The 114296-nt window shown below is 77.8% G+C and carries 88 protein-coding genes and 2 pseudogenes; 31 read left to right on the top strand and 59 right to left on the bottom strand.

From position 1 onward, the window contains the following. Nucleotides 1-357: 357 nt before the first annotated feature. The 7 genes from EDC03_RS16290 to EDC03_RS16260 form a co-directional block, all read right to left on the bottom strand. Complete coding sequence (locus EDC03_RS16290) at nt 358-864, bottom strand: pilus assembly protein TadG-related protein (protein ID WP_148058126.1); 507 nt, start codon at nt 862-864, stop codon at nt 358-360. Continuing rightward, on the bottom strand, nt 861-1277 hold the full coding sequence (locus EDC03_RS16285) for a pilus assembly protein (RefSeq protein WP_241967231.1): 417 nt from the start codon (nt 1275-1277) through the stop codon (nt 861-863). Before EDC03_RS16285 ends, EDC03_RS16290 begins: the two co-directional genes overlap by 4 nt. Before the next feature lie 65 nt (nt 1278-1342). Next, on the bottom strand, nt 1343-1738 hold the full coding sequence (locus tag EDC03_RS16280) for a TadE family protein (RefSeq protein ID WP_123381328.1): 396 nt from the start codon (nt 1736-1738) through the stop codon (nt 1343-1345). Then, on the bottom strand, nt 1735-1992 hold the full coding sequence (locus tag EDC03_RS16275; protein ID WP_199720349.1) for a hypothetical protein: 258 nt from the start codon (nt 1990-1992) through the stop codon (nt 1735-1737). Before EDC03_RS16275 ends, EDC03_RS16280 begins: the two co-directional genes overlap by 4 nt. A 93-nt stretch (nt 1993-2085) precedes the next feature. After that, the gene (locus EDC03_RS16270) at nt 2086-3036 is read right to left on the bottom strand and encodes a type II secretion system F family protein (RefSeq protein ID WP_123381307.1); all 951 of its coding nucleotides are present in this window, start codon (nt 3034-3036) and stop codon (nt 2086-2088) included. Further along, nucleotides 3033-3896: a type II secretion system F family protein gene (locus EDC03_RS16265; RefSeq protein ID WP_123381306.1), complete on the bottom strand. Its 864-nt coding sequence runs from the start codon at nt 3894-3896 to the stop codon at nt 3033-3035. Before EDC03_RS16265 ends, EDC03_RS16270 begins: the two co-directional genes overlap by 4 nt. Before the next feature lies 1 nt (nt 3897). Further along, nucleotides 3898-5118: a TadA family conjugal transfer-associated ATPase gene (locus tag EDC03_RS16260; RefSeq protein WP_123381305.1), complete on the bottom strand. Its 1221-nt coding sequence runs from the start codon at nt 5116-5118 to the stop codon at nt 3898-3900. 238 nt (nt 5119-5356) lie between these two features. On the opposite strand from EDC03_RS16260, the gene EDC03_RS16255 reads away from it, so the two are divergent. The 3 genes from EDC03_RS16255 to EDC03_RS18300 all read left to right on the top strand — a co-directional run bounded on the left by EDC03_RS16255 (nt 5357) and on the right by EDC03_RS18300 (nt 11611). After that, entirely contained in the window at nt 5357-9850 is a 4494-nt protein-coding gene (locus EDC03_RS16255; RefSeq protein WP_123381304.1) for an FtsK/SpoIIIE domain-containing protein, read from the top strand. 238 nt (nt 9851-10088) lie between these two features. After that, nucleotides 10089-10610 (top strand): ATP-binding protein, encoded by a 522-nt coding sequence (locus EDC03_RS18305; protein ID WP_158674342.1) that lies wholly within the window; start codon nt 10089-10091, stop codon nt 10608-10610. Then, nucleotides 10607-11611: a SigB/SigF/SigG family RNA polymerase sigma factor gene (locus tag EDC03_RS18300; RefSeq protein WP_241967230.1), complete on the top strand. Its 1005-nt coding sequence runs from the start codon at nt 10607-10609 to the stop codon at nt 11609-11611. The genes EDC03_RS18305 and EDC03_RS18300 overlap by 4 nt, the downstream gene beginning before the upstream one ends. Before the next feature lie 39 nt (nt 11612-11650). On the opposite strand, the gene EDC03_RS16240 is transcribed toward EDC03_RS18300, so the two are convergent. After that, complete coding sequence (locus tag EDC03_RS16240; protein ID WP_148058125.1) at nt 11651-12118, bottom strand: hypothetical protein; 468 nt, start codon at nt 12116-12118, stop codon at nt 11651-11653. A gap of 443 nt (nt 12119-12561) precedes the next feature. Between EDC03_RS16240 and EDC03_RS16235 the strand changes: the two genes are divergently transcribed. Next, nucleotides 12562-12810: a WhiB family transcriptional regulator gene (locus EDC03_RS16235; RefSeq protein ID WP_123381302.1), complete on the top strand. Its 249-nt coding sequence runs from the start codon at nt 12562-12564 to the stop codon at nt 12808-12810. 129 nt (nt 12811-12939) lie between these two features. Here the strand turns inward: EDC03_RS16235 and EDC03_RS16230 are convergent, their stop codons facing one another. Together EDC03_RS16230 and EDC03_RS16225 are read right to left on the bottom strand one after the other, a co-directional pair. Continuing rightward, nucleotides 12940-14421: a sensor histidine kinase gene (locus EDC03_RS16230; RefSeq protein WP_123381325.1), complete on the bottom strand. Its 1482-nt coding sequence runs from the start codon at nt 14419-14421 to the stop codon at nt 12940-12942. Between the two features lie 107 nt (nt 14422-14528). Next, nucleotides 14529-19553 carry an NAD-glutamate dehydrogenase gene (locus EDC03_RS16225; RefSeq protein ID WP_199720341.1) on the bottom strand — a complete coding sequence of 1675 codons (5025 nt, stop codon included), beginning with the start codon at nt 19551-19553 and terminating at the stop codon, nt 14529-14531. A 147-nt stretch (nt 19554-19700) separates the two neighbouring features. Here EDC03_RS16225 and EDC03_RS16220 point away from each other — a divergent pair, with 147 nt between their 5' ends. Beyond that, nucleotides 19701-20201 carry a DUF2505 domain-containing protein gene (locus EDC03_RS16220; protein WP_123381300.1) on the top strand — a complete coding sequence of 167 codons (501 nt, stop codon included), beginning with the start codon at nt 19701-19703 and terminating at the stop codon, nt 20199-20201. A gap of 36 nt (nt 20202-20237) precedes the next feature. Here EDC03_RS16220 and EDC03_RS16215 read toward each other — a convergent pair whose 3' ends face one another. The 4 genes from EDC03_RS16215 to EDC03_RS16200 all read right to left on the bottom strand — a co-directional run bounded on the left by EDC03_RS16215 (nt 20238) and on the right by EDC03_RS16200 (nt 24545). Continuing rightward, nucleotides 20238-20747 (bottom strand): DUF6912 family protein, encoded by a 510-nt coding sequence (locus EDC03_RS16215; protein ID WP_123381299.1) that lies wholly within the window; start codon nt 20745-20747, stop codon nt 20238-20240. 141 nt (nt 20748-20888) lie between these two features. Next, nucleotides 20889-22319 carry a wax ester/triacylglycerol synthase family O-acyltransferase gene (locus EDC03_RS16210; RefSeq protein WP_123381324.1) on the bottom strand — a complete coding sequence of 477 codons (1431 nt, stop codon included), beginning with the start codon at nt 22317-22319 and terminating at the stop codon, nt 20889-20891. A gap of 71 nt (nt 22320-22390) precedes the next feature. After that, nucleotides 22391-23854, bottom strand: coding sequence for a CpaE/TadZ family protein (locus EDC03_RS16205; RefSeq protein WP_199720340.1), 1464 nt, complete (start codon nt 23852-23854; stop codon nt 22391-22393). Beyond that, a complete protein-coding gene (locus tag EDC03_RS16200; protein WP_199720339.1) occupies nt 23847-24545 on the bottom strand; it encodes a hypothetical protein in 699 nt (232 codons plus the stop codon). The genes EDC03_RS16205 and EDC03_RS16200 overlap by 8 nt, the downstream gene beginning before the upstream one ends. 199 nt (nt 24546-24744) lie before the next feature. On the opposite strand from EDC03_RS16200, the gene EDC03_RS18295 reads away from it, so the two are divergent. Continuing rightward, the gene (locus EDC03_RS18295) at nt 24745-24987 is read left to right on the top strand and encodes a helix-turn-helix domain-containing protein (RefSeq protein WP_123381298.1); all 243 of its coding nucleotides are present in this window, start codon (nt 24745-24747) and stop codon (nt 24985-24987) included. Between the two features lie 55 nt (nt 24988-25042). Here EDC03_RS18295 and EDC03_RS16190 read toward each other — a convergent pair whose 3' ends face one another. Further along, nucleotides 25043-25597 carry a hypothetical protein gene (locus EDC03_RS16190; RefSeq protein WP_123381297.1) on the bottom strand — a complete coding sequence of 185 codons (555 nt, stop codon included), beginning with the start codon at nt 25595-25597 and terminating at the stop codon, nt 25043-25045. A 226-nt stretch (nt 25598-25823) separates the two neighbouring features. On the opposite strand from EDC03_RS16190, the gene EDC03_RS16185 reads away from it, so the two are divergent. Together EDC03_RS16185 and EDC03_RS16180 are read left to right on the top strand one after the other, a co-directional pair. After that, nucleotides 25824-26705, top strand: a complete 882-nt coding sequence (locus tag EDC03_RS16185) for a LysM peptidoglycan-binding domain-containing protein (protein WP_199720337.1) — start codon at nt 25824-25826, stop codon at nt 26703-26705. After that, entirely contained in the window at nt 26702-27352 is a 651-nt protein-coding gene (locus EDC03_RS16180; RefSeq protein ID WP_123381296.1) for an Rv3235 family protein, read from the top strand. Before EDC03_RS16185 ends, EDC03_RS16180 begins: the two co-directional genes overlap by 4 nt. A gap of 82 nt (nt 27353-27434) precedes the next feature. Here the strand turns inward: EDC03_RS16180 and secA are convergent, their stop codons facing one another. Together secA and EDC03_RS17410 are read right to left on the bottom strand one after the other, a co-directional pair. Further along, on the bottom strand, nt 27435-30167 hold the full coding sequence (gene secA / locus EDC03_RS16175; RefSeq protein ID WP_123381295.1) for a preprotein translocase subunit SecA: 2733 nt from the start codon (nt 30165-30167) through the stop codon (nt 27435-27437). 154 nt (nt 30168-30321) lie between these two features. Further along, the gene (locus tag EDC03_RS17410; RefSeq protein ID WP_148058124.1) at nt 30322-30636 is read right to left on the bottom strand and encodes a GNAT family N-acetyltransferase; all 315 of its coding nucleotides are present in this window, start codon (nt 30634-30636) and stop codon (nt 30322-30324) included. Between the two features lie 111 nt (nt 30637-30747). On the opposite strand from EDC03_RS17410, the gene EDC03_RS16170 reads away from it, so the two are divergent. Next, nucleotides 30748-31917: a GNAT family N-acetyltransferase gene (locus EDC03_RS16170; protein ID WP_158674341.1), complete on the top strand. Its 1170-nt coding sequence runs from the start codon at nt 30748-30750 to the stop codon at nt 31915-31917. 150 nt (nt 31918-32067) lie between these two features. Here EDC03_RS16170 and EDC03_RS16165 read toward each other — a convergent pair whose 3' ends face one another. The 7 genes and pseudogenes from EDC03_RS16165 to mtrA all read right to left on the bottom strand — a co-directional run. Continuing rightward, nucleotides 32068-33276 (bottom strand): winged helix-turn-helix domain-containing protein, encoded by a 1209-nt coding sequence (locus tag EDC03_RS16165; protein WP_123381321.1) that lies wholly within the window; start codon nt 33274-33276, stop codon nt 32068-32070. A 98-nt stretch (nt 33277-33374) separates the two neighbouring features. Continuing rightward, the gene (locus tag EDC03_RS16160; RefSeq protein ID WP_241967228.1) at nt 33375-34091 is read right to left on the bottom strand and encodes a response regulator; all 717 of its coding nucleotides are present in this window, start codon (nt 34089-34091) and stop codon (nt 33375-33377) included. Between the two features lie 217 nt (nt 34092-34308). Further along, complete coding sequence (hpf, locus tag EDC03_RS16155) at nt 34309-35055, bottom strand: ribosome hibernation-promoting factor, HPF/YfiA family (RefSeq protein WP_123381292.1); 747 nt, start codon at nt 35053-35055, stop codon at nt 34309-34311. Nucleotides 35056-35307: 252 nt separating this feature from the next. After that, nucleotides 35308-36084, bottom strand: a complete 777-nt coding sequence (locus EDC03_RS16150) for a phosphoribosyltransferase family protein (RefSeq protein WP_123381291.1) — start codon at nt 36082-36084, stop codon at nt 35308-35310. 99 nt (nt 36085-36183) lie between these two features. After that, nucleotides 36184-38016 carry an LpqB family beta-propeller domain-containing protein gene (locus EDC03_RS16145; protein ID WP_123381290.1) on the bottom strand — a complete coding sequence of 611 codons (1833 nt, stop codon included), beginning with the start codon at nt 38014-38016 and terminating at the stop codon, nt 36184-36186. Next, a complete protein-coding gene (gene mtrB / locus EDC03_RS16140; RefSeq protein WP_148058122.1) occupies nt 38009-39775 on the bottom strand; it encodes an MtrAB system histidine kinase MtrB in 1767 nt (588 codons plus the stop codon). Before mtrB ends, EDC03_RS16145 begins: the two co-directional genes overlap by 8 nt. 76 nt (nt 39776-39851) lie before the next feature. Continuing rightward, nucleotides 39852-40520 (bottom strand): annotated as a pseudogene (gene mtrA / locus EDC03_RS16135) (MtrAB system response regulator MtrA); the annotation flags it as partial. A 148-nt stretch (nt 40521-40668) separates the two neighbouring features. On the opposite strand from mtrA, the gene EDC03_RS16130 reads away from it, so the two are divergent. From EDC03_RS16130 to EDC03_RS16120, 3 genes are all read left to right on the top strand, one after another. Next, nucleotides 40669-42036, top strand: coding sequence for a UDP-glucose dehydrogenase family protein (locus EDC03_RS16130; RefSeq protein WP_123381287.1), 1368 nt, complete (start codon nt 40669-40671; stop codon nt 42034-42036). A 255-nt stretch (nt 42037-42291) separates the two neighbouring features. Next, nucleotides 42292-43680 (top strand): lipopolysaccharide biosynthesis protein, encoded by a 1389-nt coding sequence (locus EDC03_RS16125; RefSeq protein ID WP_158674340.1) that lies wholly within the window; start codon nt 42292-42294, stop codon nt 43678-43680. 82 nt (nt 43681-43762) lie between these two features. Then, a complete protein-coding gene (locus EDC03_RS16120; protein WP_148058120.1) occupies nt 43763-44584 on the top strand; it encodes a glycosyltransferase family protein in 822 nt (273 codons plus the stop codon). A 21-nt stretch (nt 44585-44605) separates the two neighbouring features. Here EDC03_RS16120 and EDC03_RS16115 read toward each other — a convergent pair whose 3' ends face one another. Continuing rightward, nucleotides 44606-45583 (bottom strand): hypothetical protein, encoded by a 978-nt coding sequence (locus EDC03_RS16115; RefSeq protein ID WP_123381284.1) that lies wholly within the window; start codon nt 45581-45583, stop codon nt 44606-44608. Nucleotides 45584-45642: 59 nt separating this feature from the next. Further along, nucleotides 45643-46557, bottom strand: a complete 915-nt coding sequence (locus EDC03_RS16110; RefSeq protein WP_199720336.1) for a WecB/TagA/CpsF family glycosyltransferase — start codon at nt 46555-46557, stop codon at nt 45643-45645. A gap of 173 nt (nt 46558-46730) precedes the next feature. On the opposite strand from EDC03_RS16110, the gene EDC03_RS16105 reads away from it, so the two are divergent. Then, nucleotides 46731-47648 carry a glycosyltransferase family 2 protein gene (locus EDC03_RS16105; RefSeq protein WP_158674339.1) on the top strand — a complete coding sequence of 306 codons (918 nt, stop codon included), beginning with the start codon at nt 46731-46733 and terminating at the stop codon, nt 47646-47648. Here EDC03_RS16105 and EDC03_RS16100 read toward each other — a convergent pair. The 3 genes from EDC03_RS16100 to EDC03_RS16090 all read right to left on the bottom strand — a co-directional run bounded on the left by EDC03_RS16100 (nt 47603) and on the right by EDC03_RS16090 (nt 51005). Next, nucleotides 47603-48973, bottom strand: a complete 1371-nt coding sequence (locus EDC03_RS16100) for an O-antigen ligase family protein (protein WP_123381282.1) — start codon at nt 48971-48973, stop codon at nt 47603-47605. The genes EDC03_RS16105 and EDC03_RS16100 overlap by 46 nt on opposite strands. Before the next feature lie 8 nt (nt 48974-48981). Continuing rightward, nucleotides 48982-49824 carry a hypothetical protein gene (locus tag EDC03_RS16095; protein WP_148058119.1) on the bottom strand — a complete coding sequence of 281 codons (843 nt, stop codon included), beginning with the start codon at nt 49822-49824 and terminating at the stop codon, nt 48982-48984. 119 nt (nt 49825-49943) lie between these two features. Continuing rightward, nucleotides 49944-51005 (bottom strand): heparin lyase I family protein, encoded by a 1062-nt coding sequence (locus EDC03_RS16090; RefSeq protein ID WP_123381280.1) that lies wholly within the window; start codon nt 51003-51005, stop codon nt 49944-49946. Nucleotides 51006-51132: 127 nt separating this feature from the next. On the opposite strand from EDC03_RS16090, the gene EDC03_RS16085 reads away from it, so the two are divergent. Together EDC03_RS16085 and EDC03_RS16080 are read left to right on the top strand one after the other, a co-directional pair. Beyond that, entirely contained in the window at nt 51133-52074 is a 942-nt protein-coding gene (locus EDC03_RS16085) for a glycosyltransferase family 2 protein (RefSeq protein WP_123381279.1), read from the top strand. After that, complete coding sequence (locus EDC03_RS16080) at nt 52074-53381, top strand: glycosyltransferase family 4 protein (protein WP_123381278.1); 1308 nt, start codon at nt 52074-52076, stop codon at nt 53379-53381. The genes EDC03_RS16085 and EDC03_RS16080 overlap by 1 nt, the downstream gene beginning before the upstream one ends. Nucleotides 53382-53399: 18 nt before the next feature. On the opposite strand, the gene EDC03_RS16075 is transcribed toward EDC03_RS16080, so the two are convergent. The 3 genes from EDC03_RS16075 to EDC03_RS16065 form a co-directional block, all read right to left on the bottom strand. Next, entirely contained in the window at nt 53400-53771 is a 372-nt protein-coding gene (locus tag EDC03_RS16075; protein ID WP_199720335.1) for an LbetaH domain-containing protein, read from the bottom strand. Between the two features lie 140 nt (nt 53772-53911). Further along, a complete protein-coding gene (locus EDC03_RS17965; protein ID WP_241967227.1) occupies nt 53912-54292 on the bottom strand; it encodes an acyltransferase in 381 nt (126 codons plus the stop codon). Between the two features lie 245 nt (nt 54293-54537). Beyond that, entirely contained in the window at nt 54538-56049 is a 1512-nt protein-coding gene (locus tag EDC03_RS16065) for a sugar transferase (RefSeq protein ID WP_199720334.1), read from the bottom strand. A gap of 329 nt (nt 56050-56378) precedes the next feature. On the opposite strand from EDC03_RS16065, the gene EDC03_RS16060 reads away from it, so the two are divergent. From EDC03_RS16060 to EDC03_RS16040, 5 genes are all read left to right on the top strand, one after another. Next, complete coding sequence (locus EDC03_RS16060; protein WP_123381275.1) at nt 56379-57518, top strand: DUF7847 domain-containing protein; 1140 nt, start codon at nt 56379-56381, stop codon at nt 57516-57518. A 29-nt stretch (nt 57519-57547) separates the two neighbouring features. Next, nucleotides 57548-58186, top strand: a complete 639-nt coding sequence (locus EDC03_RS16055) for a DUF4129 domain-containing protein (RefSeq protein WP_123381274.1) — start codon at nt 57548-57550, stop codon at nt 58184-58186. Continuing rightward, the gene (locus tag EDC03_RS16050) at nt 58183-59433 is read left to right on the top strand and encodes a DUF4350 domain-containing protein (RefSeq protein WP_123381273.1); all 1251 of its coding nucleotides are present in this window, start codon (nt 58183-58185) and stop codon (nt 59431-59433) included. The genes EDC03_RS16055 and EDC03_RS16050 overlap by 4 nt, the downstream gene beginning before the upstream one ends. Nucleotides 59434-59528: 95 nt before the next feature. After that, a complete protein-coding gene (locus tag EDC03_RS16045; RefSeq protein ID WP_123381318.1) occupies nt 59529-60551 on the top strand; it encodes an AAA family ATPase in 1023 nt (340 codons plus the stop codon). Between the two features lie 32 nt (nt 60552-60583). Next, nucleotides 60584-61897, top strand: coding sequence for a DUF58 domain-containing protein (locus EDC03_RS16040; RefSeq protein WP_123381272.1), 1314 nt, complete (start codon nt 60584-60586; stop codon nt 61895-61897). Nucleotides 61898-61979: 82 nt separating this feature from the next. On the opposite strand, the gene EDC03_RS16035 is transcribed toward EDC03_RS16040, so the two are convergent. From EDC03_RS16035 to EDC03_RS16025, 3 genes are all read right to left on the bottom strand, one after another. After that, on the bottom strand, nt 61980-63326 hold the full coding sequence (locus EDC03_RS16035; protein WP_123381271.1) for a uracil-xanthine permease family protein: 1347 nt from the start codon (nt 63324-63326) through the stop codon (nt 61980-61982). 71 nt (nt 63327-63397) lie between these two features. Beyond that, nucleotides 63398-64444, bottom strand: a complete 1047-nt coding sequence (locus tag EDC03_RS16030; RefSeq protein WP_241967225.1) for a stage II sporulation protein M — start codon at nt 64442-64444, stop codon at nt 63398-63400. Nucleotides 64445-64452: 8 nt separating this feature from the next. Next, entirely contained in the window at nt 64453-65739 is a 1287-nt protein-coding gene (locus EDC03_RS16025; RefSeq protein ID WP_199720333.1) for an acyltransferase family protein, read from the bottom strand. 223 nt (nt 65740-65962) lie between these two features. On the opposite strand from EDC03_RS16025, the gene EDC03_RS16020 reads away from it, so the two are divergent. Continuing rightward, the gene (locus EDC03_RS16020; protein ID WP_199720332.1) at nt 65963-66823 is read left to right on the top strand and encodes an RDD family protein; all 861 of its coding nucleotides are present in this window, start codon (nt 65963-65965) and stop codon (nt 66821-66823) included. A gap of 136 nt (nt 66824-66959) precedes the next feature. On the opposite strand, the gene ahcY is transcribed toward EDC03_RS16020, so the two are convergent. The 7 genes from ahcY to EDC03_RS17955 form a co-directional block, all read right to left on the bottom strand. Continuing rightward, nucleotides 66960-68513 carry an adenosylhomocysteinase gene (gene ahcY / locus EDC03_RS16015; RefSeq protein WP_123381268.1) on the bottom strand — a complete coding sequence of 518 codons (1554 nt, stop codon included), beginning with the start codon at nt 68511-68513 and terminating at the stop codon, nt 66960-66962. Between the two features lie 158 nt (nt 68514-68671). Further along, nucleotides 68672-69040 (bottom strand): hypothetical protein, encoded by a 369-nt coding sequence (locus tag EDC03_RS16010; RefSeq protein WP_123381267.1) that lies wholly within the window; start codon nt 69038-69040, stop codon nt 68672-68674. A 232-nt stretch (nt 69041-69272) separates the two neighbouring features. Further along, nucleotides 69273-70433: an SIS domain-containing protein gene (locus EDC03_RS16005; RefSeq protein ID WP_123381316.1), complete on the bottom strand. Its 1161-nt coding sequence runs from the start codon at nt 70431-70433 to the stop codon at nt 69273-69275. Then, nucleotides 70426-70707, bottom strand: coding sequence for a Trm112 family protein (locus EDC03_RS18290; protein ID WP_123381266.1), 282 nt, complete (start codon nt 70705-70707; stop codon nt 70426-70428). The genes EDC03_RS16005 and EDC03_RS18290 overlap by 8 nt, the downstream gene beginning before the upstream one ends. Then, entirely contained in the window at nt 70704-72233 is a 1530-nt protein-coding gene (locus tag EDC03_RS15995; protein WP_123381265.1) for a phosphomannomutase/phosphoglucomutase, read from the bottom strand. The genes EDC03_RS18290 and EDC03_RS15995 overlap by 4 nt, the downstream gene beginning before the upstream one ends. 124 nt (nt 72234-72357) lie before the next feature. Continuing rightward, complete coding sequence (locus tag EDC03_RS15990; RefSeq protein ID WP_123381264.1) at nt 72358-72642, bottom strand: hypothetical protein; 285 nt, start codon at nt 72640-72642, stop codon at nt 72358-72360. Nucleotides 72643-72915: 273 nt separating this feature from the next. After that, a complete protein-coding gene (locus tag EDC03_RS17955) occupies nt 72916-73332 on the bottom strand; it encodes a DUF3499 domain-containing protein (protein ID WP_199720331.1) in 417 nt (138 codons plus the stop codon). Between the two features lie 109 nt (nt 73333-73441). Between EDC03_RS17955 and EDC03_RS15980 the strand changes: the two genes are divergently transcribed. Next, nucleotides 73442-73879 (top strand): metallopeptidase family protein, encoded by a 438-nt coding sequence (locus EDC03_RS15980; RefSeq protein ID WP_199720330.1) that lies wholly within the window; start codon nt 73442-73444, stop codon nt 73877-73879. A gap of 58 nt (nt 73880-73937) precedes the next feature. Here EDC03_RS15980 and EDC03_RS15975 read toward each other — a convergent pair whose 3' ends face one another. From EDC03_RS15975 to EDC03_RS15965, 3 genes and pseudogenes are all read right to left on the bottom strand, one after another. Then, complete coding sequence (locus EDC03_RS15975; RefSeq protein WP_123381262.1) at nt 73938-75692, bottom strand: DUF5719 family protein; 1755 nt, start codon at nt 75690-75692, stop codon at nt 73938-73940. After that, nucleotides 75689-79147: a glycosyltransferase gene (locus tag EDC03_RS15970; protein WP_158674337.1), complete on the bottom strand. Its 3459-nt coding sequence runs from the start codon at nt 79145-79147 to the stop codon at nt 75689-75691. The genes EDC03_RS15975 and EDC03_RS15970 overlap by 4 nt, the downstream gene beginning before the upstream one ends. Nucleotides 79148-79214: 67 nt before the next feature. After that, nucleotides 79215-79424, bottom strand: a pseudogene (locus tag EDC03_RS15965) (WhiB family transcriptional regulator); the annotation flags it as partial. 573 nt (nt 79425-79997) lie between these two features. Here EDC03_RS15965 and cofD point away from each other — a divergent pair. After that, nucleotides 79998-81122 (top strand): 2-phospho-L-lactate transferase, encoded by a 1125-nt coding sequence (gene cofD / locus EDC03_RS15960; protein WP_123381260.1) that lies wholly within the window; start codon nt 79998-80000, stop codon nt 81120-81122. Next, complete coding sequence (gene cofE / locus EDC03_RS17950; protein ID WP_199720329.1) at nt 81119-82345, top strand: coenzyme F420-0:L-glutamate ligase; 1227 nt, start codon at nt 81119-81121, stop codon at nt 82343-82345. The genes cofD and cofE overlap by 4 nt, the downstream gene beginning before the upstream one ends. Here the strand turns inward: cofE and EDC03_RS15950 are convergent. Beyond that, entirely contained in the window at nt 82315-82725 is a 411-nt protein-coding gene (locus EDC03_RS15950; RefSeq protein ID WP_123381259.1) for a VOC family protein, read from the bottom strand. The genes cofE and EDC03_RS15950 overlap by 31 nt on opposite strands. Before the next feature lie 63 nt (nt 82726-82788). Beyond that, nucleotides 82789-83841: a DNA-3-methyladenine glycosylase family protein gene (locus EDC03_RS15945; protein ID WP_199720328.1), complete on the bottom strand. Its 1053-nt coding sequence runs from the start codon at nt 83839-83841 to the stop codon at nt 82789-82791. A 162-nt stretch (nt 83842-84003) separates the two neighbouring features. On the opposite strand from EDC03_RS15945, the gene EDC03_RS15940 reads away from it, so the two are divergent. Next, a complete protein-coding gene (locus tag EDC03_RS15940) occupies nt 84004-84798 on the top strand; it encodes a TIGR03089 family protein (RefSeq protein WP_123381258.1) in 795 nt (264 codons plus the stop codon). Between the two features lie 146 nt (nt 84799-84944). On the opposite strand, the gene manA is transcribed toward EDC03_RS15940, so the two are convergent. From manA to EDC03_RS15900, 8 genes are all read right to left on the bottom strand, one after another. Then, nucleotides 84945-86123 (bottom strand): mannose-6-phosphate isomerase, class I, encoded by a 1179-nt coding sequence (gene manA, locus EDC03_RS15935; protein ID WP_123381257.1) that lies wholly within the window; start codon nt 86121-86123, stop codon nt 84945-84947. An 83-nt stretch (nt 86124-86206) separates the two neighbouring features. Then, nucleotides 86207-87595, bottom strand: a complete 1389-nt coding sequence (locus EDC03_RS15930) for a DUF1501 domain-containing protein (protein WP_241967224.1) — start codon at nt 87593-87595, stop codon at nt 86207-86209. 8 nt (nt 87596-87603) lie between these two features. After that, nucleotides 87604-89247 carry a DUF1800 domain-containing protein gene (locus EDC03_RS15925; RefSeq protein WP_123381256.1) on the bottom strand — a complete coding sequence of 548 codons (1644 nt, stop codon included), beginning with the start codon at nt 89245-89247 and terminating at the stop codon, nt 87604-87606. Nucleotides 89248-89322: 75 nt separating this feature from the next. Beyond that, nucleotides 89323-90336 (bottom strand): dTDP-glucose 4,6-dehydratase, encoded by a 1014-nt coding sequence (rfbB, locus tag EDC03_RS15920; protein WP_123381255.1) that lies wholly within the window; start codon nt 90334-90336, stop codon nt 89323-89325. 144 nt (nt 90337-90480) lie between these two features. Continuing rightward, nucleotides 90481-91188 carry a hypothetical protein gene (locus EDC03_RS15915; protein ID WP_123381254.1) on the bottom strand — a complete coding sequence of 236 codons (708 nt, stop codon included), beginning with the start codon at nt 91186-91188 and terminating at the stop codon, nt 90481-90483. Between the two features lie 208 nt (nt 91189-91396). Next, nucleotides 91397-92455, bottom strand: coding sequence for a right-handed parallel beta-helix repeat-containing protein (locus EDC03_RS15910; protein ID WP_123381253.1), 1059 nt, complete (start codon nt 92453-92455; stop codon nt 91397-91399). Nucleotides 92456-92521: 66 nt separating this feature from the next. Then, on the bottom strand, nt 92522-95659 hold the full coding sequence (locus tag EDC03_RS15905) for a glycosyltransferase (protein ID WP_123381252.1): 3138 nt from the start codon (nt 95657-95659) through the stop codon (nt 92522-92524). 29 nt (nt 95660-95688) lie between these two features. Beyond that, on the bottom strand, nt 95689-97071 hold the full coding sequence (locus tag EDC03_RS15900; RefSeq protein WP_148058118.1) for a rhamnosyltransferase WsaF family glycosyltransferase: 1383 nt from the start codon (nt 97069-97071) through the stop codon (nt 95689-95691). 173 nt (nt 97072-97244) lie between these two features. Between EDC03_RS15900 and EDC03_RS15895 the strand changes: the two genes are divergently transcribed. Then, nucleotides 97245-99386 (top strand): acyltransferase family protein, encoded by a 2142-nt coding sequence (locus EDC03_RS15895; RefSeq protein ID WP_123381250.1) that lies wholly within the window; start codon nt 97245-97247, stop codon nt 99384-99386. A 364-nt stretch (nt 99387-99750) separates the two neighbouring features. On the opposite strand, the gene EDC03_RS15890 is transcribed toward EDC03_RS15895, so the two are convergent. From EDC03_RS15890 to EDC03_RS15880, 3 genes are all read right to left on the bottom strand, one after another. After that, nucleotides 99751-101301: a VldE C-terminal domain-containing protein gene (locus EDC03_RS15890; RefSeq protein ID WP_123381249.1), complete on the bottom strand. Its 1551-nt coding sequence runs from the start codon at nt 101299-101301 to the stop codon at nt 99751-99753. Continuing rightward, a complete protein-coding gene (locus tag EDC03_RS15885; protein ID WP_123381248.1) occupies nt 101298-103322 on the bottom strand; it encodes a peptidoglycan recognition protein family protein in 2025 nt (674 codons plus the stop codon). The genes EDC03_RS15890 and EDC03_RS15885 overlap by 4 nt, the downstream gene beginning before the upstream one ends. A gap of 92 nt (nt 103323-103414) precedes the next feature. Next, nucleotides 103415-105541: a SpoIID/LytB domain-containing protein gene (locus EDC03_RS15880; protein WP_158674336.1), complete on the bottom strand. Its 2127-nt coding sequence runs from the start codon at nt 105539-105541 to the stop codon at nt 103415-103417. 145 nt (nt 105542-105686) lie between these two features. Between EDC03_RS15880 and EDC03_RS15875 the strand changes: the two genes are divergently transcribed. Beyond that, nucleotides 105687-106754 carry a class I SAM-dependent methyltransferase gene (locus EDC03_RS15875; RefSeq protein ID WP_158674335.1) on the top strand — a complete coding sequence of 356 codons (1068 nt, stop codon included), beginning with the start codon at nt 105687-105689 and terminating at the stop codon, nt 106752-106754. Between the two features lie 18 nt (nt 106755-106772). Here EDC03_RS15875 and EDC03_RS15870 read toward each other — a convergent pair whose 3' ends face one another. Further along, nucleotides 106773-109943, bottom strand: coding sequence for a glycosyltransferase (locus tag EDC03_RS15870; RefSeq protein ID WP_123381245.1), 3171 nt, complete (start codon nt 109941-109943; stop codon nt 106773-106775). A gap of 256 nt (nt 109944-110199) precedes the next feature. Here EDC03_RS15870 and EDC03_RS15865 point away from each other — a divergent pair, with 256 nt between their 5' ends. Genes EDC03_RS15865 through EDC03_RS15850 form a run of 4 tightly spaced genes read left to right on the top strand, consistent with a single transcriptional unit; the run spans nt 110200 to nt 114200 of the window. Further along, nucleotides 110200-111462, top strand: a complete 1263-nt coding sequence (locus EDC03_RS15865) for a nucleotide sugar dehydrogenase (RefSeq protein ID WP_123381244.1) — start codon at nt 110200-110202, stop codon at nt 111460-111462. Next, a complete protein-coding gene (locus tag EDC03_RS15860; protein ID WP_199720327.1) occupies nt 111459-112328 on the top strand; it encodes an ABC transporter permease in 870 nt (289 codons plus the stop codon). The genes EDC03_RS15865 and EDC03_RS15860 overlap by 4 nt, the downstream gene beginning before the upstream one ends. Continuing rightward, entirely contained in the window at nt 112321-113085 is a 765-nt protein-coding gene (locus tag EDC03_RS15855) for an ABC transporter ATP-binding protein (protein WP_123381243.1), read from the top strand. Before EDC03_RS15860 ends, EDC03_RS15855 begins: the two co-directional genes overlap by 8 nt. Continuing rightward, entirely contained in the window at nt 113082-114200 is a 1119-nt protein-coding gene (locus EDC03_RS15850) for a glycosyltransferase (protein ID WP_199720326.1), read from the top strand. Before EDC03_RS15855 ends, EDC03_RS15850 begins: the two co-directional genes overlap by 4 nt. Nucleotides 114201-114296: the final 96 nt, after the last annotated feature.

Genomic DNA, 114296 nt, shown 5'->3' with positions numbered 1-114296 from the left:
CCCACTGGCGAGACGAGCACCCGAGATACTGCAAAAAAGCCGACCACGACCACCCAGCCACCCCGGACGGGACAACCAGACAACCCGCAGCCGACCAAATGGCATTCGACTTCGGTACGCTGTTGAGTTCTCAAGGAACGAGCCTGCCAGGTGTCCGAGCCGCAGCCCGACCTCCCTGGAGGCAACTTGTCAAACCTAGACCCTGGGGTCCGAGGTCGTCAACCGCCCTGGGGCGGCCGATCCGGCCCTCTCGGCCCGGCGACAGGAAGAACATTACCCCGCTCCCGGGGGTGCTCCTGACCACCCCCGGGTGGCCGTCGGGTGACGCAGGTCCACCGGTGCCCCCCGGGCCGGGGCTCACCCCGCCGGTGCCAGCGCCACCCGTGCCCGTGACGTCACGACGATGTCCACCGCCGCCCGGAGCCGCAGGCCGGGCAGCGCGGACAGGACCGGCAGCGGGACGCGGGTGGCGAGCTCGACCTCCGCCGTCCGGCCGTCCGGCGTCCCCGTGGACGCCCCCACCACGACGTCGTCCCCGGCCGGCAGGCGGCCGAGATGGTCGACCACCGCGGCCCGTACCCCGGCGTCCGTGAGCGGTGGTCCCTGCTCCAGGCCGGTCCCGCCCCGGTAGTAGCCCTCGAGGTCGACGGCGTCGGCGGCGTCCGACGCCGCCGCGTCCGCCAGGGCGAGGAGCCGCTTGCGCTCGAGGTGCACCCCCGAGGCCGTCGCCACGACCAGCAGCAGGACCACGGCGAGGACGACGTAGCCGAGGACGAGGAGGGTGACCTGACCGTCGTCCCCTGCGGGTCGGCGACCGACGGGCACCGTCGTCCCGGACACCCCCGGCTGCCGACGCCCGGTCACGGGCCCACCGCGGCGGCGAAGCGGTCGGCGACCGCGCTCCCCCGCGCCTCCACCTCCACCGACGTCGGCACCGCTCCGGCCAGCACCCGCGGGACCCCCGGCAGCACGACGTCGAGCCGCACCGTCGTCCGGACGAGCGCGTCCGGCGTCGCGCACGGCGAGGCCTCGCAGGCGACCTCGAGGTGCGCGTCACCGGCCGCGAAGCCCTGGTCCTCCGCCGCGAGCGCGACGACGGCCCGCGCGTCGCGGGCGGCTCCCGCGGCGTCCCCGTCGACGGGCTGCGCGAGGACGCGGGCGGCCTCGCGGGCGCCGCCCTCCGCGGCGAAGGCGGCCGCCTGGACCCGCCCCACGACGACGACGAGGTAGACGAGGGGGACGAGCAGCAGCACCCCGAGGACGAGCACCTCCACCACGGCGCTGCCCTCGTCCCCGCGGCCCCCGCACCGTGGGCGGCCGGACGGCCGACGCGGCGCCCCGGTCACCCGGCGCCGCCGACCGGTGCCAGTCCCCGCCCCCGGGCCTCCACCGCGCCGCCGACGCCGAGAAGGCCGGCCACCGGCAGCGGCGCCCGCACGACCACCTCGACGACGTCGCGCCCTCCCACCCGGACGACGTCCGCGGTGACGTCACGGGCGTACGCCGGCGACAGGGCGGCCGTGACGAGCTCGCGCGTGCGGGCGGCGCCGTCGGCGGGCGAGCGGTCGGCCAGCGCCCCGAGCCGCGCGCCCTCCGAGGCGCAGTCGACGAGCGTCGCCCGGACGTGGAGCACCACCGCCAGCTGGAGCACCCCGGTCGCCAGCAGGGTGAGCAGGCCGGCCACGACGGCGAACTCGACGACGGCGCTGCCGCCGTCCGCCGACGGGCGGACGCTCAGCCGCCGGCGAGGACCCGGTCCATCGCCGCGTTGAACACCTGGGCCAGGCGGGGCCCCGCCACCGCCCACAGCGCGACGACGAGCCCCGCCGTCATGAGGGTCACCATCACCCAGCCCGGCACGTCCCCGCGGTCGCCCCGGAGGACGGCCCGGCACCGTCCCACCGCCCGGCCCGGCAGCGCGGCGGCCGCCGCGGCGCCCCTCCTCCCCCGTCGCGCGGCTCGTGCGGTCCCTCGCGTGGTCGTCGTGCTCATGGCGGTCCCCTCGTCGTGTCGGACGTCCGGTGCAGGTCGGGCGGCGCCGGCGGGCCCGGAGGCGCACGTGCCGGGGCCGGGTCGGTCGGCGGGTCACAGGCCGAGCCTCAGGACGGCGAGCCCGGGGTAGACGGCGAAGACGACGGTGACCGGCAGCACGAGGAAGACGACGGGCACCATCATCGCCACCTCCTGCTTGCCGCCCCGTTCCATGAGCGCCCGGCGGCCCTCGTCACGGGCGTCCTGCGCCTGCGCGCGGAGCACCTCGGCGAGCGGCGTGCCGCGCTCGACGGCCACGGCGACCCCGTCGACGAAGCGCGCCAGGCCGGGCAGGCTCGTGCGGTCGGCCATGCCCTGCAGCGCCTGGACGAGCGACGCCCCCGCCCGGGCCTCGGCGAGCGTGCGCCGCAGCTCGCCGCTCAGCTCGCCCGCGCAGGTCCGCGCGACCCGCTCCAGCGCCCCGACCGCGCCCTCGCCCGCGCTCACCGACAGGGCGAGCAGCTCGGCCACCGTGGGGAACTCGGCGGTCATCCGCTCCTCCCGGCGACGCACGGCGCGGGTGAGCCACCAGTCGCACAGGAGGACGCCTCCCGCGCCGCCCAGCAGCACGAGGAGGACCAGCGGCACGACGGCGGCCCCGCGCGACGCCGCGAGGAGCGCGGCCGCGGCGCCGCCCGCGGCGAGCCCGCCGATGCCCCAGACCACCTGCTGCGCGCGGAACTCCTCCACGCTCGTGCGGCGGCCGAGCTGGTCGAGCCGCCGTCGCACGCCCGCCCGGCCCCCGAGGACCCGCTCGACGGCGCGGACCGCGTCGGCCATCACCGGGGCGAGCAGCCGCTCGACGACGACGAGCGGTCCGCGCGAGGGGTCCTCCCGCAGCAGGCGTGACGGCGGCACCGCGTCGCGGACGTACGGGGCGACGCGGTCCTCGACCGACGTCCGGCGCAGGAACGGCAGGCGCACCAGCGCGAGCCACAGCCCCAGGCCACCGACGAGCCCCAGCCCCGCGCCGCCCCAGGACCAGACCTCCGCGCCCGCGCTCACCGCAGCACCCGCTGCTCGTCGGGCAGCCGGCCGATCCGCACCATCAGCCGGTAGGCGACGACGCTGGCCGCCAGGCCGGCGAGCAGGACGCCGGCGCCGGTGGCCGAGTCGTAGGCGGCGACCGCCTCGGGCCGCGACGCCAGCAGCGCCAGGACCAGCCACGGCGCGGCGACGGCGAGCCGGGCCCCGTTGACGGTCCAGCTCTGCCGGGCCTCGAGCTCGGAGCGGGTCCGCGCGTCCTCGCGCAGGAAGGCCGACAGGGTCCGCAGCAGACGCCCGAGGTCGCTCCCGCCGACCTCCCGGGTGAGGCGGAGGGCCTCGACGATCCGGTCGGCCACCGGGTCGGCGAGCGCCTCCTTCAGCCGGTCGAGGCAGTCGCCGAGGCGGCCGCTCGCGCGGTAGTCCTCGGCGAAGGCCGCGAAGGCCGGGCGCAGCTCCGCCGGCCCGCGGACCGCGAGCTGGCCGAGGGCCTCCGGCAGCGACAGGCCGGCGCGAATGCCGGACGTCAGGTGGTCGACGGCCTCGGGCCACTGCTCGCGCGTGCTCGTGCGCCGGCGCCGGGCCCGCGAGCGGACGAGCGTGGTCGGGCCCGCGGCGGCGAGCAGCCCGAAGGCCGCGCCCACGACGCCCGAGCCCGACGCCACGCCCACACCGAGCGCGACGAGGAGCGCGGCGACGACGGACGCCCCCGCGAGCGACGCCGGGCCGACGCCCGGCATCCCGGCCTGGACGAGGTCGTCGCGCAGGAGCTGCAGCCGGCGCGAGGGCGGCCGTGGTGCACGGTCGGGGTCGGGGACCCAGCAGGCCCACCACAGGCAGAACAGGCCCGCGCCCCCGACGAGCCCGACCGCGGCGCCCACCTCAGCCGTCCCCGAGGAGGGCGGCCAGGTCGTGCCCCGCGCGCTCGAAGCGGTCGGCGTGCGGCGGGAAGCCGTCCGCCCGCACGAGGACGCCGCCCGCCGTCGTGAAGACGTCGGCGACCTCGACGACGCCCTCCTCGACCCGCCCCGGTACCGCGACGACCTCGCGGACGGCGCGGCGCCCGTCCCGGTCGAGGGCCACGTGGACGACGAGGTCGACGCTCGCGGCCACGGTGGGGACGACGAAGCGGCTGCTGACGTTCTCGCCCGCGAGCAGCGGCAGCGTGCACATCTTCGCCACGGCCTCGCGGGCGCTGTTGGCGTGCAGCGTCGCCATGCCCGGCAGTCCGCTGTTGAGGGCGATGAGCAGGTCGAGGCTCTCCTCCTGCCGCACCTCGCCGACCACGAGGCGGTCGGGGCGCATGCGCAGGGCCTCCTTGACGAGGCGGCGCAGCGGGATCTCGCCCGTGCCCTCGAGGCTCGGCTGGCGGCACTGGAGCCCGACGACGTCCCGCAGCGGCACCTTGAGCTCGAACACCTCCTCGCACGTCACGACGCGCGAGCGCGGCGGGACGGCCGCGGCCAGGCAGTTGAGCAGGGTGGTCTTGCCCGCCTGCGTGCCGCCGCTGACGAGCACGTTGAGGCCCGCGTGCACCGCGGCCTCGAGGAAGGCCGCGGCGCGCGCCGTCAACGTCCCGAGCGCGACGAGGTCCTCGAGCCGGTCCGCCCGGACGACGAACTTGCGGATGTTGACCGCCCAGTGCCGCCGCGTGACGTCAGGGATGACGACGTGGAGCCGGCTCCCGTCGGGGAGGCTGGCGTCGACGAAGGGCGAGCTGAGGTCCACCCGTCGCCCCGAGGGCTTGAGCATCCGCTCGACGAGGTCGGCCACCCGCTCGGCGGTGAGGATCGTCGTCGTCAGCTCGGGCCGCCCGTGCCGGGCGACGAAGACCTTGCCCGGCTCGTTGATCCAGATCTCCTCGACCTCCGGGTCGTCGAGGTGCTCCTGCAGCGGGCCCAGGCCCCCGACGGCGTCGAGGACCGCTTTGACCACGCCCGCGCCGGGGAGCGGCGGCAGCGTCCCCAGCAGGGAGCGCTCGTCGTAGTCCGCCACGACGTCCTCGACGAGGCTGCGCAGGCGCGACGGCTCGCGGTCCGGGTCGAGCCCGCGACGGCGCACGAGCTCGCGGACCTCGTCCTCGACGATGGCGACCGCGTCCACCCCGTCCCCCGTCCTCCGCCCCCGCGGGTCGTCGCGCGGCCGGCCGGCGGACCGGCGGCACCGGCGGGACGACGTCGTCCCGGGCGCGCTCCGCCACGCTAGGCAGGACGCCGCACCACGGACGGGGGCTTTCCCCGCCCGGACGGATGATGCGCACGTCCCCGCCGTCCGCAGGACCGCCGTCCACAGCTGTGGACGGCGTCCCCGCGGCGGCCCGACGGCGGCCAGGGTCGGCACCGTGCGGGACGACGACGGGCAGGGCCACGGGCAGGCGGCGGACGGGGACGGCGCCGTCCTCCTCACGGTGCGCGACGACGCCCGCCCCGGCGCCGCGGGCCCCGCGGTGGACGTCCTGCTGCGGGCCCCCGGCGACGGGGACGTCCCCCGTCGGCTGCGGGAGGTCGTCGACGACCTCGCCGCGCTCCTCGACGCGCGCGGCCCGGGCACGGGAGCGGCCGGTGCCGTCCGGTGGTGGTGCGGGGGCGAGGCCCTCCACGGCGACGAGGTGGTGGGCCTGCCGCCCCTCGTCCGCGGTGCCGTGCTGGTCCGGCGGGCGGCGGCCGCGTCCGCGCGACCGCCGGCGCCGCCGCGCACGGCGGCGCTCGTGCTGCACGTCGTCGCCGGTCCGGACGCGGGCGCCGTCGTCCCCCTCGGCGCGGGCCGCCACGTCGTGGGCCGGTCCCCCGCGGCCGACGTCGTCCTCGACGACCCGCTCGTGTCGCGGCGGCACCTGGCCGTCGACGTCCGGCGCGACGGCACGACGGCGACCGACCTCGGGTCCGCGAACGGCACCGCGACGCCCGCCCCGGCGGCCGGCGGGGGGCGGGCGGAGCCGGGCGCCGTCGCCGTGGGCCCCGGGGCGCGCCTGCGGCTGGGCGGCTCGACCGTCGAGCTGCGCCTCGGGGGGACGCCCTCACGACCCCTGCGGTGGGACGGCCGCGGCGGCCGGCCCGTCACCCCCGGCCCGCCGCCGCCCGCCGCTCCCCCGGTGCGACGTCGGACCCGGCCCGCCCGGCCGACGCCGCCGGAGCCGCCCCGCACCGCCTGGCTGCCCGCCCTCCTCCCGCTCGTGCTCGCCGTGCCCATGGCGCTGCTGTGGAGCCCGTGGGCCCTGCTCGTGGGGCTGGCCTCGCCGCTCGTCGCCCTCGGGACCACCTCGGTCGAGCGCCGCGCGGGGCGGCGACGGCACGCGGCGGCCGTGGCCCGGTCCGGCCGCCTGCGGGCGGCCGCGGACGCGGACGTCCGGGAGGCCGTCACGGCCGAGGCCGAGGCCCTGCGCCGCGCGGTGCCCGGGGCGACCGACGTGCTCGCCGCCCTCGTCGGCGACGGCCCCGACCTCTGGGTGCGGCCGCGCGGGGCGCCGGTCGTCGTCGCCCCGGGCACGGGGACGGCGCCGTCGTCCACGGCCGTGGACGAGGACGACGAGGACGGGCGGACGACGACCTCGCGACCGGTGCTGATCGACGTCCCTCTCGTCGTCGACCTCGACGCCGTCGGGGGCCTCGCCGTCGTGGGCCCCGCCACCGCCGCGGCCGGCACCGTGCGGTGGGTGCTGCTGCAGGTGGCGGCGCTGCACCGTCCCGATGACGTCCGCGTCGTCGTCCTCGTCGACGACCCCGCCCGGTGGGCGTGGGCGCGGTGGCTGCCGTGCGCCGGGCCCGACGCCGTCCCGGCCGACGGCCCCCGGGCGCGCGCCGCGGTGGCCGGGCTGCTCGCCGCCGCCGCCGACCGGCTCGCCGCCCCGACGCCGTCCGCGCCGGCCGACGACCGGGTGCTCCTCGTGCTCGACGCACCCGTCCTCCTGCGGACCGTCCCGGGCCTGGCCGACCTCGTCCGCCGCGGACCGGCGGCCGGGGTCCGCACCCTGGCCGTCGTGGCGGACGAGGGCGCCGTCCCCGCCGGCTGCGGCGCGGTGGCGCTCCTGCGGCCCGGCGACGACGAGGACCTCCACCTGCGCGCCGACGGCCACGACCCGCGCACCGGGTCGGCGACCGCGGTCGGCACGGACCGGGCGGCCCGCGCGGCGCGGGCCGCCGCACCGCTGCACCTCGTGGCCGCCGACGCCCGGCGCGGCGGCGTCCCCCGGCACGTCGGGCTGGCGTCCCTGCTGGGGCGCCCGGGCGCCGGGCCGGACGACGTGGCCCGGGCCTGGAGGTCCACCGCGGAGCGCGGCGGCGCCGTCCCTGTCCCCGTCGGGGCCGGCGTCGACGGCCCGCGCCTGCTCGACCTCGCCGTCGACGGCCCGCACGCGCTCGTCGCCGGGACGACGGGCGCGGGCAAGAGCGAGCTCCTGCGCACCCTCGTGGCGTCGCTCGCCTGGCACCACGCGCCCGAGGACCTGTCCTTCGTGCTCGTCGACTACAAGGGCGGGGCGGCCTTCTCGGCCGTGGCGTCGCTGCCCCACGTCCTCGGGCTCGTCACCGACCTCGACCACCGGCTCACCGCGCGCGCCCTGCGCTCGCTGGGCGCCGAGGTCGCGCGGCGCGAGGCCCTCCTGCAGCGGGTCGGCGCGGCCGACCTCGCCGGGTACCGCCGGGCCCGCAGGCCGGGCGACCCCGCGCTGGGACGCCTCGTCCTCGTGGTCGACGAGTTCCGCGTCCTGGCCGAGGAGCTCCCCGACTTCGTCGACGGGCTCGTGCGCCTCGCCGCCGTCGGGCGCTCCCTCGGCCTCCACCTCGTGCTGGCCACGCAGCGGCCCGCCGGCGTCGTCGGCCCCGACATGGCCGCCAACGTCAACCTCCGCGTGGCGCTGCGCGTCCGCGACGAGCTCGACTCCCGGGACGTCGTCGAGGCGAGGGACGCGGCGCACCTCCCGGCGTCCGTGCCCGGTCGCTCGCTCTGGCGCACCGGCGGCGGGCCGCTCGAGGAGGTCCAGGTCGCCTCCGGGTCGGCACGGGCGACCGCCGGGCCGCTCGTGGAAGTCCTCGGCGCCCCCGTCGCCGCCCGCGCCGGCGGCGCGGCACCACCCGCGGACGACGCCGGCGACCTGCCCGCCGTCGTCGCCGCCGTCGTCGGGGCGGCCCGGCGGACGGGCGCGCCGGTGCCGCCGAGCCCGTGGCCCGACCCCCTGCCCCCGCACGTGCCGCTGCCACCGCACGACCCGTCGGCCCCGCGGGTCCTGCGCTGGGGGCTCGTCGACGAGCCGGCCCGCCAGCGCCGGCGTCCTCTCGGGTGGGACCTCGCGGCCCGCGGCCACCTCCTCGTCGTCGGCGGCCCCCGCTCGGGGCGGACCGGGGCGGCCCGGGCGGTGCTGGCGGCCGCCGCGTCGGCGGGACCCGACGTCGTCGTCGCCCACGTCGTCGACCCCGGCGGCGAGCTGGGGTCCGCGGCCGCGCTGCCCGGCGTCGCCTCCGTCGTGGCGGGGGACGACGTCGAGCACGCCGGCCGCGTCCTCGGCGTGCTCCTCGACGAGGTCGTGCGGCGCCGTGCCGACGCCCCCGGGCCGCCGGGTGCACCGGCTCGTCCGACCTTGCTGCTCGTCGTCGACGGGTACGACGCGGTGCAGTCCCGGTGGGAGGAGGAGGACGGCGGGACGTGCGCCGCCGCCCTCGAGCGGCTGCTGCGCGAGGGCCCGGGGGCGGACGTCCTCGTCCTCCTGACGGCAGGCCCCCGGGTCGTCGGCGGCCGCGTCAGCGCGGCGGTCGGCGAGCGCGTCGTCCTCGCGGTGGCCGACCCGGTCGACGCCGTCCTCGCGGGCCTCCCGCCGCGGCGTGCCACCGACGGGCCCCCGGGCCGGGGCGTCCACCTCCCCGCGGCCGGGGCGGGCGGGGACGACGGACCGGACCGGGAGCCCCTCGAGGTGCAGGTCGCGGACGTCCGGGCCCTCGACGGCGCGCGCCCGGCCGGGGGCCGGGACCTGCCCCGCCCCCGCCGGGGCGGCCCCGCCGTCGTCCGCGTGCCGGCGCTCCCCCGTCGCGTCGAGGACGGGAGCCTCCTCGACCTCGGCCTCGACCTCGGACCGGGCGACGGGTCGCTGCTCCTCGGGGCCGGGGGCACCGCAGCGGGGCCGCTGCGCCTCGACCCGGCGGAGGAGGCGCCGGTCCTGCCCGTGCTCGGGCCGGCCGGGTCGGGGCGGACGACGGCGCTGGCCGTCCTCGGGCGCTCGGCGCTGCGGGGCGGCGCGGCGGTCGTCGTGCTCGGGCGGCCGCTGCCCGGCCTTCCCGCCGTGCCGCCCGGGACGACCGAGGGGCCTGCGTGCGGCGAGGAGGAGGGGCGCGCGTCGCGGGTGGTGCCGGTGCAGGGCGAGCCCACGGCCCTGCGGCGCGCCGTCGCCGCGCGGCCGCCCGGCGTGCCGCTCGTCGTCCTCGTCGACGACGCCGACCTCCTGGCGGGCACGCCCGAGGCAGAGGTGCTGGGCGGGTGGGCGACCTCGCTCCTCGGCGTCGGCGTCGACGCCGGCACGGGACCGGACGGGCTGCTGCCGGGCGACCTGCTCGTCGTCGCGGGGACGCCCGCCGCCGCCGCCACCCGCGGCGGGCTGCTGGCCGTCGGGCGGCGGACCCGGACCGGCGTCCTGCTCGGCGCCGTGGGTCCGCTCGACGGCGAGCTCCTCGGCCTGCCCCCCGGTCCGAGGCGAGGGCCCGTGCCGCCCGGCCGGGGCGTGCTCGTCCGTCGGGGTGCCGTCGTCACGGTCCAGGTCGCGGTCCCCGGACCTCCCGGCACCCCGCCGGGCCGCCCGTCCGGCGTGCCGCCGGGCCAGTCGGGGGCGGGCCGTGGTCTGCTGCCGCCGTGAGCCGCGCGAGGACGCCGGGGACGGGGCGGGCCGCCGTCTGCGGGCACCGTCCCCCCCGGACGCCCGCCGGCCGGCGGGCGTCGGTCGCCCCCGACCGGTTGCGGCGCACGCCCTCCCGCACGGGCGCCCGCCCGGCGTGCGCGGAGCCCGCCCGAAGCCTGGTCGGGGGCGCCCCGGGCGTGGATGATGGGCGTCGCGGTACGCCCGGTGCCGCCCTCGTGGACGAGCAGGAGCACGCATGGCCAGGGCGGAGCAGGGGACGGGTGCGCTCGAGCGCCGCCTCGTGCCGACCGTGGACCTCTCCCCCGCCCCGGGCACCCCGGCCGACGGCGACGTCGGCCCCTCCGCCGGCGTCGCGCCGTCGGGGCAGGACGCCGTGCTGACCCCCGGCGCCCGCGTGGAGCTGCGGCTCCCCGCCGACCCGGCCTTCCTCTCGGTCCTGCGGACGACGACCGCGGCGCTCGCCGTCCGGCTCGACGTCACCGTCGACGCCGTCGAGGACGTGCGGATGGCCGTCGACGAGGCCGCCTCGCTCGTCCTCGGCGCCGCCGCGACGCCCGGCGGTTTCCTCGACGCCTCCTTCGCCATCGGCGGCCACGAGCTCGTCGTCGAGGTCCGCGGCCCCGCGCCCTTCCTGCCCGACCGCGGCAGCGTCGCCTGGGCGCTGCTCGACGCGCTCGTCGAGGGCCTCGAGGTGCTCGACGTGCCGCAGGGCTCCGCCCTCCGGCTCGTGCACGAGACCACGGGCGGCGCGCCGTGACCCCGGTGGACCGGCCGGTGGAGCCGACGGCCGCCGTCCCCCCGAGCCCGCGCAGCGGCCCCGACGTCCGGCGTCGCCGTCCCGCCGGGGCCCGCACCGCGACGGTGCCGCCGCCCGCCGCCGCGCCGGCGCCGGCCCCGACCGTCCCCGCGCCCGCGGGCCCGCCGCGGATCGAGGCCGGCCCCGCCCCCGTGGACGTGCCGCTGGTCGTCCAGCTGGTCCGCCCGACGACGACGGCGCCGGCCCCCCGCACGCCCCTGCCGCCCCCGGTGGACGCCGCGGCCGCCGCGGTCGCCGTGCTCGTGGCCCTGCCGGCCGGGCACCCCGGCCGGCCGCAGGCGCGCGAGGCCGTCGTCGCCGCGCACCTGCCGCTCGTCGAGGGCCTGGCCCGCCGCTACACCGGCCGGGGCGAGCCGTACGACGACCTCGTCCAGGTCGGCACCATCGGCCTCATCACCGCCGTCGACCGCTACGACGCGGACCGTGGCGTCCCGCTCGGCGCCTACGCCGTCCCCTTCGTCCTCGGCGAGATCCGCCGGCACTTCCGCGACCGCGGGTGGGCCGTCCGCGTCCCGCGGCGCCTGCAGGAGCACGGCCGCGCCGTCGCCGACGCCCGGGCGCTCCTCACGCAGCGGCTGGGCCGCTCGCCCACCGTCGCCGAGCTCGGGCGCGAGTGCCGCCTCGACCCCGAGCTCGTGCTCGCGACGCTCGAGTCGGCCGGCGCGTACGCGACGGTGCCCCTCGACGACGACCCCGACCGGGCCCCGGCCGCCGCGGCGGCGCCGGACGCCGCCCTCGAGCACGTCGAGGACCGGCTCGTCCTGCGCCCCCTGCTCGACGCCCTGCCGGCCCGGGAGCGGCGCATCCTCGCGCTCCGCTTCGTCCGCGGTCTCTCGCAGTCTCAGATCGCCGCCGAGGTGGGGATCTCGCAGATGCACGTCTCCCGGCTGCTGAGCCGCACGCTGGCGCAGCTGCGCGAGCGCCTCGCCGACGACCGCTGAGACCCCGGCCCCGGGACTGCGCCCGGCCGGCCGACCAGGTCAGAGCAGCGTCTCGCCCTCCCGGCCGTGCGGGAGCGCCGCCCCGGCCGCCCGGGTGAGCAGGGCGACCCCCACGGCGCCCCCGAGGGCGGCGACGCCGAGGGCCGCCCACCAGGTGCCGCTCCCCGTGCTCTCCTCGAGGAGGACCTGCAGCGCCACGAGCGTCTGCAGCACCTGCCACACGAGCGCCGGCACCCGACCCCGCTGACGACCGCGCGCGAGCTGCAGCGCGCACCACCCGAGCAGCGCGGCGAGCCCGAGCGCGAGGAGGGCCGAGCCCAGGGCCAGCGGCACCGAGCCGGCGTCGCCCTCGGCCGTGCCGACGGCGTAGAGCACGGTCACGACGACGAGCGCCACCACCTCGACGACGAGCCCGGCGACCACCCCCGCCACCAGCGGCAGCGCCGCGCCGACCGGCCCGCCCCCCGCCGTGCCGTCGCCGTCGTCGTCACGCACCCGGGGGTCCACGCCGCCACGGTAACGAGGCACCCGGCCGCCCCGGAGGGCCGTCGCGGGCTCGTCCTCCCCGCCCGGTGCGCAGGGGCGGGCCGGGTGCGCCTAGCACGGTCCGCGTCGGGAACATCATCCGGGTGGCAGACGCTGTGCCGAGCGGTCACCATCGGGTGAGACCCCGTCCGCCCCCGGGCGTGCTCCGGCCCCACCCCCGCCGGTTGCTCCGTCCGGCGACACGCAGGAAGTTCTCAGCGTGTGAACCCTTGATGAAGACCCCGCGTCCTGCGATGCTCCTCGCAGGACAGGGGGCACCGCCTTCGGGTGGGGCCCCTTTTCGTGGGACCGCCTCGTGAACGCCTTCACAAGCGAAGGACGCACGACCGGCCGGGTCCCCCGCAGGACACCAGGTACGGCACCCCGTACCGCAGACGGCACCACCGACCCGCTGGAGGACCACCATGGACTGGCGCGACCGCTCCGCCTGCCTCGACGAGGACCCCGAGCTCTTCTTCCCCATCGGCAACACCGGCCCTGCCCTCCTCCAGATCGAGGAGGCGAAGGCCATCTGCAAGCGCTGCCCCGTCATGGACACCTGCCTGCAGTGGGCCATCGAGAACGGCCAGGACGCCGGCGTCTGGGGCGGCATGTCCGAGGACGAGCGCCGCGCGCTCAAGCGCCGCGCCGCCCGCGCCCGCCGCGCCGGCTGACACGCCCGCACCCCGGCACGGCCCGCACCCCGGGCCGGTGCCGTCCGAGAGGCCCCGACCGCACCGGTCGGGGCCTCTCGGCGTCCCGGGACATCCGCCGGCCCGGCGGACCGGGACGGCGGCGCCGCGTCAGCGCAGCGGCACCTCTCCGAGGCGGCAGCGGACGTGCACCGCGGTGCCGGGCGCCGGCTCGCGGCGCTCCCAGCGGATGTCGCCGCGCAGCTCGCCGAGCACGAGGGTCTGCACGATCTGGCTGCCGAGGCCCCCGCCGTCCGGGCCCCGCGCCCCGACGCGGAAGCCCTCCGGCATCCCGACGCCGTCGTCGGCCACGACGAGGTGGAGCAGCCGGCCGTCTCGCTCGGCCCGGACCTCCACCGTCCCGTCGCGGTCCCCCAGCCCGTGCTCGACGGCGTTGGTGACGAGCTCGGTGATGACGAGGGCCAGCGGCGTCGCGTCGTGCGGCGCGACCAGCCCGAAGGACCCGACCCGGCGGGCGCGCGCCCGGGTCGACGACGTCGCCACCTCGGCGGCGAGCAGCAGCCCCGTGTCGACGAGGGCGTCGAAGTCGACGGAGGCGTCGTAGGTCTGCGACAGCGTGTCGTGGACGAGGGCGATGGTCGACACCCGCCGCATCGCCTCCGCGAGAGCTGCCTTGGCGTCCGGCGACCCGATCCGGCGCTGCTGGAGGCGCAGCAGCGCGGAGACGGTCTGGAGGTTGTTCTTCACCCGGTGGTGGATCTCCCGGATGGTCGCGTCCTTGCTCATCAGCTCGAGCTCGCGCCCGCGCAGCTCGGTGACGTCGCGGCACAGCAGGAGGGCGCCGACGCGGACGCCGTGCTCGACGAGCGGCACCGCCCGCAGCGAGAGCGCGGCGCCGCGGGTCTCGATGTCGGCGCGCCACGGCGCCTTGCCGAGGAGGACGACGGGCAGCGACTCGTCGACGGGACCGCTCGTGTCGATGAGCTCGCTCGTCACCTCGGGCAGCACCCGCCCGGCGAGCGCGCCGATGAGGCCGAGCCGGTGCCAGACGGCCTGCGCGTTGGGGCTGGCGTAGAGGACGACGCCGTCGGCGTCCATGCGCACGAGCCCGTCCCCCACACGGGGCGAGCCGCGGCGGTGCGTGCTCGGCTGGTCGGTCGAGGGGAAGCGGCCGGACTCGACCATCGCGAGCAGCGCGTCCGCGCAGCCCATGTACGTCAGCTCGAGCCGGCTCGGCATGCGGACGGCGACGGCCGAGGTGTGCCGCGACAGGACGGCGACGGGCCGGCCGGCGCGCAGCACGGGCACCGTCGTCGTGCGGACCGCGGAGTCCTCGTCGTGCTCGGGGTCGCCCTCGGTGACGGTGCGCCGGGTCGCCCACGCCTCGTCGACGAGGGGGCGCCGCCCCCGCGGCACCCGGCGGCCGACCTGGTCCTCCGGGTAGGCCGTCGGGCCCGTCGACGGGCGGCAGTGCGCCACGGCGACCCAGTCCTCGCCGCCCGACGCGGGCACCCAGAGGACGAGGTCGGCGAAGGCGAGGTCGGAGACCATCTGCCAGTCGCCGACGAGCAGCCGGAGCCACTCGGCGTCCGCTCCCACGAGGTCCGTCGCGTCGCGGACGATGTCGCTCATCGTGGGCACGGGGCGACCCTACGGCGGTCCGGCCCCGGGGCCGCCGGGGGTGCGCGGCGCGTCCCGTCGGCCGCCCGGCGCGACGGGCACCGGCGGCGCCGGGGGCGTCACCCCACGAGGCCGCTGCGGCCTGCGCCGCGGAGCAGCCGCAGCGCCACCGACAGCGGCGCCAGCCCGCTGCCCTCCAGCCGCCGGACCTCGTCGAGGGTGCGGCGGGCCTGGGCGAGCGTCTCCTCGTGCGCGGACTCCCACGCGAGGACGGCCCGGTCGGCCCGCTCGGCCACGACACCCGGTCCGCCCCAGGCGTCCTGGCCCTCCTGCGTGCGGGCGTGGGCGAGGACGCCGCGCACGAGGACGTCGAGCGCGGCGTAGAGGTCGTCGCGCAGCGCCCCGCGGGCCAGCGTCTGCCAGCGGTCGCCGCGGGGCAGGGCCGCGATGAGGCCGAGCAGGTCGTCGACGCCGTACCGCTCGGACAGGGCGAAGTGGAGCTCGGCGACGTCCGCCACGGGCACGCCCGTGTCGGCCGCCGTGCGGGCCACGTCGAGCAGGTCGAACTCGTCGAGGAGGCCGGCGACGTGCAGCGCGAGGGCGGGCGGGAAGCCCTCCGCCTCGAGCGCCCCCGCCTCGCGGTCGAGCCGGGCCCGCTCGCGGCCGCGCAGCAGCTCGCCGACGCGGCCGCGGAAGGCGGCGACGACGGGCTCGAGCGACGCGGTGAGGCCGGCCACGTCGAGGCCTCCGCCGTGCGTCGTCAGCAGCCAGCGGACGGCGCGGTCGAGCAGGCGGCGGAGCTCCTGCGTGGCGTGCGACTGCGGCGCCGTCGGCACCTGCCCGTCGAGCGCCCGCACGGCCGCGTGGACGCCCGGGACGTCGAACAGCCTCTGCGCCACCGCGTACGCGCGGACGACGGCGGCCGACGACGCGCCCGTCTCCTCCGTGCAGCGGAACGCGAAGGTGATGCCGCCGCGGTTGACGAGGCCGTTGACGAGGCACGTGGCGACGACCTGGCGTCGCAGCGGGTGCTCGGCCAGCCGGTCGCCGAAGCGCTCGACGAGGGCGGGCGGGAAGTAGTCGCGGAGCACCTCCTGCGCCCACGGCTCGTCGGGCACGCCGGAGGCGAGGAGGTCGGCCGTCAGCGTCGTCTTGGCCAGCGCGAGCAGGACGCTCGCCTCCGGCGTCGTGAGGCCGCGGCCGTCCTTGGCGCGCGCGGCGAAGCCGGCGTCGTCGGGCAGCGCCTCGAGCTCGCGGTCCACGTGCCCGTCGCGCTCGAGGGCGCGGAGGAACCGGTGGTGGACGGGCAGGAGCGACGTGGCCAGCGACCGGACGTCGCCCAGCAGGTCGTTCTGCTCGTCGTTGTCCGTCAGCACGAGCCGGCCGACGTCCTGCGTCATGGCGAGCAGGAGGTCGTCGCGCTCGGCGACGGACAGGTCGCCCGTCGCGACGACCTGGTCCAGCAGGACCTTGATGTTGACCTCGTGGTCGGAGCAGTCGACGCCCGCGCTGTTGTCGATCGCGTCGGTGTTGAGCGCGACGCCGTGCAGCGCCGCCTCGACGCGCCCGCGCTGGGTGAGGCCCAGGTTGCCGCCCTCGCCGACGACGAGGCACCGCAGGTCGGCGCCGTTGACGCGCACCGCGTCGTTGGCCTTGTCGCCCGCCTCCGCGTCGGTCTCCGTGGACGCCTTGACGTAGGTGCCGATCCCGCCGTTCCACAGGAGGTCGACAGGTGCGCAGAGCACGGCCCGGACGAGCTCGGGCGGGGTGAGCGTCGTCGTCCCCGGCGGCAGGCCCAGCGCCTCGCAGACCTGCGGCGAGACGGGGACCGACTTGGCCGTCCGCGGCACGACGGCGCCGCCCTCGGACAGCAGCGAGCGGTCGTAGTCGGCCCACGACGACCGCGGCAGGGCGAAGAGGCGGGCGCGCTCGGCCCACGAGACGTCGGGGTCCGGGTCAGGGTCGAGGAAGACGTGCCGGTGGTCGAAGGCCGCCACGAGCCGCGTCCGCGTCGACAGGAGCATCCCGTTGCCGAAGACGTCGCCGCTCATGTCGCCGACGCCGACGCACGTGAAGGGGTCGGCCTGCACGTCGCGGCCCAGCTCGCGGAAGTGGCGCCGCACGCTGACCCAGGCGCCGCGGGCGGTGATGCCCATGGCCTTGTGGTCGTAGCCCACCGAGCCGCCCGAGGCGAAGGCGTCGCCGAGCCAGAACCCGTGGTCGCCCGCGACGGCGTTGGCGAGGTCGGAGAACGTCGCCGTCCCCTTGTCGGCGGCGACGACGAGGTAGGTGTCGTCGGCGTCGTGCCGGACGACCCGCGACGGCGGCACGACGGCGCGCCGGCCGTCCCGCGCCGGGGCGAGGTCGTCGGTGACGTCGAGCAGGGCCGAGACGAAGGCCGCGTAGCAGGCGCGGCCCTCGGCGGCCCGCTCCTCGCGGCCGACCTCCGGTGCGGCGGCGCCGGTCCCGCTCGTCGACGGCGTCTTCGTGACGAAGCCGCCCTTGGCGCCGGTGGGCACGATGACGGCGTTCTTGACGACCTGGGCGCGGACGAGGCCGAGGACCTCGGTGCGGAAGTCCTCGCGCCGGTCGCTCCACCGCAGGCCGCCGCGGGCCACGTCGCCGAAGCGCAGGTGCACGCCCTCGACACGGGGCGAGCAGACCCAGACCTCGTGCAGCGGACGGGGTGCCGGCAGCTCGGCGACGAGCCGGGGGTCGAGCTTGAGGGCCAGCGCCGCGCCGCGGGCGGCCGCGACGACGGGGTCGCGGCCCTGCGCCTGCGCCTCCTCGGCGGACGCCGCGGCGTCGGGGCCGGGGCGGTAGGCGTTGGTCCGCGTCGTCGCGAGGACGAGGGACAGCAGGGCGCGCAGCGTGCGGTCGGCGTCGAGGCCCTCCACCGCGCCGAGGTGGGCGCGCACGTCGCGCTCGGCCCGCGCCGCCCGCGCCGCCCGGGCCGGGGAGACGTCCGCCGGCAGCGCCGCGAGGTCGAGGCCCAGGCCCTCGACCTCCCCCGGGGAGGGCGACGGCGTGTCCGGCAGGTCCGGGTCGAAGCGCTCGGCGAACAGGCGCAGCAGGTCGCGGACGAGCGGGGTGTGCGCGAGGAGCGTGCGCTCGACGTAGGACTGGCTGAAGGGCAGGCCGGCCTGGCGGAGGTACTTGACGTAGGCCCGCAGGACGCCGACCTGGCGCCACGTGAGGCCGGCGGCGAGGACCAGGCGGTCGAGGCCGTCGGACTCGGTGCGCCCGCGCCAGGCCTGCCAGAACGCGTCCGCGAGGAGCCGGGCCGGCTCCTCGGGGTCGGCGCCCTCGGCCCACGGCCCGACGGCCCAGCGGACGCCGAAGTCGAGGACGTAGGCCTCGTCGAGCCGGACGGCGACGTCGTCGTCGGACGCGGCGGCCGACGGCTCGAGGCGGTACGGGCGCTCGTCGAGCACCTCGACGCCGAGGGCCGCGAGGACGGGCAGCACGCTCGTCAGCGGCAGCGGCGAGCGGCGGACGAGCGCCAGGCGGTGCTCGTCGGGCGCCGCGTCCGGGCCGCCCGGGGTCCGCAGGTGGAGGACGGTGTCGACCTCGCCGCGCTCGAGCTCGGCCACCCGCGCGAGGTCGCCGACGGCGGCGGCGGGCCCGAAGTCCTCCTTGTAGGCCTCGGGGAAGGCGCTGCCCCAGCGGCGCAGCCGGCGCGAGGCGGCGTCCTGCCCGACCTCCGACGCGAGCGCGACGGCGAGGTCGTCCTCCCACGTGCGCACGAGGCGGGTGAGGTCGCGCGCGAGCGCGACCTCGTCGACGTCGGCGAGCCCCTGCCCCTCGGCGGCGCGGACGACGAGGTGGATGCGGGACAGCGGCGAGCCCGCCACCCACACGCTGTAGTCGACGGACGAGGCGCCGAAGCGCTCGGCGAGCAGCGCGGAGATGCGCAGGCGGACCGCCGTGGTGTACCGGTCGCGGGGCAGGTGGACGAGCACGGAGACGTAGCGGCCCCACGGGTCCGACCGGAGGAAGACGCTGGCGCGGCGCCGGTCCTGCGAGCCGAGCACCGCCGTCGCCGTGCGGGCGAGGTGCTCGGCCCCGGCCAGCCGGAGCTCGTCGCGGGGGTAGGTCTCCAGCAGCGCCAGGAGGTCCCGGCCCGTGTGGCTGTCGGCGTCGACGCCGGCCAGGCGCAGCACCTCGGCGACGGTGCGGTCCAGGCGCGGGACCGCCAGGACCGACTGGAGCGCCGAGCCGGCGGTGTAGAGGCCGACGACCCGCAGCTCCCCGACGCGGGCGCCGGCGTCGTCGTGCAGCGCGGCGACGACGAGGTCGACGTGGTCGTGCCGGACGACGGGCGAGCGGGCGTCGCCGACGGCGAGGCGCAGCAGCTGGCCCTCGCCGAGCGGCGCGGTGACCTCCGCGGGCGCCGCGTCGAGGCGGCTGCGGGCGTGGCCCACCGCGGGGGCGCCGTCGGCGAGCAGGCCCAGCGCCTGCTCGTCGGGGGCGCCGGCGCCGGGCAGCGGCACCACCCGCGCCCCGAGCATCACGAGGTTGCCGTCGGCCAGCCAGCGCAGGTACCGGGCCGCCTCCGCGCCGTCCTCGGTGGCGGGCTCGGCGTCGGCCGCGCGGCGGAGCAGGGCGGCGGTGGCGGGGCCGTCGGCCGCGGCGGCGCGGGCGGCGGCGACGACGTCGCGCACGCCCCGCTCCAGCGCGGCGGACGCCGCCTCCTCGAGCCGGTCGACCTCGACGTGCATCCACGAGACCGGCGCGGCGTCGGGGCCCTGGCGCAGCACCGGGTGCACGACGGCGTGGACCCCGAGCCCCCGACGGCCGACCTCGGCGAGGACCGAGTCGACGAGGTGCGGGACGTCGTCGGTGACGACCTCGACGACGGCGTGGAGGCCGCGCCACCCCTCCCCCGCCGCGAGGACGCGGACGGCCGTCGTCCCGGGCTCGCGGGCGGCGGCCAGGGCGGCGTGGCTGCGGGCCGCGCCGACGAGCTGGGCGGGCGTGCGCTCGGCGAGCTCCTCGGGCGACAGACGCCCCCAGTAGTCCAGGAGCAGCCGGTGCAGGCCCTCGGGCGGGTCCGCGGCCGCCGCGGCGTCGTCGCCGGGCGCCTCCCGCGCGACCTCCTCGAGGAGCTCCGCCACCCGTCCGTCGACCCCGCCGCGCAGCATGCTCGGACCCTACTCACGGGGACCGCGGCGGGCGCCCGAGCGCGCGGGGCCGGGCGTGCCTGTGGCGCAGGCCACTCGGCGCCCCTGCCGCGCCCCGGGCGGGCGGGCGACGGGTGCCGCGGCGCCGCCGCCGCTACCGTCGAGGCCATGCGCATCGAGGCCGCCGCCACGTACCCCGCGACCGCCGACGAGGTGGCCCGCATGCTCGCGGACCCCGAGTTCGTCCGCCGCCGTGACGCCGCCGCGGGGGCGCTGTCCTCCACGGCCGAGACCGAGGGCGACCCGGCCGGGGCCTTCGTCGTCCGCTCGACGCGGTCCCTGCCGACCGACGACGTCCCGCAGGTGGCCCGGCGCTTCGTCGGGGACACCCTCGAGCTGCGCCAGGTGGACACGTGGGAGGCGCCCGGCCCCGACGGCGCCCGCGCGGGCTCCATGACGCTCGAGGTCTCCGGCGCCCCGGTCCGGCTCTCGGCGCGGCTCTCGCTCACCCCTGCGGGCGAGGGTCAGGCCACCGAGGCCGTGCAGGGCGACCTCGTGGCGTCCGTGCCGCTCGTCGGCGGCAAGCTCGAGAAGGCCGCGGAGCCCGCCGTCCAGGCCGCCATCCGCAGCGAGGAGCGCGTCGGCCGGGAGTGGCTCGCCGGTCGCTGAGCCCGTCGGCGCCGGCCCGCCCCCCGCGGGCCGGCGTCAGCCGCGCAGGCGTGCGACGAGGTCGGGCAGCTCCTGCGCGTCGAACCACAGCAGGTCGCCGTCCTCGGCCTCGCCGACGGCCATGAGCGCGTCCTCGTCGCCCGCCGCGGCGGCGTCGAGCACCTGCGCGGCGGCGGCGACCGCCGCCTCGGCGTCCTCCTCGTCGCAGTGGACGCTGACGACGGCGGACAGCGGGACCGGCCCGGCCGGTCGCACGCGCGAGGGCGCCTCGTCGCCGGTCGGGCCCGCGCCCGGCTCGGGCGTGGCGCCGTCCACGTCGGCCGCCAGCACGACGCGGCGCCGGGCCGCGGCCGGGTCCGCCGCGAGCAGGACCAGGGCGTCGGTCGCGGCGTCGAGGAGCGCCGAGAACTCGAGCTCCTCCTCGTCCCCCTCGACGTACCACTCGCGCAGCGCCGGGGTGACGGCGCGCGCGGTCGGCGCCGTCACGACCCCCGCCTCGAGCCAGGCGGCGAGCAGGGGGACGGTCGCGGGGACGTAGACGCGCACGGGGCCATCCTGCCCGTCCGCGCGTGCGTCGCCGGTCCCGCCGTCAGGCGGCTGGTCGATCGCGGCCCGACGAGGTCGTCCGTCGGGTGCACCGGCCGTCCCGCGCCGCGACGCGGTCGCACGCCGGCGTCGACGGGCGGGTCAGCGGCGGCCGTCGGCCGCGTCGAGGAGCGCGGCGAGGGCCTCGGGGACGCACTCGGCCAGGACGGCGAGGTCCGGGAGGGCGTCGCGGTCGGCGTTGAGGCCGAAGGTCACCGCGCCGTCGTAGCTGTTGACGCCCACGGCCAGCGCGTGGCCCGCGAGCAGCGGGATGACCGGGTAGGAGCCCGTCATGCGCACCGGCCCCACGTAGAGGGGGTGCTGCGGGCCCGGCACGTCCGTGACGACGAGGGTGAAGAGCCGGTGGGCCACCTGCCCGGCGACCCGGACGCCCAGCGAGTGGAGCGTCGGCGGCGCGAAGCCCGCGATCCCGGCGAGCTCGCGGGCGCCGACACGACGGCGCTGCTCGCCGCGACGGGCCGAGAAGACGACCTGCTGGAGCCGGACGACGGGGTCCGGCTCGCCGACGGGCAGGTCGACGAGGTGGCCCTCCACCTGCGGCGGGACGGCGCCGGCCGGGCGCGGGGCGTCGTCCTCCCCCTCGGCGGCCACGCTGAGCGGCACGAGCGCGCGGACCGCGGAGGCCGGGCCGAGCGGCAGGCCGCGCGAGAGCATCCACGACCGCAGCGCCCCGGCCAGGACGGCGAGGACGACGTCGTGGAGCTCGGCGCCGGGCACGGCCCCCTCGCGGACGGCGCGGCGCACGCGCCGGTAGTCCTCCAGCGCGGTGTCGACGACGGCGTAGCGCCGCTGCTCCCCCACCTCGACCTCCAGCGGCCCGCCCGAGCCCGCCGGGGCGGTCGACGCCGCCCGGGCCAGCCCCGAGGCCGCCCCGGCGGCTCGACGGAGCCCCGCTCGGGCGTCCCCGAGCCCGGTGCGCAGCGTCTCGAGGACCTGCGGGGGGCGGCGGACGGCGTCCACGACGGCGCCCGTGACGAGCTCCACGAGGGTCGGCTCGGGCGCCGGCCGGAAGGTGGGCGCCGGCGTCGCGGCGCTGCCCGGGGCGTCGTCCCACAGCACCTGGCCGAGGTCGACGGCGGAACGGCCGTCGACCATCGCCTGGTGCGTCTTCGTGATGATCGCGAGGCCGCCGTCCTCGAGGCCCTCGACGAGGTAGACCTCCCACAGCGGCCGCGAGCGGTCGAGGCGCCGCGGCTGCACCCGGGCCACGAGCTCGGTGAGCTGGTCCCGTGTGCCGGGCCGCGGCAGGGCGGTGCGCCGCACGTGGAGGTCGAGGTCGAAGCGCTCGTCGTCCACCCAGACCGGGTTGCCGAGGTGGCCGGGGACGGTGCGCACCCGCTGCCGGTACCGCGGGATGTAGGCCACCCGCGCGCCGATGAGGCGGGCCAGGTCGCCCGCGTCGACGTCGTCCGGGGGCCGCTCGAGGACCATGACGGAGCCGATGTGCATGACGACCGACCGCTCCTCGAGGTAGAGGAACGACGCGTCCAGCGCGCTCAGCCGCTCGGGCACCGCCCACCTCCGCCCCGCCGGGACCGGCCCCGGCGACCGGGCCAGCCTGCCCGACGGGCGCGGCGGGCGCGTCAGCCGGCGCGGCGCCGGCCCCGCCCGGTGCCGGCGCGCCACCGGCGGCGGCCGCGGGGCGTCGGGCCGGGAGGCGCCCCGCCCTCCGCGCGCAGCGAGGCCGCGAGGCCGACCAGGGCGGTCCGCGCCGGGGAGCGCGGCGCCGTCTCAACGAGGGTGCGCCCCGCGAGCAGGGCCGCGTCGAGCGCCGGCCGGTCGTCGGGCACGAGGACGGGGTCTGCCACGCCCGCGAAGCGCCGGACCGCCTCGCGCACGCGGGTCTCCGGGCCCGCGCCGACCGAGGAGGCACGGACCCGCGTGATGACCACCCGCGGGGCGGCCGCGCCGGGCACGGCCTCGGCGAGGTCGGCGAGCCCGCGCACGAGCCGCTGCAGCCCGACGGCGTCGGCGGTGCCGACGACGAGGACGACGTCCGCGGCGGCCAGCGTGCCGAGCGTCGCGCCGTTCCGGCGCGGGGCCGCCGTGTCGAAGACGAGCTCCTCGTCGGCCTCGAGGGGCGCGGCGAGGTCGACGACGACCCAGCGGGCCCGCTCGCGCGCCACCTCCCACACCCGCTCGAGCGACGACGTCGACAGCTCGGGCCACCGGGCGCTGCGGGTGATGCCGGACAGCAGCCGGAGCCGCGGCACCACCTCGACCGAGAGCCGCTGCAGCACGGCGCCGTCGAGGGCGCCGGTGCCCGCCGCACGGCAGGCCGCCGCGAGCCCGGGCGACTCGTCGAGGACGCCGAGCACCTGCGCGACGCAGGCGGCGTGCGTGTCGGCGTCCGCCAGCAGCACGTCGTCGCCCGCGGCCGCGAGCTCGGCGGCCGTCTCGACCGCGACGGTCGTGCGCCCGGGCGAGCCGGCCGGTCCCCAGACCGCGACGAGCCGTCCCCGGGGCCGGGCGCCCGTCGGGTCCTCCTCGAGGAGCGCGGCGAAGGGGTCGGCACCGCCCGCCGCCGGCTCGGGCGCCAGGGCGTCGGCGGGGTCGGCGAGGTCCGCACGGCGGCCCGGGCCGGCGGTCGCCCCCTCCGCCGCCCGGAGGGGGCGCCCACCGCCCGCGGCCCCGTGGTCGGCGGGCGCGCCGACGACCGCGTGCACGGCCGCGGCCACCTCGGCGGCGGGGGCGTCGGCGGCGAACACCGCGTCGACGCCGAGGGCCCGCAGGCGCGGCTCCTGCTCGGCGAGCGCCGCGGGGGCCGTCAGCGCGACGACGGCGACCCCGGAGGCCCGCACCCGGGCGACGACGGCGCGGTCGAGGCGGTGGAGGTCCGCCGAGACGAGGAGCGCGCGGGCCCGGCCCGTGCCGACGGCCGCGAGGAGCTCGGCGACGTCGGCGCAGCGGCGCAGGACGAGCAGCTCGCGGGACCGGTCGAGGTCGGCGACGAGGGGCGCCTCCCAGGCGCCCGTCACGGCGACGACGACGCCGAGACCGGGCCCGGACGGCACGGCCGCGGCCGGCCCGCCGGGCCGGTCAGCCACCGGAGCCGACCTCGCCGCCGGGCGAGAGCAGCAGCGCCACACCGGAGCCGGCGGCCAGGGCGCCGAGGACGTCGGGGAGGTCGTCGGTGCCGACGAGGACCTGCACCGTCGTGGGGGCGACGCCGCCGAGCGAGCCCTCGACCGCGTCGACCTCCGCGACGGCCGCCGCGGCGACGACCCGCTCCGGCTCGAGCACGGCGCCGGGCTCGTCCGGGTCCGCCGCCGTCACCCAGACGTCGACGAGGGCACCGGGCTCGAGGCCCTCGGGCAGGGAGCCCGTGACGGGGACGCCGACCGGTCGGACGTCGACGGCGGAGGCGGGTCCGAGCGCCGCCGCGGGGACCAGCTCGCCCGGGCCGACGCCGCGCAGCACCACGAGGCCGTCCGACGGCGGGCGGTCGGCCGCGACGTACGCCGACGCCCCGGCACCGCCCTCGAGACGGACCCGGACGACGTCGAGGTCGTCGGCCGTCACGGGGTCGCCGGCGGTGAGCGCCCGGGAGGCGGCGTAGACCGGCACGGTCCGGTCCGCGGCGGCGACGGCCCGCGCCCCGCCCACGACGGCGAGGAGGACGAGCAGCAGCCCGACCGCCAGCCGCGGGTCGCGCCAGGACGGGACCCGCACGCGCCGGGCGGCGCCCTCGGTCCCGGCGCCGCGCACCGCGGTCGTGCCCCTCGCCCCGACGTCCACCGCGGCCCCTCCCCCGTGCGCCCCGTCGGCCCGCCGCGCGTCGTCGCGCGGGGGGCCCGGGTCGATGCTGCCAGCGGCCGGCCGGACCGCCGAGCGGTCGTCCACAGCCTCACCCGGACGTGCCGCGACGTCCTCCGTCCGCGTGCCAGACTCCCGGCGCGGCCCGGCTCCCCGGTCGCGCACCGACCGAGGAGGACCCGTGCCCGCTCGCTTCCTGCCGCTGGCGGAGGTCGCCGAGATCCTCTCCGTCTCCTCGGCCCAGGCCTACGCGCTCGTGCGCTCGGGCGACCTCCCGGCCATCCAGGTGGGCGGCCGCGGTCAGTGGCGGGTCGAGACGAGCGAGCTCGAGGAGTACATCCAGCGGATGTACGCGCAGACGCGGGCCCGCGTGGAGCGCGGGGCGCTCGACGACGCCCCGTCCGAGGGTCCCGCCGCACGCTGACGCGCTGACGCCCCCGGGTCCCGTCGGGGGGACCCGCGGCACCGGCCGGCGGCGCTCAGGCGCTGCGCACGGCGAGCAGCGCCGCCAGCGGGACGGTCCGCACCTCCCGGACGGCCCCCGGCCGCCGCGCCTCGCCCAGGGCGTGCAGCGCCACGTCGACGTGGTCCGCGCCCACCCGGTCGAGCGTGCCCACGAGCTCGGCCCCCGGCAGCAGCACCCGCACGGGCGCCCGGTCGCGGGCGAGGGCCCGCAGCGCCGCGCCGACGGTGGTGCGGCGCAGCACCTCTCCCGCCGGCGCCGCCGCACGCCGTGACAGCCCGCCCACGCCGACGAGCGCGGCGAGCGGCACGAGCGCCGACCGGGACGACGCCCCCTCCTCGGCGAGCACGCACCAGTCGGCACCGACGTCGGCGAGCACGCCGGCGAGCGGTGCCGCACCACCGGCGAGGTGGAGGACGACGGCGGCACCCACGTGCGCCCGCAGCCGGTCGACGAGCGGCACCTGCGCCAGCTCCGCCCGGACCCGGTCCGCCACCTCCGCGCGCAGGTCGGCGTCGACCTCCGCCGCCAGCTGGGCCTCGAGGTCCGCGAAGAGCCGCTCCCACCGCACGGCCGGACGCTAGCCGCGTCGCCGTCCGCGGGGCGCGGCGGCGCACCGAGCACCACCGAGAGCCAGCGAAGACCACGCTGGGCTGCTCAGCGAGCCTCGTTAACACCAAACGGCGTCAAAGGCTGGTCAACGACGGCCTCCGTGAGGTAGGACTGCCCGGGCGCGGCCGCCGACCGCCGCGACCGTCCGTCCGACCCGCCCGCCGGGTCCCGCCCGAGGAGGCGCCGTGCCCCACGCCGTCCACCGCCCCGCTCACCCGACGACGGACGCGGCGGCCCGCCGCCCGGGACGCCCCGGTCCCCGACGCCGCCGCCGTGCCCTCGCGGTCCTCGTCGCCTCCCTGGCCGCCGCCGCGGCGGCCTGCGTCGGCGCCCTCGCCGCGCTCCCGCTCGTGCTCGGCGCGGGCGCCCCGACGGCCCGCCCCGAGGACCTGCTCGCCGGCGCCGCCGGCGTGGGCGCCGCCCTGCTCGGGGGCGCGTGGTCGCTCGCCGGCGCCCTCGCCGCGCTGGCCGCCCTCGCCCCGCACGGCAGCGCCCCGGGCCGCGCCCTGGCGCACGCCTCCCGGGCGCTGGCGCCCACGCTCGTGCGGGTCGCGCTCGTCGCCGCGCTGGGGGCCGGACCGGTCGCCGGCGCCGCAGCCGCCACCGCGGCGCCCGTCGCCGCCGGCGCGGCCCTCGCCCCGGCCGCGGCACCGGCTCCGCCGACGGCCGCGGAGACCGACGCCCTCCCGCCCACGTCGCCGGCGGATGTCTCGCCCCCCGCCGCCCCGCCGACCGGCGCCCCGCCGACGGCCCTCGCCGTCCCCGACGTCGCCTGGCGCCCGGCGGCCCCCGTCCGACCGCGCCCCCCGGCGGACGAGGCGGCGACCGCCCTCGTCCTCCCCGCACCGCGCGAGGGTGCCGAGGAGGCCCGCGAGGTCGTCGTGGTCCGCGGCGACACGCTGTGGGACATCGCCCGTCGCGCCCTGCCCGCCGGTGCGGACGACGGGGAGGTGGCCGACGCCTGGCCCGCCTGGTACGCCGCCAACCGGCACGTCGTCGGGCCCGACCCGGACCTGCTGCGCCCCGGCCAGCGTCTCGTCGTGCCGGACGCGGCGGGCCGGCCGTGACCGCCGTCGTCGGCCGGGCGACGACCGGGGTGCCCGGGGCGCGGCGACCGGCGCCGCCCCGCCCCTGCCCCGCGGCGGGCGCACCGCTGCCACGGCTGCGCCCCGTCCCCTGCACCGACCCGCCGCCGCTCCCCCTCCCGGGCCGGCCCGGCGAGGAGGTCGACGGGTGGCGCACCGCCCGGCAGCCCGGCCCGGGCCAGCAGGTCCTCGCGCTCACCACGCGCAGCACCCCGCGGCGGCGGGGGCCGCTGGACGAGGAGGAGGACCCGCTCGTCGCGCCGACGATGGACGACGACGCCGCCATGCCGGACCCGACGGCCACCTGCGCCGCGCTGGCCGGGGCCGTGGTCGAGGTCCTCTCGGGCCACCGGCCGGTGGCCCAGCTCGTGCGGTGGACGACGGCGGACGTCCAGCAGGGCCTCGCCCGCCGGGCGGCGCTGGCCACGCGGCTGCGGCCGGCCCCGCGGCGAGGACCCGCCCGCGCCGGCCGTCCCGCCGTCGTGCGCGCCGTGCGGGTGTGCCGCCCGGCCGAGGGGGTCGTCGAGGCCTCGGCCGTCGTCGTCGACGGCCCGCGCGTCCGGGCCGTGGCGCTTCGCCTCGAGGGCTGGGACCGGCGCTGGCGGGCCACGGCCGTCGAGGTCGGCTGAGCCGCACCACCGCCCAGCGCACTGGGACGACGACGGCCGCACCACCCGAGAGGTGGTGCGGCCGTCGTGGCGGGAGGGGCGGTCAGCCCTGGCGGCGCCGGGCCTCGCGCCGCTGGGCGCGGTTGCCGCCGTCCTCCGACGGGCGCGTGCCGTCGGCGTTCTCCACCTGCTGCTCCACGCCGTCCTCGGAGTCCACCGAGCCGGCCGTGTAGTTGAGCCGCTGCGGCGTCTGCGGCGCGTCGAGCCCGCGGGCGCGCAGCTGAGGGGCCGCCGCGGCGATGCCGGCGCCCAGGGCGCCGGTGGGCGCCGCGGGCTGCTCCGGCGCCGTGACCTGAACCTCAAGGTTGAAGATGTAGCCGACCGACTCCTCCTTGATGGCGTCCATCATCGCCGTGAAGAGGAGGTAGCCCTCGCGCTGGTACTCCACGAGCGGGTCGCGCTGGGCCATGGAGCGCAGCGAGATGCCCTCCTGGAGGTAGTCCATCTCGTAGAGGTGCTCGCGCCACTTGCGGTCGAGGACCGACAGGACGACCCGGCGCTCGAGCTGGCGCATGGCCTCGCCGCCCAGCTGCTCCTCGCGGTTCGCGTAGGCGAGGCGGACGTCGGAGAGCAGCTCCTCGAGCAGGCTCTCCTTCGTGATCCGGTTGCGGCCGCCGGCCTCCTCCTCGAGGTCGGCCACCGTGATGGAGACCGGGTACAGCGTCCCCAGCGCGGTGAAGAGCTTGTCGAGGTCCCAGTCCTCGGCGAAGCCGTCCGCCGTGGCGGCGTCGACGTACTCGGTGACGACGTCGGTGACGAAGTGCTGGACCTGCTCCTCGAGGTCCTCGCCGTCGAGCACCCGGCGGCGCTCGTCGTAGATGACGAGGCGCTGGCGGTTGAGGACGTCGTCGTACTTGAGGACGTTCTTGCGGATCTCGAAGTTGCGCGCCTCGACCTGGCCCTGCGCGCTCTGGATCGCCCGGCTGACGACCTTGCTCTCCAGCGGCATGTCGTCGGGGAAGCCGGTGCGCGCCATGAGCGCCTCGGCCGCACCGGAGTTGAACAGCCGCATGAGGTCGTCGCGCAGCGAGAGGTAGAAGCGGCTCTCACCCGGGTCGCCCTGGCGGCCGGAGCGGCCGCGGAGCTGGTTGTCGATGCGCCGCGACTCGTGCCGCTCGGTGCCGAGGACGTAGAGGCCGCCGAGCTCGACGACCTCGTCGTGCTCGGCCTTGACGGCCTCCTCCGCCTCGGCGAGGACCTCGGGCCAGAGCGCCTCGTACTGCTCGGCGTCCTCCGCCGGGTCCAGGCCCCGCTCGGCCATGCGCGCGACGGCCATGAACTCGGCGTTGCCGCCGAGCATGATGTCCGTCCCGCGGCCGGCCATGTTGGTCGCGACGGTGACCTGGCCCTTGCGCCCGGCCATGGCGACGACGGTCGCCTCCCGCGCGTGCTGCTTGGCGTTGAGGACCTCGTGCGTCACGCCCCGCTCGCGCAGCTGCTGGCTGAGCCGCTCGCTCTTGCTGACGCTCGTGGTGCCGACGAGGACGGGCTGGCCGGTGGCGTGGCGCTCGGCGATGTCCTCGACGACCGCCTGGAGCTTGGCCTCCTCGGTCTTGAAGACGAGGTCGGACTGGTCGATCCGCTGCATGCCCCGGTTGGTGGGGATGGGGATGACGCCCAGCTTGTACGTGCCCTGGAACTCGGCCGCCTCGGTCGTGGCGGTACCGGTCATCCCGGAGAGCTTGTCGTACAGGCGGAAGTAGTTCTGCAGCGTCACCGTGGCGAGCGTCTGGTTCTCGGCCTTGACCTTGACGCCCTCCTTGGCCTCGATGGCCTGGTGCATGCCCTCGTTGTAGCGGCGGCCGGCGAGGATGCGCCCGGTGTGCTCGTCGACGATGAGCACCTCGCCGTCGGTGACGACGTAGTCCTTGTCGCGGCGGAAGAGCTCCTTCGCCTTCACCGCGTTGTTGAGGTAGCCCACGTACGGGGTGTTGACCGAGTCGTAGAGGTTCTCGATGCCGAGGCGGTCCTCGACCTTCTCGATGCCGCTCTCGAGGACGCCGACCGTGCGCTTCTTCTCGTCGACCTCGTAGTCGACGTCGAGCCTGAGCGACGACGCGACGCGGGCGAACTCCGCGTACCAGCGGGTGGCGTCGCCCTGGCCGGGCCCCGAGATGATGAGCGGCGTGCGGGCCTCGTCGATGAGGATCGAGTCGACCTCGTCGACGACCGCGTAGCCGTGGCCGCGCTGGACGAGCTCGTCGGCCTGCCAGGCCATGTTGTCGCGCAGGTAGTCGAAGCCGAACTGCGTGTTCGTGCCGTACGTGATGTCGAGCGCGTACTGCTCGCGCCGCTGGTCCGGGCGCATCCCGTCGAGGATGCAGCCCGACGTCACGCCGAGGAAGCGGTAGACGCGGCCCATGAGCTCGCTCTGGTACGAGGCGAGGAAGTCGTTGACCGTGATGACGTGGACGCCCTTGCCCGTGAGGGCGTTGAGGTAGGCCGGCAGCGTCGCGACGAGGGTCTTGCCCTCACCGGTCTTCATCTCGGCGATGTTGCCGAGGTGGAGCGCGGCCCCGCCCATGAGCTGCACGTCGAAGTGCCGCTGGCCGAGGCTGCGGCGCGCGGCCTCGCGGCAGTTGGCGAAGGCCTCCGGCAGAAGGTCGTCGAGCTTCTCGCCGTCCGCGAGCCGCGCGCGGAACCGGTCGGTCTCCTCGCGGATCTCGGCGTCGGTCAGCTTCCGGAAGTCCTCCTCCAGGGCGTTGACCTGGTCGGCCAGACCCTGCAGCCGCCGCACGGCCCGGCCCTCGCCGGCCCTCAGCAGCTTCTCGAGCATCCCCACGTCGCGTGCTCCCAGTCTCCAGGGTGGACCTGCTGGTCCTGGTCGGCGGTCATGCTACGCACGCAGCGCACCCGGTCGTGGCTGCCCGCGACCACGGGCGCGGCCCCGGCCCCGCCGCCCCCGCCCGCCGCCCCCGGCCCGGGTGGCCTCAGGTGGCCAGCAGGTCCCGCTGGTCGGGGTGGCGGGCGAACCACGCGGCGACGTAGGAGCACTCGGGGCGCACGGTGAGCCCCTCGCGGCGGACGTCGGCGAGGACGGCCTCGACGAGTCGCCCGGCGAGCCCCTCGCCGCGTCGCGCGGGGTCGGTCACCGTGTGCGTGAGGGCGAGGACGTCGACGCCCGCGGGCTCGGCCACGACGGAGGCCACCTCCGCGCCGTCGTCGAGGAGCACCCACCCGTCCTCGCGCCGCCGCACGCCCGTGCCCTCGTCCGCCCCGCCGCTGGAGGCGATGTCGCTCGTCATGCCGCCAGCCTGCGCCCGCGCCGCGCACGGCGCAGGACGGGGCACGCCGGCGACGACGGGGACCGGACAACGGCGTTGCGCCGGGACGCGCCGCCGCGCGAGGGTCGGGCGGTGCAGACCCCCGCTGCCCCACCGGTCCTCGTCGTCGCCGACGGCGTCCGCCTGCGTCCCGTCACCGAGGAGGACACGGACGCGGTCGCCGCCACGGCCGCCGAGCCGCGCTTCGCCCGGTGGACGACCGTGCCCGTGCCCTACGCCCGCGAGGACGCCGCCGCCTGGGTGCGGGCCGCCGCGGCCGGGTGGGACGACGGGCGCGCGCTGACGTGGGCCGTGGAGGTCGACGGCCGGTACGCGGGCGCCGTCGACCTGCAGGTCGCCGGCGACGGCGGGGTCTCCGTCGGCTACGCCCTCGCCGCGTCCGCCCGCGGCCGCGGCGTCATGACGGCGGTGCTCCGCACGCTGCTGCCCTGGGCCGCCGAGCACGGCGCGGCGGTGGTGCGCTGGCAGGCGCACGTCGGCAACTGGGCCAGCCGCCGCGCGGCGTGGGCCGCGGGCGTCCGCGTCGAGGGGACGGTGCGCCGGCAGAGCGAGCAGCGCGGCGTCCTCCACGACTGCTGGGTGGGCACGTGGGTGGCGGGCGACCCGGTCACGCCGGCGACGCCGTGGCTCGACGTGCCCCGCGTGGCCCTGCCCGACGTCGGGGCCGAGCTGCGCCCCTGGCGGGAGGACGACGCCGCCCGCGTGGTGGCGGCGTGCGAGGACCCGCTGACCCGGCGGTGGCTGCCGCACCTGCCGTCCCCGTACACGGAGGAGGACGCGCTCGGCTTCGTCGGCGCGATGCGCACCGACGCCGCCGACGGCCACGCCGTCGGGTGGTGCCTCGCGGGCGAGCCGGCCCCCGGCGAGGAGGCCGGCCCGGCGCTCGCCTCGGTGACCGTCTTCGGGCTCGGGCAGGGCGCCCGGCCCGCCGAGGTGGGCTACTGGGCCCACCCGGACGCACGCGGCCGCGGCGTCGTCACGGCGGGCGTGCGGGCCGCCGTCCGCCACGCCCTCCTCCCCGAGGACGTCGGCGGGCTCGGGCTGCCCGCGGTGCTCCTGCGCGTGGAGGAGGGCAACGCCGCCAGCGCCGCCGTCGCCCGCCGCGCCGGCGGCCGGCCGGCCGGGCACGACGTCGCGCAGCGCCCGCCCGACGCGGACGGCCGCACCGGCCCTCTCCACGAGCTGGAGCGCTTCCTCGTCCGCGCGGAGGACGTCGTCGCCGACGAGCCCGCCCGCGCCTGACCCGGCCGGCCGTCACGACCCGCCCCACCCCGCTCTCCCCTCCCCTCCCGATGGACGACCTCGACGGAGCAGGGACGCGCGGCGGGAAGGGTGGTGCGGGGAGAGGCGCGCGATAAGGCCGCGCGGGTCGGGACGGGGCGGGAGCCGCGGTCAGCCGTCGGCGAGGGCCGCGCCCAGCGCCGGGGCGAGGTCGCCCCGGCCGACGACGAGCACGTCGTCGAGGCCGAGCCAGCCGGCGACGACGCGGAGCTCGGCGGCGAGGTGCTCGGCGACGTCGTCCGGCGCGTGCGGCTCCCGCCACGCCGCCTGGACGCGCAGCAGGCCGGCCGCGCGGTCGGCCTTGAGGTCGACGCGGGCGACGAGGGCGTCGTCGAGCAGCAGCGGCAGGACGTAGTAGCCGTGCGCGCGCTGCTCGGCGGGGGTGTAGATCTCGAGCTTGAGGCGGACGCCGAAGAGGTCCTCGGTCCGCGAGCGCTCGAAGACGAGGGAGTCGAAGGGCGACAGCAGCGCCCGGGCACGGACGCGGCGCGGGAAGGTCGCGTCGCGGTGCAGGAGGGCGGGCCGGCGCCAGCCGCGGACGTCGACGGGGAGGAGCACGCCCTCCTCGACCAGCGCGCCCACGGCGGCGCGGCTCTGCTCCGGGCGCAGCCGGAAGTAGTCGCGCAGGTGCGGCTCGGTGGCCACGCCCAGCGCCCGGGCGGAGACCTCGACGAGGCCGCGCACCGCCTCGTCCTCCGGCGGGTCCGGGGCGGCGGCGACGTCGGGCGGCAGCACCCGCTCGACGAGGTCGTAGCGCCGCTCGAACTGGGCGGTGCGGTCGGCCGCCGACACCCGGCCGGCCCAGAAGAGCATCTCGAGCGCCGCCTTGACGTCGCGCGCCGGCCCGGCGAGGACCGCCTCGGACGGCGCCACCATCCACGAGCCCGCCGGGCTGCGCGCGGCGCCGGGGTGCAGGCGTGCGGTCACCTGCGCGGTGGTGAGCGGACCGGCGGCGGCGAGGACGCCGAGGACGTCGTCGGGCAGCCGGGGGTGCTCGACGAGGACGCGGCGGTAGCGGCCCCAGGCCTCGTCGGCGGCCCGGGCCATGCGCCAGCGCAGCAGCCGGTGGGTCGCCGGCGGCACGAGGCTCGCCTCGTGCGCCCAGTACTCGACGAGCCGACGGGGGCGGACGGCGGTCGCCCGGCGCAGGAGGTCGACGTCGTAGGGGCCCAGCCGGCTGTACAGCGGCCACAGGTGGCTGCGGGCGACGACGTTGACCGAGTCGAGCTGGAGCAGGCCCACCCGGTCGACGACCCGCTGCAGGTGCCGGAGCGTCGGCGCCCCCGCGGGGACCGGGTCGGCGAAGCCCTGGGCCGCCATGGCGGTGCGCCGGGCCTGCGCCGCGGTGAGGACCTCCCTGCGCGCCGGCACGGCCCGATGCTGCCAGGCGCTCCCGCCGGCGCCGCGCGGGCGCCCGGTCAGGGGTCGAGGAGCTTTTCCTTGACGGCGTACATGGCGGCCTCCATGCGCGAGTGCAGCTGCAGCTTCTCGAGGAGGTTGCGCACGTGGTTCTTCACCGTGTTCTCAGAGATGAAGAGCTCGCCGGCGATGTCGCGGTTGGAGCGCCCCCGGGCCACGAGCCGCAGCACCTCGAGCTCGCGGGCCGTGAGGCGGGGCGCCGGGACCGCGGCGGCGTCGCGGGCCGCGCCGCGGCGGCTCAGCGCGGCGAACTCGGCGAGCAGGTGGCTCGCCATCGACGGGCTGATGAGCGACTGGCCGCCGTGGACGGCGCGCAGGCTCGCGGCGATCTCCTCGCCGGGGACGTCCTTGAGCAGGTAGCCGTTGGCGCCGGCCTGGACGGCGCTGAAGAGGTCGGCCTCCTCCTCGCTCATCGTCAGCATGACGATGCGGGCGCTGGGCGCGACCTCGCGGATCGCGACGCAGGCCTCGATGCCGCTGCTGCGAGGCATGCGCACGTCCATGAGCACGACGTCGGGGACCAGCTCCTCGGCGCGGGCGACCGCCTCGGCGCCGTCGCTGGCCTCGCCGACGATGACGATGTCCTCCTCGAGCTCGAGCACCCGCTCGAGCCCCCGCCGGTACAGCACGTGGTCGTCGACGACGAGCACGCGGATCGGCTCCCCGCCGCCCGCCGGTGCGCCGTCGTCGTCCGGCGCCGGGGCCTGTCCGGCCACGTCCACCGCCTCCTCCGTCCGGCCGTCGGCCTCCGGCCGGCGACGCTCCCCCGTCCGTCCGGCACGGCGCCTCCGTCGGCACCGCGCCCGGGCGTCGGGCCGGCGCAGCATCCCACGCCGGCCCGGCGCGGCCCCGGCCCGCCGCAGCGGGCCGGGGCCGTCCGGACCTGATGGCGCCCGCCCCGGCCGTGGGGGCCGGGGGACGGGCGCCGTCCCGCTAGGACGCGCGGGCGGCCTGGGCGGTTCCGACCATCTCGTCCGCGGTGCCCGGCTCGACGGTGTCCCCCGCCTCCTCGAGCCGGATGACGCCGTAGCTCCAGCCGCGCCGGCGGTACACGAGGCTCGTGGCGCCGGTGCTCCGGCAGAGGAAGAGGTAGAAGTCGTGCCCGAGGGCCTCCATCTGCGCGAGCGCCTCGTCCACCGACATCGGGTGGGTGAGGTGGGTCTTCTCGCGGATCCGCACGGGCGAGTCGCCGACGGCGTCCGCCAGGCCGTGCTCGTCGTCCTCCCCGGCCCCGAGGGCTCCCACCTCGACGGGCGCCTCGTCCTCGGCGGCCGGCGCGGCACCGGCGTCGGCCGGCGGCTCGGCGGCCGGCGCGGCCGCCGCGGGAGGCGGCGCCTGCTCCGAGCGGCGCAGCGAGGTGGGCGTCTGGCGGCCGTGGTGGACCCGTCGGCGGTCGCGCAGGCGCCGGAGCCGTTCGAGCAGCTTCTCCTCGGCCAGGTCGAGGGCGGCGTGGGCGTCGTCGGCGCACGCCTCCGCACGGACCACCTCGCGATGGTGGCGGAGCGTCAGCTCGACGCGCTCGCAGCTCTGCGGCTGGCGGGGGTTGGTCTCGTGGCTGATCACGACGTCGAGGCGGTCGGCCCGGGGGGCGATCTGCTCCACCTTCGAGAGCTTGTCCTCGAGGTGGCGGCGGAACCGGTCGGGCACGGTGGTGTGGCGGGTCGTGAGCGTGATCTCCATGGGTCCTCCTGCGTCGGGGGTCCTGCGTCACCACCGGTCGCGGTGCGCGACCGGCTCTGGGGTGTCAGGCACCACCTCCGCCGGGCCCTGCCGCCGCCCGTCGCGACGCTGCGACGAGGAGGAACGGGACGGGCCGGGAGCCCCGCGGCAGGGCACGTCCGCACCCCGGGGGGCGGGCGGCGGCGACCTGCCGGGTCTCCATGACGGGACGTTAGCCGTCCGCCCGCGCCGGCGACACCCCAGGACAGCGAGTCATGGAGATGGACGCCGCGTGACCACCCCGTGGACGGCACGAGCGGCCTCACCGACGGGGCGGGGAGCCGGCGTGGCGAGGACGACGACCGCGGCGACGACCCGGGCGCCCCCGCCGGCCAGCGCGTCGGCCGCCGCGGCGAGCGTGGCGCCGGTGGTGACGACGTCGTCGACGAGCACGCACACCGGCGGCGGGCGGCGCCGCAGGACGAGCGCCCCGGCCCGCGCCCGTCGCCGCGCCGCCGCGCCGCGACCCACCTGGTCCCCGGAGCCCGCCCGCAGCGCCAGGACGGGCGCGACGCCGCCCGGCCCGCCCGGTCCGGCCGCGCGGACCCACCGGCGCGCGAGGTCCTCGACGAGGTCCCCGCCGCGCTGCCGGACCGCCCGGCGGGACGAGGGCACCGGCACGAGGACCGGGCGCGCGCCGTCCGGCACGCCGACGAGCAGCCCCTCGGCCACCGCGGCGGCGCCGGCCCGCCGCAGCCCCGCCGCGAGCAGCGGGGCCAGGTCGTGGCGGCCGCGCTCCTTCCACGCCAGCAGCACGTCCCGGGCGGGACCGGCGTAGGGCGCCGCGGCCCGCACCGGCGGGGCGCCCGCCGCCGCGGCCGGCCGGAGCACCGGGCCCGCGCGGACCACCGTGGCGGCGCAGCCGGGGCACACGGGGACGTCGGGCTCCCCGCAGCCCGGGCAGGCCACCGGCCAGACGAGCCGGGCGAGCCCCGTCGCCGCGGCGCGGACGGGTCCCGGCGGGGCGGCGTGACGGGCGGCGAGGTCCACGCGCCCCAGCCGAGCGCACGGCCGGTGGCGGCGCGCCCGCCGCCACCCGCCGGTGGACGGGCCCCCGCCGCCACCGCCTGTGCGCGCCGGCGGGAGCGGTCAGCCGGGGAAGGAGGCGTCGACGCCCGCGGCGCCGGGGCGGGGGACGAAGGACCCGCCGGACCGCTGCAGGAGACCGCCGGCCGTCTCCAGGAGCACGGTCGAGCGCCCCTTCGCCGACGTGACGCGGACGGCGTCCTGCGGCACGTCGGTCGACCGGACGACGGAGCCGTCCACGGCCACTTCAAGGAGACGCAGCCGGGAGTCAGGGTCGGCGCCGTCCTGCCCGCGCACCCGGCCGAGCACCGCGACCGTCTGGCCGTCGACCCAGGTGACGTCGAGGGCGTCGACGAGACCGGGCAGCGGGTCGCCCGCCACCTCGACGCGGGCGGGCGACCCCCCGGGCGAGCGCTCGACCCCCGCGACGCGGAGCTGGACCGTGCCCGGCGTCCCGGCGGCGTCCGTCGACAGGACGGCGACCCGCGCGCCGTCGCGGGAGACCTGGAGCGCGTGGACGCGTCGGTCGGCCAGCCACGGCGCGTCGACCTTCGCGACGTCCCCGTCGGCGTCCGCGGCGACGAGACCGGCGTCGTCGCCGGCGCCGGAGCGGGCCGTCCAGGCCCAGCCGAAGCGGTCCACCGAGGGGCCCACGAGGTCCGTCCCGGGGGTGACGACCTCGAGGGCGCCCCCTGCTGCCCCGGCTGCCGTGCCGTCGGGCACCGTCGCCGCGTCCCGGGGGAGCCGCACGACGACCATCCCCGTCCGGTCGTCGACGAGGACCGCGAGGACGTCCCCCGCGACGGCCGGCAGGCGGGGGCGCCGGCCCGCCAGGTCCGGGACGCCGCCGAGGATCTCGACGCCCTCGCCGTCGAGCCGGGCGAGGCGCCCGCCCTCGACGACGACCGGGGTCCCCGTGACCACCGGGTCGTCGAGGACGTCGGCCGTGCCGGGCGGGAGGGTCAGCGCGCTGCCCTCGGCGGCCAGCCGCACGTCGGTGACCCCGGGCACCCCGCGCAGCGTCGCCGTCACCTGCGCCTGCATGAGCAGCCGCTGCTCGGGCGGCGCCGTCCGCGCCTCGGCCGACAGGTCGACGACCGCCGTCGTGCCCTCGACGGGGACCGCAGGCGGGTCGCTGAGGAGGGTCGTGCCCACGGGGAAGGCCGTCGAGACGGCGTCGGCGAGCCAGGCCGACCGGTCGCCGGTGGAGAGCAGCTCGCTGACGAGCAGGGTGGCCGTGGCCTGCCGCTGCGGGAACCACCGCGTCTCGGGCACGAGCGCCCGGCCGTCCGGCGAGAGGTGCTGCAGCTGGAAGGCCCCGTACTGCTGGTCGAAGAAGTTGCGGCTCACCACGACCTCGTCCGGCAGCTCCGTGATGCGCCAGGCCCCCGACACCCGGACGACGGTGACGTCCACGGTGTACGGCGTGCGCGGCTCCGCCGACGTCCACCGTCCCCGGTCGTCGACCACGCCGAGCAGCGGCGCCCGGACCGTGACGGTGCGCCTCTCCCCCGCCGTGGGCTCCGTCGCGCCGTCGCCCCGCCCCGGTCCCGCGGCGACCTCCCGGACCTCGAGTCCGCCGGTGGCGACGACGACCACCCGCCCGCCCGGCCGCCACGACGACGCCGCGGGGGCGGTGAGGAAGCTGCGCGCCACCGAGTAGTCGTCGTCGAAGGCGGCGGACGCCGTGAGCCAGCCCCGCACGACCGCGTCGGGCGCGGCGTTCTCCTGGGGCCCGTCGGGGATGATCCGCGGCGCCGGGTCGGCCGCCACCTGCGCGGGCCCCTCCTCGACCGGTCCCTCGCGGGGCAGGGTGACGCAGCCGGTGAGGACCAGCGCCGCGACGAGCGCGACGGCCGTCGCGACGACGCCGCGGGCGCGCCCCCGGTCAGCCACGTGACGTCCCCTCCGGCCGGGCGGGCGGCGGGACGACGGGGATCGACGCCGTCGCGATGGCGTCCGCCGCGGCCTCGGTGCCGGCGTCGCCCCAGGCCCCCGGCGAGCCGGCGGCGCTGGGCACGAGGACGACGGCCGTCGGGGACGTGGCGGGCGCCGCGGCCGGGTGGTCACGGGGCACGGGCGGGAGCAGGTCGACGGGCATGTCGAGGGGCGAGGGCCCCGGCTCCCCGCCGACGGCGCGCGGCAGGAGCAGCCGGAAGGCCGCACCGGACCCGGGACGCCCGACCACCTCGAGGACGCCGCCGTGCAGGCTCGCGTCCTCGGCGGAGATGGCGAGCCCGAGCCCGCTGCCGCCAGTCGTCCGGGCCCGTGCGGGGTCGGCGCGCCAGAAGCGGTCGAAGACCCGCTCGGCGTCCTCGGGGCGCAGCCCCACGCCGTGGTCGCGGACGAGCACGGCCACCTCCCCCGGCCCGCCGGCGAGGACGACCTCGACGGGGCGGCCCTCCGCGTGCTCGACGGCGTTGAGGACGAGGTTGCGCAGGATGCGCTCCACCCGGCGCGACTCGACCTCGGCGGTAACCGGGCGGGACGGCACCTGGCTCGTCACGGTGACGCCCTGCGCCTCCGCCACGGGCAGGGCCGTGGCGAGCACCCGGTCGACGACCGTGCGCAGGTCGACCTCCTCCGGGTCGAGCGCCGCGGCGCCGGCGTCGAAGCGGCTCATCTCCAGGAGGTCGGCCAGCAGCGCCTCGAAGCGGTCCATCTGCTCCATGAGCAGCTCGGCCGAGCGCGACGCCATGGGGTCGAGGTCGCCACGCGCCTCGTGGAGCACCTCCCCCGCCATCCGCATCGTCGTCAGCGGCGTGCGCAGCTCGTGCGAGACGTCGGAGACGAAACGCTGCTGGAGGTGGGACAGCCCGGCCAGCTGCGTGATCTGCCGCTGGAGGGAGTCCGCCATGTCGTTGAAGGTGCGGCCCAGCGCGGCGAGCTCGTCCTCGCCGCGGACGTCGACGCGCTGGTCGAGGTCGCCCGCCGACAGGCGTGCGGCCACGGCGGCCGTGTCACGGACCGGGCGGACGACGAGACGGGTGACGACCGAGACCACGCCCGCGAGGAGCAGGACGAGGAGGAGCCCGCCGACGACGAGGACCCGCTGGACGGCGTCGAGCAGCTCCTCCTCGCGCGAGAGGTCGGCGACGAAGTAGAGCTCGTAGGGGCCGGCCAGGGCCAGGTCCACGCGCTGGCCGACGGCGAGGCCCGGGGCGGTGCTGCCGTCGGCCTCGACGAGCTGCACGGGCGCCGCCTGCTGCTCGGGCTCCTCCCGCACGGCCTCCCGGAGCGCGTCCGGCAGGAGCGACGGGCCGAGGCCGGCGCTCGAGAGCCCGGCGACGGTCACCGAGGCGTCGCTGCCCGGCACCCGGAGGAGGAGGAAGCCGACGGAGGAGTCGCCGCCGACGGACTCGAGCTCCTCCTGGTTGTCGGAGACGAACTGCTGCAGGTCGCCCGCCGTGGGGACGTCGGCCTGGACGAGGCGCTCGGTGAAGTCCCGCGCGCCCTGGGCGGCGTCGGCGAAGGCCTGGGTGCGACGCGACTCGAAGAGCCGCTCGGAGATGGCATCGGCGAGGAAGCCGCCCACGACGGCCATGGTGAGGAGGCTGAGGACGACCGTGAGGCCGACCACGCGGACCTCGATCGAGCGCCGCCAGCGGCGGACCGCCGCCCGGACCGCGGCGCGGACCCGGCTGCGGTCCGCCACGGCGTCAGGCCCCGCCCGAGGGCTCCGGCGTCGCCGTGCCCGTGGGCGCCGCCGCGCGCGGCCCACCCGACGTCGCGCCCGCCCGGTAGCCGACGCCGCGCACCGTGAGGACGACCTGGGGGTTCTCCGGGTCGTGCTCGACCTTGCTGCGCAGCCGCTGCACGTGGACGTTGACGAGGCGCGTGTCGGCCTGGTGCCGGTAGCCCCACACCTGCTCGAGGAGGACGTCGCGCGTGAAGACCTGCCACGGCTTGCGCGCGAGCGCGGCGAGGAGGTCGAACTCCAGCGGCGTCAGCGAGATGGAGCGGTCGCCGCGCGTCACGGTGTGGCCGGCGACGTCGATGACGAGGTCCCCGGCGCGCAGCACCTCGGGCGCCTCGTCCTCGCGGCGACGCAGGCGGGCCCGCACGCGTGCGACGAGCTCCTTGGGCTTGAAAGGCTTGGGCACGTAGTCGTCCGCGCCCGACTCGAGCCCGGCGACGACGTCGGTGGTGTCGCTGCGGGCGGTGAGCATGACGATCGGGACGTCGGACTCCGCCCGGATCCGACGGCACACCTCGATGCCGTCGATGCCGGGGAGCATGAGGTCGAGCAGCACGAGGTCCGGCTTGACCTCGCGGAACTTCGCGAGCGCGCCACCGCCGTCGGCGCAGAAGGACGGCTCGATCCCGTCCGCGGACAGCACGATGCCGATCATCTCGGCGAGGGCGGTGTCGTCGTCGACGACGAGGACGCGGTGGCTCATGGGGCGCATGCTGTCATCCGGTGACGCCGGATCGACGGGAAGTGACGGCCTCCCGCCGCGCCGCACCTGGACGGGTGCCCCCCGATGGCATGCTCTCCCCCGCGCGACGGTGCGCTGCCGCACGCCCCGACCCCGGAGGAACCAGCACATGACCGACGCGACCGACACCTCGACCGCCGCACCGGCCCCGCGCATCAGCGTCGTCGGCACCGGCTACCTCGGTGCCACGCACGCCGCCGCGATGGCCGAGCTCGGCTTCGAGGTCGTGGGCGTCGACGTCGACCCGGCCAAGGTCGAGGCGCTCTCCGCCGGCAAGGTCCCCTTCTACGAGCCCGGGCTGCCCGAGCTGCTCGTCCGGGGCGTCGAGTCCGGACGGCTCCGCTTCACGACGGACCTCGCCGAGGCCGCCGCCTTCGCCGACGTCCACTTCGTCTGCGTGGGCACCCCGCAGCAGCCCGGCTCCAACGGCGCCGACCTCCGCTACGTCGAGGCCGCCTTCGAGGGCCTCGCGCAGCACCTGACGAAGGACGCGCTGCTCGTCGGCAAGTCGACGGTGCCCGTCGGCACGGCCGCGCTCATGGCCGAGAGGGTCCGATCCATCGTCCCGGCCGACGGCCCCCGCGTGGAGCTGGCGTGGAACCCGGAGTTCCTCCGCGAGGGCAAGGCCGTGCAGGACACGCTCGCGCCGGACCGCGTCGTCGTCGGCGGCGCGAGCCCCTGGGGCGAGGAGCTCCTGCGCCGGGTCTACGCGAAGCCGCTGGCCACGGGGACCCCCTTCATCGCGACGGACCTGCCGACCGCCGAGCTCGTCAAGGTGTCGGCCAACGCCTTCCTCGCGACGAAGATCAGCTTCATCAACGCCATCTCGCAGGTGTGCGACAAGGCCGGCGCCGACGTCACGGTGCTCGCCGACGCGCTCGGCCACGACGTCCGGATCGGGCGGCAGTTCCTCAACGCCGGCCTCGGCTTCGGCGGCGGCTGCCTGCCCAAGGACATCCGCGCGCTCATGCACCGCGCCGGCGAGCTCGACGCCAACTGGCTCGTCTCGCTCATGCAGGACGTCGACGAGATCAACATGTGGCAGCGCCAGCGCGTCGTCGACATGGCCGTCGAGGCCTGCGGCGGCAGCGTCCTCAACCGGCGCGTCGGCGTCCTCGGCGCGGCCTTCAAGCCCGACACCGACGACGTCCGCGACTCCCCCGCCCTCAACGTCGCCGCGGCGCTGCACCTGCGCGGCGCCCAGGTCGTCGTCTTCGACCCCGAGGCCGGCGAGACGGGCAAGCGCAGCTTCCCGGCCCTCGGCTTCGGCACGTCGACCGAGGAGGCGGTGCAGGGCGCCGACGTCGTCCTCGTCCTCACGGAGTGGCCCGAGTTCCGCACGGCCGACCCGGTCGCGCTGCGCGCCCTCACGACCGGCGCCACGGTGATCGACGCCCGCAACTGCCTGCCCGCGCAGGCGTGGCGCGACGCCGGCTGGACGTACCGCGGGCTGGGCGTGGCTCCGGTCCAGGGCTAGCTCATCCGCCGTCACGGCGACCAGGGCGGCGTGGAGGGGGACGACCTGCAGCCGCCGCACGGCGTCAGGCCTGCCCGGGGGGATCGGCAGCGCATGTCACGACTTCGACGCGGGCGTCGGCGGGAGCCGCTGCCCGGCGGTGCCACCGTCGACGCACCTCCCGACCAGGTCGGCACAGGGCACAGCGCGGCCTCCACCGCGGCCATCTCGCCGAAGACGGTCGCAGGCAGCGCCGGTTGGTCGGCGGCAGGACGTATGGGGTCCCTCGCGATCCAGACGGCCGCGGGACTCGTGCTCGCGCGATTGCTCTTCCCCGCCGACTTCGGTCTCCTCGCCAGCGTCTACGTGGTGACGGGCCTGACCGTCCTGTTCTTCGACCTGGGACTCTCGGGCGCCCTCGTCCGGTCGAGGAACCTCACCGAGGAGCTCAAGGCCACCGCCTTCTGGCTCAACGCCCTCGGCGGCCTCGTCTTCTTGGGTCTGCTCACGGCCCTCGGGCCGCTCGTGGCGGGCTTCTACGGCGACGACCGACTGCGATGGCTGCTGCCTCTCGCGGGTCTTCCCTTCGCCGTCGGGCTGCAGGTCGTGCACAGCGCCCTCCTGCAACGGCGCTTCGCCTTCCGAGCCTTGGCGTCCACCGAGCTCGTCGCCGCCGTCGTCGGCAACACGTTGGCGATCGTCGCGGCGGCCGGGGGCGCCGGGTACTTCGCCCTCGTGGTGGGGCCGCCCGTCCAGGCGCTGCTCCTCACCGCCATGCAGTGGCGTCTCGTCAGGTGGAGACCTCGGTCCTTCATCAGGATCGCGGCGGTCCGCGAGCTGTGGGGCTTCTCCGGCGGGCTGCTCGGCTACGCGGTGGTCGACTACGGCGTCCGGAGCCTCGACGTCCTGCTCCTCGGCCGCTTCTACGGCCCGACCGACGTCGGCCTGTACAACCGGGCGCACTCGCTGATGGTGCTCCCGGTCCAGCAGCTCAACTCCGTGCTCGGCCGGGTGATGCTGCCGACCCTCTCCGGCCTGGGCGACGACCTCCGAAGGGTCGGGTCTGCCTACCTGCAGGCGATGCGCCTCACCCTCTTCGTCGCCCTTCCCACTCTCGTCGGCATGGCGGCCACCGCTCCGGCCCTCATCAACACCCTGTGGGGCCCGCGCTGGCTGGACTCCACCGTGGCCTTCCAGCTCCTCTGCCTCGCTGGAGCGGCGCGCGTGCTCACGGGCGGCACCGGTTGGATCTACCAGTCGCAGAACCGGACGCCGCTGATGTTTCGGATGGGGGTGCTGACCGGCGTGGTGGTGGCCGCCGGCACCGTCATCGGGCTGCCGCACGGCCTCGTGGGCGTGGCAGCCGGGGTCACCGTCGCGACGTGGCTGACGGTCCCCTTCAACCTCCTGGTGCCCAGCCGCCTCGTGGGGCTGCCGGCCATGGCGGTGCTGCGGTCGAACGCCGCCACGATGCTGTGCACCGCCCTCATGGGGGTGTGCGTCTGGGCGGTACCCGTCGTATCGCCTCTCCGGGAGACGGCTGTCCTGACCCTTCTGCTGCAGGTCCTCGCCGGACTGCTCGTCTACGCGGCGATGGGCCTGCTGCTCCAACGTCCGTTGCTCCGCCAGCTGGTCTCTCTGCTCAGGAGGCGCCGTCGACGGTGAGGAGGTCGACCGCCGTCGACACCATGCGCGACTTGGGCTGCGGGCCCACGGCACCTGAGCAGGCGCAACTAGGGTCAGCCTCGTGGTGGACCGACGGATGGCCGTGGTCGTCCCTGCCTTCGGCAAGGAGTCACTCACGCGCCTGGTCGTCGAGGACCTAGTGCGTGAGCGGGACCTGGCACGAGTCGTCGTCGTGGACAACGCGGGTGACCTCGACCCGGCACGCTTCCCGACGGACGTCGAGCTCGTGGTACCCGGCTCGAATCTCGGCTGGCTGAGAGGTACGAATCTCGGGATGGAGCGGGCGCTCTCGTCCGGGGCCGCCTCGGTCATGGGGCTGAACAACGACACCCGGCTGAGCAGGTCTTTCGTCCGTGGGATGGCGGACGCTCTCGCGGCCCACCCTCTCGCTCTCGTGGGGCCCTGCTACGACGACAGCTTCGAGCACCAGAACCGTTACTACAGGGGCCATCCCGTCGACTTCCAGCCGCGATCCGTCGAGGTGTCGGCTCCCGCGATCGACGGGACCTGCTTCGCGCTCTCCTCGGCCCAGGTCCGGCAGACGGGTCTCCTGGACGCCCGCCGATTCGGGCGGCGGGGCTGGGGCGCCATCCAGGACTACGCGATCCGGGTGCGGCAGGCGGGCGGTCAGGTCCTGGTCACCCGCCGTGCGTACCTCGCACACGACCGCGGCTCGACGGCGAGGGCGTCGATGAGCTCGTACGAGCGCTACGCGGCCTCGGAGATGCGGATCGGCATGATGAGGAAGTACGGGCGGCGCTGGCGTAACGTCGTGGACACCGATGCCAGCGAGACCGACAGTGCCCGAAGGGTGCTCGGCGACATGACCAGAGCCGTGGAGGATCGCCTCGGCCTCAGCGAGACCTGGGTCGGTCGTCGCTGACGACCCCGTCGCCCTCTTCCGTCACTGCGGCTCACCCCAGTCCTCGGGCAGAGCCTGAAGGCGCTCCCAGGGGAAATCCCTCATTACGGCGTGACTTGCCGTGCCGTCGAGGACGTCGGCCCAGGGGTCGACGCCCGTCAGCGCTCGGTCCGGCTCGCCGCTGAGAGCGGCCACCGAGACAGCACCCGACCTGTCGCCCACGATGAAGCCGTAGGTCTGCGCAGCACGTGCCACAGCGGCGGCGACGGGATGGAGGTCGAGGGAGGCCACGTCCAGCCGCGGGTCCAACCTGAAGCGTGTACCCATGGCCGGTGCGCTCGACCGCATCGTGCTTCCGTCGCTCCGTTGGGCCGGGTAGCTGAAGGAGCTCCTGTGGGCGACCTCGGGCAGCGAGAGGGTGATCGCGTGACGGATCCGCCCGGTCGACACCTCCCGGGCGGACACGGCACCCATGGCCTCCGAGAGCCCGCTCGCACTGGCTCCCGTGCTGCCCGGGAAGACACCGAGGCTCTGAGAGACCCGGTCGAGACGACCGCCCCAGCACGCCTGCCACCCCTGCGACGTCCGGGACACCTTCCAGAGCTCCCAGAGCTGGTCGCCGTCCGGTGAGTAGATGGTCAGCTGGCGGTCGCCGCCGGGAGAAGGCACCGCGTCATCGGGGACCGGCACCTGCACGAGCGGCCCTCCCGGACCCACCATCGACCTGGGGACGTACCCCTTCTTCTGGCAGTCGTCGAAGCGGACGTCGACGCGGCGCTGGCCCGCCGGCACTTGGTAGGCGGAGACGTTGTACTGCCGGACGTTGAAGGCTGCGACACCCTTGTACCGCGAGGCGACCTGATGGACGACATCAGCGACGAGTGCCTGGCTGTCCCGGTGGAGAGGTGCGCCTGCCACCGACTGTGCGAAGACGTTGTGGCCTGTCGGCGTAGGCAGGACCGCTCCCGGGGTGGCTGCCGTCGCCCCGGGGGTGGTCGACAGGACGAGGCCGGTCGCCACCGTCGCGACTGCCAGCCACCGCCGCCGTCGCCCGCCGACGCGTCGTGGGAGGACCCCAGTCACGCAGCAGCCACCGCCCTCTTCGCCACGCGGGCGAACATCGCTGCCGCGTACGGGAGGTCGTCGACGAGGTAACGCCTGGCCATCCGGCGCGGCTCCATGGCCAGCCGGTGCGTCCACTCGAGGCCGCTGCGCTGCATGACCTTCGGAGCCCGCGCCACCTCTCCGGAGAGGAAGGTCAACGCGCCGCCGCAGCCGATGAACCATGCCGCAGGGAGGGTGTTACGGAGGACCCCGATGAGACGCTCCTGCTTGGGGAAGCCGAGTCCGACCAGGACGACATCGGGAGCCGCCGCCGACAGTGCGTCGACCATCTCCCGCATCCGGTCGCCGTCCCGCTCGAAACCGTGAGGAGGGCAGTGCCAGCCGGCGACCGTCAGCCCCTCGACCTCGGAGGTCAACCGCTCGGCGGCCTTCTCCGCCACACCGTCCTCGCCACCGAGGAGGAACACCGAGCGGCCCTCGCGCGCAGCAGCAGCCGGGAGTGAGTGCGCCAACGAGGCACCCGTGACGCGTTCGGGCAGAGGCCGACCCAGGAGTCGCGAGGCCCAGACGATGGGCATGCCATCGGCGACGACGAGGTCGGCCTGGTCGGCGATGGGCATCAGCGAGGGCCGACGAAGCTGGCGCAGGATGTCGACGTTCGGAGTCAGCAGCATGCCGCCCCGTCCGTCCGCCAGGGACGCGACGACGTGCTCGACGACCTGCTGCTCCGTCATCGCGTCGAAGGCCACCCCGTCGATGTCGACCTGTGCCAAAGACCGCTCTCTCGGACAGAGGCTTCGCCGGAGCTGGGGCGGCACGGAGGCGCTCTGGGGCGTCGCCGGGACCGGCTCGTCGAGGTCAACATCGACGGTGCCGCGTCGGGGCTCCGCCACCGCCCGCACCGTCGATCCGGAGGAAGTCGCGTCCATCTGCACACCCGGAGTAAATCGCACCTACAGGTAGTCACCGGACCGAGAGGGACAGAAGTCACAAGGTGTTCACAATCCGGACTCACCCGTGGCAGGACGGCGGCCGCGGCGCCGTGGATGGCAGATTGGTCACGTCGTCAGGCGGCGGCGACCACGACGCGAGGAGCAGACCAGTGCGCGACCGTTCGACCGCGACGGCGGCGACGACCGCCGAGCCCCCGGCTGCCGTCGCCGACGTCACCGTCGTCGTGCCGGCGCTCGACCGCGAGGACCGCGTTGGCGCGGCGGTCCGCAGCGCGACGTCACAGGTGCCCCCTCCCGCCCGTGTCCTCGTGGTCGACGACGGCTCGGAGGACGCGACGGCGGCGCGTGCGCGGGCTGCGGGAGCCGAGGTCCTGTCGGCCGGCCCTCGCGGGGGCAGCGGGCCGGCCCGCAACGTGGGCATCGCCTCGGCCACCACGACGTGGGTGGCCTTCCTGGACAGTGACGACGAGTGGCAGCCGGGCCACCTGGCCGGCCTCCTCGCCCGCGCCGGCGACCACGCGATGGTCACGGCGCCGGCGCTCTCGTCGCACGGACGGTGGAAGGGCAACAGCACCGGACGCCCGGCCCGGCTGAACCAGAGGGGACTTCTCGACCCGGTCAGCACGGTCATCACGAGCGGCACGATGGTGAGGCGGGACGTCCTCGACGCCGTGGGAGGCTTCCGAGACCTTCGTCGCGCCCAGGACCTGGACCTGTGGCTGCGGGTGCTCGAGCAGGGCTCGGGTCTGGCGCTCGACGTCGCGACGGTCACGTACACGGAGCACGCCGGTCAGGTCTCCGTCGACCGTGCGCTGATGCGAGCGCACTTCGACGATGTGCTGCGTCTTCACGCAGACGCCGCATGGATGAGCGAGCAGCTGCGTCGGCGGTCGTTGGTCAGGTGGCACTGGGACGACGCGCGCTCCGCCGTGGCAGCCCGTCGCCCCGCGAAGGCCCTGCGGGCCGGTGGGCTGCTCCTCCGTCGACCGGCGCAGCTGACCACCCTGCTCCGCCTCCTCCGTCAGCGTCGCCGCGAGCGGCTGATCAGCTCGCCGCCGGGCGGCTGACGAGGGGGCGGCCCCTCCTCTGCCGTCGGCTCCGGCCGGCCGAGCAGCCTGTCACGCAGCACGACGCCCGCAAGGACGAAGACGAGCAGGGTCGGCAGCGGGTGGGTGAGGGGGCTCACGAGGGCGGCGACTCCCCACGCGGCTGCGGCGGCTGTGAGGACCAGCCGCCAGCCCGGGAGATCGTCGTCGGCATCTCCCGGGGGGCGCCTGCGCACCGGCAGGGCGACGGCCGCGAAGGGTCCGAGCAGCACGACGGCTACCCAGAGCACCCCACCCGGCAGCCCGAGCTCGGCGGACCGCCCCAGCGGCACGTTGTGCACCTCGATCCGGACATTGGTGACCGGGTAGTCGTCCGCCTGCCTCACCCACTCGTGGCTCTCGCGCACGAAAGCGCCCCACCCGACGCCCGTCAACGGGTGCGCCTCGAGGATGCGCAGCGCGGCGTCGTTGACGTTGCGTCGGTCGTCGAGGGACCTGGTGGTCGTCAGGCGCTCCTGCGCGACCGCACCCAGCGAAGGCACTGCCGCGAGGATCACACCGCCGACGAGCAGACCCGCGACGGCCGCGACAGGGAGCAGCCGTCGCAGCACGGGGTGCTGGAGCGAGGCGACGACGACGCCGACGAGGGCGCCCAACCAGACCGACCGCGTCAGCGTGAGAAGCAGCGCGACCGGCGTCAGGACCGCCACGACGAGGGCGAGGGGGCGCCAACCACCCCGTCGCCCGGCGAGGAGGCAGGCCGCGGCGCCGCAGGTGACGAGGACGAGGCCGTTGGCCTCGCTGGACAGGAAGGGGCCGCGCGCACGACCCACGTGGATGCCCAGCGACGGGTCGACCACGTAGGACGGGACGACCCACGCGGGGGCCACCAGCTCGAGGACAGACGTGACGGCGAGGTAGGCCCCGAGACACGTCAGCCCCCGCAGCAGCAGGTCTCTGGCCGCCCGATCCGCGAAGACGACCGGTGCTACGGCGAAGAGGACGAAAGGCACGACGAGCCGGTCCGCGAGGGCGAAGACGGAATCGGCGTCGGCCCCCCCTCCTCCGATACGCCAGACGAGGGAGGATGTCGCCAGGAGGACCAGAGCGACCATCGACACGTGCACCACACGGAACCTGGCTCGACGTGGCCGCCATGCCCTCCGGTCCATCACCAGCAGGAGCAACGCGAGCGCGAGCACCGGGCGGTCGAGACTCACCGGCAGTCCCAGGAGGTCGGCGCGGCCCGAGAAGGCGCTCAGCAGCAGTGCTGCGGTGAAGAGCCAGACATGGGCAGGCGGCGTCCGCGGGCCTGCCGCAGGAGCGGCTGTCACGTCGACACTCATCGACGGGTTCAGGCGTCGAGGGAGCGGCGCGGCGCGCGCTCCCGCGCGACCGCGACGACGACCGCGGCGAGCCCACCCAGCACGAGGCCGATGAAGCCGTACCGCTGCACGTCGCCGACCGTGCTGCTCCGGGCGATGGCCGGCTCGGCGACCGCCACGAGCCGGAACGCCTCGTCCCGCTCCACGAGCGCGTCCTCGTACTGGCGGCTGACGGCGTTGCGCTCCGCCTGCAGGACGTCGACCTCGGCCTGGACGTCGACGTACCGCTCCTCCGTCTCCGTGGACGGTGCGACGGCGGACCCGTCGAGCACGCCGGCGAGGCGATCGCGCTCCCGCTCGGCCGTCGCGAGGCGACGTGACACGTCGCCCAACGCCTGCAGTGTGGCGTCGGGGTCGGCCGCGCTGTTGACCTCGGCCGAGCGGTCGACGAGCTCGTCACGGATCACCGACGCCGCCCGTAGGGCCACGTCCTCGGTGCCGGCCACAGCCTCGACCCTGAGGATGCTGGAGTCCGGGATGGGAGAGGCCGAGACGGACGAGACGTCCACCGCGTCGGGGCCGAGAAGGCCCTCGAGCTGCCCGCGGGCCTGGGTGTCGCCCAGGTAGCGCGCAGCGCTGGCAGCGATCTGCTCGACACCCAACGCGTAGCCCGGGATGCTCAGCGCGCGGACGTCGTCCGCCCCGACAGCGAGCCGCGTCTCGGCGGTGTACTCGTCCGGGAGGGCGAGCCCGACGACAGCCCCTACCGCGAGACCACCAGCGGCGATCGCGGCGGTCGCGGCGGGCCGCCGCCTCACCGCTCCCAGCGCTCCCCCGCTGTGCTGGTCCTCCGTCGACGTGTTGCTGGCCACGCTCTTCCCCCGGGTGTTTCGTCCGCCGTCACCGCAGCTGTCGGCTGCTGACGCAGAGTAGGGGTCTGACCGGACCGGGCCCCCGGACGTCCATCGTTCCCCCGTCGCGCGCCGTCCAGTCAGCGGCCGCTGTACCAGTCGGTCACCGTGGTGGGACCGAAGTAGACGGTGTGGGGAACCGCCCAGCTCTTCGTCCGGTAGATGCCCTGCTTGAGGTAGGCAGGGTCCGCCTGCCCGTTCACCACGTCGAGCGTCGGAAGGTAGCTACGAGGGGTGACCATCTGCCCGTCCCGGTACACCTCGACCCATCCCTCACGGGCACTGGTGGAGTAGTGCAGGCCGAAGGTGAAGTGGGTCCACCGACCCGGCACCACTTCTCCGAGATCGCCGTTGGGCACGAAGGACTTGAGCGCACCGTTGGCGCCTCCCACGATGAAGTGGTCGCGCTTGATCTCGAGGGCGACGGGCGGCGAGCCACCACGGAAACCCTTGAACTGCGTGAGGGTCATCCACTTGGTGTCCGTCGCGAAGGTGTGCCCCTCCGGCACCAGCACCGCAAAGCTGTAGTAGCGAGTGCTCCCTGGCGGATCCGGCCAGTCACCCGGCTCGGTGGTGCTGGCTCGCTCGGGGTACCGGCCGTAGACCTCGGCACGGTTGCCGCTGACACCACCGGTGACTGTCACGTCACCGTCCTCGGCGCCCGGCGCCGACTCGTACCGCTCCAGGTGGACGGACATCACGCCGCCACGAGGCTTCTCCGGGCCGGTACCCGGCACCTTGCCCGCCGGCAGCTGCTTGATGCGGTCGGTCAGCACCGGGCCGCCGCGTCCCCTCGTCGGCTCCTGCTCCGCCACCCAGCCGGTGATACCCCCGACGAGGTCAAGACCGGCACTGCCGTAGGCGCCCCGCATCAGCGTGGTCGGGACGATGTGCGGTGCGGCGCAGACGGCAGCACCTGCGACGACCGGGGCGGGCCGCCCCACGGACGACGCCGCGACGGCGGGCGGCGACGACGGCTCGGCGACGGCCGCCGAGACGGGGAGGAGGAGGCCTGCACCCACCAGCACGGCGGAGGCGGCGGTGATCCGACGGCCGCGGGACGAGTTGGCGCGCGGGCCATGGCGGCGATGGCTCACCGCGGATGGCCGGTGGAGGGCCCAGAGGGCGCGAGAAGTGGTCATGTCCCGGTCATCGAACGTCCCCCGACCGGCGACGAGCCCTGGTACACATGGTTCCCCGGCGCGGCGTAGCGTCACTCGCCTGTCCGGGTGACCGACCGCCCGGGCCTTTCAGCCCGTCCGGAGAAGCATGTCGACACCACGGCCCGGCCGCCGCTACCTCGTCGTCTCGCCCTGCAAGGACGAGGCTGACCTGCTGCCGGTCACTGCGGCCTCCATGCTGGCCCAGACGGAACGCCCTGCGCTGTGGCTGGTCGTCGACGACGGCTCGGACGACCGGACCCCCGACCTGCTCCGGCACCTGGCCTCCCAGCACAGCTGGGTGCGAGTGCTCACGAGACCCGCCGGCACGCCGCGACGTCTTGGCTCAGGCGTCGTCGAAGCCTTCGACGCAGGTCTTGCGTCCGTAGGACCGCTGACCGACTTCGACTACGTCTGCAAGCTGGACCTCGACCTCCGGCTGCCCACGTCCTACTTCGCCGGCCTCATGGACCTCCTGGAGGCGGATCACGCACTGGCAAGCGTCAGTGGCCGTCCGTGGTTCCGCCGCCCCGACGGCACGGTCGCCTGGGAGCGGTGCGGCGGCGAGAACTGCGTCGGTATGGCGAAGTTCTACCGACGGGAGGCGTACGAGGACATCGGCGGTTTCGTGCCCCGCCTCATGTGGGACGGCATCGACTGCCACGAGAGCCGCCGGCGAGGTTGGAGGTCCGCGGCAGTGCCCGACGACGCCCTCGCCTTCGAGCACCTCCGCCCCATGGGCTCATCCGACCGGGGCGTCCTGCGCGGCCGACGTCGCCACGGGCACGGTCAGTACCTCATGGGGTCGAGCCCTCTGTTCGTCCTCGCGAGCGCAGCACGTCGGCTGGCCGATCCGCCGGCTCTGCTCGGCAGCCTCAACATGCTGGCGGGCTGGGCCTGGGCAGCCGTCACCCGGGTCGAACGGCACGGTGACCAGGCCTTCCGTTCATCCCTGAGGCGCTACCAGCACGAGTCGCTGGTGCTGGGGAAGCACCGTGCGACCGAGCGAACGCGTCAGAGGGCCATGGCCGGTCGCGGTGGCCCCGCCTGATGCCTGCGGTCGCCTACCTCGTCAGCCAGCACCCCGCGCTGTCACACGCCTTCATCACCCAGGAGATCCGCGCCCTGGAGGACCGCGGCTGGACGGTCCAGCGCTACTCGGTGCGCCCGCCCGACCCGGAGCACCTGACGCTGGCGCCCGTGGCGGCGGAGGCGCGCCGCACGACGGTGCTCAGGGGCGCCGTCGGCGCTGGCGCGCTCGCCCTCCTCCGCGCAGCGGTGCGGAGTCCTCACGCCACGGCATCGATGTCGCGCAACGCCCTCCGGGTCGTACGCCCCCACGGCGGGCGTGCCGTCGGGGTCCGCGCTCTTGCCCTCGCCGTCGCGACTCGCGCCTCGTACCTGCTGCAGGCGGCGGTCCTGGCGGAGCGGCTGGACGCGTCAGCGGTGCGCCACGTCCACGTCCACTTCGCCAACAACGCGGCCGAGGTCGCCCGGCTCGCCTGCGGGTGGCTGACGGCGGCCGGCCGGCCGACGAGCTACAGCCTCACCCTCCACAGCATGGCGATGCACGGGTTGCGTCATCGACCCGACGACGACTGGCCGGACGGCGGCGCACTGCGGTGGGGCCCGCTCGCCGACAAGGTGCGGGGCGCGGCGTTCACGGCCTGCATCAGCGAGTTCTGCCGTCAGAGGGCCCGCGAGGTGCTCGACGGGCTCTCTGCCGACCTCCCGATCGTCCACATGGGCGTCGACGTCGGACGGTTCTCGCCCTCGCCCGCCGAGACCACGGGTGGAGAGCCGGCTGACCCAGCCGTCCTCCTCTTCGTCGGCCGGTGGGCGGAGGAGAAGGGCACGGGTGCACTGCTCGACGCGGTCGACCAGCTGCTGGACGAGGGCCTCGACCTCCGCCTGCTCGTCGCCGGCGACGGCCCCCTTCGAGACACGCTGAAGGCGCGCGTCTCCGGCTCCTCCCGGCTCTCCCCCGCGGTGGAGCTGCTGGGCCCGGTGGCGAACGACGCGCTGCCCGACCTCTACCGCGGGGCAGATCTGCTGTGCCTCCCGTCGACGGTCGAAGGCGTGCCCGTGGTGCTCATGGAGGCCATGGCCAGCGGCCTGCCGGTCGTCAGCACCCGGATCGACGGCATCCCCGAACTGGTGGAGGACCAGGTTTCTGGACTGCTGTGCACACCCGGGGACCACTCGGGCCTCGTCTCAGCCATCCGCGACCTGCTCCAGGCCCCGGAGCGACGTGCACGCATGGGCGCTGCCGCCCGCGCTCGTGTGCTCGACGCCTTCGACTCGAGCCGCGAGGTGGTCCGCTTGGAAGAACGCTTGCGTGCAGCCGCGGACGCCTGACGCGTCGGCGTGCCTCCGTCAGAGGAGGCGGGCGGGAGCCGCGGCCACCACTGCACCCGCCGGCACGTCGTGGATGACGAGCGCGAGCGCCCCGATCCGGGCGCCGTCCCCGACGACGACCGGTCCGAGCACCTGCGCGTACGCCCCCACCTCCACGTCGTCGCCCAGCGTGGGTGCTCCGGCTCCGGGACGCCGTTCACCGAGTGTCACGCCCTGACGGAGCGTGCATCGGGCCCCGAGCCGGGCCCGGGGATGGACGACCACCGTGCCGGCGTGGTGCACGCGGAGACCGGGCCCCACGACGACCTCCTTGGGCAGCTCGAGGCCTGTGATCGCGACGGCGGCGCGGTGCAGCGGCCAGTAGAGGCGGCGAGCGACGCGTCCCGCCATTCCCGTACGACCGTCGGCCCAACGCCCGGCGCGGTGCAGCGCGAGCGCCCACACCGACCACTCACGGGCCAGCGCGCGCCGACCACCTGCCCGTCCGAGGTCCACGGCGAAGGGAATCACCACCTCGTCGCGCCACCCGTTCACGAGGCACCCCTGCTGCCGAGCACGCGACCGGGGTTACCTCCCACGACGGAGTAGGGCTCGACGTCCTTCGTCACGACGCACCCCGCCGCGACGATGCTGCCCTGGCCGATCCGGCGACCCGGCAGCAGCACGGCGTTCGCGCCGATCCAGACGTCGTCCTCGATGACGACCGGCCGCGGCCGTGTCAGGCCCTGCTCACGCATGGGGCGGGAGACGTCGTCGCTGACGTGGTTGGTCGCGAGGACGACGACTCGCGGCCCCATCATCACGTCGTCGCCGATGACGACCTCGCCCATGAGCAGGGCGTCCTTGCCGACGCCCGAGCGCGAGCCGATCGTCACCGCGCTGCCCGACCCGAACCACGCCCCCTGCTCCACGTTGACGTCGTCGCCGCAGGAGCGGAACAAGCGGCGGCAGGTCGCGGCCCGAGCGCGACGTGCGATGCCGCCACCAGGCGCGATGGACCAAGGGAGGTGGCGGGCCACCCCGTAGTAGCCGACGTAGCTGAGCGCCTGGACGAGGGACCGCGGATGCCTCAATGTCCACCCTCCGTGAACGTCTCAACTGACAGCGACGAACCGTACCGGCACTCGACCTGCCGCCCCGTGCACCAGGACGAGGATCAGTACGCGCCCTTGCCGCGCACGACCGAGCCCACGGTCTTCCAGAGGATCATCGCGTCGGTCGCGGGCGACCAGCTCTCGACGTACCGCACGTCGAGGCGCTCCGACTCCTCGGCCGACAGGTGCGACCTGCCGCTGACCTGCCAGAGACCGGTGATGCCGGGCTTGACGGCGAACCGGCGGTGCATGTCCTCGCCGTAGCGCTCGACCTCCGAGGCCAGCGGAGGACGCGGGCCGACGAGCGACATCTCGCCGCGCAGGACGTTGAACAGCTGGGGCAGCTCGTCGAGCGAGTACCGCCGCAGCACGCGTCCGACCGTCGTCACGCGCGGGTCGCCCTTCATCTTGAAGAGGACCCCGTTGCCCTCGTTGACGGCCATGAGCGCCGCGAGCTCCTCGTCGGCGCGGTCCACCATGCTCCGGAACTTGAGCATGGGGAACGGCCGGCCATCGGCGCCGACGCGCTCCTGGCGGTACAGCACCGGCCCCGGGCTCGTCGTGCGCACGAGCACGGCGACCGCCACGAGCACCGGCGCGAGGGCCAGGACGGCGAGCAGCGCGCCCACCCGGTCGACGCCGCCCTTGACGACGCGGTGCAGGCCCCTCAGCTCCGGTCGCTCGAGGTGCAGCAGCGGCAGGCCCGCGACGGGCCGGATGGCCACGCGAGGGCCGGCGACCTCGGCGATGCCCGGGGCGACGACGAGCTCCGCGGTCGTCTCCTCCAGTCGCCAGCCGAGACGGCGCAGCCGGCGGCTGTCCATCTCGGCGCAGGGCAGCACGGCGACGGTGGCGATGCCCTCCCGGCGTACCACCTCGACGACGTCGTCCATCCCGCCGAGCACGGGGACCGGGAGCTCGCGCACGAGACCGTCGGCGTCGACGAGCGACGACGACGTCGTGCAGCATCCGACGACCCGCATGCCCTGCTGCGGCGAGAGCGCGAGCTGCTCCACGAGGTCACGGACGCCCTCGGCGCGGCCCACGACGAGGGTCGGCACCGTCCGCCGGCCGGAGCGACGCAGGACGTGGACGCGGTGGCGGGCGGCCAGGCGCAGGGCGAGCGTGAGCAGCAGGGCCAGCGGCACGGCCGTGACGACGTAGCCGCGCTCGACGGAGAGGCCGAGGACGTAGGCCGCCGTGGACACGGCGGCGACGGTGGAGACGCCGGCGACGGCGACCCGGCGCAGCTCCTCCGGACCGCTGAAGAGGAAGCGGGCCTCGTAGGCCCGCGTCGAGGCGATGACGGCGACCCACAGCACGGGCAGCAGGACGACCGACAGCGCCGGGTCCCCGAAGACGTGGACGAGCCACGCCGTCAGGCCGCCCTCGTCCCAGAAGGTCGCCGCGTGTGCCGCCAGACCGGCCGCGAAGGCCGCCCCGGCGTCGAGGACGGGCAGGCGCCGGGTGTAGCGGCGGACCCACCCGCGGTCGCGGACGTCCTCGACGACCCGCTCGCGGCGCAGGACTGCCGGCGCCCGCCTCGGGGTGGGAGGGGCGACGAGGGAGGCCACCGCGGGAGGTGGTGCCGTCGTGCCGTGCGGCCCCGCCGGTCGCGGGACGTCGGCGACCGAAGGTCCGGGTCTTCCGTCCATGGCACTACTCCCCCGTCAGCGGCGCCGATCCGGCCCGTCCGTCACCCCGTCGTCCTGGACGCCGCTGTCCGTAACGGACTGTACGGGGCCGACTACGCCGTTGGAGGCAACTGTCCGTAAAGGTCGCACGTCCCTCGCCCATGCCTCCCGGCGTCCGGGCCCCGCGGGGCCGTGCGTGCCAAGATCGGGAGCGGCCGCGGCACGCGGTGCGGACGTGGGCCGGTGCCCGCCAGGGGGAAGGACGCACGATGACGCAGGACCAGGGCTGGGCCTCCCCCGGCGGGGACGACCGCCGCGAGCCCGGCACGGGCGGCGCGTCCCCCGCCCCGGCGGCGCCGCGGGGCGAGCAGCAGCAGGCCCCCGGCGGCTGGTCCGGCCCCGCCGGCCCCGCGCCCGCCGCCGCCGGGTGGGACGGCCGCCCGCCCGCCTCCGCCGGCTGGAGCGCCCCGCCGCGGCCGGGCATCGTGCCGCTGCGCCCGCTGGGCGTGACGGACCTGCTCGAGGGGGGCTTCCGCGCCATCAGCGCCAACCCCAAGGTCATGCTCGGCGTCTCGGCGCTCGTCTTCGGCGGCGTCGCCGTGCTCTCGCTGCTCATGGCCCCGCTGCTGCTGGGGCCGGTGGTGGGCGCCTTCAACGACCTCGCCGCGAGCGGCCCGGCGGGGGCGGCCGGCCCCGAGTTCTCCACCCTGTCCTTCGCGGGTGCCGACCCGGTCACCGGACTGGTCTCGCTCGTCGCCACCGTGGCGCTGACGGGCATCCTCGTGGTGTCCGTCAGCGCCTCCGTCATCGGTCGTCGAACGGGCGCCGGTGAGCTGTGGCGACGCGTGCGGGGCCGCCTGCTCGCGCTCGTGGGCCTGTCGCTGCTCATCAGCGTCGTGGTCGGGGCGGTGGTGGTGCTGGCCACCGCCGCAGGGGCGCTGGGCTTCTTCGTCTCCGAGGCCGCCGGCGTCGTCGGGCTCGTCCTCGGCCTGCTCGCGGGTGTCGTCCTCGCCGTCTGGCTCTCCACCCGGTGGAGCCTGGCGTCGGTGGCCCTCCTCCTCGAGGGACTCAGCATCGGCAAGGCGCTGCGGCGCAGCGGCGCGCTCGTCAAGGGGACGTGGTGGCGCGTCTTCGGCGTCCTGCTGCTGACCTTCATCCTCGCCGGGCTCGCGTCGGCCGTGCTCGTCGGGCCGGCGAGCGTCGTGGCCGGGCTGCTGACCCTCTGGTTGCCCACGGGCACGGCCACGACGCTGGGCACCTTCATCACGCTGCTCTTCTCGACGGTCGCCAGCGTCCTCGTCCAGCCCTTCGTCGCCTCGGTGACGGCGCTCCTCTACACCGACCTGCGGATCCGGCAGGAGGGCCTCGACGTCGAGCTGGCCCGGGCGGCCGACGAGGTCACGTCCTGACACCCGCGCTCCTGGCGGTCCCCGGCCCGGTGGCCGGGATCGTCGTCGACCGCGAGGAGGGACGCGACCTCCTGGCCCGCGAGCTCGCCGGGCGCCTCTACGCGGACGCCCAGCCCTCCCCCGTGCAGCGCTTCCTGTCCTGGCTCTTCGAGCGCCTCGGCGAGCTGGTGCCCGACGACCTCGACGGCGGTCCCGTCGTCGACGCCCTCGTCGTCGGCGTCGTCGTCCTCCTCGTCCTGCTGGCCGCCCGGGTCGCCGGCCAGGCGGTCCTGCGGCGGCGCCGCGCCGGGGCCGACGCCGAGGTCTTCGCCGGGGACGTCCGCCGGGGCGCCGACGACCACCGGGCCCGTGCCGACGCCATGGCGGGCGAGGGCCGCTGGCCCGAGGCCGTGGCCGAGCGCTTCCGCGCCGTCGTCCGCGGCGCCGAGGAGCGCGTCCTCGTCGACGAGGTGCCCGGCCGGACGGCCGGCGAGGTCGCGGGCGAGCTGGGCCGGGTGATGCCCGACCTCGCGGGCGACCTGGCCACGGGCGCCCGGGTCTTCGACGACGTCGTCTACGGCTCCGCGCCCGGCACCGCGGACGACGACGCCCGGCTGCGTCGCCTCGACGACGCCGTCCGTGCCGCCCGGCCCGCGCTCCCCGCGGCCGTGGGGCCGGAGGTCCCGTGAGCGCCCCCGCCACCGCCGCCCCGGCCGGTCCCGCGACGGCGGGCCCCGGGCCCACCACGGGGCCCGCCCCCGGGCCCACGACGACCCGGCGCCCCCGCCGGGCGACCCTCCTGGTGCTCCTCGGTGCCGTCCTCCTCGTCGTGGCCCTCGTCGTCGCCTCGCTCGGGACGTCGGACGGCCCGCTCGACCCGGGCAGCCCCGCGCCCGACGGCGGCCGTGCCGTGGCGCAGGTCCTCGGCGACCTCGGGGTCGACGTCGTGCGGACGACCACGAGCGACGCCACCGACGCCGCGGTCGAGGCCGCCGGCGGGGACGCGGCGGTGCTCGTCGTGCCCACGTCACCGCTGTCGTCCGCCCAGACCGACCGGCTCGCCGCGCTCGGCGAGGCCGGGGCCGACCTCCTCCTGCTGGTGCCCGACCCCGACGTCCTCGCGGCGCTCGCGCCCTCGCTCCGGGCGGCCGACGAGATCGAGACGGCCGAGGACGTGCCGCCGCAGTGCGACCTCCCCGCCGCCCAGCGGGCCGGCGAGGCCACGGGCGGTGGTGCCCTCGTCGAGGCCCGCGACGACGAGGACCCGGCGGTGGTGTCCTGCTACGGCCTGCCCTTCGGCGGGTCGCCCTACGTCACGGTCGACGGCGGCGCCGGGGGCGGGGAGCGCGGCGACGTCGTCGTGCTCGGCCAGCCCGACGTGCTGCGCAACGAGACGGTCGACGAGGCGGGCAACGCCGCCCTCGCGCTGCAGACGCTCGGTGCCCGCCCCACGCTCGTCTGGTACCTGCCGGACCCCCTGGACCCGGCCCTCGCGGAGGGCGACGGGACGGTGCCGCTCTCCTCGCTCGTGCCGCGGGGCCTCGTACGGGCGGCGCAGGTGCTCGCCGTCGCGGGCGTCCTGCTGCTCCTGTGGCGCGGCCGCCGGCTCGGGCCGCTCGTCGTCGAACGGCTGCCCGTCGTCGTCCGCGCCGCCGAGGCCGTCGAGGGGCGCGGCCGCCTCTACCGGGCCACCGGCGCCCGCGACCACGCCGCGGCCACCCTGCGCGCGGCCTCGCTCACCCGGCTCGCGGGCCGCCTCGGCGTCCCCGCGAGCGCCGGGGCGGACGCCGTCGTGGGCGCCGCCGCGGGCGCGTCCGGCCGCCCGCGCGCCGACGTCGCCGCCCTCTACCGCCCGGACGCGCCCGCCGACGACGCGGCGCTCGTCGCCCTCGCCACCGCCCTCGACGACCTGGAGAAGGAGGTCAGCAGCTCGTGACCGAGCCGACCGCCCCGTACGACGCCCCCGGTGACCCCGACGACCACGCGCACGACCGCGCGCACGACGGCGCCCCGGCCGGGCCGGAGGACGCGATGCCCGTGCTGCCCGACCCGGGCCCGGGCGACCCCGCCCCGGTGCCCGCCCCCGGCGCCGGCGCCCCGACCGCGGAGGACGCCCGCGCCGCGCTGCTCGCCGTCCGCGCCGAGGTGGGCAAGGCGGTGGTCGGCCAGGACGTCGCCGTCACCGGCCTCGTCGTCGCGCTCCTGTGCCGCGGCCACGTGCTGCTCGAGGGCGTGCCCGGGACGGCCAAGACCCTCCTCGTGCGCGCCCTCGCCGCCTCGCTGCGGCTGGGGACGGCGCGGGTGCAGTTCACGCCCGACCTCATGCCGGGCGACGTGACGGGCTCCCTCGTCTACGACGCCGGGCAGTCCGACCTCGTCTTCCGCGAGGGCCCGGTCTTCACCAACCTCCTCCTCGCCGACGAGATCAACCGGACGCCGCCGAAGACGCAGGCGTCGCTGCTCGAGGCCATGGAGGAGCGGCAGGTCACCGTCGACGGGCGCCCCCGGCCGCTGCCGGCGCCCTTCGTCGTCGCCGCGACGCAGAACCCCGTCGAGCAGGAGGGCACCTACCCCCTGCCCGAGGCGCAGCTCGACCGCTTCCTCCTCAAGCTGCGCCTGCCGCTGCCGCCGCGCGAGGCCGAGCTCGAGGTGCTGTCCCGGCACGCCGCCGGCTTCGACCCGCGCGACCTCGACGCCGCCGGGCTGCGTCCCGTCGCCGGCCCCGAGCACCTCGAGGCCGCCCGTCGCGCCGTCACCGGGGTGCGGGTCGCGCCAGAGGTCCTCGGCTACGTCGTCGACGTCGTCCGCGCCACGCGCGAGGCCCCGTCGCTGTCCCTCGGCGTCTCGCCCCGCGGGGCCACGATGCTGCTCGCGGCCGCCCGCGCGTGGGCCTGGCTGACCGGCCGCGACTACGTCACGCCGGACGACGTCAAGGCCCTCGTGCCCGCCACGCTCGGGCACCGCGTCCAGCTGCGCCCGGAGGCCGAGCTCGAGGGCGTCACCGTCGAGGCCGTGCTGGCGAGCGTGCTCGCCGGCGTCCCGGTCCCGCGCTGAGCGCGCCGGCCCCCGCCGCCCCGGTCTCCCCCGTGCCCGCCTGGTTCCCCCGCGTCGCCCCCACCGGGCGCCTCGTCGCGCTCGTCGCGCTGGGCGCCGTCCCCGTCGCGCTCGTGCCCGGCCCCTGGCCCGCCGTGGCCTGGGCGGTGCTCGTCGTCGTCCTCGCCGCGGTGGACGTGGCGCTGGCCGCCGACCCGCGGCGGCTCGGCCTCGAGCGGACGGTGCCGGCGGGCGTCCGGCTCGGCGAGGCGGTGACGAGCGAGCTCGTCGTCACCAACCCGGGGCCGCGACGGCTGCGGGGGCTCGTGCGCGACGCCTGGTCGCCGTCCGCGGGCGCCGGGGTCGACCGGCACGCGGTCGACGTGCCCGCGGGCGAGCGTCGCCGCGTCGCCACCCCGCTGCGGCCGACCCGCCGCGGGGACCGCGCGGCGGACCTCGTCACCGTGCGGTCGCGCGGCCCGCTGGGCCTGCTCGCGCGGCAGCGCTCCCTGCCGGCGCCCGCGACCGTGCGGGTCCTCCCCCACTTCCGCTCGCGGCGGCACCTGCCCAGCCGCCTCGCGCGGCTGCGTGACCTCGAGGGCCGCTCGGCCGTGCAGGTGCGCGGCCAGGGCACGGAGTTCGACAGCCTGCGCGAGTACGTGCAGGGCGACGACGTCCGCTCCATCGACTGGCGTGCGACGGCGCGCCGGCAGGACCTCGTCGTGCGCACGTGGCGGCCCGAGCGCGACCGCCGCGTCCTGCTCGTCCTCGACACCTCCCGCACCGCCGCCGGCCGCGTGGGCGACGCGCCGCGCCTCGACGCCGCCATGGACGCCGCGCTGCTCCTCGCCGCGCTCGCGTCCCGGGCGGGCGACCGGGTCGACCTCGTGGCGCTGGACCGCCGCGTCCGGGCGCGGGTCGAGCGGGCCGACCGGGCGGCGCTCCTGCCGGCGCTGGTGCAGGCGATGGCGCCGCTCGAGGCGCGCCTCGTCGAGGCGGACTGGTCGCTCGCCGCCCGCACGGTCCGGACGGCGCTGACCCGCCGCGCGCTCGTCGTGCTCCTGACGCCGCTCGAGCCGGCCGCCGTCGAGGAGGGCCTCCTGCCGGTGCTCGGGTCGCTGTCCTCGCGGCACCAGGTGCTCGTCGCCGCGGTCACCGACCCCCGCCTCGAGGAGATGCGGGCGGCCCGGGGGGACGTCGCCGAGGTCTACGACGCGGCGGCCGCCGAGCGGACCGTCCTCGAGACCGACCGGCTCGTCGAGCGTCTCGCGCGCGACGGCGTCCACGTCGTCCGCGGCACGCCCGAGGAGCTGCCGCCCCGGCTGGCCGACGCCTACCTGGCGCTCAAGGCGGCCGGCCGGCTCTGAGGGCGGGCGCCGGCGCGGGAGCCCGTGCGCCCGGGGCGCGGTGCAGCGCGTCCGCAGCGCACGGGCTCCGTCGCCGGGTGCCTCAGGGCGCCTCGGCGGCGTCGACGAGGTCGGCCCGCTGGTCCTCGGGTCGCGTCCCGCGCAGGCGCTGGACGGCGCGCATGCCGTGGTAGATCACGAGGGCGGCCGCCGAGCCCAGCGCGATGCCGCCGAAGGTCAGCCCCCCGGGGCTCCACTGGTAGTCGGCGATGCCGATGACCAGCGCGGTGCCCGCGGTCATGAGGTTGACCGGGTCGGCGAAGTCGACGCGGCGCTGGACCCAGATCCGGGCCCCGAGGACGCCGATGAGGCCGTAGAGCACCGTCGCCGCGCCGCCGAGGACGCCCGCCGGGACGGTGGCGATGAGGGCGCCGACCTTGGGCGACAGGCTCAGCACGAGCGCGACGACGCCGGCGACGAGGTAGGCCGCGGTCGAGTAGACGCGGGTGGCGGCCATGACGCCGATGTTCTCGGCGTACGTCGTCGTGCCCGAGCCGCCGCCGAGGCCGGCGAGCGTCGTGGCCGCGCCGTCCGCGATGAGCGCCCGGCCGGTGAGGCGGTCGACGTCGGTGCCGGTCATCGCCCCGACCGACGTGACGTGGCCGACGTTCTCGGCGACGAGCACGAGGACCACGGGCAGGAAGAGGCCGAGGACGGACAGGTCCAGCTGCGGCGTCGTGAACGGGGGCAGGCCCACCCAGCCGGCGTCGCGCACGGGCTGCAGGTCCACCTCGCCGAGGACGGCCGCGACGGCGTACCCGACGACGACGCCGACGAGCACCCCGAGGCGGCCGAGCAGCCCGGTGAAGAGCACCGTGGCGAGGAGGATCGCGACGATCGTCACGACCGCCGTCACGGGGCCGAGCTGCACGTTGCCGTACGCCGCCGGTGCGAGGTTGAGGCCGATGAGCGCGACGATCGTGCCCGTCACCGGCGGGGGCATGACGCGCGCCACCCACCCCGGCCCGGCGACGTGGACGACGACGCCCACGAGGGCGAGGGCGACGCCCGTGACGGCGACGCCGCCGAGCGCCGTCGCGAGCCCGCCCTGCTGCGTGGCCGCGGCGATGGGCGCGATGAAGGCGAAGGACGAGCCGAGGTAGCTGGGCAGCCGGCCGGCGGTGACGACGAGGAAGAGCAGGGTGCCGACGGCGGAGAAGAAGAGCGTCGTGGCCGGGGGCAGGCCCGTGATGAGGGGCACGAGGAAGGTCGCCCCGAACATCGCGACGACGTGCTGCGCGCCGACGGCGACCGTGCGCGGCCACGTCAGCCGCTCGGAGGGGCCGACCACCTCGCCCGGGCCGGGGCTGCGCCCGTCCCCGTGCAGGGTCCAGCCGGGGCCGCGGAGGGTCCGTCGGGGCCGTCCGGTCTCAGGTCGTGGCGCGCTCACGTCGGGCGAGCGTAGGGGTGCCGCCCCCCGTCCGGTGACGGTCCGGCGGGACCCGGGCGCCGCCGCCCGCGTCAGCCCCGCGCGGGGGCCAGGTCGCCCGTGTCCGCGGCGCGGAGGTCACCGGTCTCGCCGGCCCGGACGGCCCGGCCGCCGAGGACGTGGACGTAGACGCAGAAGGCGACGAGCACGGCCAGGCCCACGCCGACGCGCACGGGCGTGGGCCAGGGGGCCGGGGTGACGAAGCCCTCGACGACGCCCGAGACCGCCAGCACGAAGACCAGCCCGAGGGCGACCGTGAACAGCGCCCGGCCCTCCGCGGCGAGGGAGTCGGCCCGCGTCCGGCCGCCCGGCGCCACCCAGGCCCAGAAGATCCGCAGGCCCGCGGCCCCGGCGACGAAGACGGCGGTCAGCTCCATGAAGCCGTGCGGGAGGATGAACGCGAAGAAGACGTCGCCGCGGTCGAAGGCGAAGAGCATCCCCGCCGCCTGCCCGACGCCCACGGCGTTCGTGAAGAGCACGTAGAGCACGGGGAGCCCGGCGATGCCGAGGGCGACGCAGAGCGCCGCGATGCGGGCGTTGTTGGTCCACACCTGGCCCGCGAAGCTCGCCGCCGTGTTCTGCGAGTAGTAGTCGACGAAGTCCCGCTCGACGTACTGCCGCAGGTCCTCCTCGCTGCCGAGGGCCGCGAGCACCGCCGGGTCGGTGGCCACCCACGCCGCCACGGCGGCGGCCACCGCGACGAAGACCGCCGCGACGGCCACGACGAGCCACCGGATCCGGAAGACCGCGGCCGGGAAGGACACGAGCGCGAAGCGGGCGAGCTCGCGCCAGGCGGGCTCGCGGGCGCCCCCGATGCGGGTCCGGGCCCGGGCGGCGAGGCGGGAGAGCCGGGAGGCGAGCACGGGGTCGCCGCCGGAGGCCTGCACCTGCGAGAGGTGCGTGACGACGCGCTGGTAGAGGCGGACCAGCTCGTCGGAGGAGTCGCCGTCGAGCCGACGGCGCCCCACGAGCTCCTCGAGCCGCTGCCACGTCGGCTCGTGCACCTCGACGAAGGCGTCGACGTCCATGGCCCTGCCCTCCTCGTCCCCCGCCGTCCCCCGCCGGGCGACGGCGGGCACCGGCCACGCTACCGAGCGGCGTCGCGCCGCTCGCCGCTGCACACGGCCGAGACGCACTCCTCGCCGCAGAGCCCCACGGACGGCGGCGCCGGGTCGGGCCGCAGGGGGGCCGACGGGGCGGCGGGGGCCGCGGCGGCCCGCCCGGGTCGACCGGGGCCCTCGGCGAGCAGCGTGAGGCGTGCCGGGGCGGGAGCGGGCGCCCGGCGGGCGACCGGGCGGCGGCGCAGCGGGCGGAGGACGGTCGGACGACCACCCTCCGGCCACAGGCGGTCGAACAGGCGCAGCAGCCACCGCGGGGCCGTGAGGACGCCGCCGAGCCGGGTCACGCGCACGAGCGCGGCCAGCCCGAGGCCGGCCCCCACCCCGACGGCGACGACGAGGACCGCCGCGACGTAGGGGTTGTCCGGCACGAGCTCGGGCGCCACGACGTCGAGGCGCCGGAAGACCAGCAGGGACAGCGGGTAGTGGACGAGGTACACCGCCAGGGTGTTGCGCCCGACGTGCGCCCACACCGCGGCGCCCCGCAGCTCGGCCAGCAGGCGGCCGACGGCCAGGAGCGCGGCGATGCCGGTCAGCGCGACGGTCACCCGCACCAGCGCCCCCGGCAGCGGGTCGAGGACGCCGTACCAGCGCAGGACCCCGAGCGGCACGAAGAGGGCGACGGCGCCCCAGCAGGCCCGCAGGCTCGCGCGGGCGCCGACGCGCAGCACGAGCGGCGCGAGGACCACGCCCAGGAGCACGTACGGGGCCTGCACGACGTAGAAGCGCTCGAGGGGCCCCAGCGGCAGCGCGGGCAGCAGGCCGCTGAGCATGACGCCCGCGACGAGCAGCATGAGCCACAGGCGGCGCGCCAGGAGCCGGACGACGAGCGTCATCCAGAGGACGCCGGCGAGGAACCAGAGGTTGTGGTCGGGGAAGGCGAACCACGTGGCGACGTAGCCGAGCAGCTCCAGCGGCGACTGCCACGGGTCGCGCTCCAGCACGACGTCGACGAGGCGCTCGACGACGAGCCACACGACGAGCAGCCACGCGAAGAGGAGCACGCGGTCGCGGACGACGCGGCGCCAGGGCCGGTCGCGGTAGCCCGCGAGGAGGAGGCCGGCGACGAAGAAGAGCGCCGGCACCCGGAAGGCCTGGACGACCTGCAGCGCCGGCTCGAGGAGGGCGGCGCGCTCGCCGCGCATGGAGACGAAGTCGACGACGTGCGCCGCCACCACGAGGAGCACGGCGACGCCGCGGGCCACATCCAGCCACTGCTGGCGCTCGCGCGGCGGCGCGGCGACGGACGACGGCACGTGGACGGACCCCCCGGTCAGGACGGCAGGTCCCGGGGCGAGGCGCGCAGGACCAGCGGCTCCTGGCTCGGCCGCGCCCGCACCCTCGCAGGTGGGCCCGGCCGTGCCGCGCAGGGCCCCCGGCGTGTCGTGCCGACGACACGCCGGTGACGGGACGGGGCCGCGCGGGCGACGCGGGGGCGTCGACGGGCCGGGCACCGCACCCACCTGCGAGCATGCGGCCGTGAGCTCCCCGACGGCCGCCGCCCGCCGCGAGGACGAGGCGCTGGAGGCGCTGCTGGGGACGGGCGTCGTCACGGGCGACGCGGTCGTCCTCGAGCTGCCCCGCGCGTCGCCGGCCCTGCGCGTGCTGTCCGCCGTCCTCGACGCGCTCGTCGTCGTCGTGGTGGGCGTCGTCGTCGCGGTCGTCGCGCTGCCGCGGCTGTCGTCGTCGGGCGACACCTCGCTCGTCGCGGCCGTGGGGACGGCGCTCGGCGTCCTCGTGGTCGTCGGCCTGCCGACGGCCGTGGAGACGCTGACCCGCGGCCGCTCGCTCGGGCGGCTCGTCGTCGGCACACGGGTGGTGCGCGACGACGGCGGCCCCGTCCGCCTGCGGCACGCCCTCGTCCGGGCGCTCACCGGCGTCGTCGAGCTGTGGGGGCTGGCCGGCGGGCCCGCGCTCATCAGCGCGCTCGCCTCCCCGCGGTCCAAACGCCTCGGCGACCTGCTGGCCGGCACCGTGGTCGTCCGCGAGCGGGCGGCGCGCCAGGACGTCGCGCCGGTGACGATGCCGCCGGGCCTCGCCGGGTGGGCCGGCTCCGCCGACGTCGCCGCCCTCCCGCCCGCGCTCGCCCTCGCCTGCCGCCAGCTGCTCGCGCGGCGGCAGACGCTCCACCCGGCGTCCCGCGCGCGGCTCGGCGGGCAGCTGCGGGGGGACGTCGTCGGCCGCGTCTTCCCGCCGCCCCCGGCCGGCGCGACCGACGAGGACGTCCTCGCCGCGGTGCTGGCCGAGCGGCGCCGGCGGGACACCGACCGGCTGCGCCGGCAGGAGGACGCCCGCCGTCGCGACGTCGACCTCCTGCAGCGCCTGCCCTTCGGTCGCTGACCCCCGGCCCTTCCCGGCCCGCCCCGACTCCTCCTGCCCCCGGCGCCGTGACGGGCCGCCGGAGACCGACGCGCCGAGGGGCGCCCGCGACGACGTCGGTCGTCGCGGGCGCCCCTCGGGGACGTCGGGCCCGCGGTCAGTAGCGGTAGGCCTCGGGCTTGTACGGCCCCTCGACCGGGACGCCGAGGTAGCCGGCCTGGTCGGCGGACAGCTCGGTGAGCCGGACGCCGAGGGCGTCGAGGTGGAGGCGCGCGACCTTCTCGTCGAGGTGCTTCGGCAGCACGTGGACGCCGACCGGGTAGGCGTCGACGTTCTGCGCCAGCTCCACCTGCGCGATGACCTGGTTGGAGAAGGAGCAGCTCATGACGAAGGACGGGTGGCCCGTCGCGTTGCCGAGGTTCATGAGCCGGCCCTCGGAGAGCACGATGATGCTGTGCTCGCCGCGGCCCTCGGGGCCGTCGGTGGCCGGGTACACCCACTCGTGCACCTGCGGCTTGATCTCGACGCGGCGGACGCCGGGCCACGACTGGAGGCCCGCCATGTCGATCTCGTTGTCGAAGTGGCCGATGTTCGCGACGACGGCCTTGTCCTTGAGGCGCGACATCTGGTCGGCGGTGACGACGTCGCGGCAGCCCGTCGTCGTGACGACGACGTCCGCCTGGTCGATGACGTCCTCGAGCGTGACGACCTGGTAGCCCTCCATCGCGGCCTGCAGCGCGCAGATGGGGTCGACCTCGGTGACGACGACGCGGGCGCCCTGCCCGCGCAGCGACTCGGCGCAGCCCTTGCCGACGTCGCCGTAGCCGCAGACCACCGCGACCTTGCCGCCGAGGAGGACGTCGACCGCGCGGTTGAGGCCGTCGACGAGCGAGTGGCGGCAGCCGTAGGTGTTGTCGAACTTCGACTTCGTCACGGCGTCGTTGACGTTGACCGCCGGCACGAGCAGCCGCCCGGTGCGGTGCATCTCGACGAGGCGGTGGACGCCCGTCGTGGTCTCCTCGGTGACGCCGACGAGCTCGGCGGCCAGCCGCGTGAAGCGCTGCGCGTCCTGCTCGAGGCTGCGGCGCAGGGTGGCCAGGACGACGGCGTGCTCGGCGTTCTCCGCCGCCTCGTCGCCGGGGACCTCGCCGGCCTTCTCGACCTCGACGCCCTGGTGGACGAGGAGGGTCGCGTCGCCGCCGTCGTCGAGGATCGCCGTGGGGCCGGCGTGGCCGGTGCCCGACCAGTCGAGCGCGCGCTCGGTGCACCACCAGTACTCGGCGAGCGTCTCGCCCTTCCAGGCGAACACCGGGACGCCGTCGGGGGCCTCGGGGGTGCCGCTGCCGACGACGATCGCCGCGGCGGCCTCGTCCTGCGTGGAGAAGATGTTGCAGCTGGCCCAGCGGACCTCCGCGCCGAGCGCGGTGAGGGTCTCGATGAGGACGGCGGTCTGCACCGTCATGTGCAACGAGCCGGTGATGCGGGTGCCCGCGAGCGGCTGGGACCCGCCCATCTCGGCGCGCAGGGCCATGAGCCCCGGCATCTCGTGCTCGGCGAGACGGATCTGGTGGCGGCCGGCCTCGGCGAGGGCGCGGTCGGCGACGAGGTGCTCGAGGCCGCCGACGACCTCGGCGACGGGCAGGTCCGCCGGGGCGGTCGAGCCGGTCGGCGCGGCGGCGTCGTCGGTGGGGGCGGGGACGGTGAGGGTCACGGGGAGTCCTTCGCGGTGCGGCGGTCAGGTCTCCCGGCGCAGCCCCTCTGGGCCTGCGGCATCACCGACGCCGGGCTCCGCCCGACCCTACCGCCGCCCCGTCGCGGGGCCCGTGCCGAGGCCCGCGTGAGCCCCGACGGCGGGGCCTCGCCGCGGCCTCAGAGGGCGCGGCTGACGACCGCCGCGACGCCCGCCCAGCAGGCGACGCCGGCGGCCAGCGCGCCCGACCAGCCCGCGAGGGCCTGCAGCGGCGTGCCGCGCGTCGTGTCGAGCGGCGTCGCGGGGACCTCCTGCAGCGGCGCGGGGGCGTCCTGCACCGGGGCGACGAGGTCGGCGACGGGGACGTCGACGACCTCGGACGGCGCGGCCGCGCGCGGCGCCGGGACGGGCAGCACCGTCGCGTCGTCGTGCGTCGGGCGCACCTGCGACGGGGGCGCCGTCACCGGGGAGGCGGCGACGGCGGTGCCGGCGGCGCCGTCGGTGCGGGCGGGGGTCGAGGAGGGCTCGAGGAGCTCCGGCGTGGCCATGCCTGCGTCGTCGGCAGCCGGCGGAGGGCCCTGGAGGGCCGTCATCCGACCGGCGCAGCACCCCCCCCGTCCGGCCCAGGCCGCGTCCGGTGCGTCCGGTTCCGCCCCGGCCGGGTCGCCGGCGGGGCTCGCCGGGGGTCGTCGGCCGCGGGCGTGCGGCCGCGGGCGTGCGGCCGCGGGCGTGCGGCCGCGGGCGTGCGGCCAGGGGCGTGCGGCCAGGAGCGTGCGGGCGTCAGCCCAGCGCGTCCCGCAGCTCGGCGACGTGCGGCGACGTCGCGGGGTCGAGCCCGGTGCCCAGCGCCAGGTAGGTGGCGGCGAGGTCGGTGCGGGCGACCAGCCGGGCGAAGCGCGCCAGCGGGCCGCCCTCGTCGACGACGACGTCGCTCGTGCGGACGCCGGAGCGCTCGGCCAGGCGCAGCACGGCCGAGCCCGGCCCCGTGACCTCCTCGCGGAGGAGGACGAGCCGCAGCCGGCTGCGCGACGGGCCGTCGAGGAAGGGGTCCTCGAAGAGCTCGTCCTCGGCGGCCGCGGCGAAGGGGCCGCCGAACGTGGCCACGACGTCGCCGGCGTCGTCCGGCAGCCGACCGTGGACGGCGGGCAGGCGGGCCGTCCGCGCCAGCACCGACGCGGCCCGGCGGGCCGCGACGCCGGCGAGGTCGCCGTCGCCGAGGAGGACGGGCACGTCCGTGGCGAGGTCGAGCGCGAGCGTCTTCGCCGGGTTGACGAAGGTGTCGGACGACGGCCGGCAGGCGTCGGCCTCGACGTCGAGGGCGTCGGCGACCTCCTCGAGCGCCGCGACCGTGCCGCGCCCGTCCGTGCCGCCCAGCGGCGGGAGGACGCCGAGGCGCTCCCCCGCCCACAGCGCGGGCGTCAGGAGGGACCACAGGGCGGTCCGCGAGGTCGGCGCGGACGTCGCCTCGCGGCCGGGCTCGGGCAGCGGCACGTGGACGCCGCGGCCGTGGGCGCACGCGACGGCCAGCGGCGAGTCGGCGGCCCCCACGGTGAGCAGGCGCGCGCCGCGGCGGCCGGCCTCGGCGGCCAGGGCGACGGTGGACTCCGCGCGGCCGGACAGCGACACGGCGACGACGAGGTCGAGCGCGCCGACCCACGCGGGCAGCACCGCGCCCGTGCGGGCGACGACGGGGACGGCGGCGCGCTGGCCGGCGAGCGCCTCGAGGACGCCGGCGACGACCGCCGAGCCGCCCCGGGCCGCGACGACGACGGCGCGCGGCCGGTCCGCGGGGTCCCAGCGGGCGGCGGGCGACTCCTCGACGAGCTCGAGCGCCCGCCGCACCTGGGCCCCCGCGCCCGCGAGCGCCCGGAGCACGGCGGACGGGTCCGCCGCGGCGAGCCGGCCCTCGTCGTCGAGGAGGGCCTCGTCGAGCTCAGGCACCGGACCGCGGCGCGCCGTCGGCGTCGCCGTCCGCCGTCGAGCCACCGGCCGGCGGCTGCGGGACGCCCTCGTCGACGAGGAGGACGGGGATGCCGTCGACCACCGGGTAGAGCAGCGGCGGGTCGGCCTCGACGGCCAGCAGCCCCACGAGGTGGCCGTCCGCGTCGCGACGGTCCTCCAGCCGGCTGCCCGTGGCCGGGCAGCGCAGCACCTCGCGCAGCCAGCGCGGCGGCTCGGCCGCCGCGGGCGCCGTCCCGCCCGGCCCGGCGCTCACGCGTCGGCCCGCACGAGCGCGAGGACCTCGTCGCGGACCGCGGCCAGCGTGGCGGCGTCCACGGCCTCGACGTTGAGGCGCAGCAGCGGCTCGGTGTTGCTGGCGCGCAGGTTGAACCACCACGCGCGGCCGCCCGGGCCCGCCCCGGGCGCGGGGCCGTCCGCCTCGTCGCCGTCGCCCACGGGCGCGGTGACGGTCATGCCGTCGAGCTCGTCGAAGCCGGCGCCGCGGGCGGCGAAGACCTGGCGGACGCGCTCGACGGCGGCGGGGACGTCGTGGACGGTCGAGTTGATCTCGCCGCTGGCCGCGTACGGCGCGTAGTCGGCGACGAGCTCCGACAGCGGCTGGTCGGTGGCCCCGAGGGCGGCGAGGACGTGCATGGCCGCGAGCATGCCCGTGTCGGCGCCCCAGAAGGCCGCGAAGTAGTAGTGCGCCGAGTGCTCGCCGCCGAAGACGGCGCCCGTCGTCGCCATCTGCTCCTTGATGAAGGAGTGCCCGACGCGGGTGCGGACGGCCGTGGCGCCCGCACCGGTCACGAGCTCGGGGACGACCTGGGAGGTGATGAGGTTGTGGATCACCGTGACCGGGGCGTCGGGGTCGGCGGCGCGCTCGCGCGCGATCTCCCGCAGGGCCACGAGGGCCGTGACGGCGGAGGGGCTGACGGCCTCCCCGCGCTCGTCGACGACGAAGCACCGGTCGGCGTCGCCGTCGAAGGCGAGGCCGATGTCGGCGCCCTGCTCGACGACGGCGCGCTGGAGGTCCACGAGGTTGGCCGGCTCGAGCGGGTTGGCCTCGTGGTTGGGGAAGGTGCCGTCGAGCTCGAAGTAGAGCGGGCGGACGTCGAGGGGCAGCGCGGGCAGCCCGGCCGCCTCCTCGAGGACGGCGGGGACGGTGAGGCCGGCCATGCCGTTGCCGGCGTCGACGACGACGCGCAGGGGGCGGGACCCGGACAGGTCGACGAGGCCGCGCAGGTGCTCGCCGTAGCCGCGCAGGACGTCCTCGTCGGTGCGGGCGCCGCGGTCGTCGACGACACCGACGCCGTCGCCGGCGAGGGAGGCCGCGGCGTGGTCGCGGACGGCGGCGAGGCCGGTCTCCAGGCTCACCGGGCGGGCGCCGGCGCGGCACAGCTTGATGCCGTTGTACTGCGCGGGGTTGTGGCTCGCGGTGAACATCGCGCCGGGCGCGTCCATGACGCCGCTCGCGTAGTAGAGGCCGTCCGTCGAGCAGAGGCCGACGACGACGACGTCGACGCCGCGGTCCTGGGCGCCGGCGGCGAAGGCCTCGACGAGGCCGGGCGAGCTGGGGCGCATGTCGTGCCCGACGACGAGGCGGCGGGCGGCGCCGGCCCCCGTGCCGGTGTCGGGCGAGCCGCCCGCGGGGTGACCGGCCTCGAGGACGAGGACGTCGGCCACGGCGGCCCCGAGGGCGCGCGCCGTGCGCTCGTCCCACTGGTCGGGGACGACGCCGCGCACGTCGTACGCCTTGACGATGGCGCTGAGGTCCGGGGCGGTGCTCGCAGTGGTCACGGGGCCGGAGGCTACCGGCGCCCCCCGACCGCGGGGGGCGGTGCTGGGCCGGTCGGCGGACGCCGGCCGGGGTGGTGGAGGGGTGGCGCGGGTGGCGCGGGTGGCGCGCGCCGGGCCGGACGGCTCAGGCGGGGCGGCGGGTGCGGGCGAGGACGTCGGTGATGTCGAGCGCGCGGCCGTCGGCCTCCCAGGCGCGGTGCTCGCAGCGGCCGCAGGAGGTGAACACCGTGGCGGTGCCGTCGGTGAGGGTCATGGCGAGGCGCGTGACGCGGTCGGCGCCGCAGGAGACGCAGCCGGGCACGAGGGCGGCGTCGACCCCGCCGGCCCGGACGAGCGAGCCGAGCGGCGTGTCGACGGCGGCACGGCGGCGCTGGGCGGGGACGCGGGGAGCGGTGCGGGTGCTGGTCACGGCGGGACCTCCGACGGGGGGGCGGCGCGGCCGGCGGGCGGCTGCGGCGGACACCCCTCTCTTCGGCCGACAGGGTGACCGGACTTGAGCCCGATGACCCGATCGGGTGACGCGAGGTTTCGGGAGGGTCGGAAGGCCTCAGGGGCGGACGACCCGGTCGTGCGGGGCGAGCCGGGCGGGACGGGCAGCCGCGGCGGAGGCGTGGACGGCCCGACGAGGTCGCACGTCGGGGGCGTCGGGCGCCGTCACGCCGGGGGGCTCGTGGCCCCGGGGTCAGCGGGTGGGGTGGCCGCCCGCGTCGCGGAGGACGCGGAGGTGGCCCCGGCGGGCGGTCTCCTGCGCGGGCTCCTCGGCGCGGGGCGACGTCGCCGGGGCGCCGGGGCGGGCCGCGGGGGCGGCTCCGGCGCGGGGGCGGGCGGCGTCGCGGACGGCGTCCGCGAGGGCGAGGAGGTCGTCGTCGCTGCGCCGCTCGGCGGGGACGTCCGGGGCGAGCCGGACGACCTCCCAGCCGCGGGGGGCCGTGAGCCGCTGCGAGTGGCGGGCGCAGAGGTCGTACGTGTGCGGCTCGGCGGACGCCGACAGGGGGCCGAGGACGGCCGTGGAGTCGGCGTAGACGTAGGTGAGCGTGGCCACCGCGGGCTCGGGGCAGGCGCTGCGACAGCAGCGGCGCGCGGCGGGTCGGGGGCTCACGGTCGACGACGCTACCCGCCGCGACGGGCAGCCCCGGGACGCCCGGCCGACGGGCGCGCCGACACCGTCGGGCGGCCGGGCGCGGACGGCCGCTGCGTAGGCTCCGGGCGTGCCCGACGCCTCCTCCCCCGGCCGCCGCCGGCGCCGGCGGGACCGCCGCGGCCGCGGCCCGCGCGGCCCCCTGCTGCCCGCGACGCTGCCCGCGGCGCGCACGCGGGGCGAGCGCTTCGACGACCTCGTCCTCGACGCCGTCGAGGACGTCGAGGGGGTGCTCGGCGAGCCGCTGGACCGCATCGAGTTCGCCGTCGAGGACGTGCCCCCGGCCGACCCCTCCGAGGTGGGCGGCGAGGCCGTCCCGCTGGGCCGCTACTCCGCGGCGGACCGGTCCGCGCCCGCCCGGGTCGTCGTCTACCGCCGGCCGGTGGAGACCCGCGCGGCGGACGTCGGCGAGCTCGGCGACCTCGTGCACCAGGTGGTCGTCGAGCAGGTCGCGCACGCGCTGGGCACGGAGCCGGAGCGGCTCGACCCGCGCTACGGCGAGGACTGACGCCGGGGCGACCTCCGCCCTGACCCTCGACCCGAGGTCGAGGGTCAGGCCGTGCGGCTCAGGGCCAGCGCCCCGGCGGGGCCACGAGCACCGGGGTGCTCCCCGCGGCGGCCGGCGGCGCGGACGGCGCCACGACCGCGACCGACTCCGGCACCGCGGCGGCCGTGAGCACGAGCGCCGCGACGACGTCCGCGGCACCCCCGTCCGCGCCGGTGACGCCCGTGACGACGAGGCCGGCCGCGCCCGGCGCGAGCGCGCCCGGGTCCACGGCCGCGGTCGTCCCGCCGAGGAGCTCGACGGGGACGGCCTCGCCGACGGTGCCGTCGGCGGCCACGGGGGCCAGGTCGACGGTGGTGGCCACGTCGCCGGTGGCGGTGAGGGCGAGCGAGGACGTGAGGCCCGCGCCGGCGTCGGGCAGGACGACCGCGGTGCCCGCCGCGAGCGGCGACGCCGACGGGGCGACCGCGAGGTCGGCCACGGCCGGGGCGCCGCCGGGCGCCCGCTCGACGACGACGGAGGCGAGCACGGGCACGTCCGCGTCGACGACGACGGCCGACGTCCCGACGGGCAGGCCGCCGAGGGGCACGTCGACGACGCTCCCGGCGGGGACGGTGGTCGCGGAGGACAGCAGCGCGGCGGCCTCGGCCTGGTCGGGGGCGGCGACGACGTCCCACGAGACGTCGGCGGCCTCGGCGCCCGGCACGCCGAGGCGCAGGACGGCCGTGCTCCCGGCCACGGTCGGCACCCCGGGCACGACGGCGGACGTGGCGGGCGACGCGCCCGGCGTCACCTCCTCGACGCCGCGGGCGACGACCCCGGACAGCCGGTCGACGGACAGCGACGGCGCCACGGCCCCGCCCGTGCTCGTGACGTGCACCGCGAGCCCCTCGACGTCCGGCACGAGCGCGTCGAGCAGGAGGTCGACCCGGGCGCCGGGGGGAACGACGACGCCGCGGCCGGCCGGGGGCTGCACGAGCCCCTCGGGGGTCAGCACCTCGAGGGAGGCCTCCGCGGTCGTCTCCCCCGGGTTGACGAGGGTGAGCCGGGTGCTCGTCCCCGCCGCCGTCGCGCCGCCCACGAGCCACGCGTCGGAGCTGGGCGCCGCGCACGAGGAGGCCGCGAGCCCGCGGAGGTCGCCGTCGGGGGTCGACGTCGTCGCGAGCGCGCCGAGCGCCGGCACGGCCGTCGTGGCCCCGGTGACGCGCACGGAGGCGGCGCCGCCCGAGCCCGCCGCCCCGCCGAGGACGGCGGCCCCGTCGACCGGCTCCGCCGCGGCGTCCGCCGCGGGCTCGGCGCCGCCCGCCGTGGAGGTCGAGGTCGCCGGCGCCCCGACGAGCTCCAGCGGCGTGCCGGCGCCGGTGGCCAGCGCGCGCAGCCGTGTGTCGGGCGGCGTGACCACGGTGGCGAAGTCGCCGTCCGTGCCCTCGTCGGGCGCGGCGACGGGTCCGCCGCCGCAGCCGCGCGAGGTCGTCACGGGTCCCGCGTCGACCTCGACCGCCCCGCCGGCGGTCGGTGCGGTGCCCGCGACGCCGGCGCTCCCGGCGGTCGCCGCGGCCGCCGCGGTGCCGGCCACGAGGACGAGGCCCACGACGGCGGCGACGACGCGGGGCGTCACGCGCCCCTCGCGGTCGGGCCGGTCCGGCCGACGGCCGGCCGGGACGGGGCTGCTGCCCGTCGGCGCCGCCGGCACCCAGCCGCTCCCGCTGCCCGTCACCGGTCGCTCCTCCCGCTCGTCGTCGCCCTGCCCGTGGTCCCCGGCACCGCCGCCCCGCGGCGGGCCCTCCGTCGGCCCGCCCGTCCGGCCGGCGCTCACGCCGTCCTCCGCCCGGGCAGCGGCACGGCGAGGAGGACGGCGAGGAGCAGGCCCGCCCCCGCGACCCACGGCCAGGGGCCGGAGGCCGAGGTCCACCCGCCGTCGTGCCGGACGGCGAGGTCGCCGCCCGCGGCCGGCAGTGCGAAGGCCTGGGCCCACGTCCCGCTGCGCGTGGGCTCGAGCGGGACGCCGTCGAGCGTCGCGGTCCAGCCGGTGTCGGCCTGCTCGGCGAGCACGACCCGTCGGCCCTCCTCGCCGGCCCCGACGGGCGCGGAACCGGTCAGCGCGGCGGCGTCGACGACACCGGCGACGTCGCCGTCCGGGCCGACGACGCGCAGCGCGCCGAGGTCGCCGCCCGCGGCCGCGTCGCCCGCCGGGGTGACGCGCCAGAGCACCGTCCCGTCGACCTCGGCGGCCCGCTCGAGCCCGGCCACGGCGTCCACGGCGGTGGCCGCGTCCGTGCCCGACGCCGTGCCGCCGCCCTCGGGGGGCAGCACGACGACGAAGCCCGCGCCGAGCCCGGCGAGGCGTGCCCGGGCGGCGGGGTCGCCGCCGACGAGGGCCGCGGCCGCGGCCGCCACGGGGGCGGCGGCCTCGTCCGACGGCTGGTCCCCGGGCTCGACGGCCGCGGCCGCGGCCAGCGACCGCAGCGTCGTGAGGTCGACGTCGCCGCGGGCGAGCACGGCCCCGAGGACGGGCGGGGCGCCGGCCTCCGCGGCGTCCTCCGCGGCCTCGGCCGCGGGCACCTCGGCGGAGGGGGCGTCCCCGGTCGTCGCCGCGGCGGTCTGCGGGGCGGGACGGAGGACGAGGGTGCGCAGCGCCTGCGCCGTCGTCGCGCTGCCCCGCGCGACCTCCGGCAGCTGCGGCCCCTCGCCGCGGACCACGAGACCGGCGGCGGCGGCCGCGGCCTGGTCGGTCCCGGCGGCGGCCGCGGTGGCGGCGCCGCTCGTCAGGGCCGCGAGGACGGCGACGAGGGCGGTGGCCGTGTGCCGGAGGCGGACCGCCGCCCGGCCGTCCGGCGCGGGCACCCGGGGCCCGGTGGCGCCGACGGGGCCGGCGAGCAGCGGGACGGCCGCGACGAGCAGGCCCAGCAGCACGAGGCTCGTCCCCGGCCCGCCCCACGCCGTCGCCACCGCCGGGACCTCGCCGGCCCCGACGACGCCCACGGCGGTGCGGACGGCGACGAGCGCGAGGAGCAGGCCGACGACGACGAGGGCCCAGCCGACGACGGCGCGGGGCCGCAGCAGCACCGCGGCCAGGGCGAGCGCGGCGACGACGCCCGCGGTCAGCAGCGGCAGGCTCACGAGCAGCCAGGCGGGCAGCGTGCCGTCGGCGGGCAGGCCGAGGCCGACGGCGGCCCAGGCCGCCGCGTCCAGCGGCTGGCCGAGCGCCTGCTGCCACGCGGGCACCTCCGCCGCGAGGACCGGGGGCACCGGGCCGCCGAGGAGGGCGGCCTGCGCCTGGCCCGGCGCGCCGTCCACGGCGCGGTCGACGAGGGCGACGGCCCAGGGCCCCGCGACGGCGACGACGGGCACGACGGCCGCCAGCAGCGGCAGGCGGCGCCGGGCGGTGACGGCGAGCACCAGGACGCCCGCGAGCGCGAGGACGCCGAGGACGGGCGCGCCGGCGGTGACGACGACGAGCGCCAGCGCCGTCGAGCCCGTCACGGCCCAGGCACGGCGGACCGAGCGGGCGCGGTAGGCGGACACGAGGCAGCGGGCGACCCACGGCAGCGCCACGTGGGCGAGCACCGGGCCCAGCCTGCCCGTGGCCACGCCCACGAGCAGCGGCGCGCCGGCGGCCCAGACGAGCGCGACCGCGAGCCGCAGCAGGCGGCCGCGGACGAGCACCCCGGCGCCCCACCAGGCGGTGAGCGCGGCCAGCGGGGCCGCGAGCACGAGCAGGGCCACGACGGCGACGCCCGGCGCCCCGCCGGTGACGGCGGCGGCCGCGGCGAGGAGGGCGAGCAGCGGGTCGGGCGCCGTCGGCGAGCCGGTGCCGACGGCGGCCCAGGAGGAGGTCGCCGCGGCCCAGAGGTCGCCCGCCGACGCGGGGGGCGGCGGGAGGGCGGGCGCCTGGACGGCCCCGCCGCCGAGGAGCCGGCGCAGCCCGAGGGCGGAGGCCAGCAGCAGGACGGCGGCGAGCACCAGGGCGGGGACCGGGTCGCGGCGGGGCGGCAGCCCGCCGGGCGCCAGCGGCAGGGCGCGGCGCGTGCCCTCGGCGGCGTCCTCGGCCTCCGCGTCGGCGCCCGCGCGGCGCAGGGACCAGCGGTCGCGGTGGTGGCGGCGGACCTCCGCGCGCGAGGCCAGCAGCGGCTCGAGCGACGAGCGGCCGCGCACCTGGGCGGCGGCCGCACGCCGGCGGGCGGCGACCACGCGGTCGGGCCGCAGCACGACCCCGACCACCCGGCCGAGCTCGGCCGGGGCGTGACCGGGGTCCTTGACGAGCACCCGCCACAGCGCACGGAGGACGCCGGCCAGCAGGACGCCGACGAGCGCGAAGGGCAGGCCGGCGCGCGAGGCGGAGACGAGCCGCGTGTAGGCCGCGGCACCGGGCGTCCCGCCGACGGCGGCCGCGGTGCGCCCGGGGCGCTCCACGACGGCCGCCGGGACCACGACGACGTCGTGGCCGGCCATCCTCAGCCTGCGGCAGAGGTCGAGGTCCGCGCCGTCGACGGGCAGCGCCGGGTCGAAGCCCCCGACCTCGTCGAGGACGTCGCGGCGCAGCAGCATCCCGGCCGTGGCGACGGCGAGGACGTCCTCGCGGTCGTCGGCCTGGCCCTGGTCCACCTCGTCGACGCCGACCCGCGTGAGGGCGGTGCCGCGGCGGCTCGTCGTGAAGCCGGCCTGCAGCAGGCGCCCGGGGACGTCGAGGTCGCGGACCTTGGGGCCGGCCGCGGCGACGCCAGGGCGCAGCTCGACGGCGTCGAGCATCCGCTCGAGGGCGTCCGGGGCGGCGACGACGTCGTCGGTGACGATCCACAGCCACGGGACGGGGACGTCGACGGGGGCGGCGGGGACGGGGGCCGCGACCCCCGGGGCCGCGACGGTGCCGCGGGTGCTGCCGGTCGGGCGCCGGCGCCCGTCGCTGCCGCGGGGGCGGCGACGCCCCGAGGGACGCGCGCCGGGCAGGACGCGGACGAGCTCGGCCGGCGTGGAGCGGCGGCGGAGGTAGGGCTCGACGCCGCGGGCCCGCAGCAGCTCGAGGGAGGCGGGACCGGCGCCCGCCGCGACGGCGACGACCGTGTCGGCCGGGCGGGTCTGGGCCGCGAGGGCGTCGAGGACCCGGCCCAGCCGCTCGGCGGCGGCGGGCGAGGGGTCGGAGGCGAGGACGAGGGCCGTCACCGTGGCGGCCGGGTGCCGCAGGGCGGCGCCGGCCTCGCGCCGGCCGGTGCCCGTCGCGGGGGCGGACGGGTCGGGTGCTGCGCCGGGCGGCGTCTCGGACGGGGGCCTCACGTGCGGCAACGGTACGGGAGCGGAGACCTCCGCCCGCCCACCGCGACGGCCCGCCGAGGGTGCGCGCTCAGCCCGCGCGCTTCTTGAGCTTGCGGCGCTCGCGCTCGGAGAGGCCGCCCCAGATGCCGAAGCGCTCGTCGTGCAGGAGCGCGTACTCGAGGCACTCGGCGCGGACGTCGCAGGAGACGCAGACCTTCTTGGCCTCGCGGGTGGAGCCGCCCTTCTCGGGGAAGAACGCCTCGGGGTCGGTCTGCGCGCACAGGGCGCGCTCCTGCCAGCCGAGGAGGCCCTCGTCGCCCTCCTCCTCGAGCCCGACGAGGCCGGCGAGCCCGTCGGTGCCGGGGCGGCGACCGGCGTCCTCGTCGGGACGGGGGGCGCGCGCCGCGGGGACGGCGGGCCGCTCCTCGAGGGCCTGCTCGTGCGGCGCCGCGGCGGGCCAGGGGCCGACGACGACGTCGAGCTCGGCGGCCCGGCGGGCCAGGAGGTCGGTGGGCCGGTGCTCGCGGACCGGGCCGGGCTCGTGGCCGCGGCCGGTGCCGAGGCGGGGATGCCGTGCGTGCGTCGTCTCCGTCACGGAGACCACCTCCTCGGTCTGGGGCGGGCCGCCGGGTGCCCTGGCCACCTCGGGGGAGCCCCGCGGCGTGACCGAATTACACGCGTGTCGTGCGAGCCCCGTCAAGCCGTGCCGGTGTAGTGGAGAAGCACTTGCGTCACGTCAGTCACATGCGTCACACGAGCGCTCGTGCGACGCAGCGTCCGCGGCGACTGCGCAGCGTGACGCCCGTGACAGGGAGGTGCCGGATCTCCTCCGGCGTGCGGACCGCGCCGCGGACCGGGCGAGGATGGGTCCATGCGCATCACCGCCCTGTCCGGCGGCGTCGGCGGGGCGCGCTTCCTGCGCGGGCTGCTCGACGCCCTCCCCCCGACCGGCGAGCCCGGGGCCACGACCGAGGTGACCGTGGTCGGCAACACCGCCGACGACGTCACACTGCGCGGGCTGCGGGTCTGCCCGGACCTCGACAGCGTCACGTACACCCTCGGCGGCGGCGCCGACGAGGCGCGCGGCTGGGGCCGCGAGGGCGAGACCTTCACGACGGCCGGCGAGCTCGCCGCGCACGACGCCGCCCTGGGCCTGCCCCCGCAGTGGTTCGCCCTCGGCGACCGCGACACGGCCACGCACGTCCTGCGGACCCGGATGCTCGCCGACGGCGTCCCCCTCGGCGAGGTGACGACGGCGCTCGCGGCGCGGTGGGGGCTCGCCGACCTCGGCGTCCGCCTGCTGCCCGCGACGGACGACCGCGCCGAGACCCACGTCCTCGTCGACGCCGCGGAGGCCCCGCTCGACGCGGCGTCCGTCCGCTCGCCGCTGGCCGCCGGGCTCGACGCCCCGCCCGGCACCCACGCGCTGCACTTCCAGGAGTGGTGGGTCCGCCACGGCGCCCGCCCGCTCCCCCGGGCCGTGGTGGTCGCCGGGGCCGCGGCGGCACGTCCCGCGCCCGGGGTCCTCGAGGCCGTCGCGACGGCCGACGTCGTCCTCCTCCCGCCGAGCAACCCGGTCGTCTCCCTCGGCGCCGTGCTCGCCGTGCCCGGGCTGCGGGACGCGCTGCGACGGACCCCCGCCCCGGTCGTCGGCGTCTCCCCGCTCGTCGGCGGCCGGCCCGTGCGCGGCCACGCCGACGCGTGCCTGCGCGCCGTCGGCGTCCCCGCGACGGCGCGCGACGTCGCCGCCCTCTACGCCGACCTCCTCGACGGCTGGCTCGTCGCCCCGGGCGACGAGCACGGGGACGGCCCGGCGCTGCCGGGCGCCGTCGTCCGCGCGGAGCCGCTGCTCATGACGACCCGCGACGACGCCGCCCGGATCGCCCGCGCCGCGCTCGACCTCGCCGCCGACCTCGCGGCCGACGCGGACCTCGACGTCCGCCGGAGGTCGAGGCCCACGGCGGCCCCCGCTGCGCACGCGGGGATGGTGGCGTGAGCGCGGGCGCCCGCCCCGGGCCCGCGCCCGACGGCTTCGCCCTGCGCGCCGTCGCCCTGCCGGGCGTCCCCGAGGTGCGCGCCGGGCACGACCTCGGCGCGCTGCTCGTCGACGCCGTCGCCCGCGCCGGGCTGCGCCTGGAGGACGACGACGTCCTCGTCGTCGCGAGCAAGGTCGTCGCCAAGGCCGAGGGCCGCTCGGTCCGCGCCACCGGGCGGGCCGCCGCCGTCGACGCCCAGACGGTCCGCGTCGTCGCGGAGCGGTCGCTCCCCGGCGGGGGGACGACCCGCGTCGTGCAGTCCCGCAGCGGTCCCGTCCTCGCGGCCGCCGGCGTCGACGCCTCGGACGTCGAGCCCGGCACGGTCCTCCTGCTGCCGGCCGACCCCGACGGCTCCGCCCGGCGGCTGCGGGCGCGCGTGGCCGAGCTGACCGGCCGCTCCCCCGCCGTCGTCGTCTCCGACACGAGCGGGCGGCCGTGGCGGGTCGGCGTCGCCGACGTCGCGCTCGGCGTGGCCGGCATGCCGGCCCTCGACGACGTCCGCGGCGAGGCCGACCGCTTCGGGCGCCCGCTCGAGGTGACGGTCCGCGCCGTCGCCGACGAGGTGGCCGCGCTGGCCGACCTCGTCAAGGGCAAGGCCGCCGGCCTCCCGGCGGCGCTCGTGCGCGGCCTCGGCCGTCCCCTGCTCGCCGCCGGCACACCCTCGACCTCAGGTGGAGGCTCCGACGGCGGCCGCCCGCCGGTCGTCGGCGGCGTTGCCGTGGGCGGGGAGGACGGCGCAGGGGCGGGCGCCTGCACACGGACCGGGCCGTCGGACTGGTTCGCCCACGGCCACGTCGAGGCCGTCCGTGCGGCGCTCGGCTCGCCGCCCGGGGCCGTGGAGGCCCCGCCCGTCGACCCGGCCGCGGACACGACGGCGGGGCGGCTGCGCCGGGCGGTCGCCGTCGCCACCGGTCCGGGGGCGCCCGCGGGGGCCACCGCCGCGGTGGCCGAGGAGGTCGTCGTCGTGCGGGGCGCCGCGGTGGCCGTCGGCGCGCTCGCCGAGCGCGTCCGGCTGGCCCTGTGGGCCGAGGCCCTCGCCGCCGAGGTCCGGCCCGGCGACGCGGCCCCGGGCGACCGCGCGGACGCCGCGCTCGACGTCGTCGTCACCGGGCCGGGCGGCCCCGCCGCCCCGGAGGTCGAGGTCCGGGACGCTCAGGCGCCCGCGGGCCCGTCCCCCTCGTAGCCGACGAGCCAGGCGACGCCGAAGGGGTCGTCGACGCGGCCGTCGCTGGCGCCCCAGGGACGGCGCTGCAGGGGGGAGACGACGACGCCGCCCTCGGCCAGGCCGTCGAACCAGCGGTGCAGCGTCGCCGGCTCCGCCGTCCCGAGCAGGGCGAGCACGAGGCCCCCCGCCGCGGGGGCCTCGCCGGTGACGTCCGCGGCGAAGAGGGCGACCGGCCCGTCGACGAGCTCGCCGTGCGCGACGAGGTCGGGCGGGCCGTCGTCCCGCCCGAAGTCCCCGTAGGTGTGGAGCACCGCCCGGCCGCCGAAGACGCGGGCGTAGGTGCCCAGCGCGTCACGGGCGGTGCCGGGGAGGTGGAGGTACGGCGTCGGCGCGACCACGCCGGGACGCTACCCGCGCCGCGACGGCGTCGGGGGCGCCCGTCGGACGGGGGGCGGCCGCCCTCAGCGCCCGCGCGCGGTGGCGGGCGTGTGCGTCGGCAGCGTCATCCGCGGGCCCCGGCGCGGCCGCCGGGCGCCGGACAGCTCGAGGAGCCGCTGCACCCGGTAGCGGTGCCCCCGGTACGGCTCCAGCAGCTCGGCGCACGCGTCGTCGTCGAGGGCCTCACCCACCAGGGCCCAGGTGACGTCCTTGGCCACGTGGTAGTCGGCGAAGGAGAAGGCGTCGCCGTCGCCGTGCGCGCGGTGGCGCACCTCGGCCGCGGTCCAGACGCCGACGCCCGGCAGGCTGCGGAGGGCGCGCTCGACCTCGCCGCGCGGGAGGGCCAGCGTGCGCTCGAGGCCGCCGGCGGAGCGTGCCGCCACCTGGACGACCCGCGAGCGCCGCTGCTCGACGCCCGCCTGCAGCCACTCCCAGCTGGGCAGCGTGCGCCAGGCCGCCGCCGTGGGCGGGACGCGCATGCCCGCGGCCGGGCCGCCGGGGGCCGCCGGGGCGCCCGGCGCCGGCTCCCCCGCCACCTGGAGCAGGCGGCGCCACCCGCGGTGCGCCTCCACACCGGTGACGACCTGCTCGACCGCCGCGCCGGCGAGCGCCTCGAGCACCGCCCGCGTGCGGGGCACCCGCCAGCCGCGGTGGCGACGCGCCGCCTCGACGAGGCGGTGGTGGTGGGGCAGCGGCTCGAAGCCCGCGGGGTCGTCCGCCTCGCCCAGCAGGTCGGGGACGCCGTCGAGGACGTGCTCCGCCCCCTCGCCCCACGCCCGGGCGAGGACGACGCCGTCGAGCGGCCGCGGCCGCAGGTGCAGCAGCGCCGTGCCGGCCGGCGTCCGCGTGGCCCACCAGTGCTCGGCGCCGGGGCCGCGGCGGACCGCCGGGTCCTGCGCCCCCCGGCGCAGCGGCGCGAGCACCGCCGTGACGTCGACCTCGCGGCCGGGCCGCCACGTCCGCGCGAGGCCGTCCCCGGGGACGGCGACGCCGGGCCGGGCCGCCGGGACGACCGCCGGGGCCGCGGGCGGCGCGACGGCGACCTCCGGCACGGCGGCGGTCTCGGCGAGGGGCACGTCGGCAGTGTGCACCGGGGGTCCGACGCCGGTCGAGCGCCACCGCGCCGCCGCCTAGGGTGATCGGGCGCCGCCGCAGCCGCGTGCCGTCGCCGGGGCCCGCGCGCCGCCGCCCGTCCCGTCCCCCGCCGTCCCGCCCGCCCCGTCCCCGCGGAGGTCACCGTGCCCGACGTCCAGCCCGCCCCCGACCGGTCCCCCGTGCCGGCCGACCACGGGACCGACCACCGGGTGCCCCCGGCCGTCGCGCGCGCCCGCGACGTCCCCACGCTCCTGGACGCCCTCGTCGAGGCGGACCCGGGCCGCCCGCGCGTCACCTGGTACGGCACGGACGGCGAGCGCGTGGAGCTCTCGGCGCGGGTGCTGGCCAACTGGGTGTCCAAGTCGGCGCACCTCCTCGTCGAGGACTGCGACGTCGAGCCGGGCGACGAGGTCCACCTCGCCCTCCCGCAGCACTGGCGCACCGTCGTCCTCGCGCTGGCCGCCTGGTCCGTCGGCGCCGACCCGACGTGGCCCGAGGAGTCCCTCTCCGAGCCCGACGAGCTCGACGACCTCGAGCCCGCGCCCCCGGCCGTCCTCGTGACGACGCCCGACGGACCCGTCGGGCCGGCCGGCCGCGTCGTCGTCGTCGACCTCGCGGCCCTCTCGCGCGCCGTCGAGGGCGGCCCCGCGGGCGCCCTCGACTACAACGCCGAGGTGGCGGGGCACGACGACGTCCTCGACGCCGACGAGCAGCTCCAGGACCGATCGGTCGTCGAGCTCGGGGACTCCCTCGCCGGCATCAGCGGGCTCGTGGCCGGCGACCGGGTCCTCGGCCCGGCCGAGGACCTCGCCCCCGACCTCGTCCTCGGGGCGCTGCACCTCGACGGCTCCGTCGTGCTGGTCCACCCGGACGTCGCCGCCCGGCCGGGGGCCCTCGACGACCTCGCCGCGCAGGAGCAGGCCACCGCCCACACCTGACCCGACCGCGCCGCGCCGCACGGCGCTCCCCCGTCCGCGGCACGGCCGCACATCGCGGTCGAGGGCGCGTCACCGTCCGCGACACGGCCGCACATCGCGGTACCCAAGACCGCGCCGGACGACGGGCGGCCCCCCGCGGCCGCGCGTCAGGCGGGGACGGCCGCCACCCAGACGACGCCCTCGCCGCCGACGCGGAGGGGGCCGTCGTCGTCGCGGACGAGCGCCGCCCCGCCGCGGGCGAGGCGCAGCGCGCCGCCGTCCGTCGCGAGGTCCACCCGGCCCTCGGTGCACAGGACGACGCGGGGACCGTCGGCGGGGCCGTCGACGGGGGCGCCGCCGTCCGGGTGCAGCTGCCACAGCTCGAGCTCGTCGGGGCCCGGCCGCCAGACGCGGGCGCCGGCGCGCTCGACGGGCACGACGCGGGGCACGGGCACGGGGCGGTGGTCGACGACCCGCCGGAGCTCGGCGACGTCGACGTGCTTGGGCGTGAGGCCGCCCCGCAGGACGTTGTCCGAGGCGGCCATGAGCTCGACGCTCGTGCCGTGCAGGTAGGCGTGGACGTTGCCGGCGGGCAGCCAGACCGCCTCCCCCGGCTCGAGCCGGACGCGGTGCAGCAGCAGCGCCACGAGGACCCCGGGGTCGCCCGGGAAGTGCGCGGCCAGCTCGGCGACGGTCCGGCGGTCGGGGTCGACGTCGCCGGCGTCCGGGTCGACGTCGCCGCACGCCGCGGTGGCGTCCTCGACCATCGCCTCGAGGTCGGCCTCCCCGCCGAGCAGCAGGGCGAGCGCGCCGCGCAGCGCGGCCTCGGGGTCCGGGTCGTCGAGGACGTCGAGGAGCGGCGCCAGCGCGGGCACGTCGAGGCGCTGCAGCGCCGCCCGTGACACGGCGGGGTCGCGGAACCCGCACAGCGCCTCGAAGGGCGTCAGGGCCACGACCATCTCGGGCTTGTGGTGCGGGTCCTTGTAGCTCCGGTGCGCCGCGTCGCGCGGCACCCCCTCGGCGTCCTCGCGGGCGAAGCCCTCGCGCGCCTGCTCCTCGCTGGGGTGCACCTGGACCGACAGGGGCTGCTCCGCGGCGAGCACCTTGAGGAGGAAGGGCAGCCGGTCGCCGAAGCGCTCCCGGACGCGCGCGCCGAGGAGGCCGGCGGGGTCCCTCTCGACGAGCGCGTCGAGGGGCTCGTCGCCCGCCACGGCCGGTGCCCCGGGGTGCGCCCCGAGCCACAGCTCGGCCTGCGGCCCGCCGTCGGCCTCGAGCCCCAGCAGGGCGGGGATCGCGGTGCGCGACCCCCACGCGTAGTCCCGGACGACGCCGTTCAGCAGCTCCACCCGCGCGAGGCTAACGACCGGGTCGTGCGCCGCACGCCGCCGTGCGGCGGACGGGTGGCGCGCCCTCCCGCCCCGACGTCGCCTCAGCGCCGCCGGAAGACGCCCTCGGTGGGGGTCACCTGGCCCGGGAAGACGGTGGAGGGCGACAGCCCGCAGCGCTTGACGAGCGCCTCGGCCAGCAGCGCGCGGTAGTCGGTCGTCACGGCCAGGTCGCCGCCCACCCGCGCCGTCGGCGCGAGGGTCGGCCACGTCCCGTGCACCCGGCCGCCGACCACGCCGCCGCCGAGGACGAGCGCCGCGTTGCCGTAGCCGTGGTCGGTGCCGCCCGAGCCGTTCTGGCTCGCCGTGCGGCCGAACTCCGACAGCGTCACGAGGCAGACCCGGTCCAGGTGCGGTCCGAGGTCCGCGGCGAAGGCCACGAGGGACGCCGCGAGGTCGGCGAGCTTGCCGTACATCCAGCCCGCGGTGTCCGTGGCCGCGCCCATGCCGACGTGCATGTCCCAGTCGCCGACGTCGACGGCCGCGGCCCGCACGCCGGTGCCGCCCTTGACGAGCGTGGCGACGTCCCGCAGCGACTGCCCGAGGTCGGACGTCGGGTAGACGACCGGCGGGGACGCGACCGGCGTGCCGCCCTTCGCGGCCTGCGCCGCGGCGTCCGCGGTGGCCGTCCGCGCCGCCACGAGCGCCCCGGCCCGGTCGACGGCGTCGAGAGCCGTCGTGGCCGGCTGCGCCACGAGCGGGTCGGCGCCGGCGAGCATGGCGCGCAGGGCCGTCGCGCGCCGGTCCTTCTCGTTGTTCATGGCCCGTAGGGCGAGCCCCTCGAGCCGGCCGAACGCGAGCTCGGGGCTCGGCCCGCGCAGGCTCGCGGCCGCCATGCTGCGGCCGGCCTGCACCGCCGAGAAGACGGAGCCGCTGCCGGTGCCGCCGACCATCCGGTCGAGCCAGCCGGTGCGCAGCGTCGTCCCGGGGGCCGCGCGCTCCATCTCCTCCATCGCCGAGAAGTGGGACCGGTTGGCCTGCGTCATGCCCACGGCGTGGAGGACGGCGAGGCTGCCCCGGCGGTAGAGGTCCACGAGCGGCGCGAGCGCGGGGTGGAGGCCGAGGACGCCGTCGAGCTGCAGCGCGACGGACGCGGGCACGGCGATGCCGGGCCGCAGCCGGTAGTAGTCCGGGTCGCCCACCGGCGCGACGGCCGTCAGCCCGTCGAGGCCGCCGCGCAGCGAGAGGACGACGAGCGTGTCGCCCGCGTAGCCGGGCTCGGCGAAGGCGACCTGCGTGGCGGCGTCGCCGGCGGTGAGGGCGACGGCGCCGGCGAGCGCACCGCCGAGGACGCTGCGGCGGCTGACGCCCGCCCGGCGCCCCTCGTCGCAGCCGCAGCGGGCCGCGGACGGGCCGGCGGCACCGGCATGCCGGCGCTGGCCGGGCAGGAGGTCGCGCAGGGACGGGCGGGCGGAGGTCGGGGCGCTGGGCACGGGGTTCCTCACCGGGTCGCGAAGGAGGGGCTGTCGAGGACGCAGCAGACGAGGGAGCCGAGCCGCCAGCCGACCCACTCGTCGACGACGGCACCGGTCTTGTCGGTGCGCAGGGCGGCGGACGCCTCGCGGCCGGTGAAGGCGACGACGGCGGCGCGCTGGGCGGCGGGCAGCGGGGCGGAGAGCAGGCGCAGGGCCAGGGCGTCGACGAGGGCGCCGTAGGTCGCGGGCCGCGGGGTGGGCAGCAGCTGGTCGGCCGTCGGGTAGACCGGCCCCTTGGGCCACCACCCGTGCGCCAGCTCCAGGTGCTGGTCCCACGAGGCCAGCGTCGCGGAGGCGGACTGCCACGCGGCGCCGACGTCGGGGAAGCCGTTGGGCGGCGCCCAGTCGGCGGGGGCGTGACCGCGGCCGCGGATGTTCCAGTAGAGGGCCTCGACGCCCTTGGTCCCGCTCGGGTCGGGGGCCACGCCGAGCGCCCGGACGGTCGAGAGCGCGTCCTCGCGCGGGCGCTTGACCTTCGGCGTCGCCGCCGCCAGCGCGTCGGGCGCGAGGAGCAGCTCCCGGACGACGGGCCCGAGCGCGGTGCCGCGGGCCAGGTAGACGCCCGCGACCCGCTCGACGAGCGCGGCGGGAGGCGTGTCGCCGACGAGGCGGCGGGCCAGCTTGGTGACGACCCGACGGGCGGTGGCGGGGTGGGACGCGAGGTGCCGCAGGAAGGAGAGCTGGAGCTCCCGGCCCTCCTCGGCCGTGTGGGCGGGGCAGCTCCACCCGAGGACGCTGACGGCCCCGGTGTCGTGCTGCTTCGGGTCGTAGGTGCCGCGACCGGTCCTCCGGTCGACCGTCAGGCCGGTCATGAGCCGCGCGCAGGCCTTGACCTCGGTCTCGGTGTACCCCGCCTCGACGCCCACGGTGTGGAGCTCGAGCAGCTCGCGGCCGTAGTTCTCGTTGACCTTGCCCTTCGAGCTCCGGGCGTTGTCGAGGTACCAGAGCATCGCCGGGTGCTGCGCCGCGGCGAGGAGGAGGTCCTCGAAGCGTCCCAGGGCGTGCGGTCGCAGGACCGTGGCGTCGTAGTCGGCGCGGCAGTACCAGACGTCGTCCGACGGGCTGGCGACGTGGAGGTGGTCGGCCATGACGTCGACGACGACCTCGAGGAGCTGGCGGCGGCTCCACGCCTGGCGGGCCAGCGTCGCGCGCCCTTGGTCGAACATGCTGTTCCAGGAGTACTTCGGGATGGCGCCGGTCCAGCAGTCGTCGGCGCTCCGCAGCGCGTCGGGGAGCCGGCGCACGTACGTCTCGACGGCGTCGTCGTCGAGGAGCGACGGCGCGAGCTGGGCGTCGACCCAGGCGGCACGGCCGGTCCGGGCCACCTCGTCGACGAGGCCGGGCGTCGGGCCGAAGGTCGCGCGGCGCAAGAGGTGGAGCACCGCGGCGCGCTCGACGGCGACAGGGTCGGGCGCCGGCCCCGACGGCGTGGGGGTCGGCGTGGGCGTCGGGACGGGCGTGGGGACCGGCGTGGGGACCGGCGTGGGCACCGGTACCGGCGGCACGAGGACGACGGGCTCGCCGGGGACGCAGACGGGGGGCGCGACGGCGCCCGCCGCGGCGGCCGAGGTGCGGGGGGCCGGGAGGCGTCGTCCGGTCAGCAGCGGCATACCACGGTCATCGAGACCGCGGGAGGGGCGCTTGACCCCGGCCGGGCGCCGTCACCCGACCGGGGGCCCGCGGCGTCAGCCGCGCGCGAGCACCTGCTGGCCGCTCGCCGTGTACCGCGCCTCGGTCTCGGCCTTGCGCGGGCGCCACCACCCCTCGTGGCGGCGGTACCAGTCGACCGTCGCGGCGAGGCCCTCCTCGAAGGTCGTGTAGCGCGGCGCCCACCCGAGCTCGGTGCGGAGCTTGGTGGAGTCGATGGCGTAGCGGAGGTCGTGGCCGGCCCGGTCGGTGACGTGGTCGTAGTCGTCGGCGGGGCGGCCGAAGGCGCCGAGGACGAGCTCCACGACGCGCTTGTTGCTCAGCTCGCCGTCGGCGCCGATGAGGTAGGTCTCCCCCAGCCGGCCGCGCTCGAGGATGTCCCAGACGGCGGTGTTGTGGTCCTCGACGTGGATCCAGTCGCGGACGTTCTCGCCCGCGCCGTAGAGCTTGGGCCGCACGCCGTCCACGAGGTTGGTGATCTGCCGGGGGATGAACTTCTCGACGTGCTGGTAGGGCCCGTAGTTGTTGGAGCAGTTGGAGATCGTGGCCCGGACGCCGAAGGAGCGGGCCCACGCGCGCACGAGGAGGTCGCTGCCGGCCTTCGTGGAGCTGTAGGGGCTCGAGGGGTTGTACGGGGTGCTCTCGGTGAAGCGGGCGGGGTCGTCGAGCTCGAGGTCCCCGTACACCTCGTCGGTGGAGATGTGGTGGTAGCGGACGTCGTGCGCCCGGACGGCCTCCAGCAGGGCGTACGTGCCGAGCAGGTTGGTCCGCAGGAAGGGGCTCGGGTCGCTGAGGGAGTTGTCGTTGTGGCTCTCGGCGGCGAAGTGCACGACGGCGTCGCTGCCGGCCACGAGCCGGCCGACGAGCTCCGCGTCGGCGACGTCGCCCTCGACGAAGGTGATCCGGTCGGCCACGTCGGCGAGCGATGCGCGGTCCCCGGCGTAGGTGAGGGCGTCGAGGACGGTCACCTCGACGTCGGGGTGCTCGCGCACCGTGAGGTGGACGAAGTTGGCGCCGATGAAGCCGGCGCCTCCGGTGACGAGCAGACGCATGGGTGTCCTCGCGGGGGCTCGGGGCGGGCGTGGGGCTGATGAGGCGCCCAGGACCCTACGGCAGCGGGCGCCGCGGGCCGGGCGCGACGACGCCCCGCCGCACCGCGCGGGGCGGGGCGACGGGGCGTCGGCGGGACGAGCGGGTCAGGCCCGGACGGACGGGGACGTGCGGGAGAAGATCTGGTAGGTCTCGTACGTCGTGGCGCGGTAGGTGCCCGCCGCGGCGGACTGCACCGTGTGGACCGCGCAGCCGCGGGCGTTGGTGCCGACCGTGCGGACGAACTCCCAGGTGCGGCCGTCGGCGCCCAGCTTCTGCAGCGTCACCTTGTGCGCCGACCACGGGACGAAGGCGTCGCGGCGGCCGTTGTAGTAGGAGGCGCAGGCGGTGAGGGTGACCGAGGAGCCGCTCCGGGCCGCGGTCAGCCCGGCCTTGGAGCCGAACTTGGCGACGGTGCGGCCGTAGGTGGCCGTCACCTCGGTGCTCTCGGGCTCCACGAAGAGCTCGTCGGTGCGGTAGGTGCCGGGCAGGTCGTCGCCGAAGATCGCGAGCGGGTAGACGGCCCCGTCGGTCGCGGGGTCGTACTCGGCCAGGTCGATGTCGTCGCCGCGGGGGTCGACGACGAACACGTTGGCGTAGGTCAGGCCGACGCACGTCGTGCGGAGCGTGACCGGCACGAGCTGCTCGGCCCGGTCGATGCTCACGCGGGCGGGCCCGCCGGTGGTGACGCTGCACGGGGCGGCGGCCGCGGCGACCGGGGCGGCCGAGGCGGGGACCGCCGCGGTCACGAGGCCGGCGGCCCCCAGGGCGGCGGCGAGCAGGGCGGTGACGGCACGGCGCGGCGTCGAGCGCACGGTGGACCTCCGGAGGTCTCGGGGGGGTGGCCACCTCTCGCCCGGGGCGGTGCCCGCGGACGCCGTCCGCGGGTCCTCGGCGCGGTGGCAGCCGGACGCTACGACGGCGCGGCGCCCGGCGTCCCGCCCGTGACCGGACCGTGACGGTCCCCTGCGCCGACCGGGTGGCGCGCGCCGCCGGGGAGCCCGGCGGCGCGACGCCCCGTGGTCACCAGCGCGGGTAGACGCCCGTGCTCGTGCGGCCGTAGTAGCGGGCCTTCCAGTAGCCGGGCTGCACGGAGCAGCCGCGGCCCGTGAGCTGCGCGTCGGGGCGCACCGCCATGTCGCCGGCGACCCGGACCTTGCCGTACGGGTCGCGAAGGGCCATGTCGGCGCCGAAGACGTAGTTGTTGCCGACGACGTTGCCGGTGCCGCCGACCATGAGCGCGTAGAGGCCGGTCGTGCGGCGGTCCGTGGCCGTGAAGGGCTCGCGCGAGCGGCCGAGGAGGTTGCCCGTCACCGTGTTGCCGCGGACGTCGTGGCTCATGAGCACCTGGCGGCCGCCGTCGACGATGGTGTTGCCGGACACCGTCACCCCCCACGGGCCCGGGGCGTTGGTCTCGCCGCCGTCGCCGAGCTTGATGCCGGCGCCGTTGGGGTGGCCGACGATCGTGTTCTGGCTGATGACGCCGCCCGAGCCGGCGGCGCCGTGGAACTTCACGTAGATGTTGTGGTCGGTCTTGGCGCGCTGGGTCGTCGCGGCGTCGTGGACGCAGTTCTGGGAGAACGTGAACGCGCGGGGGTACCCGCCGCCGCCGTCGATGGCGACGTTGGCGTAGGCCTCGGTGTCCCGGGCCCCCCAGAACTCGCCGCCGGTGACGCGCCACCCGGTGCCGCCGTGCACGTGGAGGGCCGGGGCGCGGTCCGCCGCCGCCTTGACGCGCAGCCGCTGGAGGCTCCAGAAGTCGGGGCTCTTCAGCTCGATGCCACCGACGAGGACGGGCGGGGACGCCCACACCTGGGGCTTGACCGTGATGGGGGCCCTCGACGTGCCCCGCGCGACGACCGGCCGGATGTAGCCGATGTCGTACGTCCCCGGCTCGAGCAGGAGGGTGTCGCCCGGCCGGAGCGCCTCGAAGGCGCGCCGCATGTCGTCCCCCGCCCCGGCCGTGTAGGTGCGGGCCGGGTAGCCGTCCTCGGCCGAGGCCGGGGCGAGGGGGGCCACGGCCGCGGCGACGGCGAGCAGGGCCACGAGGGCATGGCGCAGGGGACGGCGACGGGCGGGCATGGAGGCTCCTCGGGAGGTGTGCGGTTGCCCGTGCATCGGGCCGTGCCCCCCGGCGGTGGAGCCGTCTCACCCGGTCGGCGGCTCCTCGAGCGGCTCCTCGCCGCGCAGGCCGAGGACGTGCGTCAGCAGCGTCCGGGCCCGCGCCTCGAAGGAGTGGTGCACGCGCACCTGGTCGGCGATGACGGCCCGCTCGTCGGACTGCGGGAACACCTGGTCGCGGGGCAGGTCGACGAGCGTCCGCAGGTGCTCGGCGTCCCGCACCGCGACGGCGCAGCCCTGGAACAGCTCCTCGAGGCCCGGCACCGGGTCGGTGAGGACCCGTGCGCCCGAGGCCACCGCGTCGAAGAGGCGGTTCGAGACGAACCCGTCCCGCAGCATGTCGTCCCAGTGGTCGTTGAGGACGACGCCGGCGCCGCGGTACGCCGCCGCGAGCCCCTCGTTGGGCAGGTACTCGCCCCGCACCCACGAGCTCGGCACGACGCCGTCCCAGCCCTGCCCGACGACGTCCGTGCGGACGTCGGCGTCGACGGCCCAGCCGACGACGCGACGGCGGATGTTCCGCGAGTTGCCGACGAAGAGCACCTTGTAGCCGGTGTCCGCGACGGCCGCGTCCGGGTGGAAGCGGGCGGGGTCGGTGCACTGCAGCAGCGGGTGCACCGGCAGGCCCCACGCCCGGGTGGCCTGCTCGGCCCAGGTCTCGCTGGCGGCGAAGACCCCGTCGTAGCCGACGACCTCCTCGCGGCGCACGTCCTCGGGGTGGCTGATGACCCAGGCGAGGTTGACGGCGCCCGGCTGCGGCGGCAGCGGCATGAGCCCGCGCAGCTGGAGGACGACGTCGTCGAGGTGCGCGCTCGGGCGCACCCGGGTGTCGCGGGTGTCGACGACGACGTGCTGGCCGAGGCGCCGCAGCCCCTGCGCCAGGCTCTCGGCGAAGTGCTCGTCGCCCCAGCGCTGCGCGCCGCGGAAGGGGGCCGCGATCTTGATGGCCCAGTGCAGGCGCGGGACCTCGTGGCCCTCGACGTGCGTGCGGACCGGCCGCAGCCGGCGCACGAGCGGCGTCGCCGGGCGGCGGGGCGCCCCCTGCTCCCCCACGGGCGGCGGCTGCCAGCCGACGACCTCGAGGCCGCGGTCCGCGTAGGTCGGCGCGGGGTCCGGCCGCGAGCCGCCGTAGCGGGCGACGAAGTGCCGGAAGTTGTGGTGCGCCTGCGGGTCCTCGCGGGCGAGGGACCGGCCGACGTGCACCGCGTGGACGCGGGGGTCGACGAGGACCGTCCCGCCCGCCGCCCGCAGCCGCAGCCCGAGGTCGGTGTCGTGCAGGCCGTTCCGGAAACGCGTGTCGAAGCCGCCGACCGCCGCGTGCCGGGCGGCGTCCAGCGCCAGCAGCGACGCCGCCGGCGCGGGCACCTCGAAGGGCTCCTCCCCCACGTCGTCCGGGTGGTGGCCCGCGAGGAAGGGCACGGGCAGCGCCGTCGACGTCTCCAGGACGGCACCGGCGTGCTGCACGAGGCCGTGGCGGGTCACGAGGACCGGCTGCACCGCGGCGGCGCCCCGCTCGCGCAGGACGGCGGCGAGGCGGCCGACGTCGCCGGGCAGGACCGTGACGTCGTCGTCGGCGAGGACGACGACGTCGCCGTGCGTGGCCGCGAAGCCGGTGTCGGCGCCGAGGGCGAAGAACTCCTGCACGGGACGGCGCAGCACGCGCAGCGCCGGCACGGCCAGCTCGGCGCACGCCGTGGCCAGCGAGGCGGACAGGCGCGAGCCGTCGTCGACGACGACCACCTCGCCCGGCGCACCCTCCCCCGCGCACAGCCCGGACAGGGCCGTCATGAGCGCCCGGGGGCTGTCGCGCGTCACGACGACGAGGGACGTGAGGCCCGGGGTCCGGGGCGCCGCGGCGACGGCGTCCCAGTCGAGCAGCCGGCGCTTCTTGACGACCTCGCCCCAGCTGTCGCCGTGGGTGACGGTGATGCGCCGGACGTCGGAGTCGTCCGCGTGGTAGTCCACCCCGACGACCGGCACGAACTCGAGCGGGCCGGCCGTGGCCAGCTTCCACACGAGGTCGTAGTCGACGGCCCGCTTGAGGTCGGTGTCGAAGCCGCCGACGGCGCGGACCGCGTCGGCCCGGGCCACGAGGACGTTGAGGTCGACGTGGTTGATGACCTCGAGGTGGCTCCGCCCCGCGTCCAGCGCGCGGTAGACGGTGCGCTCGCCCGTGTCCATGGCCACGACGCCGTAGCCGACGTCGCGCCCGCTGCGCCGCAGCTCGGCGACCATCCGCGCGAGGAAGCCCGGGCGCCAGGTGTTGTCGGAGTCGAGGAACGCGACGTACTCGCCGCGCGCGACCGCGAGGCCGGCGTTGCGGGCGGCCGAGACCCCCTCGTGGGGGCGCTCGACGACGACGACGCGCGGGTCGCGGGCGGCGACGGCGCGCGCCGCGGCCACCGAGCCGTCCCGGGAGCCGTCGTCGACGACGACGACCTCGAGGTCCAGGCCCTCCTGCGCCAGCGCCGAGGTGAGGGCGACCTCGACGAGGTCCTCGCGCTCCCACACGGGCACGACGACGGACACCGAGGTGGCCGCCAGGCGCGCGGCCTCCTCGGCCGTCAGCGTGCGGGCGCCCGAGGGCTCGGTGAAGCGCTCGGTCTTGCGGGGCGCCGTGCGCAGCGCCTCCTGGCCGGCCCAGCGCGCGAGGTGCTCGTCGAGCAGCGCCTCGACCGCGCCGCGCGTCGTGACGACGGTCCCGGCGGGGCCGGCGACGTCGACCGGGGTCTCGGGGCCGCGGTCGAGCAGGTCCCCCAGCGGGCCCATCGGGTGGCGGGCGGCGCCCGGGTGCCGCGCGACGTGGGCGGCGGGGTCGAAGCAGGGGTGCGGGGCCGACGTGCGGCGCACCGACGACCGCCGCACGTACGTGACGAGCGGGTCCTCCTCGGCGGTCGCCCAGCCCCGGGGGTCGATCCACTCGGGCAGGAACCAGCGGTGCGGCGTCCGGCCCGCGCGACGGCCCTTGGCGAGGTAGTGGCGCAGGGCGGCGAGCTCGTCGACGTCGTCGCCGAGGAAGGCCGCCTGCGCGAGGTACCAGCGGGCGTCGAAGAGCCCGGAGGCCAGGACGCGCGCCTCGTCGCGGGTGGCGGTGGGGTGGCGCGGCGCGAGCGCCGCCGCCGACCGGACGCGCTGCGACGTGCGACGCGCGGCCCGTCCGGCCACCCGCCGCGCCCCGCCCAGGGCCCCGGCGCTCAGCGCGGCACCCGCTGCGCCACGGCGGCCACGGCCGCGTCCAGCTCGCCGCCGAGCCCGCGGGGCGGCGCGAAGGCGTGCCCCTCCGGACGCGTGCGCCAGGCCTCGAGGAGCGCCGCGCCGAGCGCGTCGGGGTCGGCCTCCGCGCGGACGAGCCGGTCGTGCCAGTCGCCGCGGAAGCCGCCGAGGCTGTTGGTCACCGTGGGGACGCCGCTGCACGCCAGCTCGAGCGGCATGTGGCTCGGGTGGGGGCTCTGCATGAGGCAGAGCGCGAGGTCGGTGCGACCCACGAGGCCGTAGTAGTCGGCCATCGAGAGCTTGCCCGCGCTGCGCGCCACCGTCGTCGGCGTCAGCGCGACGTCGCGGTGCAGGTCGCCCGCGGTGACGACGTCGGGCCGCAGCCCCTCGGCCTCGGCGAGGACGGCGAAGCGCTGCACGCCCTCGATGCCGATGCGGAAGAGGTTCCGCGGGTGACGGGGCCGGGCGTAGAAGAAGACGCGCGGGCGCTCCGGGTCGCCCGGCTCCCACGCGGCCGCGGCGCCCTGCAGCGCCGGGAGGTCGAGGTGCGGCGCGAAGACGACCTGCGGGTCGACCTCGAGCCCGACCGCCCACGCGAGGTAGTCGGCCAGCGAGCGGGAGTTGACCATGGGCGTGAAGCCGGCCCGGTAGGTGCTCTCCGCGATGGCGTACTGGTCGCTCCAGCCGCTGAACGACGGCTCGAAGTCCTGGACGAGGTAGACGACGCGGCCGCGGTCGACGGCGCCCCGGCGGCACGCGAGGTCGAGCGCGTGGGCCGTCGTCCAGTACGTCGCCACCCACACGTCGCCGGTGCCGAAGGTCGCCGACGGCACCTGGGCGCGCTCGACGAGGTCGACCGTCGCCGCCCGCGCGGGGTCGAACCCGTTGTCGACGAACCAGCGGCGCAGCGTCCGCGTGGAGGTCGAGCCCACGGCCTCGCTCGTGAGGACCACGCGCAGCGGCACGCCGCGCGCCTCCGCGAGCCGCCAGCCGACGGTCATGGCCGTGAGCAGGCCGGCGTAGATCCGCTCGACGTCCAGGCCGGGCAGGACGAGGTTGACGTGCGGCGGGGCGTCGACGAGCGACGTGCGCTCGAAGGTCGAGCCGCCGCGGGCGATCTCGCCGAGCCGCACGCGCGGCACCGGGACGGCGGGCGTGCCCTCGTCGCCGCCGCCGGGCAGCGCGACGCGCGGCGCGCCCGTCGACGCCGGCGCGGTCGGCGTGACCGAGCGGGACCACGAGGCCGCGGCGCCGGGCCAGCGGCCCTCGCGGGCGTGGAAGGCGATGCCGCTGCGGACGTCCTTGTCGGTCAGGTAGCTCCGGACGGCGGCCAGCGCCACCCGACCGCTGCGGGTCACTCGCACGGGTACCTCTCCCTGGGGGTCGGCCCTCGGGTCGGGGGCAGGCGGGCGCCGTCGCGGGACGCACCGGTCGAACAGGTCGTCGGGGACAGTAACGAACGCCGTCGGCGGCCCCTGCCGCGGCGCGCGGGGCGGCGCGTCACGGCCCACGGCCCGGCGTCGTCCAGACTGTCCCGGTGCAGAGCCGAGACGTCGCGCCCGCGAGCGCGCCCGCCCCCGCCGAGCCGGTGGGGCCCCGGCTGGACGCCGGACGCCGCTTCCGCCCCGACATCGAGGGCATGCGCGCCGTCGCCGTGACCCTCGTCGTGCTCTACCACGCGGGCGTGCCGTTCCTCTCCGGCGGCTACGTCGGCGTCGACGTCTTCTTCGTGCTCTCCGGCTTCCTCATCACCGGCCTCCTGCTCGACGAGGTCCGCCGCAGCGGCACCATCTCGCTGCGGCGCTTCTACGCGCGGCGCGCGCGGCGGCTCCTCCCGCTGGCGGCGCTCGTCGTCGTCGCGAGCGCCGCGGCCGCGTACCTCCTCGTGCCGCCGCTGGACCGCCCGCGCATCGGGGTCGACGCGCTGGGCGCCGCGCTCTACGCGGCGAACTGGCGCTACGCCGTCGGGGCCACCGACTACCTCGGCGCCGACTCGCACGACAGCCCGTTCCTGCACTTCTGGTCGCTCGCCGTCGAGGAGCAGTTCTACGTCGTCTGGCCCCTGCTCATCCTCCTCGTCGTGGCCCTCGGCCCGAAGGGCTGGGGCAGCGTGCGCCGCCGCGTCACCGTGGGCCTCGTCCTCCTCGGCGGCGGCTCGCTCGTGCTGTCGGTGCTCCTCACGCCGACCAGCGGCTCGTGGGCCTACTTCGGCCTCCACACCCGCGCGTGGGAGCTGGCCGCCGGCGCGGCCGTCGCGCTGGCCCTGCCGCTCTGCGAGCGCCTCCCCCGCGCCGTCGCCCTCGTGGCGGCGGCCGCCGGGCTCGGCCTCGTCCTGTGGTCCGCCGTCGCCTACGACGACACGACGCTGTTCCCGGGCATCGCCGCGGCGGCGCCCGTCGGCGGCGCCGTGCTCCTGCTCGTCGCCGGCACCGTCGCGAGCGGCGCGGGCGTCGGCGCCCTGCTGTCGCGGCCCGGCCCCCGCTACGTCGGCCGCATCTCCTACGCCTGGTACCTGTGGCACTGGCCGTGCCTCGTCGTCGTCGCGCTCCTCGCCGACGGCTCCCCCACCGCCTGGCAGCTCGTCCTCGGCGTCGTCGCCTCGCTCGTCCTGTCGGTCGTCTCGCACGTCCTCGTCGAGGACCCGGTCCGCCGCAACCGCTGGCTGTCGGCCGTGCCCGGCCGCTCCCTGGCCCTCGGCGCGGGCCTCACCGTCCTCACCGTGGGCGCCGCGCTCCTCCTGCAGCCCTTCGCCTCCCGCGACGTCGACGTCGAGCGCCTGCCCGACCTCGGCACGCCCGCCGCCTCCGCCCCCGTCGACGAGGACGGCGTCCCCGACGTCGACGTCCCGTCCATGACCGCCGAGGAGGCGCGCGCCGACCAGGCCCGCCCCTCCGGCTGCTACGTCAGCTACCCCGGCACCGAGGCCCCGCCCGTCGACGACTGCGTCTTCGGCGACCCCGAGGGCGAGGAGACCGTGGCCCTCATCGGCGACAGCCACTCGATCCACTGGCTGCCCGCCTTCGACGAGATGGCCCGCGAGCGCGGCCAGCGCCTGCTGGTGTGGGGCAAGACCGCCTGCCCCTCCGTCGACATCGACGTCTGGGTGGCCCGCCAGACCCGCGCCTACTCCGAGTGCGGCCAGTGGCGCACCTCCGTCGAGGAGCGCCTCGCCGAGGTCGACGACCTCACGACCGTGTTCGTCGCCCGCTCCAAGGGCTACACGACGGCGACGCTCGGCCCCGACGGCGAGGTCCTCGACGAGGCCGGCACCGGCCCCGTCTGGGAGGCCGCCGCCGAGCGCACCCTCGGCCGCCTCGGCGACCTGGCCGACCGCGTCGTCGTCGTCCAGGACACCCCCTGGTCCCCCCAGGACGTCCCCTCCTGCCTGTCCGAGCAGGAGCCCTCCGGCTGGCGCGCCTGCAACTTCCCCCGCGAGGGCAACGTCCACCTCGACACCGTCCTCGTCGAGGCCGAGGAGCGAGCCGCCGCCACCGAGGGCCTCGGCGACCGCGTGGCCTGGCTCGACATGACCGACGCCGTCTGCCCCGGCCCCGACGAGTGCACCGTCGTCGCCCCCAACGGGGCCGTCGTCTACGCGGACGACAGCCACTTCACCAACACGTGGAGCCGCTCGGCGTGGACGGTCCTGTCGGAGCGGGTGGACGCGCTGGCTCGCTGAGCCCCGCCCGCGCGGCGTCCGGCGCGGCCGTCACCCGGGTGCGGCTCACCGCGTCCGGCTGGGTCCGCGGCCGGCGTCGGGTGCGCTCTGGCACTGCCTCGGCGCGCTCCGGCCGGGTCGCGCTCGGGTCGGGGCGCCGGCCTGACGTGCCGGACGCGCACCCGGCGCCGTCCGCTCTCGGACCGGTGCGGCCTCCGCTCCGGCCTGCGCGCCGTCCGTGCCGAGCTGGGTGCCGTCCCTCTGCCGAGGGTCTGCACGAGATCCGCCGTGCACGGCGGGTCCCGTGCAGGGCCTCGCGGTGGGGACGGCAGAGGCCGGGACCCCTGCGGGGTCCCGGCCTCTGCGGTCGTGCCGTGCGGGTGGGTCAGCGGAAGAGGACCACCGAGCCCTGGGCGTCGCCGCCGCGGGTGTCGTGGCGCCACAGGAAGGTGGCGCCGGAGCGGACGCCCCAGCCGTCGCGGGCGTTGCCGTCGAAGTCGCCGGAGAAGCCCGGCATGCCGGCCCGGCCGAAGGTGACGGGCGACGGGGACGCCGCGCGCAGGGAGTCGAGGCGGAAGCGCTGGGCGCCGCGCTGGAGGCCCGGGGTGTCCGCGCCGTCGCCGTCCCAGTCGCCGGGGACGGGGACGTCGGTCGGACGGCCCCAGTTGAGCGAGACGTCGACCGGGCCGGCGCCCACCGAGGTGCGGAGCATCCAGCGGCCGTCCCGGTAGAGGCCGACGCCGAGGCGGCGGCCGTCCCACGAGCCGACGACGGGCACGTCGCCGGACTGCCCCATCCAGAAGGCGCGGTCGGCGGAGCCGCCCGACAGGGAGTTCTTCAGCAGCCAGTGCCCGCGGCGGAAGACGCCGACGGTCTCGCGGCCGTCGCCGTCCCAGTCCCCCACGACGGCGACGTCGCCGGCCTGGCCGTACCGGTAGCGGACGGTCGAGCCGTCGTCGCGGCGCAGCGACACGTTGCCGTCGAGGTAGAGGCCGACCTCGTCGACCCCGTCGCCGTCCCAGTCGCCCGCGAGCGGCTGGGCGCCCGCCGGGACCGGCGTCGGGGCGACCGGCGCGGGCCGCGGGCCCGGCGTCGGGCACGGCGAGGGGTTGCGGCCCGAGTACCGCGGCGCGGCCTCGCCGGTGTAGCGGACGCAGGGCCCGTAGTCGGTGCCGGTGAGCGTCGTCCCGGTCCAGAAGGACGTGCGGGCGAGCGCCCCGTCCCAGCTGAGCGAGATGTGGATGTGGTCGGTGTGCGGGCTCGCGCCGCTGTACGCCTTCCACGTCTGGTTGTAGGAGCCCCAGATCTTGCGGTCCCAGATGACGTACATGATCCCGAGCCGGCGGGCGTTGCCGGACGGCCGGCCCTGGGCGTCCGGGCCGATGAGCCACGTGAGGAAGGCGTCGGCCTTGGCCGCGTCGGCGGGGTCGCCGGCGTCGAGCATCCAGTCGTACGCCCGGCCGTCGGAGTGCTCGCTGCGCCCGGAGCACTGGCGGGTCGTGCCGCCCTTGTAGCCGCCGTAGGTGGCGTGGAGCAGGTCGCGCAGGCGGTTGGTGCCCACGCGCTCGACCGGGTCGCAGGCGATCTGCGGCACGTAGCGGGCCAGCTCCTCGGGCTCGCCCGAGTAGCGCTGCACCGGCTTCGGCGTGGGGACCGCCGCCGCGGCGGAGAGCGTGCCGCGGCCCGCGGACGGCGCCGCGTCGGGACCCGTCCAGCCGGCGGTGCCCGGGCCCGGCACGACCGCGCCCTCGAGGGACGGGTCGTGGGAGTGCGCGTGGCCGTCGTCGACGTGGTGCCCGTCCACGTCGGTGGACGCGGCGGCCGGCGCGACCGCGGGGGCGGCGACGGCGGGCAGCGCGCTGACGACGACGCCGGCGCAGAGGGCGGACGCGGTGAGCAGCCGGCGCAGGGTGCCGCCGCGGGTCGCGCCGCTCATCGGACGACCGCCACGGAGCCCTGCGCCACGCCGCCGCGGACGTCGGTGCGGTAGAGGAAGGTCGCGCCCTGGCGGGCCCCCCAGCCGTCGTGGCCCTTGCCGGCGAGGTCGCCGGCGAAGCCCGGCATGCTCGCGCGGCCGAAGCTGATGGGCCCCGGCGAGCCCGGGTAGAGGGAGTCGAGGCGGAAGCGCTGCGCGCCGCGCTGGAGGCCCGGCGTGTCCGCGCCGTCGCCGTCCCAGTCGCCGACGACGGGGCGGTCGGTCGTGCGGCCCCAGTTCAGCGACACGTGGACCGGCCCGGCCGAGGGGTACTTGCGCAGGAGCCAGCGCCCGTCGCGGTAGACGCCGACGCCCTGGCTGCGGCCGTCCCAGGAGCCGGTGACGGGCACGTCGCCGGCCTGGCCGAGCCAGAAGGAACGGTCCGCGCTGCCGCCGGACAGCGAGTCGTTGATGAGCCACTGGCCGCGGCGGAAGACCGAGACCGTGTCGCGGCCGTCGCCGTCCCAGTCGCCGACGACGGCGATGTCGCCCTTGCCGCCGTAGCGGTAGCGCAGCGTCCCGCCGTCGGCGCGGCGCAGGGAGATGTCCCCGTCGACGAAGAGGCCGACCTGGTCGGTGCCGTCGCCGTTCCAGTCGCCGACGAGGGTCTGCGCGCCGGCCGGCACGGGGGCGGGCGCCGGGGTGGGCGTCGGGGTGGGCGTCGGCGTCGCGGCGGCCTGGAGCTGGGCGGCCCGCGAGCGGATGGTGTCCATCTGCGCGGACAGGCCCGAGCCGGGGCACGCCGTGTAGCCGACGTCCATGTGCCGCAGGACCGTCGGCAGCGTCACCGCACGGCCCTTGGAGTAGCGGGCCGTGCCGCCGCCGGCGGACGTGAGCGTCGTCGTCGCCGTGGGCGAGACGCCGAACTGGCCGAGCTTCCACGCCACGACGGCCGCGATGCTGCGGACGAGGGCGGACGAGGGCGCCGCCTCCTCGTAGTTGCCCATCGCCGAGACGCCCATGGTGTCGGTGTTGAAGCCGGCGGCGTGGGCGCCCATGACCTTCTCGGTGATGCTGCCGCGGCGGCCCTCGTAGATCGTGCCGAACTTGTCGACGACGAAGTTGTAGCCGATGTCGGACCAGCCCAGGGACTGCGTGTGGTACGCGTAGATGCCCCGCAGCTGGCTCATCGACTGGCTCGCCGTGGAGTAGCTGTTCGACGACGCGGTGTGGTGGACGACCATCGCCTTGACCGTGTCGTTGCGCCCGGTGCCGCGGGCCAGGGACTCGTCCGCCCCCCACTGCGCGCGGGTGACGATGGTCGGCTGGGCCGCTGTCGAGGCGGTCGCGGAGAGCGTGCCCGCCGAGGCCGCGGAGAGCGTGCCCGCCGCCGGGGTCGAGGCCGACGCGGCGACGGTGCTTCCCCGCACCTCCGCCGCGGCCGCGGCCGCGGCCGGGCCCGCCGCACGCTCGACGCGGGCGACGTCGCCGTCGCCGCCGTCGACCACGCGCACCTGCAGGTCCCGCGGCGCCGCACCGCTCGTCGTGTCGACGCGCAGCTGGTAGCCGCGGGCGCCGTCGGTCGCCAGCGGCGACGTGCCGACGACGGGCGCGGCCGATCGCGCCTCGGCGGAGCCGGCGTCGGGGCCCGCGTCCTCGACGGGCAGGGTCTCCCACGTCGACCAGGCGCCGTCCTCGAGGACGCGCACGGCCACGGTGACCGCGCCGGCCGAGGTGTCGGCGGCGGACCAGGTGACGCCGAGGACGTCGAAGTCGGCGTCGGTGGCCACCTCGTCCGTGAGGACGGCGGGGCGGGCGGCGGGGTCGCCGGCCGCGCGCAGCTGCGCGAGCGCGTCGGCGTCGACGCCGACCTCGGGGACGACGTCGGTGCTCGTGGCGACCGGCGCGTCCTCGACCGCGGCGGCGGCCGCGGCGGCCGTGACGGGCGCGGCCAGCGCGGGCGTCGCCGCGAGCCCGAGGGGGGCGACGACGGCGACGGCGCAGGTCAGGGCTCCGCCGAGGCGGAGGAGATGGTGCGGCACGGGGCGAGCTCCTGTCGGACGGGGGTGCAGGGCCATGCCCTTACGTCGTCACGGCCCGCGCGCACCTGTAGCCCCTGATCGCTGCTCCGTCGTCAGCGCAGGACCTGCCAGGGGGTCGCGGACCGCCCGTCGTCGAGGCGGGCGGCGACGTGGACGACACCGGCACGCCCGACGCCCGGCAGGTCGCCCCCGCGGCCCTGCCAGTCCCCCGCCACGCCCCGGACGCCGGGGCGTCCGAGCACGAGCGGGGGGATCGTCAGACGGGCCGAGGAGCCGAACGTCCAGCGCGCCCCGTCGAGGGCACCCGGGTCGTCGACCCCGTCTCCGTCCCAGTCACCGGGCACAGCCTGCGCACCAGGTGCCCCGAATGTCCAGGTCCTGGACGCATTTCCCGGCCCGACGGCGTCGCGCAGGTGCCACGTGCCCCCCGCCACGACTCCGATCCCCGTGGGGCGGCCGGGGGCCCAGACGCCCGTGACGGGCTGCTGCCCGGCCCGGCCGTACGCGAAGGAGCGGTCGGCGGCGCCGGGGCCGGCCTGCTCGCGCAGGTGCCAGACGCCGGCGCGCACGACGCCGACGCCGTCGCGGCCGTCGCCGTCCCAGTCGCCGGTGACGGGCAGGTCGCCCGCGCGCCCGAAGGTGAAGGAGCGGGTGCTGCCGTCCGCCGACCGCAGCGTCCACGTGCCGCCGGAGAACCAGCCCACCTCGTCGCGCCCGTCCCCGTCGACGTCGAGCGCGACGGGCCGGCCGGCGGCGGCGCCGGCCGCCGGGGCCGCCGTCGCGGGCGGCGCCACCGGCGCGGGCGGGCGGACGGTGAAGCCGGACGACCGGACGCCCGGGGCGACGGCGCGCAGCGCGTCGCGCGCCTTCTGGCCCGTGACCCGCAGCGTCACGGGCTTGCCCGCGCGCGTGCCGACGACGACGACCTCCGTCCGGGCGGCCTGGCCGCGCGGGGCCACGCGCAGGTCGGTGGCCGTCGCGAGGCCGAAGGCGTCCGCCACCTGCGCCCAGCTCAGCCCGACCGTCCACGACAGGTTGGGGTCGCCGGAGGCCAGGGCCCACCGGCTGTCGTCGACCTGGCGCAGGTGCGGCACGGGGGCGGAGCCCCACACGTAGGTGTTCGTCTCCGACCAGCCCCCGTGGCTGGACGCGTAGAAGAGGTCACGGGCGAGGCCGCCCGACGCCGTCGTGAGGACGGTCCCGGCGCCGGTCGTCGACGTCGCGGCGACGGCGCGGGCCAGCCCGCCGCCGTTCCGCGTGTCCTCGGCCCGCCGCTCGGCGCCCGCCCAGACCTGGTCGGCGGTCGTGGGGCGGACGACGTAGGCGTCCTCGGAGGAGACGTAGCGGCCGAGGAGGAAGGTGCGGGCCGCGACGACCTGCGCCTCCTGGGCGGCCTGCGGCCACGTGACCGGCATCTCCGCGAGACCGCGCAGGTACGCGTCGACGGCGGAGCCGCGGGCGCCGTCGACGAGGACGGCGCGCACCTCGAGCCCCGCCTTCCGGGGGGCGAAACGGGCGGCGTCCGCGTCCGAGCGGCGCACGAGCGGCGTGGCGCCCAACGACGTCCACGTGGACAGCCGGACCTCCTGGCCCCCGTGGTCGGCCCGGACGAGGGCCCCGGCGACCGGGGCGAAGCCGCGCGGCGCGACGGCCCCGGCTCCCGTCCCGGCGAGGACCTCGAGCCGGTCGGACGCGGCCCGGCGGACCGTCCACGTCGCCCCCTGCGGCTGGACGACCTCCTGCCCGCCGCTGACCCAGCGGACGGGGCCGGCGTCGGCGCGGAGCTCGGCGCGCGAGGACGGGCCGCCGCCGGTGAGGAGGTCGACGAGCACCGTGGGCCGGGTGGCGCGCCGGGCCGGCACGAGGCCGGGGTAGTACGTCGTGAGGATGGTCGAGGAGGAGCACCCCAGCAGCGCCGCGCCGCGGGCGCCGTACTGGCTCAGGCCCATCCCGTGCCCGAAGCCGTGGCCGTCGAGGACGACGTCCGGGCTCCCGGCGGGCGCCGCGGCCGCGGGGACGACGGCGCCGCCGGCGGCGGGGCACGTCGTCGACGCGGCGGCCACGCCGACGCCGGCCGCGGCGGCGGGACCCGGCAGGCCGGGCAGTCCCAGCGCGGCGACGGCGACGGCGACGACGAGCGCACGACGGGCCCTGCCGGCGACCGGGCGGACGGCCGGGCGGGCGACCGGGCGGACGGAGGGGGTGGGGCGGGGGCTCATGCCTGCCGTCTCGGCGGGCGGGGGCCGACGCTGGAGCGTCGGGGCGGCGCACCACCCGGGCGGCGTGGTCCCGCCGGCGTGGCGGTGCCCGGTCGCTAGCCTCACCGCCCGGAGGAGCCGCCCGGCCCCCGCGCCAGGAGGAGCCATGTCGCGCAGCACGTCAGCGCCCCGCGCCGTCGCCAGAGCCGTCGCCCGCGCCACCGGCGCGGGTGGCGAGTGGCGCCGCCTGCGGGCCGAGGTGGTCGAGGCGCGCGGCGAGGCCCGCGCCGCCCGCCGCGAGGCCCTGCACGCCCGGCGGCAGCTCGAGGAGCTGCTGGTGGAGGTGCGGGGGCTCCGGGACGACGCCGCCCGCCGCGAGGAGGCGTCGCGGGCGCAGCTCGGCGCCGCCGTCGCCGCGGTGCGCGGGGACGCCGGCGCGCACCACGAGGACCTCCTGGCCCGCCTGGGCGCCGTCGACGCCCGCGTGGGCACGCGGCTGGCCACCCACCAGGTCGCCCCCGCGCTGTGGCGGGGCGTGCGGGCGGGCGAGGTGGGCACGTGGTCGCTCCTCGCCCTGCGCGACCTCCTGCCGGGCGCCACCCGGCTGCCCCCGCCGGGCGGGGCCGCCGGGTGGGCGGCGACCCCCGAGACCGTGCTGCTCCTCGTCCGCGAGGTGCTGGCGCGCCGGGAGCACCCCGTCGTCGTGGAGCTCGGCAGCGGCACCTCCACCGCATGGGTCGCCGCCGCGCTCCGCGAGCGCGGCGGAGGTCGCGTGGTGTCGGTCGAGCACGACGAGCACTACGCCGACGGCACGCGCCGGGCGCTGCGGGCGGCGGGCCTCGACGACCTCTCCGAGGTGCTCGTCGGCGCGCTGGCGCCCCTGCCCGACGGCACGGGGCCGGCCGGCCACACCACGGCCTGGTACCCGGAGGACGTCGTCCGGCGGCTGCCGCCGCTCGTCGACCTGCTCTTCGTCGACGGCCCTCCCGGCGGGACGGGCCCCGCGGCGCGCCGTCCCGCGCTGCCGGCCCTCGCAGGGCTGCTCGCCCCCGGCGCCGCCGTCGTCCTCGACGACACCGACCGGCCGGAGGAGCGGGAGGTCGTCGCGCGGTGGCTGGAGGACGTCCCCGGCCTCCGGGTGGAGGCCACGACCGACCGCGCCACGCTGCTGCGCGTCCCCGACGACCACGGCGGCCCGCGGCCGGACGCGCCGGGACCGGCCGCCGGGGGCTGACCCGGTCGCCGGGCCGGGTCAGCGCGCGGCGCGCCCCGGGCGGCCGGCGCGCACGGCGAGCGCCCCCTCGAGCAGCACCCGCGCGCGGGCGTCGAAGGAGTGCAGCTCGCCGACACGGCGCCCCAGGCGGGCGCGCTCGGCGTCGGGCGGGAACCCCGCCGGGCCCTCGTCGACGAGCGCCAGCAGCTCGCGCTCGTCGGCGTAGGTCCGCACGAGCGGGCCGACGACGTCGCCGAGCCCCTCCACGTGGTCGCTGACCACCCGGGCGCCCGACGCCGCGGCGTCGAAGAGGCGGTTGGACGCGAAGCCGGAGCGGCGCATGTCCTCCCAGTGGTCGTTGAGCACGAGGCCCGCGCCGCGGTAGGCCGCGGACAGGGCCGCGTTGTCGATCCCGCTGCCGCGCAGCACGCCCGGCGGCAGGAAGCGCTCCCAGCCCCCGCCGTAGACGGCGACGTCGCGGCCCGCCTCGACGAGGACGCGGACGACGGGGCGGTACACCGACCGGGAGCTGCCGACGAAGAGGACGTCGTGGTGCTCGACCGCGTCGCCCTCCCCCGCCGCCGGGTGGAACAGCCGCGGGTCGGTGGCCTGGAGGAGCACCCCGACGTCCCGGCCGCGGGCGGGGTCGGCCGCCCATGCCGCCGAGGCCGCCCAGACCCGGTCGTAGGCGGCCAGCTCCTCCGCGCCGACGAGGTCGGGGTGGCTGATGACCCACGCGAGGCGCACCGCGCCGTCGGCGGGCGCCAGCGGGACCTTGCCCCGGACGGCGAGGACGACGTCGTCGAGGTCGGAGGTGCTGCGGCCCAGCGAGTGCCGCGTGTCGACGACGACCTCCTGGCCGAGGGCGGCGAGCGCGTCCGCGACGGCCCGGCCGAAGTGGCGGTCGCCCCACGTGTCGCCCCGCGGGCCCGCCAGCGCGGCGGTCCGCACCGCCCACCGCAGGCGCGGCGGGGCCTCGGCGGTCACGACGGCGGCGGGGCGGTGCCGCGGGTCGGCGCGCCGCCGCAGGTCGGCCGTCGTGGCGGCCCAGGCGGTCGCCGCCGCCCCGTGGCGCCGGCCGTTCTCCGCGGCGTCGGCGGCGACCTCGGCGGGGTCGGTCCTCGTGGCGCGGGTCGCGGGGGCGGCCCGGCGCGTCGTCCCGACCGCCGCACCGGTGCGCACGACGGCGCCGGTGACGAGGACGGGCGACGCCCCGCGGCGCGCGGCCAGGCGGGCCGACAGGTCGACGTCCCAGCCGCCGCCGGCCAGCAGCGGGTCGGCGCACCGCTCGGCGACGAGGTCGGCGGTGCGCGCGGCGAGCGCCTCCCCGCGGAGCGCGGGCACGGCGACGACGGGGCCGAGGCGGCGGGCGTCGTCGGCCGGCAGGTCGGCCAGCAGGGGCTCGGGCGCCCCCGGGGCTCCCCCCGTCCCCGCGGCGACGACGAGGTCGCGGTGGTCGAGGAGCAGGGCCCCGGCGGCCGGCGCCCCGTCGTCGAGGGCCGCGCGCAGGGCGGCCAGGGCGCCGGGCACCGGCTCGGCGTCCTCGGCCAGGAGGACGGCGACGTCGCCGGTGGCCGCCGCGAGCGCGAGGTCGAGCCCCAGCGGGACGCCCACGTCGTCGGGGGTCCGCAGCACGGTGACGCGGGGGTCGACGAGGGCGAGGGCGCCCAGGAGCCGGGCCACCGAGGGGCGTCCCCCGGCGTCGACGACGACGGCCCGGTCGGCGTCCCGGGCGCGCCCGTCGGCGGTGGCGTCGCCGAGGGCGGCCGTCACGGCGCGCCACGCCTCGGCCCAGCCGCGGCGGGCGACGAGGAGCACGCTCGTCGTGCCGACGGCGGTCGGCGTCGTGGCGAGGGCGTCCCAGTCGACGAGGTGACGGCGCCGGACGACCTCCTTCCACGAGCGGCGCTCGGTCGTGGACAGGCGGTCGCCCGTGCGGTCGTCGTCGTAGACGACGCCGACCAGCGGCACGTGCAGCAGGGACGCACGGCGGGCCAGCCGCCACACGAGGTCGTAGTCGACGGTGCGGCGCAGCGTCTCGTCGAAGCCGCCGACCTCCGCGAGGAGGTCGGACCGGACGACGAGCACGTTGAGGTCGACGTGGTTGCGGACGGCGAGGTGCTCGGCCTGCGCGTCCAGGTCGCGCACGAGGTCGCCGCCCGCCCGCACCACGCGCGCCGCGGCGTGGGCCACCGGGGCGTGCCGGGCGTGCATCGTCGCGACGGCCGTGCGCAGGAAGGCGGGCTCCCAGGCGTTGTCGGAGTCGAGGAAGGCCGTGCACCAGCCGCGCCCGTGCGGCAGGGCGGCGTTGCGGGCGGCGGCCACGCCCCGCGCCGGGCCGTCGAGGACGCGCACCCGGGGGTCGCCCCCCGCGGCCGCGAGGACGGCGGCACGCGTGCCGTCCCGCGAGCCGTCGTCGACGACGAGCAGCTCCCACGACGGGAGGGTCTGGGCGAGGACCGACCGCACGGCGCGGCCGACGACGGCCTCGCGGTCGCGGACGGGCATGACGACGGTGACGAGCGGGCCGTCGTGGGCGGGCAGCGGCGCGTCGGCCCACGTGGCGGCGACGAGCGCGTCCTGGTGCGGGTCGCGGTCGGCGGCGGGCGTCAGCCGCGGGTCGTGGCGCAGCCGGTCCTGGGCGAGGTGGCGCCGGACGGCGTCGTCCTGCGCCGCCCGCAGCGCGCCCCACGTGACGGGGGCCGCGCCCGCGGGCAGCCGGAGCCCGAGCGCGGGCGCCGTCGCGGGCGAGGGCCCTCCCGGCCGGCCCTCCGCGGGGGGCAGCGGCAGCGGCGTCGTGGGCGCGGCCGCCGCGAGCCAGGCCGCCAGGACCTCCGGCACGGGGCGGGCGCCGCCGCCCGCGCCGAGCGGGTCGAGCAGGGGGTGGGGCTGCGCGTCGGGCCGCCCCCGCAGGAGCAGGTGGGCGAAGGGGTCGAGGGGCGCGCTGCGCCAACGCGCCGGCTGGTACCACTCCGCCTCGAAGAGGCGGCAGGGGCTGAGGCCGGCGCGCGAGCCGTGCCGCACGTAGTGGACGACGGCCGCGGTCCGCCCGGGCAGCCGCCGCCCCACCTGCGCCTCGTACCAGCCGCGGTCGAAGAGCGGCGAGCGCAGGACCACGGGCACGGACGCCGCACGGCCCGCCGCGAGCAGCAGGCGGCTCCCCCGGGCCCGGCGCCGCAGCGCCGAGCGGACGCGCGCCGGGGTCAGCACGCCCGGCCCCCGGACGTGCCGGCGGGGGTGCCGGCGGCCGTGCCGCGGGGCGGGCGAGGGGGGTGCTGCTGGGCCACGGGGGCGTGCTCCTCGGTGCGGCGGGGAGGGCTCGGACGACGGGTCGGCATGCTAGGTGCCGCCCGCGGGACGGCCCGGCGTGCGCGGCCTCCCGCGCGGCGGGTGGCAGACTCCCGCACTGCCCGGGAGGGCGAGCGCGACCACCGCCTGCCGGGCCCCCGCCGCCGAGAGGACTGCCGTGACCTTCGACCTGGCCGTCATCGGCCTCGGCTACGTGGGGCTCCCCCTCGTGCGCGAGGCCGCCCGCAGCGGCCTGCGGGTGCTGGGGCTCGACGTCGACGAGGCGGTCGTCGGCGGCCTCGCCGCCGGGCGCTCCCACGTCGACGACGTCTCGGACGCCGACGTCGCCGCGGCGCTGGCCGCGGGGCTCGAGACCACGACGGACGCGGCCCGCCTCGGCGAGGCGGACGCCGTCGTCATCTGCGTCCCCACGCCGCTGTCGGACGAGGGCGGCCCGGACCTGCGGGCGGTGCGCGGCGCCGTCGACGCGGTCGCGGCGGCCCTGCGCCCCGGCCAGCTCGTCGTCCTCGAGTCCACGGTGTCCCCGGGCACGACCGAGGAGGTCGTCCGGCCCGCGCTCGAGGCGCGCGGCCTCGTCGTCGGGCAGGACGTGCACCTGGCCTTCTCCCCCGAGCGGATCGACCCGGGCAACGCCCTCCACGGCTTCCGCAACACCCCCAAGGTCGTCGGCGGCGCCACCCCCGCGTGCTCCCGCCGCGCCGAGGCGCTGTACGCCCGGCTCGTCGACGAGGTGGTCCCGGCCCGCTCGACCCGCGAGGCCGAGATGGCGAAGCTGCTCGAGAACACCTACCGGCACGTCAACATCGCCCTCGTCAACGAGACGGCGAAGTTCTGCCACGACCTCGGCATCGACATCTGGGACGTCGTCCGGTGCGCGTCGACCAAGCCCTTCGGCTTCCAGGCCTTCCGGCCCGGGCCCGGCGTCGGCGGGCACTGCATCCCCATCGACCCGACGTACCTCAGCCACACGGTGCGGGCGCGCCTCGGCTACCCCTTCCGCTCCGTCGAGCTCGCCCAGGAGATCAACCAGTCGATGCCCGCCTACGTCGCCCGCCGGGTGCAGGACCTCCTCAACGACCGCTCGCTCGCCGTGCGCGGCGCCCGCGTCCTCCTCGTCGGGACGACCTACAAGGCGGGCGTCAGCGACCAGCGGGAGTCGCCGGCCTTCGGCGTGGCCCGCGCGCTGCGCGAGCTCGGCGCGGAGCTCGAGCAGCACGACGCCCTGGCGCCCCGCTTCGTCGTCGACGGCACGGAGGTCCCCCGGCGGGAGGCCCTCGGCGGCCACGGGCGGCCCGCCGACGTCGCCGTCCTGCTCCAGGCCCACCGCGACCTCGACGTCCGGGCCCTGCGGGACAGCGCTCCGGTCGTCCTCGACACCCGCGGGCTCCTCGAGCCGGCGGAGGGCGTGGTCCGGCTGTGAGCGCCGCGGAGGCGTCCCCGAGCCCGGCCGCGCGGCTGGCGCGCGAGGCGGGGCTCGAGCGGCTCGGGCGGCGCCCGGCCGCCGGGGAGTACGTGCGCGAGCTGTGGCAGCGCCGGCACTTCCTCCTCGAGCTGTCCCGCTCGCGGTTCCGCGGCCAGAACGAGGAGAACCGCCTCGGCCTCGGCTGGGTCCTCGTGCGGCCCCTGCTCAACGCCGTGGTCTACGGCGTCGTCTTCGGCCTCCTGCTCGCCAGCAGCACCCGGCCCGACAACTTCGTGCCGTTCCTCGTCATCGGCATCTTCGTCTTCCAGTACTTCGCCGGGTGCCTCAACGACGGCTCGAAGGCCATCACGAGCAACCTCGGCCTCGTCCGGACGATGCACTTCCCGCGCGCCGTGCTGCCGATCTCCGTCGTGCTGCAGCAGGTCTACGCGCTCGCGCCGATGATGGGGATGGCCGCCGTCGTGGCCCTCGTCTTCGGCGAGCCGCTGACGTGGCGCTGGCTCCTCGTCGTGCCCGCGCTCGTCCTCATGACGATGTTCTGCCAGGGCGTCGCCTTCGTCGCGGCCCGCGTCACGCTGCACGTGCGGGACGTCGCGCAGCTGCTCCCCTTCGTCACGCGCCTGCTCTTCTACATCAGCGGGCTCTTCTACTCGATCGAGCGCGTGGGCCTCCCGCCGGCAGCCGAGGCCGTCGCCATGGTCAACCCCGTGCAGGTCTACATCACGCTCGTCCGCACCGGGCTCCTCACCGAGGTCCAGGTCGGCTGGGACGTGTGGGCGCTCGGGATCGGCTGGGCCGTCGTCACGCTCGTCGGCGGCGCCGTCTTCTTCTGGCGGGCCGAGGAGGCCTACGGCCGTGAGTGAGCCGCAGACCTCCCCCGCCGGCGCGCGGCCCACCGTCGTCGTCGACGACGTCTCCGTCGACTACACGGTCTACGCCGCCGGCAAGCGGGCGACGTCGGAGCGCAAGCTGCTGCGCCGGGCGCCGTCGCTGCGCCAGGCGCGCACCGTCCACGCCCTCAAGGGCGTCTCCTTCACCGCCCACGAGGGCGAGAGCATCGGCGTCATCGGCCACAACGGGTCCGGCAAGAGCACGCTGCTGCGCGCCATCGCGGGCCTCACGACGCCGACCCGCGGCACCGTCTACGCGGACGGGCGTCCCGCGCTCCTCGGCGTCAACGCCGCCCTCATCAACGAGCTGTCGGGCGAGCGCAACGTCATCCTCGGCGGCCTCGCCCTGGGGATGACGCCCGAGGAGATCCGTGGGCGGTACCAGGAGATCGTCGACTTCTCCGGCATCGGCGAGGCCGTCGACCTCCCCATGAAGACGTACTCGGCCGGCATGGGCGCGCGGCTGCGCTTCGCCATCGCCGCCTCCGCCACCCACCGCGTGCTGCTCGTCGACGAGGCGCTGGCGGTCGGCGACGCGGCCTTCCGCCGCCGGAGCGAGGAGCGCATCCGCGAGCTCCGCGCCGAGGCCGGCACCGTCTTCCTCGTCAGCCACTCCATGGGCACCGTCAAGGAGACGTGCACGCGGGGCATCTGGATCGACCACGGCGAGCTGCGCGCGGACGGGCCCGTGCTCGACGTCGTCAAGGCCTACGAGGCGTCCGTCAAGTGAGCGCCGAGCGGCCGGCCGAGGGCCTGCGGGTCCTCGTCGTCACGGTGGTCCACGACCCCGAGGACGCCCGGATCCGGCACCGCCAGCTCGTCTCGCTGCTCGACGCGGGCTGCGCCGTCACCTACGCGGCGCCCTTCGCCGCGTACGACCGGACGCCGCCGCCCGGGGTGCGCCCGCTGGACCTGCCCCGCGCGGTCGGCCGCCGACGGCTGGCCGCCCTGCGCGCCGCGACGGCGCTCCTACGCCGGGAGGCCCCGCACCACGACGTCGTGCTCGTCCACGACCCCGAGCTGCTCCTCGCCGTCGCCGGGGCCCGCGCGACCCGGGCGGCCGCGGTCGTCTGGGACGTCCACGAGGACACCGCCGCCGCCCTCTCGATGAAGACGTGGCTGCCCGGGCCCGCCCGGCGCGCGCTGCCGGCCGCGGTGCGCGCGGCCGAGCGGGTGGCCGAGCGGCACCTGCACCTCACGCTCGCGGAGACCGGGTACGCCGACCGCTTCCGCCGGCCGCACCCCGTGGTGCCGAACAGCGTCCTCGTGCCGCTGGCGGACGTGCCGCCGCCGGGCGCCGACCGTGTGGTCTACCTCGGCCGGGTGACCCGGCCGCGCGGCGGGCTCGAGCTCGTCGCGCTGGGCCGCGAGCTGGCCGGCGAGGTGGAGGTCGAGGTCGTCGGCCCCGCCGACGCCGACGTCCGCGACGCGCTGCGCGCCGCGCACGAGGCGGGCCACGTCCGCTGGCGCGGCTTCGTGCCCAACGACGAGGCGCTCGCCGGCCTGCCCGGGGCCCTCGCCGGCCTGTCGCTGCTCCACGACGAGCCCAACTACGCGCACTCGCGGCCCACGAAGCTCATGGAGTACATGGCGCACGGGCTGCCCGTCGTCACGACGCCGAACCGCGCCGCGGTCGAGCTCGTCGAGGCCGCCGGCGCCGGCGTCGTCGTGCCCTTCGAGGACCCGGCCGCGGCTGCCGCCGCCGTCCGGGCCCTGCGCGACGACGAGGCGCGGCGCCGGTCGCTCGCGGACGCTGGGCGCCGCCACGCCCTCGAGGAGCTGGACTGGCGGCGCGACGGACGGCGCCTGGCGGAGCAGCTGCGGGCCTGGGCGGACGCCCGCTAGTTGTACTGCCCAGGGACGTTGATCAACCTGGTGATGGGCGGGACCTTGCCGATGGCGGAGTGGGGTCGGTGATGGTTGTACCGGTGGAGGAAGGCC

Origin of the sequence: Pseudokineococcus lusitanus (genome assembly GCF_003751265.1) — a bacterium.
GTDB lineage: Bacteria > Actinomycetota > Actinomycetes > Actinomycetales > Quadrisphaeraceae > Pseudokineococcus > Pseudokineococcus lusitanus.
Note: the sequence above shows the minus strand (reverse complement) of the source record. Positions and strands in the feature narration are given on the sequence as shown.

Coding starts and splice junctions, on each gene's coding strand:
- rfbB (WP_123381255.1), bottom strand. CDS start 90,336: ATGCGTCTGCTCGTCACCGGAGGCGCCGGCTTCATCGGCGCCAACTTC.
- EDC03_RS16165 (WP_123381321.1), bottom strand. CDS start 33,276: ATGGCGGCCCAGGGCTTCGCCGACCCGGTCCCCGCGGGGGCGCCGACG.
- EDC03_RS16275 (WP_199720349.1), bottom strand. CDS start 1,992: ATGAGCACGACGACCACGCGAGGGACCGCACGAGCCGCGCGACGGGGG.
- EDC03_RS18305 (WP_158674342.1), top strand. CDS start 10,089: ATGGCCAGGGCGGAGCAGGGGACGGGTGCGCTCGAGCGCCGCCTCGTG.
- cofD (WP_123381260.1), top strand. CDS start 79,998: ATGCGCATCACCGCCCTGTCCGGCGGCGTCGGCGGGGCGCGCTTCCTG.
- EDC03_RS15890 (WP_123381249.1), bottom strand. CDS start 101,301: ATGAGCGGCGCGACCCGCGGCGGCACCCTGCGCCGGCTGCTCACCGCG.
- EDC03_RS16090 (WP_123381280.1), bottom strand. CDS start 51,005: ATGACCACTTCTCGCGCCCTCTGGGCCCTCCACCGGCCATCCGCGGTG.
- EDC03_RS15910 (WP_123381253.1), bottom strand. CDS start 92,455: ATGCCCGCCCGTCGCCGTCCCCTGCGCCATGCCCTCGTGGCCCTGCTC.
- secA (WP_123381295.1), bottom strand. CDS start 30,167: ATGCTCGAGAAGCTGCTGAGGGCCGGCGAGGGCCGGGCCGTGCGGCGG.
- EDC03_RS17410 (WP_148058124.1), bottom strand. CDS start 30,636: ATGACGAGCGACATCGCCTCCAGCGGCGGGGCGGACGAGGGCACGGGC.
- EDC03_RS16045 (WP_123381318.1), top strand. CDS start 59,529: ATGCCCGTGCTGCCCGACCCGGGCCCGGGCGACCCCGCCCCGGTGCCC.
- EDC03_RS16235 (WP_123381302.1), top strand. CDS start 12,562: ATGGACTGGCGCGACCGCTCCGCCTGCCTCGACGAGGACCCCGAGCTC.
- EDC03_RS16125 (WP_158674340.1), top strand. CDS start 42,292: ATGGGGTCCCTCGCGATCCAGACGGCCGCGGGACTCGTGCTCGCGCGA.
- EDC03_RS16075 (WP_199720335.1), bottom strand. CDS start 53,771: ATGGCGGGACGCGTCGCTCGCCGCCTCTACTGGCCGCTGCACCGCGCC.
- EDC03_RS16220 (WP_123381300.1), top strand. CDS start 19,701: ATGCGCATCGAGGCCGCCGCCACGTACCCCGCGACCGCCGACGAGGTG.
- EDC03_RS15925 (WP_123381256.1), bottom strand. CDS start 89,247: ATGCCGCTGCTGACCGGACGACGCCTCCCGGCCCCCCGCACCTCGGCC.
- EDC03_RS16230 (WP_123381325.1), bottom strand. CDS start 14,421: ATGAGCGACATCGTCCGCGACGCGACGGACCTCGTGGGAGCGGACGCC.
- EDC03_RS16110 (WP_199720336.1), bottom strand. CDS start 46,557: ATGGACGCGACTTCCTCCGGATCGACGGTGCGGGCGGTGGCGGAGCCC.
- EDC03_RS16060 (WP_123381275.1), top strand. CDS start 56,379: ATGACGCAGGACCAGGGCTGGGCCTCCCCCGGCGGGGACGACCGCCGC.
- EDC03_RS16100 (WP_123381282.1), bottom strand. CDS start 48,973: ATGAGTGTCGACGTGACAGCCGCTCCTGCGGCAGGCCCGCGGACGCCG.
- EDC03_RS16085 (WP_123381279.1), top strand. CDS start 51,133: ATGTCGACACCACGGCCCGGCCGCCGCTACCTCGTCGTCTCGCCCTGC.
- EDC03_RS16010 (WP_123381267.1), bottom strand. CDS start 69,040: ATGGCCACGCCGGAGCTCCTCGAGCCCTCCTCGACCCCCGCCCGCACC.
- hpf (WP_123381292.1), bottom strand. CDS start 35,055: ATGGAGATCACGCTCACGACCCGCCACACCACCGTGCCCGACCGGTTC.
- EDC03_RS16130 (WP_123381287.1), top strand. CDS start 40,669: ATGACCGACGCGACCGACACCTCGACCGCCGCACCGGCCCCGCGCATC.
- EDC03_RS16080 (WP_123381278.1), top strand. CDS start 52,074: ATGCCTGCGGTCGCCTACCTCGTCAGCCAGCACCCCGCGCTGTCACAC.
- EDC03_RS16225 (WP_199720341.1), bottom strand. CDS start 19,553: ATGCTGCGCGGCGGGGTCGACGGACGGGTGGCGGAGCTCCTCGAGGAG.
- EDC03_RS15880 (WP_158674336.1), bottom strand. CDS start 105,541: ATGAGCCCCCGCCCCACCCCCTCCGTCCGCCCGGTCGCCCGCCCGGCC.
- EDC03_RS15875 (WP_158674335.1), top strand. CDS start 105,687: ATGTCGCGCAGCACGTCAGCGCCCCGCGCCGTCGCCAGAGCCGTCGCC.